Annotated in this window: 92 protein-coding genes and 2 pseudogenes (2 of these 94 cut by a window edge); 22 read left to right on the top strand and 72 right to left on the bottom strand. The window is 69.6% G+C overall.

All coding sequences use genetic code 11. The annotated features are described in order from the left end of the window. From ACF1B9_RS22820 to ACF1B9_RS22760, 13 genes are all read right to left on the bottom strand, one after another. A protein-coding gene (locus ACF1B9_RS22820; protein WP_391743358.1) for an ATP-binding protein crosses the window boundary here: on the bottom strand, positions 1-340 show its beginning. 947 nt of this gene lie to the left of the window's left edge; only the first 340 of its 1,287 coding nucleotides appear in the window; it begins with the start codon at positions 338-340; its stop codon lies off the left edge, out of view. Positions 341-529: 189 nt separating this feature from the next. Further along, positions 530-928, bottom strand: a complete 399-nt coding sequence (locus ACF1B9_RS22815) for a cell division protein SepF (RefSeq protein WP_351075050.1) — start codon at positions 926-928, stop codon at positions 530-532. A gap of 104 nt (positions 929-1,032) precedes the next feature. Then, positions 1,033-2,307: a cytochrome P450 gene (locus ACF1B9_RS22810; RefSeq protein WP_391743356.1), complete on the bottom strand. Its 1,275-nt coding sequence runs from the start codon at positions 2,305-2,307 to the stop codon at positions 1,033-1,035. Beyond that, positions 2,304-2,918 (bottom strand): ATP/GTP-binding protein, encoded by a 615-nt coding sequence (locus tag ACF1B9_RS22805; protein ID WP_391743354.1) that lies wholly within the window; start codon positions 2,916-2,918, stop codon positions 2,304-2,306. Before ACF1B9_RS22805 ends, ACF1B9_RS22810 begins: the two co-directional genes overlap by 4 nt. Further along, positions 2,896-3,249, bottom strand: coding sequence for a DUF742 domain-containing protein (locus ACF1B9_RS22800; protein WP_391743352.1), 354 nt, complete (start codon positions 3,247-3,249; stop codon positions 2,896-2,898). The genes ACF1B9_RS22805 and ACF1B9_RS22800 overlap by 23 nt, the downstream gene beginning before the upstream one ends. Next, positions 3,246-3,671, bottom strand: a complete 426-nt coding sequence (locus ACF1B9_RS22795) for a roadblock/LC7 domain-containing protein (protein WP_391743351.1) — start codon at positions 3,669-3,671, stop codon at positions 3,246-3,248. The genes ACF1B9_RS22800 and ACF1B9_RS22795 overlap by 4 nt, the downstream gene beginning before the upstream one ends. Beyond that, positions 3,668-5,020, bottom strand: coding sequence for an ATP-binding protein (locus tag ACF1B9_RS22790; protein WP_391743349.1), 1,353 nt, complete (start codon positions 5,018-5,020; stop codon positions 3,668-3,670). The genes ACF1B9_RS22795 and ACF1B9_RS22790 overlap by 4 nt, the downstream gene beginning before the upstream one ends. Positions 5,021-5,082: 62 nt before the next feature. Continuing rightward, positions 5,083-6,084, bottom strand: a complete 1,002-nt coding sequence (locus ACF1B9_RS22785; RefSeq protein ID WP_391743348.1) for an MBL fold metallo-hydrolase — start codon at positions 6,082-6,084, stop codon at positions 5,083-5,085. A gap of 337 nt (positions 6,085-6,421) precedes the next feature. Next, a complete protein-coding gene (locus ACF1B9_RS22780) occupies positions 6,422-7,594 on the bottom strand; it encodes a Gfo/Idh/MocA family protein (RefSeq protein WP_391743346.1) in 1,173 nt (390 codons plus the stop codon). Between the two features lie 105 nt (positions 7,595-7,699). Continuing rightward, entirely contained in the window at positions 7,700-9,340 is a 1,641-nt protein-coding gene (locus ACF1B9_RS22775) for a hypothetical protein (protein ID WP_391743344.1), read from the bottom strand. Positions 9,341-9,394: 54 nt separating this feature from the next. Next, the gene (locus tag ACF1B9_RS22770) at positions 9,395-10,354 is read right to left on the bottom strand and encodes a carbohydrate ABC transporter permease (RefSeq protein WP_391743343.1); all 960 of its coding nucleotides are present in this window, start codon (positions 10,352-10,354) and stop codon (positions 9,395-9,397) included. After that, on the bottom strand, positions 10,351-11,361 hold the full coding sequence (locus ACF1B9_RS22765) for an ABC transporter permease (protein WP_391743342.1): 1,011 nt from the start codon (positions 11,359-11,361) through the stop codon (positions 10,351-10,353). Before ACF1B9_RS22765 ends, ACF1B9_RS22770 begins: the two co-directional genes overlap by 4 nt. 489 nt (positions 11,362-11,850) lie before the next feature. Then, positions 11,851-12,651 (bottom strand): DeoR/GlpR family DNA-binding transcription regulator, encoded by an 801-nt coding sequence (locus ACF1B9_RS22760; RefSeq protein ID WP_391743340.1) that lies wholly within the window; start codon positions 12,649-12,651, stop codon positions 11,851-11,853. 185 nt (positions 12,652-12,836) lie between these two features. On the opposite strand from ACF1B9_RS22760, the gene ACF1B9_RS22755 reads away from it, so the two are divergent. Next, entirely contained in the window at positions 12,837-13,721 is an 885-nt protein-coding gene (locus ACF1B9_RS22755) for an SIS domain-containing protein (RefSeq protein WP_391743338.1), read from the top strand. A gap of 118 nt (positions 13,722-13,839) precedes the next feature. Further along, positions 13,840-14,676 (top strand): acyl-CoA thioester hydrolase/BAAT C-terminal domain-containing protein, encoded by an 837-nt coding sequence (locus tag ACF1B9_RS22750; RefSeq protein ID WP_391743337.1) that lies wholly within the window; start codon positions 13,840-13,842, stop codon positions 14,674-14,676. Between the two features lie 114 nt (positions 14,677-14,790). On the opposite strand, the gene ACF1B9_RS22745 is transcribed toward ACF1B9_RS22750, so the two are convergent. The 3 genes from ACF1B9_RS22745 to ACF1B9_RS22735 all read right to left on the bottom strand — a co-directional run bounded on the left by ACF1B9_RS22745 (position 14,791) and on the right by ACF1B9_RS22735 (position 17,567). Next, positions 14,791-15,360: a hypothetical protein gene (locus ACF1B9_RS22745; RefSeq protein WP_391743335.1), complete on the bottom strand. Its 570-nt coding sequence runs from the start codon at positions 15,358-15,360 to the stop codon at positions 14,791-14,793. 171 nt (positions 15,361-15,531) lie between these two features. Beyond that, complete coding sequence (locus tag ACF1B9_RS22740) at positions 15,532-16,653, bottom strand: P1 family peptidase (RefSeq protein ID WP_391743334.1); 1,122 nt, start codon at positions 16,651-16,653, stop codon at positions 15,532-15,534. A gap of 224 nt (positions 16,654-16,877) precedes the next feature. Then, positions 16,878-17,567, bottom strand: a complete 690-nt coding sequence (locus ACF1B9_RS22735; RefSeq protein WP_391743332.1) for a 4'-phosphopantetheinyl transferase — start codon at positions 17,565-17,567, stop codon at positions 16,878-16,880. Between the two features lie 627 nt (positions 17,568-18,194). On the opposite strand from ACF1B9_RS22735, the gene ACF1B9_RS22730 reads away from it, so the two are divergent. Together ACF1B9_RS22730 and ACF1B9_RS22725 are read left to right on the top strand one after the other, a co-directional pair. After that, a complete protein-coding gene (locus tag ACF1B9_RS22730) occupies positions 18,195-18,416 on the top strand; it encodes a hypothetical protein (RefSeq protein ID WP_391743330.1) in 222 nt (73 codons plus the stop codon). 100 nt (positions 18,417-18,516) lie between these two features. Next, positions 18,517-19,554, top strand: a complete 1,038-nt coding sequence (locus tag ACF1B9_RS22725; RefSeq protein WP_391743329.1) for a sporulation protein — start codon at positions 18,517-18,519, stop codon at positions 19,552-19,554. Between the two features lie 351 nt (positions 19,555-19,905). Here the strand turns inward: ACF1B9_RS22725 and ACF1B9_RS22720 are convergent, their stop codons facing one another. The 3 genes from ACF1B9_RS22720 to ACF1B9_RS22710 form a co-directional block, all read right to left on the bottom strand. After that, a complete protein-coding gene (locus ACF1B9_RS22720; protein WP_391743412.1) occupies positions 19,906-21,189 on the bottom strand; it encodes an LCP family protein in 1,284 nt (427 codons plus the stop codon). Between the two features lie 279 nt (positions 21,190-21,468). Beyond that, positions 21,469-22,401: a M56 family metallopeptidase gene (locus tag ACF1B9_RS22715; RefSeq protein WP_391743328.1), complete on the bottom strand. Its 933-nt coding sequence runs from the start codon at positions 22,399-22,401 to the stop codon at positions 21,469-21,471. A 3-nt stretch (positions 22,402-22,404) separates the two neighbouring features. After that, positions 22,405-22,836, bottom strand: a complete 432-nt coding sequence (locus ACF1B9_RS22710) for a BlaI/MecI/CopY family transcriptional regulator (protein ID WP_391743327.1) — start codon at positions 22,834-22,836, stop codon at positions 22,405-22,407. A 198-nt stretch (positions 22,837-23,034) separates the two neighbouring features. Here ACF1B9_RS22710 and ACF1B9_RS22705 point away from each other — a divergent pair, with 198 nt between their 5' ends. Next, on the top strand, positions 23,035-23,610 hold the full coding sequence (locus ACF1B9_RS22705; protein WP_365693083.1) for a TerD family protein: 576 nt from the start codon (positions 23,035-23,037) through the stop codon (positions 23,608-23,610). A gap of 225 nt (positions 23,611-23,835) precedes the next feature. Beyond that, positions 23,836-24,630: a hypothetical protein gene (locus ACF1B9_RS22700; protein ID WP_391743325.1), complete on the top strand. Its 795-nt coding sequence runs from the start codon at positions 23,836-23,838 to the stop codon at positions 24,628-24,630. A gap of 53 nt (positions 24,631-24,683) precedes the next feature. Here the strand turns inward: ACF1B9_RS22700 and ACF1B9_RS22695 are convergent, their stop codons facing one another. Together ACF1B9_RS22695 and tatA are read right to left on the bottom strand one after the other, a co-directional pair. Continuing rightward, positions 24,684-25,262, bottom strand: a complete 579-nt coding sequence (locus ACF1B9_RS22695) for a TerD family protein (RefSeq protein ID WP_391743410.1) — start codon at positions 25,260-25,262, stop codon at positions 24,684-24,686. Between the two features lie 364 nt (positions 25,263-25,626). Then, a complete protein-coding gene (gene tatA / locus ACF1B9_RS22690; protein WP_391743324.1) occupies positions 25,627-25,908 on the bottom strand; it encodes a Sec-independent protein translocase subunit TatA in 282 nt (93 codons plus the stop codon). A 142-nt stretch (positions 25,909-26,050) separates the two neighbouring features. Here tatA and ACF1B9_RS22685 point away from each other — a divergent pair, with 142 nt between their 5' ends. Together ACF1B9_RS22685 and ACF1B9_RS22680 are read left to right on the top strand one after the other, a co-directional pair. After that, positions 26,051-27,556 carry an LCP family protein gene (locus ACF1B9_RS22685; protein ID WP_391743323.1) on the top strand — a complete coding sequence of 502 codons (1,506 nt, stop codon included), beginning with the start codon at positions 26,051-26,053 and terminating at the stop codon, positions 27,554-27,556. 435 nt (positions 27,557-27,991) lie between these two features. Next, positions 27,992-28,600: a GPP34 family phosphoprotein gene (locus tag ACF1B9_RS22680; protein WP_391743321.1), complete on the top strand. Its 609-nt coding sequence runs from the start codon at positions 27,992-27,994 to the stop codon at positions 28,598-28,600. A gap of 108 nt (positions 28,601-28,708) precedes the next feature. On the opposite strand, the gene ACF1B9_RS22675 is transcribed toward ACF1B9_RS22680, so the two are convergent. From ACF1B9_RS22675 to ACF1B9_RS22655, 5 genes are all read right to left on the bottom strand, one after another. Next, positions 28,709-29,788: a C40 family peptidase gene (locus ACF1B9_RS22675; protein WP_391743319.1), complete on the bottom strand. Its 1,080-nt coding sequence runs from the start codon at positions 29,786-29,788 to the stop codon at positions 28,709-28,711. Positions 29,789-29,831: 43 nt separating this feature from the next. Continuing rightward, complete coding sequence (locus ACF1B9_RS22670; protein WP_352269127.1) at positions 29,832-30,314, bottom strand: poly-gamma-glutamate biosynthesis protein PgsC/CapC; 483 nt, start codon at positions 30,312-30,314, stop codon at positions 29,832-29,834. Then, positions 30,311-32,050, bottom strand: coding sequence for a poly-gamma-glutamate synthase PgsB (gene pgsB / locus ACF1B9_RS22665; RefSeq protein WP_391743317.1), 1,740 nt, complete (start codon positions 32,048-32,050; stop codon positions 30,311-30,313). The genes ACF1B9_RS22670 and pgsB overlap by 4 nt, the downstream gene beginning before the upstream one ends. A 6-nt stretch (positions 32,051-32,056) precedes the next feature. Beyond that, a complete protein-coding gene (locus tag ACF1B9_RS22660; RefSeq protein ID WP_391743316.1) occupies positions 32,057-34,354 on the bottom strand; it encodes a HAMP domain-containing protein in 2,298 nt (765 codons plus the stop codon). Between the two features lie 307 nt (positions 34,355-34,661). Then, entirely contained in the window at positions 34,662-35,912 is a 1,251-nt protein-coding gene (locus ACF1B9_RS22655; protein ID WP_391743315.1) for a CapA family protein, read from the bottom strand. A 39-nt stretch (positions 35,913-35,951) separates the two neighbouring features. Between ACF1B9_RS22655 and ACF1B9_RS22650 the strand changes: the two genes are divergently transcribed. Then, positions 35,952-36,881, top strand: a complete 930-nt coding sequence (locus ACF1B9_RS22650) for a hypothetical protein (protein WP_391795936.1) — start codon at positions 35,952-35,954, stop codon at positions 36,879-36,881. Between the two features lie 100 nt (positions 36,882-36,981). Here ACF1B9_RS22650 and ACF1B9_RS22645 read toward each other — a convergent pair whose 3' ends face one another. Genes ACF1B9_RS22645 through ACF1B9_RS22625 form a run of 5 tightly spaced genes read right to left on the bottom strand, consistent with a single transcriptional unit; the run spans position 36,982 to position 46,037 of the window. Continuing rightward, positions 36,982-38,403: a TIGR02679 family protein gene (locus ACF1B9_RS22645; protein WP_391743312.1), complete on the bottom strand. Its 1,422-nt coding sequence runs from the start codon at positions 38,401-38,403 to the stop codon at positions 36,982-36,984. Next, entirely contained in the window at positions 38,400-42,656 is a 4,257-nt protein-coding gene (locus ACF1B9_RS22640) for a TIGR02680 family protein (protein WP_391795935.1), read from the bottom strand. The genes ACF1B9_RS22645 and ACF1B9_RS22640 overlap by 4 nt, the downstream gene beginning before the upstream one ends. Further along, on the bottom strand, positions 42,653-43,909 hold the full coding sequence (locus tag ACF1B9_RS22635) for a TIGR02678 family protein (protein WP_391743309.1): 1,257 nt from the start codon (positions 43,907-43,909) through the stop codon (positions 42,653-42,655). Before ACF1B9_RS22635 ends, ACF1B9_RS22640 begins: the two co-directional genes overlap by 4 nt. Next, on the bottom strand, positions 43,906-45,567 hold the full coding sequence (locus ACF1B9_RS22630) for a TIGR02677 family protein (protein WP_391743308.1): 1,662 nt from the start codon (positions 45,565-45,567) through the stop codon (positions 43,906-43,908). Before ACF1B9_RS22630 ends, ACF1B9_RS22635 begins: the two co-directional genes overlap by 4 nt. 53 nt (positions 45,568-45,620) lie before the next feature. Next, on the bottom strand, positions 45,621-46,037 hold the full coding sequence (locus ACF1B9_RS22625; protein ID WP_391743307.1) for an ATP-binding protein: 417 nt from the start codon (positions 46,035-46,037) through the stop codon (positions 45,621-45,623). Between ACF1B9_RS22625 and ACF1B9_RS22620 the strand changes: the two genes are divergently transcribed. After that, positions 45,972-46,133, top strand: coding sequence for a Rieske 2Fe-2S domain-containing protein (locus ACF1B9_RS22620; RefSeq protein ID WP_391743408.1), 162 nt, complete (start codon positions 45,972-45,974; stop codon positions 46,131-46,133). The genes ACF1B9_RS22625 and ACF1B9_RS22620 overlap by 66 nt on opposite strands. A 53-nt stretch (positions 46,134-46,186) precedes the next feature. Here the strand turns inward: ACF1B9_RS22620 and ACF1B9_RS22615 are convergent, their stop codons facing one another. The 12 genes from ACF1B9_RS22615 to ACF1B9_RS22560 form a co-directional block, all read right to left on the bottom strand. Then, positions 46,187-48,451 carry a UvrD-helicase domain-containing protein gene (locus ACF1B9_RS22615; protein ID WP_391743305.1) on the bottom strand — a complete coding sequence of 755 codons (2,265 nt, stop codon included), beginning with the start codon at positions 48,449-48,451 and terminating at the stop codon, positions 46,187-46,189. Further along, positions 48,448-55,203 (bottom strand): DEAD/DEAH box helicase, encoded by a 6,756-nt coding sequence (locus tag ACF1B9_RS22610; protein ID WP_391743303.1) that lies wholly within the window; start codon positions 55,201-55,203, stop codon positions 48,448-48,450. Before ACF1B9_RS22610 ends, ACF1B9_RS22615 begins: the two co-directional genes overlap by 4 nt. A 107-nt stretch (positions 55,204-55,310) precedes the next feature. Next, positions 55,311-56,255: a hypothetical protein gene (locus ACF1B9_RS22605; protein WP_391743302.1), complete on the bottom strand. Its 945-nt coding sequence runs from the start codon at positions 56,253-56,255 to the stop codon at positions 55,311-55,313. Between the two features lie 50 nt (positions 56,256-56,305). Then, positions 56,306-57,493 (bottom strand): DUF3696 domain-containing protein, encoded by a 1,188-nt coding sequence (locus ACF1B9_RS22600; RefSeq protein ID WP_391743300.1) that lies wholly within the window; start codon positions 57,491-57,493, stop codon positions 56,306-56,308. Further along, entirely contained in the window at positions 57,490-58,776 is a 1,287-nt protein-coding gene (locus ACF1B9_RS22595) for a DUF262 domain-containing protein (RefSeq protein WP_391743299.1), read from the bottom strand. The genes ACF1B9_RS22600 and ACF1B9_RS22595 overlap by 4 nt, the downstream gene beginning before the upstream one ends. A gap of 112 nt (positions 58,777-58,888) precedes the next feature. Next, positions 58,889-59,347 carry an ATP-binding protein gene (locus ACF1B9_RS22590; protein ID WP_391743298.1) on the bottom strand — a complete coding sequence of 153 codons (459 nt, stop codon included), beginning with the start codon at positions 59,345-59,347 and terminating at the stop codon, positions 58,889-58,891. 130 nt (positions 59,348-59,477) lie between these two features. Beyond that, positions 59,478-60,155, bottom strand: a complete 678-nt coding sequence (locus tag ACF1B9_RS22585) for a contact-dependent growth inhibition system immunity protein (RefSeq protein WP_391743297.1) — start codon at positions 60,153-60,155, stop codon at positions 59,478-59,480. Positions 60,156-60,165: 10 nt separating this feature from the next. After that, a complete protein-coding gene (locus tag ACF1B9_RS22580) occupies positions 60,166-60,465 on the bottom strand; it encodes an RNase A-like domain-containing protein (protein WP_391743296.1) in 300 nt (99 codons plus the stop codon). 9 nt (positions 60,466-60,474) lie between these two features. Next, positions 60,475-61,032 (bottom strand): hypothetical protein, encoded by a 558-nt coding sequence (locus ACF1B9_RS22575; RefSeq protein ID WP_391743295.1) that lies wholly within the window; start codon positions 61,030-61,032, stop codon positions 60,475-60,477. Positions 61,033-61,270: 238 nt separating this feature from the next. Next, positions 61,271-61,756: a hypothetical protein gene (locus ACF1B9_RS22570; protein WP_391743294.1), complete on the bottom strand. Its 486-nt coding sequence runs from the start codon at positions 61,754-61,756 to the stop codon at positions 61,271-61,273. A 33-nt stretch (positions 61,757-61,789) separates the two neighbouring features. Beyond that, positions 61,790-63,340 carry an RNase A-like domain-containing protein gene (locus ACF1B9_RS22565; RefSeq protein WP_391743293.1) on the bottom strand — a complete coding sequence of 517 codons (1,551 nt, stop codon included), beginning with the start codon at positions 63,338-63,340 and terminating at the stop codon, positions 61,790-61,792. Positions 63,341-63,497: 157 nt separating this feature from the next. Beyond that, positions 63,498-64,565, bottom strand: coding sequence for a MarR family transcriptional regulator (locus ACF1B9_RS22560; protein ID WP_391743292.1), 1,068 nt, complete (start codon positions 64,563-64,565; stop codon positions 63,498-63,500). Between the two features lie 621 nt (positions 64,566-65,186). On the opposite strand from ACF1B9_RS22560, the gene ACF1B9_RS22555 reads away from it, so the two are divergent. Further along, complete coding sequence (locus ACF1B9_RS22555; RefSeq protein WP_391743291.1) at positions 65,187-66,074, top strand: Scr1 family TA system antitoxin-like transcriptional regulator; 888 nt, start codon at positions 65,187-65,189, stop codon at positions 66,072-66,074. Further along, positions 66,071-66,256 carry a DUF397 domain-containing protein gene (locus tag ACF1B9_RS22550; protein ID WP_391743290.1) on the top strand — a complete coding sequence of 62 codons (186 nt, stop codon included), beginning with the start codon at positions 66,071-66,073 and terminating at the stop codon, positions 66,254-66,256. The genes ACF1B9_RS22555 and ACF1B9_RS22550 overlap by 4 nt, the downstream gene beginning before the upstream one ends. Before the next feature lie 45 nt (positions 66,257-66,301). Here ACF1B9_RS22550 and ACF1B9_RS22545 read toward each other — a convergent pair whose 3' ends face one another. The 3 genes from ACF1B9_RS22545 to ACF1B9_RS22535 all read right to left on the bottom strand — a co-directional run bounded on the left by ACF1B9_RS22545 (position 66,302) and on the right by ACF1B9_RS22535 (position 76,094). Then, complete coding sequence (locus ACF1B9_RS22545) at positions 66,302-71,836, bottom strand: DNA methyltransferase (protein WP_391743288.1); 5,535 nt, start codon at positions 71,834-71,836, stop codon at positions 66,302-66,304. Between the two features lies 1 nt (position 71,837). Then, positions 71,838-74,870 (bottom strand): SNF2-related protein, encoded by a 3,033-nt coding sequence (locus ACF1B9_RS22540; RefSeq protein ID WP_391743287.1) that lies wholly within the window; start codon positions 74,868-74,870, stop codon positions 71,838-71,840. 105 nt (positions 74,871-74,975) lie between these two features. Beyond that, positions 74,976-76,094, bottom strand: coding sequence for a serine/threonine-protein kinase (locus ACF1B9_RS22535; protein ID WP_391743285.1), 1,119 nt, complete (start codon positions 76,092-76,094; stop codon positions 74,976-74,978). Positions 76,095-76,348: 254 nt separating this feature from the next. Here ACF1B9_RS22535 and ACF1B9_RS22530 point away from each other — a divergent pair. Further along, positions 76,349-76,567, top strand: a pseudogene (locus tag ACF1B9_RS22530) (transposase); the annotation flags it as partial. 59 nt (positions 76,568-76,626) lie between these two features. After that, positions 76,627-76,815: a S26 family signal peptidase gene (locus tag ACF1B9_RS22525; protein WP_391743283.1), complete on the top strand. Its 189-nt coding sequence runs from the start codon at positions 76,627-76,629 to the stop codon at positions 76,813-76,815. Positions 76,816-77,680: 865 nt separating this feature from the next. Here the strand turns inward: ACF1B9_RS22525 and ACF1B9_RS22520 are convergent. The 8 genes from ACF1B9_RS22520 to ACF1B9_RS22485 form a co-directional block, all read right to left on the bottom strand. Further along, positions 77,681-78,088: a hypothetical protein gene (locus ACF1B9_RS22520; RefSeq protein ID WP_391795934.1), complete on the bottom strand. Its 408-nt coding sequence runs from the start codon at positions 78,086-78,088 to the stop codon at positions 77,681-77,683. A gap of 71 nt (positions 78,089-78,159) precedes the next feature. Next, positions 78,160-82,794 (bottom strand): putative T7SS-secreted protein, encoded by a 4,635-nt coding sequence (locus ACF1B9_RS22515; RefSeq protein ID WP_391743279.1) that lies wholly within the window; start codon positions 82,792-82,794, stop codon positions 78,160-78,162. Beyond that, positions 82,794-83,441, bottom strand: coding sequence for a hypothetical protein (locus ACF1B9_RS22510; RefSeq protein WP_391743277.1), 648 nt, complete (start codon positions 83,439-83,441; stop codon positions 82,794-82,796). The genes ACF1B9_RS22515 and ACF1B9_RS22510 overlap by 1 nt, the downstream gene beginning before the upstream one ends. Then, positions 83,438-83,944: an SseB family protein gene (locus tag ACF1B9_RS22505; RefSeq protein WP_391743276.1), complete on the bottom strand. Its 507-nt coding sequence runs from the start codon at positions 83,942-83,944 to the stop codon at positions 83,438-83,440. The genes ACF1B9_RS22510 and ACF1B9_RS22505 overlap by 4 nt, the downstream gene beginning before the upstream one ends. A 473-nt stretch (positions 83,945-84,417) precedes the next feature. Further along, positions 84,418-84,687 carry an integrase core domain-containing protein gene (locus ACF1B9_RS22500; RefSeq protein ID WP_391743275.1) on the bottom strand — a complete coding sequence of 90 codons (270 nt, stop codon included), beginning with the start codon at positions 84,685-84,687 and terminating at the stop codon, positions 84,418-84,420. Between the two features lie 91 nt (positions 84,688-84,778). Beyond that, a complete protein-coding gene (locus ACF1B9_RS22495; protein WP_391743274.1) occupies positions 84,779-85,201 on the bottom strand; it encodes an arsenate reductase ArsC in 423 nt (140 codons plus the stop codon). Next, positions 85,194-86,312, bottom strand: coding sequence for an ACR3 family arsenite efflux transporter (gene arsB / locus ACF1B9_RS22490; protein ID WP_391743272.1), 1,119 nt, complete (start codon positions 86,310-86,312; stop codon positions 85,194-85,196). The genes ACF1B9_RS22495 and arsB overlap by 8 nt, the downstream gene beginning before the upstream one ends. Beyond that, positions 86,309-86,722: an ArsR/SmtB family transcription factor gene (locus tag ACF1B9_RS22485; protein ID WP_391743271.1), complete on the bottom strand. Its 414-nt coding sequence runs from the start codon at positions 86,720-86,722 to the stop codon at positions 86,309-86,311. The genes arsB and ACF1B9_RS22485 overlap by 4 nt, the downstream gene beginning before the upstream one ends. Before the next feature lie 103 nt (positions 86,723-86,825). Here ACF1B9_RS22485 and arsM point away from each other — a divergent pair. Then, positions 86,826-87,578 (top strand): annotated as a pseudogene (gene arsM, locus ACF1B9_RS22480) (arsenite methyltransferase); the annotation flags it as partial. 401 nt (positions 87,579-87,979) lie between these two features. Here arsM and ACF1B9_RS22475 read toward each other — a convergent pair. From ACF1B9_RS22475 to ACF1B9_RS22460, 4 genes are all read right to left on the bottom strand, one after another. Continuing rightward, a complete protein-coding gene (locus ACF1B9_RS22475; RefSeq protein WP_391743270.1) occupies positions 87,980-89,308 on the bottom strand; it encodes a class I SAM-dependent RNA methyltransferase in 1,329 nt (442 codons plus the stop codon). A gap of 101 nt (positions 89,309-89,409) precedes the next feature. After that, positions 89,410-91,458, bottom strand: a complete 2,049-nt coding sequence (locus ACF1B9_RS22470) for an APC family permease (RefSeq protein WP_391743268.1) — start codon at positions 91,456-91,458, stop codon at positions 89,410-89,412. Positions 91,459-91,571: 113 nt separating this feature from the next. Next, positions 91,572-92,657, bottom strand: a complete 1,086-nt coding sequence (locus ACF1B9_RS22465) for a 1-aminocyclopropane-1-carboxylate deaminase (protein ID WP_391743267.1) — start codon at positions 92,655-92,657, stop codon at positions 91,572-91,574. A gap of 270 nt (positions 92,658-92,927) precedes the next feature. Then, positions 92,928-93,656 (bottom strand): GntR family transcriptional regulator, encoded by a 729-nt coding sequence (locus ACF1B9_RS22460; protein ID WP_391743265.1) that lies wholly within the window; start codon positions 93,654-93,656, stop codon positions 92,928-92,930. Positions 93,657-93,997: 341 nt separating this feature from the next. Between ACF1B9_RS22460 and ACF1B9_RS22455 the strand changes: the two genes are divergently transcribed. Continuing rightward, positions 93,998-94,666 (top strand): potassium channel family protein, encoded by a 669-nt coding sequence (locus tag ACF1B9_RS22455; protein ID WP_376216259.1) that lies wholly within the window; start codon positions 93,998-94,000, stop codon positions 94,664-94,666. After that, positions 94,666-95,343 (top strand): potassium channel family protein, encoded by a 678-nt coding sequence (locus tag ACF1B9_RS22450; RefSeq protein ID WP_376216257.1) that lies wholly within the window; start codon positions 94,666-94,668, stop codon positions 95,341-95,343. Before ACF1B9_RS22455 ends, ACF1B9_RS22450 begins: the two co-directional genes overlap by 1 nt. 110 nt (positions 95,344-95,453) lie before the next feature. Here ACF1B9_RS22450 and ACF1B9_RS22445 read toward each other — a convergent pair whose 3' ends face one another. The 5 genes from ACF1B9_RS22445 to ACF1B9_RS22425 all read right to left on the bottom strand — a co-directional run bounded on the left by ACF1B9_RS22445 (position 95,454) and on the right by ACF1B9_RS22425 (position 101,069). Beyond that, a complete protein-coding gene (locus ACF1B9_RS22445; RefSeq protein ID WP_391743263.1) occupies positions 95,454-96,218 on the bottom strand; it encodes a DUF3159 domain-containing protein in 765 nt (254 codons plus the stop codon). Positions 96,219-96,221: 3 nt separating this feature from the next. Next, positions 96,222-96,638 (bottom strand): OB-fold nucleic acid binding domain-containing protein, encoded by a 417-nt coding sequence (locus tag ACF1B9_RS22440; protein WP_391743261.1) that lies wholly within the window; start codon positions 96,636-96,638, stop codon positions 96,222-96,224. A gap of 212 nt (positions 96,639-96,850) precedes the next feature. Continuing rightward, on the bottom strand, positions 96,851-97,543 hold the full coding sequence (locus tag ACF1B9_RS22435; RefSeq protein WP_351084878.1) for a response regulator: 693 nt from the start codon (positions 97,541-97,543) through the stop codon (positions 96,851-96,853). A gap of 70 nt (positions 97,544-97,613) precedes the next feature. Then, positions 97,614-100,157: an ATP-binding protein gene (locus ACF1B9_RS22430; protein ID WP_391743259.1), complete on the bottom strand. Its 2,544-nt coding sequence runs from the start codon at positions 100,155-100,157 to the stop codon at positions 97,614-97,616. A 162-nt stretch (positions 100,158-100,319) separates the two neighbouring features. Next, positions 100,320-101,069, bottom strand: coding sequence for an ABC transporter ATP-binding protein (locus ACF1B9_RS22425; protein WP_391743257.1), 750 nt, complete (start codon positions 101,067-101,069; stop codon positions 100,320-100,322). A 259-nt stretch (positions 101,070-101,328) separates the two neighbouring features. Here ACF1B9_RS22425 and ACF1B9_RS22420 point away from each other — a divergent pair, with 259 nt between their 5' ends. Together ACF1B9_RS22420 and ACF1B9_RS22415 are read left to right on the top strand one after the other, a co-directional pair. Next, positions 101,329-102,249 (top strand): M28 family peptidase, encoded by a 921-nt coding sequence (locus tag ACF1B9_RS22420; RefSeq protein WP_391743255.1) that lies wholly within the window; start codon positions 101,329-101,331, stop codon positions 102,247-102,249. A gap of 24 nt (positions 102,250-102,273) precedes the next feature. Beyond that, the gene (locus ACF1B9_RS22415) at positions 102,274-103,707 is read left to right on the top strand and encodes a M1 family metallopeptidase (RefSeq protein WP_391743253.1); all 1,434 of its coding nucleotides are present in this window, start codon (positions 102,274-102,276) and stop codon (positions 103,705-103,707) included. A gap of 61 nt (positions 103,708-103,768) precedes the next feature. On the opposite strand, the gene ACF1B9_RS22410 is transcribed toward ACF1B9_RS22415, so the two are convergent. From ACF1B9_RS22410 to kdpF, 4 genes are read right to left on the bottom strand one after another with little or no spacing between them, the layout of a single operon-like run. Next, positions 103,769-104,437: a potassium-transporting ATPase subunit C gene (locus ACF1B9_RS22410; protein ID WP_391743251.1), complete on the bottom strand. Its 669-nt coding sequence runs from the start codon at positions 104,435-104,437 to the stop codon at positions 103,769-103,771. Between the two features lie 6 nt (positions 104,438-104,443). Beyond that, complete coding sequence (gene kdpB / locus ACF1B9_RS22405) at positions 104,444-106,570, bottom strand: potassium-transporting ATPase subunit KdpB (RefSeq protein ID WP_391743249.1); 2,127 nt, start codon at positions 106,568-106,570, stop codon at positions 104,444-104,446. Further along, positions 106,567-108,231: a potassium-transporting ATPase subunit KdpA gene (gene kdpA / locus ACF1B9_RS22400; protein WP_391743247.1), complete on the bottom strand. Its 1,665-nt coding sequence runs from the start codon at positions 108,229-108,231 to the stop codon at positions 106,567-106,569. The genes kdpB and kdpA overlap by 4 nt, the downstream gene beginning before the upstream one ends. 7 nt (positions 108,232-108,238) lie before the next feature. Continuing rightward, positions 108,239-108,328 carry a K(+)-transporting ATPase subunit F gene (gene kdpF, locus ACF1B9_RS22395; RefSeq protein WP_351084850.1) on the bottom strand — a complete coding sequence of 30 codons (90 nt, stop codon included), beginning with the start codon at positions 108,326-108,328 and terminating at the stop codon, positions 108,239-108,241. Positions 108,329-108,693: 365 nt separating this feature from the next. Between kdpF and ACF1B9_RS22390 the strand changes: the two genes are divergently transcribed. Both ACF1B9_RS22390 and ACF1B9_RS22385 read left to right on the top strand, forming a co-directional pair. Beyond that, positions 108,694-109,365 (top strand): HEAT repeat domain-containing protein, encoded by a 672-nt coding sequence (locus ACF1B9_RS22390; RefSeq protein WP_391743246.1) that lies wholly within the window; start codon positions 108,694-108,696, stop codon positions 109,363-109,365. Between the two features lie 3 nt (positions 109,366-109,368). After that, the gene (locus tag ACF1B9_RS22385) at positions 109,369-110,376 is read left to right on the top strand and encodes a HEAT repeat domain-containing protein (RefSeq protein WP_391743245.1); all 1,008 of its coding nucleotides are present in this window, start codon (positions 109,369-109,371) and stop codon (positions 110,374-110,376) included. Positions 110,377-110,523: 147 nt separating this feature from the next. Here the strand turns inward: ACF1B9_RS22385 and thrS are convergent, their stop codons facing one another. From thrS to ACF1B9_RS22365, 4 genes are all read right to left on the bottom strand, one after another. Further along, entirely contained in the window at positions 110,524-111,852 is a 1,329-nt protein-coding gene (gene thrS, locus ACF1B9_RS22380) for a threonine--tRNA ligase (protein ID WP_391743243.1), read from the bottom strand. A 235-nt stretch (positions 111,853-112,087) separates the two neighbouring features. Continuing rightward, positions 112,088-112,861, bottom strand: a complete 774-nt coding sequence (locus ACF1B9_RS22375) for a DUF3710 domain-containing protein (RefSeq protein ID WP_391743241.1) — start codon at positions 112,859-112,861, stop codon at positions 112,088-112,090. Between the two features lies 1 nt (position 112,862). Further along, on the bottom strand, positions 112,863-113,396 hold the full coding sequence (dut, locus tag ACF1B9_RS22370; protein ID WP_391743240.1) for a dUTP diphosphatase: 534 nt from the start codon (positions 113,394-113,396) through the stop codon (positions 112,863-112,865). Next, on the bottom strand, positions 113,396-113,980 hold the full coding sequence (locus tag ACF1B9_RS22365; protein WP_391743239.1) for a PaaI family thioesterase: 585 nt from the start codon (positions 113,978-113,980) through the stop codon (positions 113,396-113,398). The genes dut and ACF1B9_RS22365 overlap by 1 nt, the downstream gene beginning before the upstream one ends. Positions 113,981-114,038: 58 nt before the next feature. Between ACF1B9_RS22365 and ACF1B9_RS22360 the strand changes: the two genes are divergently transcribed. After that, complete coding sequence (locus ACF1B9_RS22360; RefSeq protein ID WP_391743237.1) at positions 114,039-114,494, top strand: DUF3093 domain-containing protein; 456 nt, start codon at positions 114,039-114,041, stop codon at positions 114,492-114,494. Between the two features lie 254 nt (positions 114,495-114,748). On the opposite strand, the gene ACF1B9_RS22355 is transcribed toward ACF1B9_RS22360, so the two are convergent. Beyond that, on the bottom strand, positions 114,749-115,343 hold the 3' portion of the coding sequence (locus ACF1B9_RS22355) for a hypothetical protein (RefSeq protein WP_391743235.1). The gene runs 356 nt beyond the window's last position; 595 of the gene's 951 nt are visible here — the last part of the coding sequence; its start codon lies beyond the right edge, outside the window; its stop codon occupies positions 114,749-114,751.

The raw sequence follows: 115,343 nt of genomic DNA, 5'->3' as shown, positions 1-115,343 counted from the left end.
CGAGCGCGTCCCCGGCGCCCAGCCGGGCCAGAGCCTCGTACGCCCGCAACACATTCGACTTGCCGCTGCCGCCGGGCCCGGCGAAGAGTGTGACCGGGCCGATGGGGAAGGCGGCACCCCGGTGCGAGGCGTAGGCGGACAATCGCAGTTCCGTGACGACGGGCCCGGCGGAACGGACAGGTCCGCCGGAACGCGAAGCGGCCCGCGGGCCGACCTGCGTACCGGAAATCGGTGAGGCGGCGCCGGGCGTGAGGGTGCTGCCCACCATCGCGGGAGCGGGACCAGGACCGGTCGTGCCGGTGGGGGGCGACGGGGTGGTCCCCGGGCGGAGTGCACTCATGGGCGGACCGTAAGCAGGCCGTGGACCGGAGAACCGTTCCGCCTTGACGACCTTCCTACGATCGGGCTAAGCCCATGCGGCAAGCCCGCGCGAACCGCATCCCCACGGTCGGGGGCGTCCAGGGTCGTCATGCCCCTCCCGGCCCTCGTCCGTCCCGACCCGACGGTCGCCACCGGCCCGAGGACCCGCCTACGGGCCGGGTACGCCCGCCGCCGTGACCCCCTCGACCTCCATGCCGACCGGTGACAGCAGGAAGACGTTCCGGTCGACCCGGTGCATCCCGCTGCCGAGTCCGAAGACGACCCCGCTGGTGAAGTCCAGGATGCGCTTGGCCACATCCGTCTCCGCGCCCGTCAGATCGAGCAGCACCGGGACCTGTGCGACCAGATACTCCGCCACCTCCCGTGCGTCCGCGAAGACCTGGACCCGCAGCACGACGAGGCGCCGCTGTTCGGCTTCCGCTCCTTCATCGGGGACCGTACGGTGATCGACCCTGGACGGCCACTCGTTGCGGCTGCGCAGAGGTACGACCTGGGCAAGCCCCTCCCACTGCTCGTCCGTGACGTCGTACCTGTCGTACCTGCTCACCGGACCACCCCGTCTGTGCTTCGGTCGGCGTTGCGCCGGCTGCGCTCGCTGTTCATCGGGCAATTCTCTCGTCCCTCACCCGTTCGGCGTACCACCGACACGGTTCATGGGCTGATCGACACCGCCGAAGACCCGTCCGACGCGCCGTCCGAGGCTTCGCGCCGGTCCGTTTCCGCCGTCATGTCGACGGGGGTGAAACGTACCGGAAGCCGCACCAGTGCACGGTGGAACGGTCCCGGCCGCCACGTCAGTCCACTGACCGGAACATCCAGTTCCACGTCGCACAGCTGACTGGTGAGCTGTTCGATCGCGGTCATGGCGATGAGCAGTGCCGGCTGCTTGGCGGGGCACCGGTGCGGCCCGGCCGACCAGGCCAGATGAGCGCTGGTACCGGAGCCGACCCCGGGGTCCGAAAGACCGGGCGGGGACTGGCTGTTGGCGGCGGCGTAGGAGACCAGGAGCAACTGGCCGGCACGCAGACGGACGCCGTGGAACTCCGTGTCGCGGCGAGGGTAGTGGGCCGCCAGATTGGCCAGCGGCGGGTCCTGCCAGAGGACCTCGTCGATCGCCTCGTACGCCGTCATCGCGCCGCCGTGCAGCGAGCCGGTGTCACGCGTGTCGGTGAGCATGTGCAGCAGCGCGTTGCCGATCAGATTGGTCGTCGGGTCGTGGCCCGCGCTCATGATCAGAGTGATCTGACGCACAGTCTCGTCATTGTCCAGATCGGCCGGGTGCGCGAGGAGGTACGAGGTGAGATCGCGGCGCGGACGGGCGCGCCGGTCGGCGACGAGGTCGGTGACGACCTCGACGAGATCGGCGTACGCCGTGGCGGCGTCCTCGGCGGAGTTGAACATGCCGCCGATGCCGTTGACGATCCGTTCGCCGTCGCCGGGCGGTACGCCGAACCAGGTGACGAAGACGTGCAACGGAAGCCGCCGGGCGTACTGGGCGATCAGGTCGCCGCTTCCGGTGGCGGCGAATGCGCGGATGAGTCGCCGGGCGACCCGGGCGACCTCTGCCCGCAGGATGTGCGGCTCGATCAGGGCGAGGCTGTCGTTGATGGCGTCGCGGTAGCGGGCGTGCACGTCGCCGTCGCTGAAGAGCGCGGTGGGACGGTAGCCGAGCATGGGCAGGACCGGCGAGTCCTCGGGGACGGTGGCCTGCCAGGCGCGCGGGTCCTTGGTGAAGGTGTGGGTGTCGCGCAGCAGGTCGACGGCCGCCTGGTAGTCGGTGACCAGCAGGGCGTCGATGCCGGGGGCGAGCCGGACGGGGGCGAGAGGGCCGTGCGCGCGCAGGCGCCGGTAGTGGCTCTGCGGGTCGGCGGCGAAGTCCGGGCCGTACAGCGCGAGGGGCTGCGGCGGCTGTACGGGCGATCTCATGACGCGTCCTCTGGCCGGGGCAATCGGGTCAGCACGTGCTCGGCCAGCGCGATCAACGCGTCGATGCTGCCGCTGCGTTCGCGGGCGTCGCACTGCACGAGCGGGGTCTCGGGGGCGAGGTCGAGATGTTTGCGCAGGACCTCGTCGGTGTGGGCGGGGGCGTCGGGGAAGCGGTTGACGGCGACGGCGTACGGCAGTCCTTGCTCCTCGACCATGTCCATGACCGCGAAGGAGTCGGCGAGCCTGCGGGTGTCGACCAGGACGAGGGCGCCGAGCGCGCCGCGCGCGATGTCCTCCCAGAGCGGGAGGAACCGCTGCTGGCCCGGGGTGCCGAACATGTAGAGCACCAGGTCGTCCAGGACGGTGAGCCGGCCGAAGTCGATGGCGACGGTGGTCGTGGTCTTGTCCGGCAGCCCCGCGGTGTCGTCGAACCGGGTGCTGGACTGGGTCATCGCCTCTTCGGTGTGGAGCGTGGCGATCTCCGACAAGGTGCGGATCAGGGTGGTCTTGCCCACGCCGAAGGGACCCGTGACGACGAGCTTCATCAGGGTCCGGGCGGCAGGTGGCAGATAGCCGATGCCGGTGCGGTCAGTGGAGGGAGCGGAGTCCAACGAGCAGCCTCTCGACGAGCGACCGGTCGATCTCCCCGGCGCTGGGGATGGGCGGTCGGATGTGCAGATGTCCGGCGGCCGCGAGGTCCGTGGCCAGGAAGACGGTGGCGCTGACCGGCAGGTCCAGGTGGGCCGCGCATTCGACGACGGTGAGCGCGCCCGGTTCGAGCAGCTCGCACAGCCCGCGCTGCTCCGAGCCGGTGTCCGGGGGCAGGTTCGTGCCGGTGCGCACGAGTACGGCGAGCCGGTCGAGGGCGGGACCGGCGGGCCGGGTCCGGCCGCCGGTGACGAGATAGGCGGGGATCAGACGGCGTCCGGGGCCGGGGGTCATGGCCGGGCGGTGGTGTCCGGTTGGCGGGCGGGTGCGTTCATGGCCCGGGTCAGGGCGGTGACCTGCACCTGCATCTGGTAGGCGATGTCGCCGAGCTTCGCTCCGGGTTCCGCGAACAGGGCGAGGGTGGTGTTGTTCCCGGCCGGTACGACGATGGCGAAGCCCTGGTCGGACTCGACGACCGTCTGGGCCGGGCGCGGCGCCTCGACGCCCGTGAAGGCCGTGGTGAACGCGCGGGCCGCGGCGTGCAGCGTGGCGGTCATGGCGGCGACCCGTTCGCCGGACGCCCGGTCCAGGCCGGGCGACGCGCCCTCGACGAGGCCGTCGCCGGTGGCGACCACCGCGTGCTGGACCCCGGGCAGCTCCAGCAGGGGGGTCAGCACCCAGGCAAGGTCACCGGTGGTGGGGGTGGGGGCGCTCACGTCTCGTCGTCTCCTTGGTCGTCGTGGTCGTCCGGATGGTGGTCGTCCGTTGCCGGTGCGGTTGGCCGGCCGGCGACGCTCCTGCCGTTGAGGGTGCCCTGTTGGAGTGCCGCCCAGGAAGCCTCGGCCTGTTCGGGTGTACGGGACACCTTTTCCCGGCCCCCGGTGTCGGCGGCGGGCGCGGACCCGGCCGGGGTCGGCCGGGGTGACCGTCGGCGTCGGCTGGGCAGTTCGACGGGGTGCGGTGATGGGTCGGGGTCCGGCGCGGCGGGGGCCGGGGCGGGCCGGGAGGCCTGGGTCTGCACCGGCTTCGGGGCGAGGGCGGAGAGGCCGTGGTCGTCCTCCAGCACGGTCAGCAGATGGGCGGGGACGCGCAGGATCGTACGCATCCCGCCGAACGGTGACGCCTCGATGTGGCAGTGGAAGCCGTACTGCACGACGAGTCGGCCGACGACGGCGAAACCGGTCTGCGGTGGGTCGCCGAGCTCGGTCAGGAGCACTTCGGACGGACCGGCCAGCAGGGCGCGGGCCCGGTCGAGCGCGTCGTCGTCCATGCCGATGCCCGCGTCGTCGACGACCAGGAACGCGCCACGGCCGCCGCTCTGCTGGACGGTCACCTGAACATCGGTGTCGGGGTGCGAGTACGCGGTGGCGTTGGCCAGCAGTTCGGCGAGCGCGATCGCGAGGGGCTCCGCGGCGCGGGCGACGAGCGCGAGCCGTTCGTCGCGCAGGTGATTGGCGACCTTGATCCGCTCGTAGCCCGCGACCCGGGACTGGGCGCCGAGCACGACCTCCACCAGCGGCGAGTTCTGGCGGGCGAGGCCCGGCCAGGCGTCGCAGAGCACGGCGGTGGACTGGGTGCGCCGCAGCGCCAGTTCGTTACGGAAGTCCAGCCGCAGGATCCGCGGGTCGTCGTATTCGTGCTGGAGCTCGTGCAGCAGTTGCTGGGACTGGTTGAGCAGGGACTGGATCTTGGCGGAGGTGCCGCGCATCGCGGCGCGGGCGGCCGCGTCGACGCGGCCGCGCTCCTCGACGACCGCCGCGCGGGCCGCCTGAACGGCCTCGGTGAGCAGCCGGGCGGAATCGCCGTCGACCCCGGCCGCCTCCCGCAGTCCCGGGACCGGGGCGGAGGGGTGGGAGAGGGCGAGCGCGGCGGCCGGTATTCGCTTGTGGGCCAGCTGCCGGATCTCCTCGATGAGGGCAGCAGTACGTGCCTCGGCGGACTTCGACTGCCGTTCGGCCAGCTCGGCGCGGGCCACGGCCAAGTGCTCCGAGCGCACCGCGTTCTGCGCGCGGACCGCTGCCGCCACGGCCGCAGCGACGGCGATCACCGCCACGATCCATCCCATGCCGTCACCGCGTTTCTGTCGTCGGGTCGGTCTTCCAGCCCAAGCGGCGGCGGAAGCTCCGCCTACTGCTGCGCCGGACCGGCCGGCTCACGGGACTGTTCCATTTCCTGGGCGAGCACGGCGACATCGGTCATCACCTGGAGCACTCCGGGCAGTTCGGTGTCGTCGAGCTGCCGGTACTCGCTGCCGATGGTCACCACCAGCCGTTCGGGGAGCCCGAGCTCCGGGTGGCGTCCCTCCCCGATGACCCGGCGGGCCGCCTCGAGCGCGGGGACCCCGGCCGCGTGGAAGGCGTGGGCGCGCTCGCGCACGTACTCCAGGTACACGATGTGATCGCGCACCCCGGCCGGGTCGAGGACGGGTCCGTGTCCCGGCACGATGATCTCGGCGCCGGTGGCCAGGATCCGCTCGCAGGCCGCGATGACATTGCTCAGCGGTCCCGCCCAGTGCACGGGGTGGTCGCCGGGCCGGTCCGGTGTGGAGGAGAAGATGATGTCCCCGCTGAACACGGCGCGCTGCGCGGGCAGATGGACCATCAAATCGCCGGTGGTGTGCGCGGACGGCAGGGCGGAGAGCTGGACCGGGAACTCCCCCAGGGTCAGTTCGAGCTCCCCGGTGAAGTAGGTGGTCGGCTGCACCGGCTCGGTCCGCGACCAGTCGAAGGGGCCGAAGTGACGTCCGAGGTAGGCCCCGAGCGCGGTGGCCCGGTCCCCGTCGGCGACGAGTGCGTGCTGCTGCTGCGGGGTGGGCTCGTAGTGGATGTGTTCCCGGGCCTCGCGGGTCGCGATGATCTCCGCGTCGGGGAGCACGCCCGCCCCCCAGAAGTGGTCACCGTTGGCGTGCGTGACGATCACCCGGTCGATGGAGACACCGTCGGGCAGCCGCTTCACGGATTCGGCCAGGAACTGGGCGGCCAGCATGGTGTCGTAAGGGGTGTCGACCCAGAGGGCGCCACGGGGCGAGACGAGCAGACCGCAGTTCGCCAGCCCCCAGCCCCGTTTCGGCGGGAGCCATGCGTACAGGCCCCGCCCCAGGTCAACGACGTCTCCACCGGTGATCGACATGGACGCGATTATGCCGACCACGATCCGGCCATGCGTTCGAACTCGGCCACCATAAGGTCCCATTGGCGTGAAATCGCTGCTCGCGCCACTCGGCACCGACGGCTCGGTGACCCTGTGAGACCAGCACCCCGCACCCGCGCAGGGCGCCTTCCGGACGAACGCCCCCAATTCACCCAGGGCCACCACGCACCGCCCTGGTCTCCTTCCGGGGCCCCGCCAAACGAGAATACGCCGATTACCCACCGAGCATGGCCGAAAACAATCGCACCAGGACCTCCGGCGGTGGCGCCCGACAGCGCTGTCACCGGAGGTCCCGAAACGTCTCCAGCCGCTCCTGTCAGCGGACCTGGCCGCGTTCGAAGTAGGCGATCAGCTCCGGGTCGAGGGCCGGCACGTCGTACGGCGCACCGCCCTCACGCAGGGAACGCGTCGCGAGCACACCGGCGGCGACGCTCATCCGGGCGGCGACCGGCGAGGTGTCGGTGACGCCCCCCTCACGCACGAACCGGCAGAACTCCTCCATGATCCGGGTGTCCCCGCCGCCGTGCGAACCGCCGGCGTCCGGCACCCGGTAGGTGATGTCGGCGTCGCCGCGGTATCCGCTGGGCCCGGTGTTCCAGACCTTGACCTCGTCACCGGGGCCGTCACCGAAGTTCTCCAGTCGGCCCTCGGTGCCGATGACGGTGTAGTTCCGCCAGTAGTCCGGGGTGAAGTGGCACTGCTGGTAGGCGGCCACGACGCCGTTGTCGAGCTGCATGTTCATCACCGAGACGTCCTCGACGTCCACGATGTGGTGCAGATCCTTACGGGCCGTCGGCGGCCAGTCGAACTCGCGCAACCAGTTCGCCGGGCGCGGGGTGTCGGGCTCGCGGCGCGGCAGGTCGCCGTACACCAGGAGGTCGCCGAGCGCGTTGACGCGGCGGGTGTAGCCGCCGGCCAGCCAGTGCAGGACGTCGATGTCGTGGGCGGCCTTCTGGAGCAGCAGGCCGGTGGTGCGGGTCCGGTCGGCGTGCCAGTCCTTGAAGTAGTAGTCACCGCCGTAGCCGACGAAGTGCCGCACCCACACGGCCTTGGGCTCACCGATGTCGCCGCGGGCGATGATGTCGCGCATCAGCCGCACGACGCCCATGTGGCGCATGTTGTGCCCGACGTACAACCGGGTTCCGGTCTCGTACGCGGCGCGCAGGACGTTGTCGCAGCTCTCGACGGTGATACCGAGCGGCTTCTCGACGAAGACCGCCTTGCCGGCCCGGAGCGCGTCGATGGCGATGGTCTCGTGGGTGTCGTCCGGGGTGGCGACGATGACCGCGTCGAGGTCGTCCCGGTCGAGGAGCTCCTTGTAGTCCTCGACCGCGACATCGGTGCCGAAGCGCTCGGCCTCACGTCGGCGCACCTCGGGGTCGAGGTCGCAGACGGCGGTGATCGCCGATCCCTCCGAGGGGTGGTGGGCGGACATCGCGATGGAACGGCGCAGGCCGAGCCCGATGACGCCGAGTCGCAGGTCTGACACGGTGGTCCCTTCTGTCTGTGCTGGTGGTACGGGCGTGTGCGCGGTGATGGAGCGGACGGGTCCGCACAGGTGGGTGCGGCCCCGTCCGCGGTGATGCGACCGCGACTACTTGCCGGCGAGCGAGGCCTCGTACTCGGCGCGCATCTTGTCACCGCCACCGGAGCGCCACTTGCGCAGCTCCTCCTTGTAGGCGGAGATCGGCTTGCGGCCCGCGATGATGTCCTTCTGGACGTCGCTCATCGCCGTGGTGAGCGAGGCGCCCTTGCTGGTGTACGTGTCGGAGAAGTGGCCGCTGACCGGGCTGGACTGGTTGATCTTGAGGAGCTCCTGCTGCCAGCCGTGGATCCGGCCGGCCAGCTCCGCCTTGCCGGGCAGGTAGATGTACTCGGGGCCGGCGGCCAGGAAGGCGAGCGGCATGGCGGTGGTGACCGCCTCGGCGTTGCCCTTGTCGGTGAGCTCGACGTCACCGGCGGACGTACGGGTGAAGTGCTTGCCCTCGATGCCGTTGTCGAGGAAGAGCCGCTCCTCGGTGCCGAAGGGCGCGGCCAGGTAGTCGAGCACGCCCAGCAGCATCTTGACCCGCTTGTCGTCGGCCTTCTTGCTGATGGCGGTGTAGCCGACGGAGCCGTATCCCATGCTGTACCGCGGGTTCGCACCGGGCTTGGCGGCGAAGGGCACGATGACACCGAACGGGAAATCGTACGTCTTGACGTCCACGAGGAAGCTGGGGAAGGACTGCACGTAGGCGCCCAGCGAGCCCTGCGCCATCTTCTCCATGGTGGTGGAGAGATTGGGATCGGGCCAGAAGAGACCGGCCTTGGCCACCTTGACGCCGAACGCCAGGGCCTCCTGGTACTCCTCGGTCTCGTACATGTGGGTGAGCTTGCCGCCCTCCAGCCGCCAGCTCGCGGGGGCGCCGAACCACTGGCCGAACATGCCGACATGGTTCACGTACGCCGGCTCCAGGACGTACTTGTTGCGCTTCGCGTCGAGAAGCTCCTTGCCCTTGGCCAGAAAGTCCTCGGCGCTGGTGAACTCGGCTCCGCCGACCGGCTTCCAGAAGTCCTCGTTGACGACGTAGACCTGGCCCATGGAGCCGTAGGCGACGGTGACGCCGCGGATCTTGCCGTTGATCACGGCGGTCTTCCAGGCGGTGGTCGGCAGGTTCGCCAGGTTGGGGTAGGCCTTGACCGCGTCGCCGGACAGATACGGCGTGAGGTCGTGGAACTTGGCGTCGAGCAGTTCGGGCACCCGCTGGATGCCCTGGTTCGGGGGGAACCAGACCAGGTCGGGGATGTCGCCGCTGGCCATCATGGCGTTGAACTTGGTGAGGTAGGCGTCGACGCCCTGGTCGACGACGATCGTCATGTCGAACCGCGACCCGAGACGCTTGTTCAGCTCCTGCCAGTAGGCGTTCTTGGCCTGCGGCGGCGCGGGCGTGGTGAACGTCTCGGTGAGGGCCGTGATGCGGCTGCCGTCGCCGGGCGCCTTGGCCACGGACCTGGTGAGCTTCTTCGGGTAGCGCAGATACGTGGCGTCCAGCCCGGCCGCGTTGCCCGCGAGGTCGGCCGGAGCGGTCTGCGCGGCGACGTACGTCGGGAGCTTCAGCTTGGCGGACGCCTTGGCTCCGCCCTTGCTGACGGTGGCGCCGCTGCCGCACGCGGTCAGGGACGTCAGACCGGCCACGGTCAGGCCGGCGATCCCCGCCGCGCCCATGAAACCGCGCCTGGACAAGTTGGTGGACATGCGGGTGCTCCTTGAAGTGTGTGAAGTGCGTGGGGCGATGTCCGGGTGGGCGGATCAGCCCTTGATCGCCCCGGTGAGGACGCCCTTGACGAAGAACTTCTGCAGGAAGGGGTACACGCAGAAGATGGGCACGATGGCGATGATCAGTACGGCCATCTGCAAGGAGGTCGCGGGCGGCACCGCGTGGACGCCCATGGCCTGTGCGTTGATGCTCTGGCCGTTGAGGACGTAACTGCGCAGGATCACCTGGATGGGGAACTTGCTGGAGTCGTTGAGGTAGAGGACCGCGTTGAAGAAGCTGTTCCAGTAGCCGACGGCATAGAAGAGGCCGACCACGGCGAGGACCGCCTTGGAGAGCGGAAGGACGATCCGCAGGAGCACGGTCACCTCACCCGCGCCGTCGATCCGCGCGGCGTCGTACAGCTCCTCGGGGATGCTCTGGAAGAACGAGCGCACGACCACGATGTTGAACGCGTTGAGCAGTACGGGAAGGATCAGCGCCGCGTAGGTGTCGAGCATCTTGAACTGCTGGACGGCCAGGTACGTGGGAATGATGCCCGGCGCGAAGAGGAACGTGCCCAGCACCAGCAGCAGGATCGGCTTGCCGAGGACGGTGCCGGGTCGTGAGGTTCCGTACGCGATCATCACCGTGCATGCCAGGCTCAGCGCGGTGCCGATCAGCGTGATGCAGATGGAGACCAGGGCGGCCTGGGTGACCACTCCGCCGGAGAGGATGACCCGGTAGGCCTCCAGCGTCGGGTGCTCGGGCAGCAGGACGTAGCCGCCGTTGGCATTGAGCTCCTCGCGTCCCGCGAGGCTGGTGCCGATGGCGAGGACGAACGGATAGAGCACGATCACGGTCAGGACGACCAGTGCGGCCGCCTTGGCGCCCTGCCCGTACCAGTGGGGCCGCTCCATCCACGGCGGGCGGCCGGAGGAGGCTCGGCGGCGCTCGCCGCCACGGGGGCCGAAGCGGGCGGTTCGCAGCCGTGACGCAAGGGTCTGCTGACTCATCGGTACACTCCCTGCTCACCGAAGCGGTGGGCCAGCTTGTTGGCGGCGAGGATGAGGGCGAATCCGATGACGCCCTTCATGAGACCCGCGGCCGTACTCATCCCCCAGTCGCCGTCGATGACGCCGTGGAAGTAGACGTAGGTGTCCATGACTTCGGAGGCGTCCGGACCGACGGCGTCGCGCTGCAGGATGATCTGCTCGAAGCCGACCGAGAGGATGTCGCCGAGGCGGAGGATCAGCAGCATGAGGATCACCGGCCGGATGCCCGGCAGGGTGATGTGCCAGATCCTGCGCAGCCAGCCGGCCCCGTCCATGGCGGCGGACTCGTACTGCCCCATGTCGATCGAGGCGATGGACGCCAGGAAGATGATCGTCCCCCAGCCGCAGTCCTTCCAGATGGCCTGGGCGGTGATCAGCAGCTTGAAGGTGCCCGGGTCCGTCATCACGTTGCCGATGGTGACCCCGTGCTCCATCAGGAGCGTGGTGACCGAACCCGCGCCGCCGAGCACCTGCTTGAACATCGCGACCACGACGACCCAGGACAGGAAGTGCGGGAGGTACACGACGGTCTGGATGAACCGCTTGATCTTCTCGCTGATGAGCGAGTTGAGCAGCAGTGCCAGCGCGATCGGCGCGGGGAAGTAGAGCAGCAGCTGGATCGCGGTGATCTGCAGGGTGTTGGAGACCGCGCTCCAGAAGTCCGGTTCGGCGAGCAGCGCGGTGAAGTTCGCGAGCCCGACGAACGGGCTCTGTTTGAAGCCCAGGAACGGCTGGTAGTCCTGGAAGGCGATGACGTTGCCCGCGAGCGGCAGGTAGAAGAAGAGCGCGAAATACAGCACCCCCGGCAGGCAGAAGAGCAGCAGCGCTCTGTCCCGCTTGAGACGGTGCCGGAGCGGCTGCCGTATGCGTATGTCTTTGCGCTTCTTCCCGGCGGGTCGATCCGCATCGTCGCGGTCATGGGGCTGCGGCACAGGCGACCGCACGGCCGAGACCGGCGTATCTGCCATCGTCACAGGCACCTCCAGGGCTGATGGAGCAAGGGAGCGTCCCGCGCATCCACGGAGGCGGCCCGCACCGTCGTGGGTGTGGCCTGCGCTCCTTCGCGGCAACAGGCACATAGTTCACGACGCTGCACCTGAATGGCAAGACTTGTTCATTTCACAGAGGTAACGAACATCTATTGGCATAGAAAAAGTTTCCCAGCGAGCCTGGGACGCGCGCCGAGCGGCCGCACAAGACCCGATATAGGGCACAGAAGCAGCACAGAAGTGGCAGCGAACGGCCCATCAGGAGCCCTGGGCCGCACGGCCGGTTCCCGTCAGACGGTGATTCTGAGTGCTCGATCATGCACCGAAGATCACTCCTGCCGACATTCTCAAGCAGACGCGGTCGGCGCAGGCATGCTCCTCCCGCCGCCTCCGCCCGACTTCGGCCACACACACGAAAACGGCGGGCCGCCACCTCATCAGTGACGGCCCGCCGTTCGGACGAGCGCTTCAGACGGCGATGACGGTGACGCCGGCCTCCGTGAAGCGGGCGGTCGCCTCGGGCGTGATCCCCTTGTCGGTGACCAGGAAGTCGACCTGCCCGAGATCGCAGACCCTGGCGAAGGCCCGCTTGCCGATCTTCGAGGAGTCGGCCGCCACGACCACTCGTTGCGCCTGCTCGGCGAGCAGCCGGTTGATGCTGGCCTCACCCTCGTGGTGGACGTAGGCGCCGCGCTCGGTGTCGATCGCGTTGACGCCCAGCACGGCGACGTCCAGCGTGATCTCGCCCAGCACCCCACTGGCCAGCGGACCCGTCAGCTCGTACGACTGCGGCCTGGCCACTCCGCCGGTCACCACGATCTTGATCTGCGGCCGGATCACCAGCTCGTTGGCGATGTTGAGGGCATTGGTGACAACGGTCAGGGTCGGCTGACCGCCCATCCCCGCCGCGCTGTCGCCGACGACGTCGGAGCGCACCGCCAGCGAGCGGGCCACCTCGGTCAGTGTCGTACCCCCGGTCAGCCCCACCACCTCGCCCACCGCCACCAGCTCGGACACGGCGCGGCCGATGGCCTGCTTCTCCGGGGCGTGGCGGCCGGTCTTGTAGCGCAGGGCCAGTTCGTAACTGACACCGTGCGCGACCGCGCCGCCGCGGGTACGCGTGAGCAGCTGCTGCTCGGCGAGCTGGTCCAGGTCGCGTCGGATGGTCGCGGCCGAGACATCCAGCGTGACGGCGGCGTCCTCGACCTCGACCCGGCCGTTCTTACCGACAAGTTCCAGCAGCGCGTTCCACCGGGCATCCCTGGACAAGAGAACTCTCCTTACGAACCCGGGCTTCAGGCACCCATCCCCTTGGGTACGGTCACCGGACACGCGCAAGCGTCGCACAAGGCTCCGCCCAGTCAAGCCGCCTGCAAGGAAAATGCTTGATAATGCTCGTACGTCCCGTATACCGTGCGTAAACGAGCATCCCACTATGGATACGGAGTGCAAAAGTGTCATTTGTCGAGATCGAGACGGCCAGTCAGCCGGAGTGCTGGCGCCGCGCCGCCGAGCTGGCCCTGACCCAGGCGGCCGCGCTGCCCGCCACCGGTGAGCGCATCGCGGTCGTCGGCTGCGGCACCTCGTTCTACATGGCCCAGGCCTACGCCGCGCTCCGCGAGGCGTCCGGTCAGGGTGAGTCCGATGCCTTCGCCGCCTCGGAGTTCCCCTTCGGACGCGGCTACGACCGCGTCGTCGCCCTCACCCGCTCGGGCACCACGACCGAGGTGCTGGAACTGCTCGACCGGCTCCGTGGTGAGACCCGCACCGTTGCCATCACCGCCGATCCGAACACTCCGGTCATGACGTCCGCCGACGATGTCGTCGTGCTCGATTTCGCCGACGAGCAGTCCGTCGTGCAGACCCGGTTCGCCACCACCCTGCTCACCCTGCTCCGCGCCCACCTCGGTCTGCACACCGACGCCGTGGTCCGCGACGCGGAGACCGCGCTGGCCGAGCCGCTGCCCGAAGGCCTGCTGGACTGCACCCAGTTCACCTTCCTCGGTCGTGGCTGGACGGCGGGGCTCGCCAACGAGGCCGCGCTCAAGATGAAGGAGGCGTCGCTGTCCTGGACGGAGGCGTACCCCGCGATGGAGTACCGCCACGGCCCCATCAGCATCGCCACCACCAACACCGCGACCTGGATGTTCGGCCCCGCCCCTGAGGGCCTCGCCGAGCAGGTGCTCGCGACCGGTGCGCGCTGGGTGGAGAGCGACCTGGACCCGCTGGCCGAGCTGGTGCGCGTCCAGCGTCTGGCGATCGCCCGCGCCGCCGCCCGCGGCCTGGACCCGGACAACCCGCGCCACCTGACCCGCTCGGTGGTGCTCGCGGACGCCTGACCGACCGATGGACATCGTCGAGCGGGCGTTCAGCGATCCGGGCGGGAGCGCTCGCGAGAGTGCCCGCGAAACCCCTCACGGAGCCCCTCATCCGGGCGTTCGCGAGGGGTTTCTCGCCATGCCCGCGCACGGCCCGGTCCGGGACGGCGGAGTCGGGGTGCTCGTCCTCGCCGGGTCCAGCGGGCGCATCGAGGACGAGCGGTGCCGCATCCTGGCCCGGGAGGGCATGGCGGCCCTGTCGATCCGTTGGTTCGGCGGGCTCGGGCAGCCGCCCGGCATCTGTGAAGTCCCGCTGGAGACCTTCGCGCCCGCCATCGAGCTGCTCCGCGCGGGTGGCGCCCGGCGGATCGGTGTCCTCGGCGTGTCCAAGGGAGCCGAAGCCGCCCTGCACCTGTCCGTGCTGCTGCCCGGCATCGACGCCGTGGTGGCCCTCTCTCCCACTTCGATGACCTGGGCGAACGTCGGTCCCGGCCGGGACGGCCGGACCCGCCCGCAACGGTCTTCCTGGACCTGGCGCGGCGAGCCGCTGCCGTTCGTCCCGCTCGACGACTCCTGGGCGCCGACGCCCGCGCGGCCGAGGGGCGTTCCGGTGGCCGTCCGAGGCTGGTACGAACGCAGCCGGCAGACGTTCGCCGACCGCGTCGACGCGGCGACGATCGCGGTGGAGAAGTCCGCCGCGGACCTCGTCCTTGTCGCAGGCGGCGACGATGCGATGTGGCCCTCGCTGCCCTGCGCCGAGGAACTGGCCGCCCGCCGCCGGACGGCCGGCCTGCCGGTACGGGTGATCAGCAGCCCCGATGCGGGCCACCGCCCACGGTTTCCGGGCGAGCGTCCGGCTCCCGTCTCCGCGTCGTTCCTGTACGGAGGTTCACCCGCGGCGGACGCGACGCTCGGGACGGAAGCCTGGCCCCACGTACTCGACGCACTGCGCGGCGGCCGCCCGCGCCGAGCCTGATGCGCATGCCGCCGCGGGGCGGACAGCGGACGGGGCGTCAGGCGGGAGACACGGACGTGCGGGGGCCGGCGGACATCCCGGCCCCCTGCCCCCGCACCAACGGTGCCGACCCGGTCAGGAACCCTCGAAGTAGACGTCCAGGACCGCGTCGAGTTCCTCCTCCCACCGCTTGAGGTCGCTCCTGGCGGGTGCTTCGACCTCGGCGTTGAACCATCGACGGGACGACATGTGGACCGTGACGGTGAACCGCCGGCCGAACCGGGGTGTCTTCACCTCGACCGCACCGATCTCGTCCCAGCCGAACTCGGCCTCCTGGTCGTCCAGCCGGAACGTGACGCCACCACGGTCCGCGCTGATCGATCCCCGACGGTCGCTCACCTCGAATGCGGGGCCCTCCTCCGCCTCCTTGTCGTCGGCCGGCGCTTCGGCCGCGGCCTCCCCGTCGGCTGCCGCGTCCTCGGACACGGTCTTGACGACGGCGTCGTCGGGGGCGACGGCACCGGAGGTCCGCTCCCCTGTCCGTTCCTGGTCTGTCTGCTCCTCGTCCGTGTGCTCCTGGCTCGTCTCCGGTTCGCTCGTGCCAGGCTTTCCGGCAGTGACGGGGGCCGTGAGACCAGGGATGTACGCCGGGTCTGTCCCTGCGGCGTACCCGGGCTGAGTGTTGGGATCTATGCGCTGCTCCACGGCGGGCAGTATGGCCGACGAACCTGTACGAGACCAGTGACCACCGCGCCGTGCGCCCGTCTCCCCCTGCGGGAACCTCCTCACGCACCCTTGAACTCACCCGATCACGCGCCCGGAAGTGTCTCGGCACGCCTCTCGGAACGCGCCTTCGGCCACGGCTTCGGAACCACGTCATCGTCCCCGCGCGGCCAGAAGCTCCGTCACCTGGTCCAGCGGAAGCGCGGGGACGTGATGACCGTCCCGGCCGGTCATCGATCGAGCGCCGGTGAGCACGTTGAGCACCGCCTCCTCGACCGACTCGACCACCGCACCGTAGAAGGGATCCATCCGGCCCCAGGGGACGAAGCGCATCGACTCGTACGGCGCGCTGCCGTCGTTCTCGGGAAACGTACTCGTCAGCGCCGACGGGTTGGCCGTGGAGAAGGCCAGGAAGAGGTCACCGGAGAAGTGACTGCCGGTGGTGCCGGTACGGGCGAGGCCCAGCGTCACCCGACGGGCCAGTGCCTTGCACTGCCCCGGCAGCAACGGCGCGTCGGTCGCCACCACCACGATCACCGAGCCCGCGCCGGGCGGCACCGGACGCTCCCCACCGGGCGCCGGTTCGGCCGCGGGTGCCTCGACCGGATCGGACAGCGCGCGCCCGACCGGGACGCCGGCCACGACCAGCTCGCTCCGCGCGCCGAAGTTGGCCTGCACGAAGGCGCCGACGGTGTACCGGTCCTCGCCGTACTCCACCACCCGCGAAGCGGTCCCCGAGCCGCCCTTGAAGCCGTAGCAGCGCATGCCCGTTCCGCCGCCGACGCACCCCTCCTCGACCGGGCCGGAGGCCGCGGCCTCGATCGCGGCCGCCGCGTGGCGGGGCTCCACGGCCGAGCCGTGGATGTCGTTGAGGTGGCCGTCCCAGGTCTCCGTGACCACCGGCAGCAGCCACTCCGGCGCCATGCCACCGCAGTTGGCGCGCACCCAGTCGACCACGCCCCGGTGCACCGGTCCGACCGCGTACGTGTTGGTGATGACCACAGGAACGGCGAGCGAGCCGCTCTCCTCGATCCAGGCGGTCCCGGTCATCTCGCCGTTGCCGTTGAAGGAATGCCAGCCGGCCGCGCAGGGCGTGCCCACGCCGTCGCGACCGCGCGGCAGGAGCGCCGTCACCCCGGTGCGCACGTCATCGCCCTCGGCGAGGGTGACGTACCCGACCTCGACACCGGGCACGTCCGTGATCGCGTTCCACGGTCCCGGCTCCCCCGTCAGCGGGATACCCAACTCACGTGCGCGCTTGCGGTTTTGGCCCATGCCTTGTCGGCTCATGCGGTCTTGGCTCATGCGATCGTGGCTCATGCGGTCAGAGATTACGGGCACACCCATGCGTCCGGCGAGGCACGGCCGGCGCCTTCCGCCGACCTCACCGGACGACGCCTCGGGTGACCGGTAACCGTTCTCGCGGTGTCCCTCCCGCGTGACCCCGGTGTGCGCCCGCCGCGTCCCGTACCGCGGTGGTGAGGGCGCCGGCCGCTCGGCTACCCGGTGGGTGCGCCCGCCTCGTTCGCCACGGCGATCGTGGTCGCCACGAGACCGTCCGCGACCAGCCAGCGGCCACGGAAGGCCGTGGGGGCAGCAGTTGACCCGCCGGCCCGGTCCGGCGCCGGGGCGGAGATCAGCAGTTCGGCGGTGAAGGTGCCGTCCCTGCGGAGCACTATCTCGGCCTGCTCGAAGCCGAGCCAGCGGTGGGTGAGTGGGAACCACGCCTTGTAGACGCTCTCCTTCGCGCTGAACAACAGCCGGTCCCAGCGGATCTCGGGGGAGGTCTCGCGCAGTTCGCTTTCCCGCTGCCGCTCCGTCGCGAGGGCGATGGTCTCAAGCACCCCGTCAGGCAAGGGGCCATGCGGTTCGGCGTCTATACCGACGGTGAGAACGTCCGCCCGGCGGGCGACCACGGCGGCCCGGTAGCCGGCGCAGTGCGTCATGCTTCCGACCACGCCTCGCGGCCATATCGGCGCCCCGCGTTCGCCCTTCAGGATGGGGACGGGTGCGAGCCCGAGCTCACCGAGCGCGCGCCGGGCGCACCACCGTGCGGTGATGAACTCCTTGCGCCGGGACTCCACTGCATTACGGATCAGCTCTTCCTCACCGGGGAAGAGCGAGGCGTCGGGCGGATCGGAGAGCGCCTCGGCCACGGTCACCTGGGACGGCAGAATCTTCTCGATCATGTTCTCCCTCACACCGCCGGTCGATCCATCCTCCGCGTCGTCCCTGAAGCCTGCCCAAGGAATTCGGGGTTCTTGACGTGTCGGCGGCGCTTCGGCCGATCTTCTCCCAGCAGGAAATCCGCCTGTACCGGCCCAGTTCATGACGAACCGGACCTGCGGCCTTGTGATATGCCGCTCGATGACGATGCCACAGGCACCCGGGAGGAGAGTCCCGAACGGCAAGCCTGCCACCCCGACCGCCGCGGGCTGCTCACCTGTTACCCCGGCCGACGCACCCCCGCAGGCCGGGAAGGGCGCGCACGACGCACGACCGGAAGCGGCCCTCCCGAACGCGGCAGCACATCCCTCCCGGACATGGCAGCGCGCCCCTCTCACCGCTGCGCCGGGAAGCCGGCTCGACCGAGCGCGTAAAGCGGAGGCAAAGCAGCGCTGCCCCCGACCACCCCTGGGCGACCCATCGGGCTGACCTTGCGTTTTCCCCGTCAGCACGACATGACACCATGGCCGAAAATGCACCTCTCGTCGATCTTCTTGGGAACTGCTTTACCTTCCGGGGTAGTTCTGCTGACAGCCGCGCCCGCGGCACTCCGCCGAACAGGCGGGGCAGTGCGCTCACAGGAGGCAGCAGTGGTCCCGATCGACCTGGACAAGGTGCTCGACAAGGCATACGCGGACAAGGACCTGTCCACGATTCTCTCGGCCCCGGTCTCCGCCCTGAAGGGCGTGTCGGACCGCCAGGGAGAGCTCCTTCATGAGGCATTCGGGATCAAGACGGTGGCAGATCTGGCCAACCTGAAGTACGCCCGCTGGGCCCAGACCCTCGCCGCACTCGACGCTGCCGCCGAGTAACGCTCCGCCCCACCGTCGCCGGGCCCGCCGGCCAGGAATGAGGCGGCCCGGCGTATCGGCACACCTGAGTACAGACCCACATGAAGGAGCGGACGCCACCATGGTGTTCAAGAAGCTGCTGGGAGCCATCGGAGTCGGTGGTCCATCGGTCGACACGGTCCTGGACCCCGGCCCCGTCCTGCCCGGCGGCCCGCTGACCGGACGCGTTCATCTGCGCGGCGGCCAGGCTGACGTGACCATCGAGATGATCACCCTCGACCTGGTCGCCCACGTGGAGGCGGAGAGCCATGACGGGGAGGAACACGGCACAGTCGTCTTCGACCGCGTCACGGCCGGCGGTGGGTTCCGGCTCGCGGAGGGGGCCGAGCAGACGGTCCCGTTCTCTCTCACGCTGCCGTGGGAGACACCCGTCACCCGTCTCCACGGGCAGCCTCTCGGGGTGATCCTCGGAGTGCGGACCGAGGTGGAGGTGGCCGGAGCCAAGGACAGGGGCGACCTCGACGCTCTCGACGTGGGGCCGCTTCCCGTGCAGGAAGCAGTCCTCGAAGCGTTGGGGCAGTTGGGCTTCGGGTTCAAGTCCGCCGATCTGGAACTGGGCCACATCCACGGGACCGGCCAGCGGCTGCCCTTCTACCAGGAGATCGAACTCTCCCCGCCCGCGCACCACGCGCATGCCGTCGATGAGATCGAGGTGACCTTCCTCGCGTCGGCCGGCGGTGTCGAGATCGTCATCGAGGCCGACAAGCGCGGCGGCCCGTTCTCCGAAGGCCACGATGCCGTCCACCGTTTCGCCGTCTCCCACCAGGCCGTGGGCCACACGGACTGGATCGCCGAGGTCGACTCGTGGATCAAGCAGATCGTGGCCGGTCATGGCTCGCACGGCGGCTCTCCCGGCGACCCGTACTTCTCCTCGTACGGACACACCGGCCACCACGACGCGCACCACTCCGAGTTCCACCACGGCGCACAGCACGGCGATGAGCACCGGCGCTCCGGCCCCAGCACCGGTGCGGTGGTCGCGGGCGTCGCCGCGGGCGTCGCGGTCGGAGTCGTCGGCGGCATGGTCGCCGCCGAAGTCGTCGACGAAATCGGTGACGCCTTCGAGGACGAGGAGAGCGAGAGCGACGACGAAGGGTGAGCCCACCGTTCATCGGCCGGGGGCAGGCCTGGCCCCGGGAAGCCCTGCACACGCAACTGATCTCCGACGCCACATGAGTTCGCCCTCCCGGGGGCGGCCCTCCTCCGGGGCCGGCGGTTTCTGCTGCCGGCCCGGAGGGGACCGATGCCCGTCACCGGACTGCGCGTGGCCCGAAGGCGTCGCCGTGCCGGTGCGCCCGCCGTCCACCGTCCGCAGGTTCGGCGGAAACCGCCCGTCGCCGCGGCGGTGAGCCGACCGTCGGTTCGACGCAGGCCATGCGTCGACGCAACGAGAGCCGTCCGCCGGTTCAATGGAGGCCGACCACCGGCGTGGCGACTGCCGGCCGAGGGTTCAGCGAAGGCCGTCGAAGTCCTTGCCGACCGTCAGGGTCACCGCGCCCGGGGCGGCAGCGGCGTCCTGGGTCGCGCGCGTTCCCGGCAGCCGGGAGGCCAACGCCTTCGCCTGCCGGTCGAGTCCCTGCGGGAACGTCACCGCCGTCCTGGGCGTGTCCTGAGGGGCGTTGCCCGTGCCGATGACCGTGTATCCCGCCGTACGCAGGGCTTCCGCGACCGTGGCGGCCTGCCCCGGCTTTCCTGTCCCGTTGAGTACGCGTACCTGGATCGTGGCGGCGTACACGGGATTCTTGCCTGCGGCCTCCAGCGCCTTCTTGTCGACTTCCTTGTCCCTGGCCAACGAAGCGAAGAGATCCGCTGCCTGGGGGTACTGCCAGACGACATTGGCCTTGTCGGTGGGCACATCCGCCTCGCGGCCGTAGTTCGGCACGGTCAGGAAGGTCAGCCGGTCGCCGGGGATGCCCTTGAGCTCGGAGGCGAGCGCGGCGATCGGCGTGACCCCCGCAAGTTCCTTGTCCGTGGTCAGTGACTTGGTCGCCGAGTTGAGGAAGCCGTACAGAGCGGTCGGGCTGGTCAGCTTCTTCTGCGCCTTGGCCACCAGCGCCTCCATGAATTCCTGCTGCCGGCCTATTCTGCCGAGGTCGGAGCCGTCCCCCACGCTGTAGCGGGTCCTGACATAACCGAGGGCCTTCTCGTCCCTGACCGTCTGGCATCCCGCTTCCAGATCGAGGTGCGCCTTCTTGTCGTGGATCGCCGTCTCGGGACAGACCTCTATGCCGTCCAGGGCGTTCACCATGCCTTTGAAGCCCTGGAAGTCGATCGACATGAAGTGATCGATACGCAGGCCGGTGTTCTGTTCGACGGTTTTGATGGTGCAGGCGGCCGCCCCGGCGACGTCGCCGCTGGTTCCGCCGACGGCGAAGGCCTCATTGATCTTGAAGTGGTGCGGTGTGGAACGGGTGCCGTTGCCCCGGTCGCATGCCGGTATGCCGACCCATGAATCCCGTGGGAGGGAGACGACGGTGGCCCATTCCCGGTTGGCCGCCACATGCATGACCATCAGGGTGTCCGACTGCATGGTGGTCAGGCCCTTGCCGTATTTCCCGTTGTCGCCTGCACGGGAGTCGGAGCCCACCACCAGGATGTTCTTGGATCCGGGACTCATGTTGGCCGGCCGGTCGGCGCCGAGCTTGTCGTCGATGTCGGCGGAATGGATGTTCCCGTTGAGGTTCTGATAGATCCAGGCGCCGGCGCCACCGGCGGCCAGGAGCAGCACCGCCAGGGCGGCGCCGCCTCGGACGACGATCCTGCCCCGCCTGGTGAGCCGCCCCCGTGGATTCTCGTCGGCCCTGCGCCCCGCCCTGCCGCGCGGCTTCCTGCGTTCCTTGCTCACGCTGTCCCTCCGCGCCCGGCCCGTCGGCCGCTCGCTCACCACTGCCTCGTCCACCGCAACTTGCGGTGGACGAACCCTACATACCTGTAGAGAACAGCTGCTCCTGGCCTCCTCCTGACGGAGTGGCCATGGCCCGGCCGGCCGGCCGCACGAAGCGGCACGACTGTGTCATGACAACGGGGTCGCCGCTTCGAGTACGAGGAAGAGGGCGAAGGCGGCGTTGAGCGAGGACAACGTGGACACGGCGGTGCCCGCCGCCGCGAACAGGGCCGCGATGCCGGTCGCGGTGAGCGCCGGAGGCCAGCCGCGGTCGGGCGGAACGGGCCCCAGCAGCGCGGCGACCCGGCGCGGGACGGGTCCGGAGACGGCAAAGGCCGCGACGGTCGGCGAGACGGCCCGGTGGGAGATCAGAGCCGCCTTGCCGACGGCGCGAGCCGTGGTCCGCCGGTCGGTGACCCGCGCGGCCTCCTCGTCCGCCCAGCGTTCGGTGCTGTAGGCGACGGCGGCCCGCAGCGGGCGCAGCAGTGGGTTCGCCCCGCTCGCGAGCTGGGCGGCGAGCAGCAGGCGATGGTGGCGCCCCGAGAGGTGCGCGCGTTCGTGTGCGAGCAGCGCCCGCTGCTCGGCCTCGTCGAGGCACGCCAGCATGCTGGTGGACACCATGATCCGGCCGGGTGCGCCGGGCAGCGCGTAGGCGTACGGCACGGCGTCGGACAGGACCGCGACCTCGGCCCGCGACGGCAGCGCGGCGAGGACCCGGTGGGCGCGGGACCGGAAGCGGTAGTGACGGTGCACGGTGAGCACCCAGGCCGCGGCCACGGCCGCCAGCGCGACGATGGCCGCCTTGCCGACGAACCTGTCGTGCGGGACGGCCTCTCGTACCTCTTCGTCGGACCAGCCGTCGGGCAGCGGGTTTCCGGGAAGCTGGGCCGTACCGACGACCATCAGCAGCCCCAGACAGACCGTGCTGCACGACGCGAGGATCACCGCCACGGTGGTCAGCAGACGGGCGGCACGCCGTGGGTGCAGATGCTGCTCGGCCAGACGCGCGATCGGCAGCGCGGTCAACGGCAGCACCAGGGGCAGGAAGACGAAGACGCCCATCGCTCAGCTCTCCGGTTGTGCCGGCGGTGTTCCGGGCGCCGGTGGCGCACTCTCGTTGAGCAGCGACCGCAGCAACTCCTCGTCGTGCGAGGAGAGTGCCGAGACGAAGCTGGACAGCACCGCGTCGCGGTCGTCCTGTTTGTCGAGGAGCCGACGCATCCGCAGGGCCGTGAGTCCGGCCTCGTCCGTCGCGACCGGCCGCCACAGGACCGGACGCCCGGAGCCGGTTCGTGACACGGCCTTCTTCTCGTGCAGCCGTGTCAGGATGGTGATGACGGTGCTGTACGAGAGATCGCCGTCGAGTCGCTCCTGCACCCAGCTCGCGGTGACCGGCGTACGGGCGTCGCCCAGCACGGACAGCACCAGGGCTTCGAGCTCTCCCTGGCCCCGTCTGCGGGCGCGCTGCCCCGGCCGCCCGTCCTCCTCTGCGGTCACGACGCGGTCCCCTTCCCGTACGGTCGCCCGCTGTGCCGGGCGACGGGGCATCGTACCGACCGTCGCAGGCGATCCGTCCATGGCCGTCCGGACTACTGCCACTCATCAACTCTACAGTGTTGTAGATTTCAGTCTGCTGTCACAGAGCGCCCGGACGGTGACCGTCCGGGGCCGATGCCGTGAAGAGGGAGAATCGCTGTGGGTGTGAGCCTTGCCAAGGGCGGAAATGTCTCGCTGACCAAGGAGGCGCCGGGACTGACCGCGGTGCTGGTCGGTCTGGGCTGGGACGTCCGTACGACCACCGGAACGGACTACGACCTGGACGCCAGCGCACTGCTGTGCGACGCGTCCGGCAAGGTGCTCTCCAACGCGCACTTCGTCTTCTACAACAACCTCAAGAGCCCCGACGGCTCGGTCGAGCACACCGGCGACAACCTCACCGGCGAGGGCGAGGGCGACGACGAGATCGTGAAGGTCGATCTCTCCGCCGTGCCCGCCGAGGTCGCCAAGATCGTGTTCCCCGTATCCATCCACGAGGCGGAGGGGCGGGGCCAGAGTTTCGGACAGGTCCGCAATGCCTACATCCGGGTGGTCAACCAGGCCGGCGGGGCCGAGATCGCCCGCTACGACCTCAGCGAGGACGCCTCGACCGAGACCGCGATGGTCTTCGGCGAGCTGTACCGCAACGGCACCGACTGGAAGTTCCGCGCAGTCGGCCAGGGGTACGCCTCCGGCCTGAGCGGCATCGTCGCGGACTTCGGCGTCAGCCTCTGAACGCGGCGCGTCGCGCGACGCGCCCGCACCTGAGGACAGCGGCTCCGTGACCGCCGACCCGCGGCGCTCCGGGCCGGGTTGACGGCCCGCCACCATCGGCGGCGGCGACGGCGGGCTCGCCTTCGGGGCCGGATGCCCTCATCCGCCGCCCCGCCCGCGGCGGCTCGTACGCCGTCGCCGCCGCGAAGGCCCAGGACAACGGATCACACAAATCGGGGGGATGGAATGGACCGGTCGTTTCCACTGCGGGACGCGGACGGAGCCGACTACGCGTCAGCTCTCGACGACGTCATCGGGTCCGCGGAGATTCGGCGCCTGCTGGCTCAGTCCGGCATCGGCACGGACCAGTTGCGCGCCAGAGGCCTGGCGGCCGGTCCTCATGTGGCGTCGGCCGCCGAGTCCGAGTACCGGTCGTACACGGACCTGCGGCGACGAATCCAGGGCGGTGGGCCCGTCGATCGGGCGACGCCCCTGTCCGGGCCGGGGCACCAGGAGGACACGGGCGCGGGCCTGGTACCCGTTCTGGCAGTACTCACCCCGGTCCTCGCCGCAGTTGCCGCGGGCACGTTCCTTCTTCTCGGGTACGTGCTCCGGCTCGCCGACAGCATGCCCGCCATGGCCGGCACGCTGATCGGGGCGGGTTGGGTCAGCCTCGGCATCGCCGCGCTCACCGCCGCCTTCGGCATCCTCGCGCTCTACCGGACCGCCGCCGCGCACCGGGGACCCGGTACGAGCACCAGTGCGCCGCGGTCTCCCGGCCTCGACGCCGACCTCGATCGGGCGAGGGAGGCGTGGCTCCGAGCCCTGCGCCACAACGGCATCCGGCCGTTCCTCGTCGAGCAGCTCGCGCAGGAGCCCGCGGCGCCGGAGCCCGGCCGGAGTGCGGGCTCGGGCCACCGGCCCCGTTTCAGCAGCCCGGACTTCAGCAGCCCGGATTTCGGCCGCCCGGACTTCAGCAGCCCGGACTTCGTCGGCCCGGACTTCAGCGGACCGAACCTCCCCGGCACACGGCGCCCGTGATGCCTCCGGGGGCGGCCGCGCACCCATGGCGCGGGGCCGCCCTTCCTCCCGGCTCAGGCGATGTCGACGCCGTAGTCGACGGCGATACCGGCCAGACCGGATGCGTAACCCTGGCCGATCGCGCGGAACTTCCATTCGCCACCCCTGCGGTACAAGGCACCGAAGACCATCGCCGTCTCGCTCGCGGCGTCGTACGAGAGTTCGTAGCGGCACATCTCCCGGCCGGTGAGGTTGTCGAGCACGCGAATGTAGGCGTCCTCGACCTGCCCGAAGTTCTGGCCGCGGTTCTGGGCGTCGTGGATGGAGACGGTGAAGACGATCTGCCCGGTCTTCTCGTCGAGCCGGTCGAGGTCGACGAGGAGCTGCTCGTCGTCGCCGTCGCCCTCCCCTGTGGTGTTGTCGCCGGTGTGCCGCACCGCCCCGTCCGGGCTGGTGAGGTTGTTGTAGAAGACGAAGTGCCGGTCGGAGACGACCTTCTGGTCCGGTCCGCAGATGATCGCGGACGCGTCGAGATCGAAGTCCGTGCCGCCGACCGGACGGGCGTCCCAGCCCAGGCCTACCGTGACGTCCGCGAGCGGGGTGCCGTCCTGGTTCAGGACGACATTCTGACCCTTGGCGAGACTGACGCCCAACACCACTGCTCTCCTTCGACACACGCCGGTGATGCGCCCGCCGGAACAACAGGGCTCCGCCGGACGCGTAGTGAACCCACCATATTCAAATATTGCGCAACCTTTAAAGTCGCCGCGGGGTGACAGCCCCGGACGCGGATGCGGCGGCCACCCCCGGGGCCGCCGTTCTCGGAAGAGACCCCCGGGGGGCGGACCGTGCGTACGGGTCGCGGACCGGCTCCCGGCGGCGCAAGCGGCATGCGCCCGCAACCAGGACCCACCCGCGCGCCGGACCCGTACACGCAGACGCAGACGGAAGCGCGGCACACGCACCGCCGCGACCTCACCGTACGAACCGAGCCACCTCGCGGCGGACGCGCGACGCTCAGTGGCGCTCGGTGCCACTCTCCGCCACCGGACGGGCCGAGGCGGCATCGCCCGGGGCCGACCGGATGATCCTCGGGGCAGGCGGTTCGGGGGCGTCGGCCTCGGAAGCGGCCGACGGGGACGCCCCCTCCTCCTTCATGGCCTTGGTCTCGCTCTTCAGGATGCGGAGCGACTTCCCCAGCGCCCGTGCGGTGTCGGGCAGTTTCTTCGAACCGAACAGCAGGACGATCACGAGCCCCAGGATCAGCAGATGCCAGGGCTCCAGCGCGTTACGGAACACTCCACCCCACCCTTCTCTCTCCTCGATGGACCACGCGGGGCGCCATCTCTCGGAAATGCTTGCTACATTGCGCAACTGTACAACCGTCGAGTCGGGAACGGTCACCCCTTCCCCCTGACCGGAACTGATGGGGCGTGGACGAATGACAGGCAGCCGCCAGGCATCCCGGCACCGTGCGCGCGCAGCGGCCGAGCACAGTCGACGGCGCAAACGGAGCCGCACCCGGACCGTCCTCACCGTCACGGTCTCACTGCTCGTCCTGGTGACGGCCGGCGCGGGCTGGGTCTACATGCGGCTCAACGGGAACATCAGCACGTTCAACTCGGACGGCGTGTCCGGCGACCGGCCGCCCGCCTCCACCAAGGGGTCGAACGTCCTGGTGATCGGCTCGGACGGGCGGACCGACGGCAACAGCGATCTGGGTGGTGGGGACAAGGACGACATCGGCCGCTCCGACACCGCGTTCCTGCTGCACACGTACGCGGATCAGAAGCACGCCATAGCCGTCTCCATCCCGCGTGACACCCTGGTCGACATCCCGCCCTGCAAGCTGCCCGACGGCACCTGGTCCCGGCCGCAGACCGACGTCATGTTCAACGCGGCGTACTCGGTGGGCGGGACGGCCAAGGGCAACCCCGCCTGCACCCAGAACACGGTCGAAAAGCTGACCGGGTTGCGCGTCGACCACACCGTCGTCGTCGACTTCAAGGGCTTCGCGACGATGACCGAGGCCGTCGGAGGCGTCGAGGTCTGCCTGCCCCAGGACGTCTATCAGCGAGACCTCAACCCCAATCGCCCCACTCGTGGCAAGCGCATCTTCGCCAAGGGCCCGCAGACCGTCTCCGGCCAGCGGGCGCTCGACTACGTGCGCATCCGGCACGGCATCGGCGACGGCTCCGACATAGGCCGCATAAAACGCCAACAGGCCTTTGTCGCCAGCCTGTTGAAGCAGATAAAGAGCGACGGACTCACGCCCACCAAACTGCTGCCGCTCGCGGACGCGGCCACCAGGTCGATGACCGTCGACCCGGGACTCGGCTCCGCGGACAAACTGGTCTCCTTCGCGATGTCGATGAAGGACATCGACCTGCACAACACCAAGTTCGTGACCGTGCCGTGGAAGTACCAGGGTGCGCGCGTGGCGATCGTCCACCCCGACGCCGACGCGCTGTGGGCGTCGCTCAGGGCCGACCGCACCATCGACGGCCAGGACGCCGGCGGAAAGGGGGACGCGGAGACGACCGCGCCGTCACCGGGCGCCGACGAACCGGACTACGGCACCGGTGTCTCCGTGGCCGTCTCCAACGGCACCACCGTCACCGGCCTCGCGGCCCGTGCCGCCCACATGCTCGAAGAGCACGGCTTCACCGTCACGGACACCTCGACGGCCTCGGTCCGCACCCAGGTCAAGACCGTGATCGAATACGGCCCCGGCCGGAAGGACCAGGCCGGGAAGGTCGCGCGGGCCCTCCCCGGCGCGGAGCTCACCCCGGTCGCCACGACCGGCATCGCGGTCGTCCTCGGCACGACGTACGCGACCGAGCCGGAAGCCACCGCGTCGGCCCCGCCGTCCGCCGTGCCCTCCCAGGTCACCGCGGACGCCCGCTCCGCCGACGACAACCCCTGCTCCAACCTCTCGTACGGATAGCGCGGCCCGCCGCGTCGAGCGGCCTCGAACTGCGCCGGTTTCCGGTGCCCCGAGAGCCTCCGGCCATCCCCTCGCACCACTGGGGCCGTCGGCTTCCCGCCGGGGTGCGCGTCCCCGGCGGGACGGGTGGCAGCGCGGGATGCGGCTGACGTCCTCGCTTCGTAGACTCGAATGCGAGCGTGACTCGGACTCGAATGGGGGCGTGATCGCCGTCGGCAACGGGTCGGACGGGGTCGGTGTGTCCACCGCCTCATCCGTCACAGCGAGAGACGAGTGCCACTCCGCCGGGCACCGCGGCCCCCGAAGCGCCCGCGGCATCATCGTCGGCGACACCGGCGACCGCAGCTTCTCGCCGCGTGACGGCGTCGATGGCGTCGACGCCCAGGCGCCCCTACACCCGCCCGACACCCGGACGCCCCTGACGTGGAGCCATTCATGAGCACACCGCGGGACCTGTTGATCGCCGCCATCGACAGAGCGGCAAGCCGCCCCCTGGAGCGAGGCGATCTCTCGCTGGTGCTCGCGGGAGCGGAGGTGATCGATCTCCTGGGTGCCGAGGCCGTCAGGCTGGACGGCGATCGGATCGTGCCGGGCCACGCGCCGGCGATGGAGGATCCCCTGTTGGACGAGGCCGTGTCGTCGCTCGTCCGGCAACCGCCCTACGAATCGCTCGACGACTGGCTGTGGCGCCGAGGCCGCGGTCTGTCCACGGCCTATCTGGCCGCCCTTGAGGCGGAGGGACAGCTCACTGCGCAGAGCCGATCCCGCTGGGTGCCTTCCGCGACCAGTCGGATGGTCCTTGCCGATTCGCCCGCCCGTCGCCGGGCGGCGGACCGCTGGAATGCCGATGAGCCCGTCCTCGCCGCGCTCGCGGCGGCGGCCGGAATCCGCGACAAGCCTACCGGTGACTCCCCGGGCGTGCCCGAGGAGTCGATCACGACGGTGCTCGCCGCAGTGGACGACGCCCTGCGCGACCTTGAGTTCCAGCGGCAACGGCGAGCGATCGACGAGGCGGCCTTCGACAACATCTGGCGCGGCCAATGACGAAGGCGCGGACGGCCCGGACGGCCTCCGGCCCCGTGCCCCGCCGCCCGGAGCCACGCCGAGCGGCGGGCCTCCGGGCGGTGCGGCGCGAAATGGCCGGGGGCTGCTTCACAGGCGCTTGGCGCTGCGCAGCGTAGCGGCGTAGTAGCCGTTCCCGTCCAGCCTGGAGGTCCCGCCCTTGTCGCCGATGGTCGGACCGTTGACCTCTTCCCGGCTGGACACGAAGATCTTGTGCCCGTCGGTGTCGTGCCCCATGTACATGCCGACGTGGTCCAGTCGCTGCTTGGTCCGCTGGTCGAGCTTGAAGAAGACCAGGTCTCCCGGTTGCAGCACGTCGATGTTCTTCGGCCGGTCCGCGGGGGTGATGCCCTTGAGTTCGATGACGTCCGCGCCGCGCCCGGAGCGGGCCATGCCGTTCGCGGTGCGCGGCAGTCCGTCGCCGAGGGCGTCGGTGGCCATCAGCGGATAGCGGGCACGGTAGCCGAAGACCGTGCGGATGAAGCCCGAGCAGTCCATCGAGCGGGCGCGCTCGGCGCGCGGCTGCATCGTGGTGCCGTTGCGGAAGGTGTACGGGATGCCGAGGTAGTCGAAGAAGTCGGACTCCTCCAGCCGGTAGTCGTTGCCCGGACTGCCGTTCGGGTTGATCGGACCGAAGTTGGCGTCCCCCGCGTACGGGACCCCCTCGTCGTCCTTCTTGATCGGCGCCTGGTCGACGTACTGGAAGGCCATCGCGAAGAGGTCGTCCTCCTCGCTGCCGAAGAACTCCTTGAACCAGTCCTTGAACCACTTCTCCTTCTCGGAGCCCTTCTTCCACTGGTACGGCATCAGCCGGACCCAGTCCTCGGTGACGACCCGGGACTTGGTGTAGGCGGGTTCGGTGAACGTTCGGCTGGGACCGGTGAGCGTGGCGGTGCGGGCGCCGTCGGTGAAGCTGGCGAGGACCTCGCCATCGGCACCGCGCAGCAGGGTGCGGGCAGGGTTCTGCAGTCGTTCCCAGCTCTTTTCGCCGTTGAGACCGGCGCCGGAGGAGCGCAGGGCGGGGTTGTCGGTGACGGCCTGCACGGCGGGGGCCTTGGCCTGCTCGTCCTTGCGCAGTTCGACGGTGAGGTAGGCGCTGCCCGCAAGCAGGCTGATCACCGTGACGGCATGCAGCACCGGGCGGGGGCCACGCTTGGTCTTGGCACTCATGGGTCGGTCAGCTCCGGGTGGTGGGTCGAGCGGTGTCGGTCGGTCAGACGGTGGGCAGGGCGCCGAGCAGGATTCCGGCGGTGAGTACGACGTACGCCATCAGCGTCACCGTGCCGGTCGCGAGCAGCGTCGCGCCCTTGGGCTGGCGGACGAGCTGGTAGGCGATGAGGCCCGGGACGATGAAGCCGAGCGTCTGGTTGGTGTACATCAGCGGGAATTCGAGCGACAGCACGATCATCAGCGTCGCCTGGAAGATGACGCCGGTGAGCACGACGGTGGAGAACAGCCGCTTGCCGTAGAGGATCACGACGCGCTGGAGGCCGAGGACGGCGACGTACGTCAGCACGGTGACGCCGACCACCATGGCCGCGCGCTGGAGGTCCTCGACGAGAGTGAGGGCCAGCCAGCCCGGGGTGATCATGCCGCCGGGCGAGAGGTTGGTCGTGAGGTAGCAGACCAGGGAGAACATCAGCCCCAGAGCGATACCGATCGCGGCGATCTCGGGGGTGAGGACGGAGGGGATCAACGGGGTTCTCCTGGGTTGTGCTGCTGGGCCGGGGCGGGCCGCCGAACCGGCTCGAACGGACCGCGTGCATGAGGCTTCGCGGGCGGTTGCTCCGGACTCTGCGCCGGAATCCCGGATGTCGGCCGGGGCTGTTGCGTCGGCTGTCCCGGCTGCTCCTGCGGGGGCTGTTGCGGCTGCTGTCCCGACTGCTCCGGTCCGGGCTGCTGCGTCGGCAGTCCCGGCTGCTCCTGTCCGGGCTGCCGGGGGCGTACGGCGAGGGGCAGCACAGCCGGCTGACGCTGCTGGTACCGGGCCTCGTAGGCCTCGGGGTACGGCGCGAACGGGTCGAGGCGCGGCGTGTACCGCGGAAGCGCGAGCGTCTCGTCGTGCCGCACATGGCCCGGTTCGAGGGCGGGCGCCTCGCGCCGGGGCTGGGCCGGGATCACGGGAACGGCCGCGGTGGGCGGGCCGTCGTCGTGTGATGCGGCATGTGCCTCGTCGGGCAGGCCGTCCCGCGCGTCCTTCATGTCCCGCGCGTCCCTCACACCCGGCGCGTCCGTCGACTCGTCCGCCGTCTCGTCCGCGGGGAGTTCGGCCAGATGCTCCAGCAGGACTTCGCCCTGCCCGTGGATGTTGCCGATCGCGACGAGCGAGGACTCGGGGCCGAGCCGGTCGAGCAACTGGCGCATGAACTCCTCGGGATCGCGCTTGTCACCGCCCAGATCGACCGCCGTGTGCCGCCACTCGGCGGGGATGGCGTCGATGGCGCTCTTCGCCGGGTGCCCGATGACGAAGACCTTCTCCGGCTGGAGGTCGGGGATGATCTGGCCCATCTGCCCATTGCGCTCGACCCGGTCGGGGCGGCAGTTGATGACGACGTTCAGCGGCCGGCTGATCGCTCCCAGGTCGAGCAGCTGGTTGATGTTCATCAGCGTCGACTCGGGGTCGTTGGCCGCGAAGACGTTCGCGAACCGCAGTCGCTTGTCGTCGTGGGTGCGGTACCGCTCGACCGAGAGGACACCCGGGTCCGGCGGGGCGTCGTACATGCCCTGGAGCGCGGTCTCCCGGTCCACGCCGAGGAGCTCGGCGACGGCCAGCGCGATCGCCACGTTCTCCTTGAAGGTGAACCAGCTGAACCCGCGCAGCTCCGCGTCGCTCACCGTCTCCGGGTCCGCGTAGATCAGCTTGCAGTCGCGGGCGTCCGCCTCCTCCTGGAGGATGTCGAACCGGTCCTTCTCGGCGGTGACACAGATGCCGCCCTCCGGCATCGAGCGGCACAGCGAGCGGGCCACGTCGTCCAGGGTCGGGCCCATCTCGGCCAGATGGTCCTCGCGTACGTTGCAGAGCACGCCGATCGTCGATCGGATCAGCTTCGACTGGTTGATCTCCTGGAGCGCCGGCATGACGGCCATGCATTCGATGACGAGCGCGTCCGGGTTGTACGCGGCGGCGCGTCGCACGATGCCGATCTGCTCCACCACATTGGCTATGCCGAATTTGCGGTAGACCGGCTCCTCGGTGGCATCCGGGTGGATGAAGCGGGCCGCGGTGCCGGTCGTCTTGGCGACGGTGACGAGGTCACCGCCGCGCAACGCGCCGGCGCAGAGCCGGGTGATGGAGCTCTTGCCGCGGATGCCGTTGACCAGCACACGGGTCGGGATCCGCTCCAGATTGCTGAAGTGGCGACGTTGCTCGACGATGCCCGCGATCAGCAGGATCGCGCAGCACATCACGAGCACGGTGTAGAGGAAGAGCAAGGCCGATCAGTTCCTTCCGGCGAGGGGGGCGCCGTCGCGTCTGCGCTGCTCCTGGAGCTGCTGCCGGACGAGTTCGAGACTTCGCGTGACCGCGCCGACCTCGTCGTGGTGGTGCGGGAAGAGCACGGTGCGCCGATCGCCGTCGGCGAGCGCCTCGGCCTTGCCGGCCAGTTCGCGCAGCGGCCGTACGACGACGATGTGCAGCCAGCCGAGGCAAGCGGCGGCGGCGGTGATGCCGAGCAGCCCGGCCAGGACGGTGCGGTTCTGCAGGCTGTACTCGGGGATCGCGAGACCCGGGGCGGGCTGCCAGCTGACCACCGTCCAGCCGAGCTTCTTCGCTGCCCCGCCGCCGACGAACGGTGCGGCTCCGGCGACCTGGACTCCGTCACCGTCGCGGTACATGACACCGCTGGCGCGGGCGCTGAGGCCGGTCTTCTGGTTGGTGCCGGTCGCCAGTTCGTCGAGCCGCTTCGGAAGGCTCTGGAAGGCGAGGTAGCCGGTGTTGCCGCCGAGGACCCGGCGTTCGTCGTCGACGACCCGGATCTGGCCGAGGCCGGGGCGCTTGAGCAGCGAGTTGATGAAGTCGATCCGGAACTCACCGATCACGGCGGCTCCGTCGCGGCCCGGGATCTCGGCGTATCCGGCGATGACGGGCTCCTTGCCCGACTCGTTGAGGACGCTGATCGGCTGCGCCGACAGTTTGTCGTCGCCGCTCCCGCTCGCGGGCAGGCCGTGCGGGGACTCGCCGGCCCGGGCGAGGACGGTGCCCTCGGCGGAGCGTACGTACAGCGACCGGTAGCGCACGTGCTCGGTACGGGTGCGCTCCAGGACCTTCTTCATGTCGTCGGGGCTGGTCCGGTTGCCGATCAGCGCGGAGACGGAGACCAGGTCGGCGTGGCCCTCGTTGAGCGCGCGGCGCACGCGGTCGGAGAGCGTGTCGGTGCGCTCGCGCTGGTCGCTGATGATCTGTTCCGGTACGGCGACGGTCGAGTCGGCGCGGTTGAAGAGCAGCAGCATCGGCGCCGACCAGGCGAGGAGCAGGACACCGCAGACCACGACGAGGCCGCGGGTGCCGACACGGCGGCGGCGCGACGCGCCGGAGGACGCGTCGGTGGTGCCGGCCGGTTCGCCGAGGAGCTGGCGGCGGAGCCGTTCCAGGGCCTGCCCGATCCGCGCTGCCTCGCCGTACCTCGGGACGGTGACGGGACGGGTCAGATCGCCGCGGGTGAGCCGGCGGCTCTCCAGGAAGAGTTTCAGCAGCGGTCGCTGGACCGTACCGAGCAGGAGGGCGACCGCGAGGGCGCCGATCAGCAGCAGCGCGGCCGCGGCGAGCAGTCCGAAGAGCGGCCCGGCGACCCTGGTGGGGTCCACCGCGACATCGACCATGGAGACGACGGTCAGGCCGAGCGCGGTCGCGACAGTCCCTTCGCCGGGCTCCGGGCCGGTGAGCGTGGCGTATCCGGCGATGGAACGGTCGCCCTCGAAGGAGTCGCCGAGCAGACTGCCGCTGACCCCGAGGAAGCCGCCGGAACCGGGCTCCTTCGCCTTGAGCGGGTGCTCCGCCGACTTGACGGCGGCGATCTTGGAGAAAGCTTTCAGCTGCTTGTTGGAGCGCTTGACGCCTTCGCGCTGAAGATCGGTGAGGACCTGCTCGGGTTCCGGAATGCCGTCGCTGCTGAGGATGCGCCCCTCGCTGTCGATGACGGCGATGGAGCGGAACTGCCCGAGGCTGATGCCCGGGAAGCGCAGACTGCTCGAAGCGATCAGCAACTGCTGCGGCCGGTCCGGCCAGGACAGCAGCGCGAAGGCGAGCAGCCGGGTCTCGCCGTTCTGCAGCCGCACCATGCGCGGGCTGAGACCGTCCTTCTCGGCGAGCTTGCTCGTGTCCACGGCGGTGACCGGCACGTTCTCACCGCGCGCGGCAAGCATCCGCCCGGACTTGATCTCCACGACGGCCGTGCCCATCCATTTCTGGTAGACACTGCCGATCTTGTCGAGGACGGCGTCCGGCGAGACCGGATCGCCGGCGCTGAAGAGCCCGGCGGTACGGGTCAGGTCGGTGGCGCTCTCGTCGATCGAGGCGCGCATGGCGACGGCACCGTCCTCGGCGAAGTGCTGCTGCGAGGTCAGCACTGCCTCGGGTACGGGGTCCTGACCGGCTCTCCCCAGACCGAGGGCGGTGATGCCCGCGAGGGAGAGCAGCAGGGCCGAGAGGACCGCGATGGGTGGACGGATGCCACCCAGCAGCGACATGTCGGCCCGGCGTCGGACCTTGTGCCGCCGCTTCGCAGACGAAGCGGCCATAAATGTTGCCTTTCAGGTTCTGGCCCGAGTTGAGGCCCGCGCCGATGCATGCCATGGGGATGGAGCGATCAGTTCCACGACCCGGAAGCTCAGCGGAAAGTTGTACGGAGAGTTGTCGGTGTGACGTACGCGACGTTTAAAGCTCAATCCTTGACTTCGGGCCCACTCGGCGATCACTCAGCTGTGCGTCACCTGTCGGAAAACTGTGAGACACCTGTGGGACAGCCAGGAGTCGACCACCGGCCGGCTACTGCTCGGCCGCTGATCGGCGGGAAGGTCGGCGTACGGTCGTCCTGGAGGACGGTGATCAGTCCGGGAGGCCCTCCAGCGGCTTCAGACCGTCCTTGGCGGCACCCCGGTTGAGCATCGTGCCCTGGGTGCGCTCGAATGCCAGCCGGTATCTCGCCCGTTCCTCGGCCGAGAGGTCCTTGCCGCCTCGCAGGGATTCGGCCAGATTCAGCAGCCGGTGGTCCTTCACCGCGCCCCGCTCACCGGCCGCCTTCACGGAGTCCGGGTCGCTCTCGTCGACGTCCGGCGGGATGGTGACGAGCGTGGGTACGTAGCGCGCGTCCACATCCCATGTGTCGCCCCGCTTGTGGAACTCGAACCAGCCGATGACGCCCTCCTCGGTCAGTCCGGACGGCACGTCGTGGCGCGCCAACTGGTTGCCGAGGCCGTACGCCACCCATGTGCCGTCGACCTTCTCCATCGGCTGCACCACGTGCGCGTGGTGGCCGATCACCAGGTTGATCCCGGTCTCCCTCGCCAGCCTGCGGGCCAGCTTCAGCTGCGGAGCGCTCGGATCCGGGTGATGTTCGCGGCCCCAGTGGATGCTGAGGATCACCACTTCGGCACCGGCCTTGCGGGCAGCCTTCTCGGCGGCGGCGATCCTGTCGAAGGAGTTCTGGTTGACGAGCCAGGGCTTGTCGGCCGGGATCTCACGACCGTTGAACCCGAAGGCGTACGACAGTTGGGCGACCTTCACGCCCTTCACGTCCATGATCAGCGGCTTGGCCGCCTCCGCGCCGCTGCGCGCCGAACCGGTGTGCTTGAGACCTGCCTTGTCGAGGGTGTCGAGCGTGCGCTTCACGCCCTCGGCTCCGTGGTCGAGCGTGTGGTTCGACGCCGTCGAGCAGGTGTCGTAACCGACATCCTTGATCGCCGTGGTGATCTGCGGCGGTACCAAGAAGTCCGGGTAGCTCTGGAACGGCCCCTCCGGCTTGCCGATGACCGGCTCGAAGTGGCAGATCGCCAGGTCGGCCTTGCTGATCACGGGCTTGACCCCGGCCATGATCGCACCGAAGTCGAGCCCGTCGGCTGCGGCGCCGCCGCTTCCGGCACCCTTGCCGTCGGCCGACTCGGCGTCCTTGCGGGCCTGCTCGGTCAGCTGCGGGTGGATCAGGATGTCGCCCGCGGCGGCGACGGTGAACGACGGGCCCGACTGCGCGTCGGCGGAGTCACTGTCACTGCCGGGCAGGGAGCAGCCGGCCGCGGTGGCGGCGAGGAGCGCCAGCACGGCGGCGCGGGCCACGAAGGAGTTGAGAGGGAATGATGACACCCCTGATATTTTCGTTTGGATAGGACACGGGACCCTGCCGTGAAGATAACGATCAAGGCAATACTGCTGAGTACCGTGGTGATATTGGTCACGCTCGGTGCGCTGGTGGCGGTTCTCGTACCGTCCGGCGACCGGCCCCGGCACGGTCCGGCCGCTCCCGACGCCCGTGACGGCGACGACCTGGCCCGGCGCATCACCGAATTCACCAGAGGAACGGTCGCGCACAGCGACTATCAGCGGCCTCTGCCCGCCCAACGCCGCACTGTCGCCGAGGCCGTCGGTCTCTTCCTGGACGGCCACCGGGCCGAAGCCGGGCGCCGCCTGGCCGAGGTCGACTTCGGCATCCGTACCTTCACCGACACCGGGACCGGCCGGCGCTTCGCCGAGATCGCCGACCGCGCGGCGGAGGTCAGGCGGGGCTGGGGCCGGGTCTACGTCGACCTCGGCGCCCCGACCCGCTGGTCGGTCCAGGTCCCGCATCCGGTCGCCGACACGCGCAGCGAGCAGCTGGGCATCGGGGTGCTGCGCGCCAGGACCGGTGGGGTACTGGTGCTGGCCGGCGCCCACCGGAACGCCGGGAAGGGGGACCGCGCCGATGTCGCGCACCGCAGCGACTCGGTGTTCGACGTGGTCTGCGACGAACTGGTCCGGCGCCGGCTGCCGGGCCTGCAGGTGCACGGCTTCGCCGACTCCACCGAACCGGACTACGACGTCATCGCGTCCACCGGCAAGGGCGACCAGGGCCGTGCGGCGGCCCGCCGCACGGCGACCGCCCTGCGGCGGGAGGGCTTCGCCGTCTGCCGGGCCTGGGCACGGCGCTGCGCGCTGGAGGGCCGCAGCAACGAACAGGGGCGACGCGCGGCGGCGGACGGTGTCCCGTTCCTCCACCTGGAGTTCAGCCGGAGCGTGCGCGACGACGACGAGCGGATGGGGCAGGTGGCCGGAGCGCTGGCGACCACGCTGCCCTGAGGTGAGGCACGCAGGGCATGTCGCGCGGCGGACGTCCCGGAGCACCCTTGGTCCACCGGTCCCGACGGACCCGAGTACCCCACCGGTCCCGGCCCGACGCCTACCGGGTCGTACTCCGCGACGCGCTCGGTGCGGAGCGCTCGGCACTTCCGGATGCACCTCGACGGGCCTGCTCTCCCAGGTCCGAGAGCAGATCGTCGAGCACCGCCTCCTCTTCGACACGGACTCCGTGCTCGGTGAGGGCAACGCTCAAGGCCGGATCCCACGGAGTCGCGGCGGACGCGCCGGCCAACTGCTGCGGCTCCGTCACCCTGGACACGGCCGCCCGGTAGTCGGCCGCTCCATATCGCCAGGGCCGCCACGGGGCACCACGCCCCAGCACGGTGGCGATGCGCACCCCACCCCAGTCGAAGTCACCGTGGTAGAGAAGTTCGGCTCCCTGCGCGGACAGGCCGCGCAGCAGAGTGAGCGCGGCCGCCGAGGGCTGTCCCTGGAGGCACACCATGGGCGGGCAGGCCGGGCCGAGGGCGTCGGCAGCGGCGGACAGGACGGCCGGGTTCTCACACACGTGCACGACTCCTGTCCCTGAGCGGACGCTGCTCGGAGCGTGGCGAGTGAGCGAACGCAGCGTCAGGACCGCGGGCTCCCCCGCGTCGGCCATCCAGTCGAGGGCCGGTGTACCTCGCAGGTTGAGGGTCAGGACGGTCGATGACACATCGTCCTTGAGCAGTCCGGCCGAAGCCCAGGCTTCCCGTCGCCACTCGGCACCGGAGCCGTCAGGAAAACCTGTGAGGGACCGGAGCCCTGACAGGACGAGAGCGGCGAGCGGAGTTCCCTCGTCCAGGGCATGGGCACCGGAGAGATGGCGTGCCGCGAACGTCGCACGTGACGTCGGGGGAACCGCGGGCAGCGCGCGCAGCGCCCGCACAGCAGCGCTCACCAGAGGGCCGGCGACTTCCGGCGTGCGCGCGAGCCGCCGTACGAGACCGTCCCTGCGGATCCGTTCCGCCCAGTCGGCCAGCCCGGAATCCAGGGCGTCGAAAGGGGCGTAAGCCTCCTCCCAGGCCCGTTCCTCCCTGCCCCGCACCTCCGCGTGCACGGCGACGGGTCCGGTCAGGGCCACCACCGCGGCCCCCAGGCCGTCGCGGCTGACACCTGAGCGGCGCAGGATCGCGTCCACCGCGTCGAGGCGTACCGACAGGGAGCGGCCCGCGCTCGGAGCGCGTCCCAGAAGGCGCTCGGCGGCTTCGCGTTGGAGTTCGTCGGGGTGCGCCAGGGTCACCGCGCCGGTGAGGGGCCGGCCGTCGGCCATCCGCCGCCGGACGCGTTCCAGGAACCAGGCGAGGCCGGGGTCTCCGAGCAGCCGTCCGAGGCGTTCGGCGTCGGCCCGGCCGGTCTGTCCTTCGGTCTGCGGTGTCCCGGGCTGCTCCGCCGCCACGACGTCCGTCGGTCCCTCCCGCTGCCCCGGTGCCCGAGGTCCGGGCGCCCGTACGGCAGCGGCCGGCCGAGCGGGAGGGTTCACGTCCACAAAGACTCCTGTTCTCCGATGCCCTCCGCACCAGCGTTCCGCGCCGTTCCCGTGACTGGTCCCGCCGCGTCCTGGCCCTTCCTTTCGCGGCCATCGACCTGGAGGGGAACCGCCGTCGCACGCTGGATGGCGCCTGGCTCGGTGCCGCGCCGTCGGTCGCTGCCGTCCCATTCCCAGCGGGTCACCAGGACGGCGTCGATGTCGTCGACGCGGGAGAGCTGTGCGATGGCGATGCCGGGCACCTGCGGGTAGCAGGCCCACTCCCGTTCGCTGGTCATGACGACATCGAGGTCGAAGGCACGCAGCAGGCCGAGACACTTGGCGCGGGAGTCGTCGTCCACTCCGGCGAACGCCTCGTCCAGGGTGACCAGTCGGGGCGCGTGCGCGCCGCTCGCGCTCGCGTAGTGGGAGGACGCGGCGGCGAAGAGGGGCACGGACGCAGCCAGGACGCGCTCGCCGCCGGAGGCGGGCCCGGTGGCCGGCACCCACTTGCCGTGCTGGTGCCGTTCGACGCCGAACTCGTGCCAGGCCCGGTAGTCGAGGGCGGCGGTGAGGTCCTCCTGCCAACTGCCCGTGCTGTCGTCGGCCTGGCGGCGAGCGATCTGCTCCTGGAGAAACACGCCGACCGCGGCCCTGTCCTGCGGCGACCAGGCGTCGGCCGACTGGCGCAGCCGTTCCCGGGCCTGGGCCAGCCCTTGCGGGGCCCGGCGGGAGGCCCGCCACACCAGGCGCAGCTTCATTCCGGTCGAGGTCGGGCGCTCCTCCAGTTCCTGGTTCATGGCGCGTACCTGGCGTTCGGCGGCTCCGATCAGCTCCTGGAGTGTCCCGGCGACCTCGGTGATCAGATGGGTCTCCAGGATCTCGCGTTCGTGCGCCGACAGGATGCGGGTCAGTTCGGCGACCTCTGTGGCCAGGGCTTCGGCGAGTTCGGGCACGGCGCGTTGCCGGCCCTGGTAGACGACATCGACCCGCATGCCGTCCTCGCTCGGACGGGCCGTGGCGGTATGACCGTGCCGGGAGAGCGCGTCCTGCAGCCTGCCGAACTCCTCGCTCAGTCGCTTCTGAACGCGTTCCCAGGCCGCGTCCGAATCGTCGGTGGACGAGAGCCGGGACTCGATGGCACGGGCAAGACTCACGGCAGGGGTCGCCGCCCACGTTCCGCCGCCGTCGTCCGGTACGCCGATGTCGGGCAGGGCGACGGCGAGCAGCCCGGTCGAGACGAACCGCTGGAGCGCCGCGACGGCGCGCTCACGCGCGGCCGTGGCGTCCGTGACGTCCTCGGTGAGCCGCTCGATACGCCCCTCGGCATGGCCCGCCCGCCGGTCCGCGTCACGCATGTCCGCCTGTGCCCGCTGCTGTTCGCTCCCACAGACGCGGACGGCGGCCGCGGTCTCCTCCAGCCGCCGCTGGAGTTCGGCGACGGCCGCGCCGACGGTGGAGCGGAGAGTCCGCAGGTGTTCGTCCGCCGAGGCGGCGAGACGGGCCGCTTTTGTGGTGCGCTCCGCGAGTTCGGAGACGAGGAGTCCGGCCCGGTCCGTCTCGGCCTGATCCCCGGTGACCGCGTGCTCGGCGTCCGCGCGCTCACGCAGAGCCGGCCACAGCGCCGCGAGGTGGGCGGTGTGATCGGCGAGCGCCTGGCGCACGGAGGCCAGCCCCTCCCGGTCGGCGGGGAGGGTCATGGCGGCTGCCGTCTCGCTGAGTTCGGCCGCCGTACGGTCGGCCTCGTCGGCCGCCTTGTCCAGTTCGGCAGCCCGTTCCTGCTGCCGGGTACGGGCCCGTCGAGCCGCGTCGGCCGCAGCGGTGACCCGTGCGTGCGCGTGGCGCAGGTCGTCGTCGCCGGGTACAGCCGCGAGCTCGGCGTCGAGTTCCTCACGGCGCCCTGCCACCGCGCGCAGCGCCTCGGCCAGCTGCTCGCTCTCCGCGTCCAACGCCTTCCGCTCGACGTGCAGTTCGCCGATGCGGCTGCGGCGCGCTTGTTCCCGCGCTCCTTCCCCGACGTACTGGGCGCTGTCCTTGGCCCAGCTTCCGGTCAGCGCGCCGACGCGGAAGCGCCCGTCCGTGGCGACCCAGGTGCGGTTGCCGCCCGTCTCCGGGACCTCCTCCGCCGGTCCGTCGCCGTCCCCCGCCGATCCGTCGCTGTTCTTCCCGGCCAGCCCGATCGAGGCCAGCAGGCGCAGGACCGTCTGTTCTCCCACGGCGGCGGCCCCCACATCGGCGTGGTTGACCGCCGGACACAGCACGCGGTCGAGGGCGCCTTTGCCGGGCAGGTTCAGGGGGTCGAGGAGCACGTCGTGCCCGTCCGCCGCCACCGCGGAACCGTCCGGCCGTACCCAGGCGTCGAGGAGCCCCGACGCCTCCAGCGCGGCCTCCAGTCCCGCGCGTTCGGCCTCGGTGACGTGCGGACGGAAGTCGACGAGCCGCCACAGCGGGGCTCCGAGACCTCGTGTCCGGACATCGGGAGTGCGGGTGTACGGAGCGGACGGGCCTCGCTGACCGCCCGTTTCCAGCGCGGTCAGTTCCTGTGCCACCAGCCGCTGCCGCTCCGCCGTCGCCGCCTCGCGATGGACCAGTGCGGCGGCCTGGTCGGCCAGGTGGGAGGCGAGAGCGCGGTGGGTTCCGGCCGCGGCGACACGTGCCGGGTGAGGACCGTCCAAGCCACTCACCCACCCCTGCACCGCGTCGAGGACCCCCGGCAGGCCGGCCACCCGCAACTCCACACACCCGGACAGGTGTTCCCGCACGGCCGCGACGAGCACGCGCCCGGCTTCCGCGACGCCTTCCTCGGCCTCGGCCAGCAGCTCCCCGCCGTGCACGGCCTCCTCGTCGGCCTCGTCGGCGCGCAGTCGGGCGGCCCTGCGTGTCTCCTCGGCACGCTCGGCCCGCTCGGCGAGGGCCTCCACATGCCCGACGGCACGCCGTCTGCTCGCCGTCGCCTCGTCCGCCGCGCGGCGCAGGGCCGTGGCGGAAGCTCCCTCTGTCCGCGGGACGTCGAGCCGGGCCGCCGCGGCACTCCCGGCCACACGGCCCAGGATGTCGTCCAGTGTCTCCTGCGCGCCGGTCAGCCGGTTCGTCGCGGTGGCGAGCCTGCCCAGGGCCCGGGTGTGTGACTGGGACGCCGTCTGCCGGTCCGCCTCGGACCGCGACAGGTCCGCCGCCGTACGGGAGGCGTCGGCCGCCGCCTGGTCGAGTGCGCGGGCGTCGCGCATCTCGGGCCCGGTCCGCAGGGCCGCGTCCTGCGCGCTCAACCGCGCCGCGCGCTCGTCGAGCGACGCCGCCCGCTCCCGGGCCTCCGCCCGGTCCGCCACGGCCTGTTCACGATCGCCCTGTGCCTTGAGAAGCTCTCGCTGGATGTGCTCGTAGCGGGCGTGTTCGGTGCGGGGCAGGCGGGCCCGGCGCCGGGAGGCGATGCGGGCGTAGCGCCGATAGTGGTCGAGGAACGCCGACGAGGCCCCTTCGGCCTCGCGCGCCGCCCGCAGTTCCTCCTTCTCCTCGTCCAGCGACCGGAAGGCCTCCGCCGCGTCGGCGACGACCGCCTGATCCATCGGCGGCAGCGCCTCCGTCAGCGCCCGGGACAGGGCGGCTTCGTTGGGACGCTTGGACAACTGGGGCTGCCGCAGCTGGATGAGGAGGTCGACGAGCGCGCCGTAGCGCCGCTCCCCCAGCCCGAAGAGAGCTTCGTCGACCGCTCGGCGATACGTCTTCGCCGTGTCGTACACCATGCCGCGGCCGCCGACGGCCTCCGCGAGCCGGTCCCGGGACAGGGCCGTGCCGGTCGCGTCGAGCAGGTCGAGTCCGGCGCCGATCCGCTGGTCGGTCACCGCGAACCAGTGGCGGGCGATGCCGCGTCCGGCGACGGCCTTCAGCCCGCAGAGCAGCGTACGGAAATGGGGCTCGCCCGTGGTCTCGTCGAGCCGTCCGAACTCGATCCAGGTGTAACCGAGCCGTTCCGAATGCGGGTGCTCGCCGCCGAGCAGCAGGTTCCACTCCATCCGCTTGCCGGGGTCGCCGTCGGGCTCGACCCGGCGGGCGGAGAGGTCCCCGTCCAGCAGGAACGGCAGGGTCAGGGCGAGCACCTTGGACTTGCCGGTGCCGTTGTTGCCGCGCAGCAGCAGTCGGCCGTCGCGGAACCAGAACTCCTCGACGTCGTAGTGGAACAGGTCGACGAGCCCGATGCGCAGGGGCCGCCACCGGCCGGGTGCGGGGCTGGGGAGGGCGGGGGCCGGGGGCGCGGTCAAGGCGCGGTTCACCTTTCGTCCTTCATGGTTGTGTCCTGTGACGTGGGAGGGCTCCGACGGGCCGGCGCCGTCTCCGGCTCTCTGACGACGGCCTCGCCGACCGCGTACCGCGCGAGGGCCGGCCGCGGCACGACACCCCGTTCGGTGCGCTCGGCGAGCCCCAGCGCCTCCAGCTTCGCCAGGGCCTGCTCCACGAGTGCGGGCTCGGCGCCCGGCTCTCTGGCCGACTTGGCCCAGAAACTGCCGTGCTCCGCGGCGAGTTCACGCACCCGCAGCGCCAGCTCCGCCGGTGTGACGGGCCGGTCGGCCCCCGCCAGGTGCTGGGCGAGCAGCAGGGTGACGTGCCCGTGCGTGCCCTGTTCCGGCATGCGTACGTCGGTGAGGTCGTCCAGAGGATCGACCATGGCGATGCCTTCGGCGCGCACCTCGGCCACCAGCCCGGTCAGCTCGCCGATCCGCGCGGTGATGAAGCCGCGCTGCCGGGTGAGGTAGGCCAGTTCGTCGTCTGCGAGGTCGTCGTAGTAGAGCACCGGGTCGTCGAGGAGGCGACGGGTCAGCTTCCAGCGGATCGCACGGAACCTCAAGTCGTCGCTGTCGAGGGCGGTCTGCGCCGTCATCTCCACCAGCCGCTCCTCGAAGTCCTCGGCTTCGACGAGGGAGGGGCCGCGCAGGGACGCCGGCATTCCGGCCAACACGCGCCGCCGTACGTCGTACAGCACGTCCCCGGATCCGCTGACGTACGCCTCCTCGTCACCCGCCACCCTCCGCAGCACTCCGACCCGCAGCAGCAGTCGCACGACGGCCGCGAGGTCGAGGCGCTCGTCGCGCCGTTCCAGGGTGAACGTGATCCCGGCGGCGACGAGTTCGGGATCAGCGGCGGCCAGCACGACCTGTTCGGCGAGACGGCCGAGGGCCACCTGGGCCTCGCCCCGCTCCAGCGCGGCCAGCGTCAGGCAGAGCAGGACGTAGCGGCGCCGGGTGAAGGGCAGCGCGGTCCGGGCGGCCTCGCGGGCGGGATGCGTGGCGTCGGTGAGGGTGCCCGGTGTTTTGCGCAGCCGCGCGGCGTCGGCGTCCGTGCGCAGCGTCCAGCCGACGTTGCGCTCGAACCACTCGCGCAGTTCGGCGGTGTGCCGTCGCACCAGCCGGAACTCGTCGGCGTGCGGCCCGTCGGCGGTGAGCAGCGGCTCCTTCAGCAGGGCGCGCGCGGCGCGCTGGAGATCGGCCTCGCGCTGCCCGTCGAGGATCTCGGCGAGCGGGCCGGTCACAGCGCCTCCTCCGAGCCTGTGGCCGGCCCGATCCCCACCGGGGCGGGCACGGGAGCGACGGCGGGCGGACCGAACCGGACCTCCGCCGTGAGGTCGATGATGTCGATCAGATGGTCGGGTCCGCTGAACACCCCATCCGGTGTGTGCACTTCGGCCGTCGAACCGTCGTCGAGTGCGGTCAGCCGGATCTCCATGGAGCCGTCCCCGCTGGTGGCCACGGTGGTCGTCATCTCCGGCCGCCAGGTGGCGAGTGCGTCGCCGAGCAGCCGCAGGAACAACTGAAAGGCCATCGGATCGAGTTCCCCCAGCCGGGACAGCCGCACCGGCCCGCCCGTCGCGAGCCGCTCCCGCGCCTCTTTGACCTCCCCCGCCTGCCGGGCGGCGATCTCGGCGAGCCTGCGCTTCGCCTCTCCCCGGTCGGCCACCCGGCGCGGTTTGCCGCGCCGCTCATAGCTGCCGGTACGGCGCAACTGAGGGCTGATCCGCAGCGGTCGCGACTCGGCCCACGGCGTCGAGGCCGGCTCGGGCGCGGCCGTCCGCTCGGCGAGGGTGTCGCCGTCGACGGTGAGATGCCGGGACGGATACAGCCCGAACGCCACCCGCCACAGCCGGTGCCGCGCCGCGTCGTCCGGCGCCTGGGCGAACCACCGCGCCAGCGTGCGGAAGTCGGCCGAACGATCGGAACGTCCGGCTCGCCTCTCGTTCAACTGCCGTACGACGGCGAGGAGCTGCGGAATCGACCCGAGCGCGCGCCCCCGCAGCAGCCGGGCCTGCGACTCCCGCCCCTCCCCCGACACGAACCACTGCGCGAGCCCCGACCACCGGCCCGCCCACCGCTCGTACGCCAGCGCCTCCGCGTGCTCGGCGTCCTCGGGAGAGGCGTCGGCAGCCTCCCGGGCGGCGGCAAGCCGCAGCAGCGGTTCCACCCGCCCCTGATCCTCCAACTCCCCGATCAACAGCGCGATCCGTCCACCGAGGGTGATCAGGTCCTGGATGAACCGCTCCAGATACTGAATCAGCCGGTCCTTGTACGCGAGGAACGCCTCGACCTCGATGTCGTGCAGATCAATGGTGCGCTGGAGCGACCCCATGAAGGCACGGGCGTTGTCGGCAAGGTCGGCAAAGCGCGCGGTCAGCACGGACAGGGCTACGTAAGCCTTCGCCGGATCCGGCTCGTCCTCCGCCGCGATCACCAGCAACGCCCGCAATTGCGTGACGATGTCATGCAGCGCGACCGCCTGCAGCTCCCCGCGCCGCCCCAGCACCTCGTCATACGTCCCCAGCGCCGCCTCGGCCGCCTCACCGGCCCGCGTGAGCTGGTAGATGAACCGCCTGCGGTAGAAGTCCTCGACCGCCGTCACCCGTGCGTGGTCCGGATCGGCCCGCAGATTCCCCCAGACGACGAGGCTGTCCAGCGCCTTCACCACCGCCTCGACATCGGCGGGCCGGCTCCCCGCGTCCAGAGCGGCGTACACCTCCTCGGGCCGCAGGTGCACGGCGAACCTTTCCTTGGCAACGAGGAAGGCACGCATCACCTGACGGTAGAGGGGAGCGTTGGGGACGGTGAGGTGGGCGAAGGGGGAGTAGTCGGCGGGGGGCGGGGTGGCGGGCTCGGACGCCTGAGAGGACTGGTCGGGGTGGGAGGTCTGGAATGTCATCGTCGGTCCATTGTCCCGGACCCGTGCCCGCGCCGGTGCGGCACGTCCGAATTTCAGAGCCCGGACCGATCAGCACGATCACGGGGAAGCGTGAGCGCGCACTCGGCCCACACCGTCTTGCCGGGGCCCTCGGACCGCAGGTGCCGGTCCCAGCGGGCGGCGAGCCGGCCGACGAGAAGAAGTCCCCGGCCACCAGAATCCGCTCCACCCGGGAGGAGGAGCGCGTCCGGCCGGGGCGGCACCCGTTCCGCACGGGCGTCGGTGACCGCGATCCGGACGGTCTGCGAGTATGCGGGCACCTCCAGACGCAGGTGGAAGTCCCGGCCGCGGACATGGCCGTGCCGCACGTCGGCCCCCTGGCCGAACTTCGTGTCGGGGAGCCCACGCGCCGGCTTGCCGACGACATCGCCGTCGTGGTCCTGCGGAACGCGGACGACACGGTGTACGCGCTCGCGGATCGCTGCAGCCATCTGGGCGGCCCACTGTCCGAGGGCGACGTCGCCGACGGCTGCCTGACCTGCCCTGGCACGGCAGCACCTTCCGTCTGGCGGACGTGTGGAACGTGACCGGCCCGGCCACAGCTCCTCACAGCAACGCTGGTGGGGAGAAGCGCGCCTTATCACCGGGGCGGAAGCAGGGGTGCCAGGAAGCGACTTGGCTCACCGTGCCAGGTGATGGCGAGCGCATCACGGGCGCGGGTAGCCGCGACGAAGAGCAACGAGCGCGCCCGGTGCAGTTCACGCTGGTGGCGGCTCGGGTCCGTGCGTTCCCACGCGTCCACAGAGGCGCGGGGTACGAGTCCCTCGGCCACCCCGGCGATGATCAGGCAGCGGTACTCCAGTCCCTTGAACCGGTACATGGTGCCGATGTGGACACCCTGGTCGTTCCGCGGTCCGTCCTGGGTGATCTCCGTCGGGGTGATGCCGCGTCGCGCGAGGCGGTCGGCGAGCTGGGTGACCATGTCGTTGGTGGGGACGCAGATCGCCGTGGACTCGCGGGGCACGTCGTGCCAGGCGCGTAGTTGCTCGACGACGAGGTCCATCTCCTCGTCCCAGCTCCGTGCGCCCCGCAGGGACGGGCTCGCACCTTGAAGGATGGAGCGGTATCCGGCGATCGTCTCCGCACTGCCGTCGAGGTCGTCGTAGTCCGCGTCGTCCAGGACCCGGATGGCGTCGCGCAGGATCTCCCGCGTGGTGCGGTAGCTGAGGGTCAACCGGGAGGACCGGCCGCGGATGTGGACGCCGAGGCTGCCGAGCGTGACCTGGTTGTCGTAGATCCGCTGGTGCGTGTCGCCGACGAGGAAGATGTCGTCGGGCTCGGCCGGCACCATGGCGCGCAGCATCTTCCAGTGGGCGGCGCTGAGGTCCTGCGCCTCGTCGACCACGATGTGCCGGTAGCGGTAGCGCAGCCAGGCACCGGAGCCGGCCTCGACGTGGAGGTTGTCCAGGCCCCCCCGGTCGTCGCGTTCCTCGGATCGCCGGTCGATTCTGGCCTTGCGAGCGATCTCCAGCCGTGCCGCTCGCTCGGCGACCTGCCGGTGGGTCTCCAGCCCCTTGGTCTCCAGGCGCTGGGTGAAACGTTCGGCGAGCTGCCAGATGCCGGCTCGCTCGGCACGTGTGACGCTGCGTCCTCGGCCCGCGCGCCGGGCGGCGAAGTAGTCGCTCCGGGAGGTCACGGCCTGGCCGAGGATGACCTGGTTCCACTCGTCACTGAGGAACTCGGCGCTCCAGCGGGTCTCCCCCGCCTCCACCAGCAGCTCCCGCCACTCGCGCAAGGCTGCCGTGTCGTCGATCCGCCGCTTGGCGCTGCCCGGGTCGGCCTCGCTGACGAGGCGGGTCGCGAGCTGGTCGACGTGGGCGATGTCGACCCGGGCGAGTACGTCGGGGCCGCCGAGTGAGAGGAGCCGGGCCCGCAGATCGGCGGCGAGGTTCTTGTTGAACGTGGTGAGCAGGACGGGCTTGTTGCGACCGGGCGGGAGCCCTCGCACCAGGTGGCACACACGGTGGAGGGCGACGATCGTCTTGCCCGTCCCCGGCCCGCCGCCGACCCGTGCCGGGCCGGAGTAGCGCCGGTGGACCAGCTTTTCCTGGGTGGGGTGGAGGAAGATCTTCCATCGCCCGAAGTCGCCCTCCTCCAGGATGCTCTGCAGGGACTCGTCGTCGCTGATCACCACGGTCTGGGAGCGGTCGACGGCCGCCTGCCAGTCGTCGGTGTCGAGGTTCTGCTCGGGTTCGCTCACGGCGACGGGCGCGGTGACCTCGTCCATGACCGCGTCGTAGGGGACGCCGTCGCGCAGCCGCAGGAGGACCTCCCCGGTATGGCGGGGCGCGTACTCGGCGAGACCGAGCAGCTCGTCGTCCGTGGTGAGTTTCCGGACGATCGGGATGAGCGGTTCGGCGACGCCGAGGTCCGCGAGCTGTTCGTCGGTGTACGCGGCGAACAGGGGCTCTTCTACCGGCCTGCGGGTGGCGGGTTCCGGAGCGGGGGTTGCGGGCGGCGCGGGTTCGCGGCGCTGCACGTGCTCCTCGACGACCTGGAGGTCCACGTATTCGATGGCGCCGGTGATGTGGTTGATGCCGTAGTTGAGCCGGTCCAGGTTCTTGTGGACGTGGCCGCGGTGCTTGACCGAGACGAGAAGCCAGTCGTCACCGCCCAGGCGGATCATCAGGGCCCGCCACTCGCGGTTGACGCGCGCCGACCAGAGCCGATCGTGGCCTTCCAACTGCTTGAGGTCGAAGCCGCCGGCGTCCGGGTTGCGGCGGAAGTCGTGCTGGAACTTGTAGAACGCGCCGAGGACGGCGCGGTCCAGTTTGACGATTTCCTTGTCGGCCTTGTCCAGCAGGCGCAGGGTCACGCCGGTCCTGGGCGCGCCGGTGACCGTCATCGCTCGTTCTCCTCGTGTTCGTTCGTGGCCGGACCGGCAACTCCGCTCACCAGCCCGGCGAGTTCGCCGGCGTCCCATTCCGTCGCGGTGCGGACCTGCCAGCCCGCGTCCCGGTACGCCTGGTCGCGTTGTTCGGCGTCGATGTCCCGGTTGCTGCCCGGGTCCGGCCGGTGCGCGAGGACAACACCGATCCGCCGGGCAGGCCAGGCGAGTTCGGCGGGCCAGGCGGCTGCTCCGAGTTCGTAGCCGGCCTCGGGCGCGGGCAGGCCGAGGCCGGCGAGGACGCGGGCGAGGCCGGGGAGACCGGGGTCGTCGATGAGGAACTCGATGACCTCGTCCCAGGCGGGGTCGCGGACGGCCGCGGGGGCCTCCTTGGCGGTCTGCCCGACCGCCTCGGGTTCGTGTGCCCGCCGCTGGGAGGTGAGCCACCCTGCGCCGCCGGTGACCGCCAGTTCGGCCGGGTCGAATCCCGGCAGCATGGCGGCTGTGAGCTGGACCCCGTCTCCCTCGCCCGCGTCGAGGAACTGGAGCAGGTTGCTCCAGTAGAGCCAGGCCTGCCAGCGCCGCCGGTGTGCGGCCTCGTCCGCCGTGACCGTGTCCGTGCTGTCGTCGAGCACGGTCAGCGCGGTCCAGACCGCCCCGGCCTGCCCCCTGCGCAGGTCGAGGGCGATGATGAGCGGACACCCTGACGCGTCCCGGGTCGCCATCACCTGGACGGCGCCCTGTCCTCCGGCGAGCCGTCGCCCGTGCAGCGCCTCGCCGATCCTGCGGCCGGTCTCCTCGCCGTCGGCCAGCGCCCTGCTGGTGGCCGACACGGCTGCGAAGCCCGCGAGCGCGCTCTGGGTGCGGCGCCGCCAGGCGTCGGGGTCCGGGTCGGTGAGGTACCCGATCAGTGTCTCGACGGGGTTGGCCCACACGAAGCGCGACAGGTCCCGGGTGTCTCCGCCGTGCATGCGGCGGTGGACGTCCATGGCCGTCTTCTGCGCGGTGTTCGGATACGGCTTCCATACGGGGTCGGCCTGCGGCTTCGTCCGCCCTGTCCATGCCTGCACGTCGTCCCAGGTGAGCTGAAAGACCTGCCAGCCTTCCGCCCGCAGGCGGGTGCGTTTACCCGCGTCGTCCTCGGCGGTGAGGTGCTCGGGGCTTGCGTGATAGCGGTAGCCGTCGAGGTAGACGGCCACCCGCTTGTCGTCGTCGGTGCTGTGGAAGACGACGTCGGGCCGGGTGAAGCCGAGCGGTGTCTGCGTCTCCATCTGCCAGCCGCGGACCGTGCCGTCGGGTGCGGTGAAGCGCAGGGTCGTGTCCCTGGTGCCGTCGGCGGTGAGTGCGGTGCGGACGCTGACCTCGTCCACCCGCTCGGCCCATTCGAGCAGCCCGCGCCGGAAGAGTGCCTCCAGTTCGCTCTCCACCTGGTGCACGAGGGTGATGTCCCGGGCGGTGGCGACGGGTTCGGTACTCCACCGGTCGGCGGTGCGGCCGAAGAGGTCACCGAGCATGTCCAGCGCGTGCTCGCGGGAGACGAGTTCGTACTCGCCGTCGGTGACGTGCCGCAGCAGGCAACGGTGGCACGCGGGCCGGCCCTGGCCGACGCACACGCAGGTCTCGATCACCTGGCGGGCGTCGTCCAGGACGCCCCTGAGCCCGTCCTGGCCGGCGAGGCGGTGCAGATATCCGGTGCCCCCGGGCAGCGTGTCGTACAGCACGAGGAAGTGGCGGCGCAGGGCGGCCTCGCCGTGTTCCTCGGGCATGGAGTCGGTGACGACGGCGAGGTGGTCGGGGTCGCCGCCGTAGCTGCGGGCGATACCGGCCAGCAGCAGCGCTTTGAAGGAGGCGAGCCTTTCCTGGGTGTGGGCGGTGACGGCGGGGATGAGGATGCGCAGGGCGTCGGTGCGCAGCTCGTGGGCGAGCAGCACCTTCTCGCCCCGCCGGGCGGTATCCGCCCCGCTGCGCCGCCTGGGGCACCAGGGCCGGTGGTACTTGCCGTATGCGGCCGCGTCACCGGTGTCCTGGGCGGCGGGCCCTCCGTCGGGGTCGGCGAAGCCGCACGCGTCGCAGACCCAGAAGGGATTGAGGCGGACCTCCCGCCCGGCGAAGGCCGTGTCGGCGCCGCCGTCCACTCGGGTGGCTCCGGTGTTGATGTGGCGGATGCGTGCCTGGCGGGTGAACTCCCAACCGAAGGTGGCGTGTTCGTGCTTCCATGCCTGTTCGACGTCTTTCGCGTCGATGTCCACTGCGGGCACGACGGTGTAGTGCCGCCTCTCCCGCTCGTCGCTGTCGTCGCGGACGCGGACGTCGTCGCGTTCGTCCCGGGAGGTGACGCGGCGCGGCACCAGGACCTTGTGCAGGCAGCCGACGTCTCCGATGGCCGCGGACCGGCAGCGGGGGCAGGGCGCGGGGTCCTGCTCGGCGCGGTGGGTGCGGACGTGTCCGCAGTCGGGGCAGACACGCCACCAGATCCAGGCCGGGCGGCCGGGACTGCCGATGTCCAGTCCGGTGACACGGTGCTTGTAGCCCTGGGCGTAGTAGTGGTTGCCAGGGGCGAATTCGGAGAGGGCGAGGCGCGCGGGGCGACTGTGGTGGAGGGTCTTGCTGTGGTCCTTACGGGTGCCGTCGGCCTGCTTCTCCGTCCAGGTGAGGGTGGCCTCCAATTCGGTGGCCGAGTCGATCAGGCTGTAGTTCGGCAGCAGGCCGAGGTCGACGAGCGCGCCGTGCGCGGTGGTACGGCTGATCTCGCGGGAGACGCGTGCCACGTCCCGGCGCTCGGCGCGCAGTTCGCGCCCCTGCCGTTCCTGGTCGGGGTCGCCGGCGACGAGCAATTCATGGGCCCGGTCGATGGCCTCGGTCCGGCGCTGCAGGTCGGCGCGGCGGTCCTCCCAGCGTCGGCACGCGGTTTCCAGGGCGCCTCCCAGTCCCTGCTCGCCGGGGTCGGTCGCGTAGCTGACGAGGGCGGCGCGGGCCTGCGGGCTGACGCCGGTGCCGCGGCTCTCGTCGTACGCGGGGAACAGATCGAGGAAGCCCTCCACGAGCTGTCGTCCGCCGGTGAGCGCGGCTTCGGCGAACTCGGCCTGCCAGGCCGAGGCCCCGAACAGTTCGGTGGCGCGTCCGGGCAGCGGCCGCAGTGGCGTCCCGTCGGGGGCGGTCAGCCGTCCGGCGCCTGCGAGGTCGAGGAGATGGGCGAGGTACTGGCGGCGCAGGATCTCGGCCGCGGACAGGTAGCAGCCGGGCGGCAGGACGTCCCCGGCGATCATGAGCCGGGGTTCTTCCAGGTAATAACGGTCGCGCGGACCGCGGTCGACCATGGTGAGCAGGTACGCGTTACCGGTGGACCGACCGGCCCGGCCCACACGCTGGATGTAGTTGGCCGGCCCCTTCGGCAGGGAGGCGAGGACGACGGCCGACAGGTCGCCGATGTCGATGCCGAGTTCGAGGGTGGGGGTGCAGGACAGCACCTGCGGGTTTGCGTAGTGGACGTCGGTTCCCTCGCGGAACGCCTTCTCGACGGCCTCGCGTTTGGCGCGGCTGAGTGTGCCCGTGTGTTCCGCCGTGTTGATCGTGAATACGCCGGCCTCGCGGTACATACGCCGGTAGAAGTCGTCCGTGAAGTCCCGTTGCCGCAGGCCGCTGTCGAGGTCGCGGCCGGTGGCGAGTACCCCGGCGCAGCGGTAGCGCGGACACGGCTGTCCGTGCCACTGGTCGGCGAGGTCGGGGTGGACGGTCTGCTCCCAGAAACAGACCGGGCAGTGCGCGGTGGCGTCGGGCAGCGTGTCGTCGGCGAGTCTGCGGACCTGGATGTGTCCGGGCTGGAGGCCGTAGACGCGAGTGGCCCCGTCGAGTGCGGTACGCACGGCGAGGACCCCGGTGTCGGCGAGGGCGGGCAGCAGCCGGGTCAGGAAGTCGGTGGCGGCCTCCCTGCGCAGCCCGAGGGCGCGGACGGCCCAGTCCTGGTACCAGCCGAGCCGGCCGGTGAGGACGTCGAAGTCCTCGCTGCCCTGCTTGGGGGTGCCGAGCAGGAACGCGGGCGCGGACACCCCGCGAGGGAAGGCCGGCATGCCGGTTTCGCGTCCGCCCCAGATCGCCCACCGGCGCACCCCTGCCTGGTCGAGCCAGGGGTCCAGCCAGGCGTGCCGGACGGCACCCCGGATACGCAGCCGCTCCAGCAGGCCCCGGACGAAGCCGGTGTACCGGTCGGGGCCGGGCACCGATCCGTCGGGCAGGGCGATCTCTCCGGGCGTGGTGAGCAGCGTCTCCCGTACGAGGTCGGCGACGGAGTCGGCGTCCGGCAGGGGCACGTCGGCGGCGACGGTGCGCGTGAGCTCCAGGGTGCGGCCCTGCCGGGACCGCAGGCCGAACTCCATGACGGTGGCGAACGCCAGGCGCTGCGCGATCAGTTCCCAGGTGGCCCGGGACCCGCGGCTGCGTCCGGAGAGCAGGGTGTCCACGCCCCGGATCAGGTGCAGGTCCGGCGGGATGACGGCGGCCTGCACGGCCTTGCTGTCGACGACGTCGGCGATCAGGTCGGCGGCCAGATCGCTCAGGGTGATCGGCTCGTCCTCGTCGATGCGGCTGGCGAGCAGCGCCCGCAGCGAGAACGTGTAGGAGCGGCTGGCGACGTATCCGGCGCGGTGGGCGGCGTCCTGGACGGAGTCGTTGAAGAGGAGGGTCTTGTTCTCGCCCTTGTTCTTGTCCAGTTCGCCGCCGGTGAAGAGTTGGGTGACGGCGGCCGCGGCGAGCGCGGCGAGGCCGGTGCCGAGGTAGCGGATGGAATTGAAGGTGCGGCAGGCGGGGCACTGGTCGCGTTCGGCGGCCCGGTCACCGTCGAGGTCGGCGTGAACGAACACGGCGTTGTGAAGGGGTCTGGGCCGACGGTGTCCGTCGCCGTCGACGGGGGCGGTGAAGTCGGTCTCGGGCGAGAGGGGGCGCAGCCGTCCGCCGGCACCTTCCAGGACCATGACGGCGGGTCCGCCGCGCCGGCGTTCCGCCCCGGCCGCGAAGGCGGCGTCGTGCACTTCCTGCGGGGTCGCGGCGATCATGTTGCGCACCCGGCGCTTGTCGCGGCCGACCGAGGCGCGGCGGATCTTCGAGGCGTTCAGGTCGAGCTCGGCCGGGTCGACCTCCGGCGAGTACGCGGCCCAGCCGGAGCGTCCGCACTCGCGGCAGAAGACCGCCGGCAGGAACACCTCGGCAGGCGGCGGGGCACTGTCATCGGCCGGTACGGCGGCCTGCTCGGCCACGTCGGCCGGTACGACAGGACCCTCCCCGTCGTACGGCGAGGTCCGGGCGGCCGCTCCGTCGTCCTTACGGGCCAGTGCACCGCGAGAGGTGACCCGCTCGTCGTCCCAGCGGAACTCGGCACGGGCCGCGCTGATGCCGCGCAGCACACGGGAGACGGACCGTACCCAGTGGTGGATCTCGATGGCCAGCAGGGGCCGCCCGGGGTGCTCGGGGTCGCGGGCGTACGACAGCAGGGCGATGTAGCGGGCGAGTGCCTGGGCGGCGATGCGCGGCCGCTGCTGCACGGCCATGCCCCAGTGGTAGGCGTAGCGGGGCAGTACCTCGGTGATCTCGGCGAGGGTCCTGGGGGTGCCGTCGAGAATCTCCAGGACGGCGGCGGTGAGCCGATGGCGGCGCAGCACGCGGCCGAGCTCCTCCGGGCTGGACCCGTTCAGGCCGGTGAACGCGGCGACGAGGCCGTCCATGGCGTCCGGATCGCGGGTGGGGTCGCCGAGCTCGGCGACCTCCTGAGGGGAGGGGAACGGCAGCGTGAAGTCGCTCTCGCCGGTGAAGTCCTTGGTGGAGCGCCTGTCCTCACCGACGACAGACTCGGGCGGGAACGGCACGCCGAAGACCTGCTCGGCAACCTCCAGCATGCCGGGCCCGCCGCTTGCCCGCCCGGTCCCGCCGGGGCCGTTCTCCCCCAGCGTGGCCGACGTGGCGACGGGACAGACCGGCCCCAGCGGGCGGCCGGGTTCCGCGAGTCCGGTGACGGACCCGAGGCGGCGCAGCAGCATGGCGACATCCGTGCCCTGGGCACCGTCGTAGGTGTGGAACTCGTCGAGGACGACGTACGCGAGCGCGGGGTCCTGCCACAGCCGCTGGTCCTCGGGACGCTGGAGGAGCAGGTCGAGCATCTTGTAGTTGGTGATCAGGATGTCCGGCCGGGTGCGCCGGATCTCGTCCCGGTCGACGGTGATCGCGGGGTTGGCCTGCTTGAACTCCTGCGACGGCTTGTCGCCGATGTAGAGCCCGGCCCGCACACCCGCGTCACGCAGCCGGGTGTCCTTGGGGTCGTCGAGCCGCTTGTTGATGCGGTGGGCCTGGTCGGTGGCGAGGGCGTTCATGGGGTAGAGCAGGATCGCCTTGACCCCGTCCCGGCCCGCCTCACGCTCGCGACGGCAGTGGTCGAGCAGCGGGATCAGGAACGACTCGGTCTTCCCGGACCCGGTGCCGGTGGTGACGAGGGTGGGCCGCGCCGGCCCGTGCAGCGTGGACAGCCTCTCCCAGGCGAGCTCCTGGTGCCGGTGCGGGGTGAAGTCGCGGGGCCACCAGGTCAGGTGCCGCTGCCAGTCGTCGCCCTCGGCGCTCCGGAAGGGTGTACGGATGCGGAGGTAGGGGCCGCGGAAGATGCCGTCGTCGGCGTCGCCGAGGAAGCCCTCCAGGGCACGGCGGGTGCTCTCGTCGGCCAGCGCGTACGTCGTCGCGAGGTACTGGCTCAGACTGGCCCGTACCTGGTCGGCGGCGAGTGTGGGACGCACGCGCGGTCCTCCTTGGTGCTGGTGGGACGGGTGGGGCCGGGGCGGGCCGGGGGCTCCCGTGTACCGCCCTACGGTAACGGGGGCGGCCGGGCGGCTCCCAGGGCGGCTCAGACGCCGAGCTTCCGCCCGATGTGGGCGATGTGGACCCGCCTGATCTCCTTCATGAACCGGAAGTGCAGCCGCCCCTCGTCGGGTGTGAAGCGCAGGTGGGTGTCGAAGTACTGCGGCTCGCCGTCGAGGTCGGTGAAGAGGCAGTGGTCACGCTTGCGAGTCGAGTGCTCCGGCGTCACGGTCGACCCCCACCGGGGCCCGTCGGGCTCGGCCACCTCGTCCCAGAGCAGGACGGCACGGTCCATCTCCGCGAGTCGCTTGCGGACCGGATGGACCCAGTACTGCTTCAGCTCCCGCAGCTGTGCTTCGACGTGAGGAAGGAAGCGCAGGTGGGGAAAGAGGTCGGCGCACCGGCCCCACAGCTCGGCCCCGGTGCGAAGGGCACTCAGGTCGCCGCGCAGGGCGGCTTCCTTCTCCTCACGGATCCACGACAGGTGGGAGTCGACATGCTCAGCACGGGCGGCGTGCCGGACCTCGACCTCGGTGAGCACGGAACCGGGGTCCTCGTCGTCCACGAGCTCTTCCCGGACGAGGGTGATCCGGTCCTCGGCCCAACGGGCCTCCAGCGGCAGGGAGATGCCGATCCCTCCCATCAGATGTGCGATACCCAGCCCGGTCGCGAGCTCACCGTCGTGACGGTACTCGACGTCGGAGAAGGTCTCCCCTTCGGGAAACACTTTCTGGTGGGGCCATTTCGTCTGCATCTGCAGCAGTCGTTTCCACAGGTCCTTGGCGGCGGGCGTCCCGATCCACTTGCCGATCGGATGGCCCTGGGCCAGCTGTAACGCGTTCACGGGTTCCCTGGAAACCAGTTCCGTGCCCTGACGATCCGCCTTGGCGACAGCGACGATGGCCTTGACGAGCTCGGTCATGGCTCGGTTGACCCGATCCGGGTCCGCCGTCGTCTCACAGGACTTCTCGTTCAGGAACAGCTGCGGCATGTCTCCCCCTCCGGATGGTGTCCGCCTTGCCCCGCCCTCCCCGGCGGGTGTCAGCCGATGAGCTGGTCGAGCGTGTTCTCCAGTTCGTCGAAGAAGCCCTCGGGCCACCGGTCGAGCATCCCGTCCGTGTCGACCTGCGGGCTGACGAAGTCCACGCCGGTGCCGTCACCGCGGAAGTAGTGCAGCACCACCTGCGATGGGGTGAGCCGCCCCCGCTTGACGGCGAGCCGCACGCCGTTGATGACGTGGTCGCTATGGGTCTCCATGATCACCTGCGCGCCCTGCGCGGCGGCCCCGGCGGCCAGCGCGGCCATCCGGGTCTGCCCCTGGGGGTGCAGGTGCGCCTCCGGGTTCTCCAGGAGGACCAGGGAGCCGGGGCGGGCGGTCAGGCAGGCCACCACGATCGGCAGGACATAGGTGAGGCCGAAGCCGACGTTGCTGGGACGGCGGCGCCGGGTGGCGCCGAGTGTGCCCTGGAACCCGTACGAGAGGCGTACGGCGTCGGCGCCCTCGATGGCGTCGGCCTGGATGTCCACGCCGGGGCACAACTCACCCATCCAGGCGGCGGCCTGGTCGAGCAGGAGGTCGGATGCGGCGCGGCGGTGGCGCAGCGGGCCCTCGGGGACGGGGTTCCGTGCCTGGTCGCGAAGGAAGTTGACGGTGTGTTCACCGCGGACTCCGAGGAAGCCACGGCCGATGGCCGCGTGATGGTCGCGTGGGTAGAACTCGGCGGGCGAGATCCGGTCGGCGTGCAGGTACTGGAAGGGCGCGGTGAAGAACGACGGGGACACGCCCTCCGAACCGGTCGGGGCGTCGGGTCCCTCCGAGGTGAGCGGCAGGTCCGCATCGAGCAGAGGCAGCAGGTTCTGCTCGGGGTCGTACTCGACGGTCCAGCCGTAGTGGTACGGCCCTTCGTCGACTGCGAGGGCGATCCGGGCCTCGTCCTCCGTGAAGTCCTCGTGCAGTACGTCCTCTCCGGTGCCGAGACCCACGAGTTCGCCGTTGAGCAGAAAACCCTGGTTCGCGACACTGACCGTCATTCCCGCCCGTCGTGCTTCGGGCAGGTGATCGGAGACCGCGAGATCGCCCGCGTCGTACGACTGGCGCAGTAGGGCGATGGCCTGGAGAACACTGCTCTTGCCGGACGAGTTGAGCCCGGTGAGGAGCGTGAGCGGGCCGAGCGGAAGCGCCGCGTCGCGGAACGCCTTGTAGTTGTGGAGCGTCAGACGGTCGATCACTGCTCAGCTACCCCCCGGAACAGCCGTGCCACGTGCTGAAATCGTGTGCGGATCTTCGCCGGATCCCCGGTGCCGATGGAGATCGACCGGTCGAAGTCCCAGTCCTCCATGAGCTCGAAGAACTTGCTGTGCACCGTCGCCCGAGACGCTACCAGTCTGTCCCGCTCGTGATCGTCCAGTAGCGCGAGATGGACGGAGATCGTCTCGAACAGTGCCTTGTTGATGGCGGGGGAACTCCGCGGCCCCCCACGCCACTTGCGGAAGGCGTGCTCACCGAACAGCTCCCCCGCGCACCGCATAGCCACCCGGAACTCTCGCGCCAGCTGCTCCCGCCGGTCCGCGGCAAGGCCGTTGACCTTGTACATCGCGTTGATGAGGAACTGGTCGAAGTCCTTCTCGGTGTGCTCGGCCGGATTGGTGAGGCGGAACGCGAGGAAGCGCAGCACCATCTCCCGGTCGGCCATCCGTTCGTCGGACACGGTCCACCGGGTGGCTTCACCGAATGCCGGGTCCTCGGCCAGGTCGGCGAGGAACCCCCGGACAGGACCCCGTACCAGCGCGTGCCGCAGCTCCTGCGGTTTCAGCGGCATACCGCCCGTGTTGATCCGGGAGAACACGTTGTACTTGACGGCCTCCGGGGTGCCCTGCTGCATGATGTGGACGGTGAGCTGGGTTTCACGCAACCGGATCTTCAGCCGTCCGGTCAGGTCCTGGTACGTGCTGCCGTTGAATCTCCAGAGGTAGTCCAGGTCCCGGAGGGCCAGCGGGTCGAGGTCCGTGACCTTGGGCTCCATGAACCGGGCGATGGCAGTGAGCCGCTGGACGCCGTCCACCACGGCCCACTTGTCCTCGTCGTCCTGGGCCATGTGGAAGTTGGAGATCGGGATGCGCAGCAGCAGCGACTCGATCAGCCGGCTCTGCGAACGATCGCTCCAGATACCCGCCCGGCGCTGGAAGTCCGGCGCGAGGTCGATCATGCCCTCCCTCAGCCGGGACAGCAGCAGATCCACGGTGGTGGTCTCCGTATGGATCTTGATGCTGTCGGGCCGGAACGGGGCGGAGATGCCGTCGGCGTCGCTGTAGTCCCCGCCCTCCTCATCGGCGGGCAGCTCCAGCTCCACGCCGGTCGGTCGGCCGTCGGACCCGATTTCCAGGGGCGCCCCGAGCGGCAGGAAGAGCGCGTCCGGCTCGTCGATGTCCTCCGCTCCGGCGTACCCCCTCGAATCCGCCGACCTGTTCCGCCCGGAACCCCGGCCGTCGGCACTGTCCTCCAGGTCCGTCATGGTCCCCGTAGCCCTCCGTCGCCGCCCGATGCCGTTCCCGTCTCAGCCTATAGACGGGACTTACGGCCTGTCAGCGCGACCGTCCGGGGCCGGCGGGCAACGTCCGGCACCGTCAGCGCGGCAGGTCCAGCTCGGCCACGACCGTCTTGCCGACGGGCACACGGTCGAGAACGCCCCACCGGTCGGCGAGCGCCTCCACCAGCAGCAGTCCCCGGCCGGTCTCCGCCAGCGGCGGCATCGGGGGGCGTAGCGCGCCCGGGGCAGGAGGCCGGAGTTCGCCCCGGGTGTCGGAGACCGCGATACGCAGGGTCCGGCCGAGGATCTCGGCGGTGACCTCGAAGTCCCGGCCGGGGACGCGGCCGTGCGTGACGGCGTTGGCGGCGAGCTCTGCGACGAGCAGGGCGGCGGTCTCGGACGCCTCGCTGCCGTGCGGCACGCCCCAGGCGTCGAGCTGGTGCAGTACGAGCCGGCGGGCGAGGCGCGCGCCACGCGGGGTGGAGCTGAAGCGCTGGACGAACACACCTACGGTGAGGAGCGCTTGACCGGTTGCAGGGGTGGACGGTGCAGTCATGCGCCCACGATGGCGGCGCTCAGCACCCTTCACCAGCGGCGGCGCGCGTACGCCGTACCGGCGTACGCGCACGCACCGCGGGCGGTACTTGAGGGAAAGCCGCCTTCGGCAGGAGGTCCGGCGAGGCTGTTCACTTTCCGTAGTCGGGCCCGGCCGTCGCGAGGTGCTCCGCCACCGTCTGGAGCCAGCTTTCGATCGAGAACGGGGCCGGCGGCTCAACCTCCATGCCGAGCTCGCCCACGCCGACGGCGTACTCGTGATCCTCCAGCCGCAGGGCCAGCAGTTCGTGGATCTCGCCGACCAGCCGGGCGGTCAGCTGGGGATCGGCCGTTTCCCTGTAGTCGCGGACTGCGGCATCATGGTCGCCGAATTCGTCGGGCATGTCCTGCGAGAACCAGCCGCCGAGGAACTGCCCCAGCTCGCCGAAGCGGGCGTGCCACTCCCAATGCGTCTGGGGCGTGGTCGGCGGAGGCACTTCGCCGGACTCGATGCTGCGCTTGATGTGGTCGGCCATCTCGGACAGCCAGCTCTGTGTCCGGGACTCGGGCAGCCCGAGATCAGGTACCGAATAGAACTCGCCGAGGCGCAGCCGCAGGCGGCCCGGCGGATTCCGTGCGTACTCCCGGAGTTGCTGTTCGGCGACAGAGAGGGCCCAGGGCCTGGTGTGCCAGGTGTGCCGGAGGTACGCCTGAAGAGCCGGCGGCGCTGTGTCTGCTTCCGGACTGTCGGGTTCCTGTCCGACGAAGGCTGCGACGACGACGTCGAGTTCGCCGTACCTGCGGTCGAACTCAAGCGGCTTCATGGACACTGCGGCACCTTCAGAGGTAGATCGGGTAGGTGGCATGCACGACGAAACCGTGCGGACTCGACGCTTCGCGCCTCAGCGTCACCCGCGCGGCCCGCACATCGACGGGCTCGCGACCGGCGAGCATCATCGCCTGCAGCAACACGCGCCCGACGGGCTCCTCACGGGATGGCCAGGCGGCCTCGATGGTGAGCCTCGGCCGCGTGCCCTGGGCCAGCCAGCGATGTACGGCCTGCTCGTTGCGCGTGACGACCTGCTGGGTACACCATTGCGCGGTCGCGCGGTCTGGGTAGGTGGCGGAACGGATACGCACGGGAAATCCTCAGTCAATCGTGAAGCCCCAGAAGATGCCGACTTCCGTGGCGGAGACAGCGATTACACCACAATCCATTACGTGGCTGGTGAAGCCCTCATAGACACCCTCTCGACCGAACATGTCGGCATGGGGATCCTCGCGCGCCGTTACCACATTGGTAAAGAACAGCGCTTCTCCTCCAAACCTTTCCAGAATCACTCTCGCGTGAGAAGTCAGTTCAGCCTCTCGCGCATCAAAATCCGGAATGTCTTCCACTTGGAACCACTCACCCTGGAGAGTGACCATGATTTGTTCGGCGCCCCTCCTGGACACAGGGAAAACAGCATTGAAGTCGCCTGGCGTGACAGCACTGAACGGGTTTCCCGGGCCAGTGCCGTAATCGTCCCCTCCTGGTGCCATGGCAAGCTTCGACCAGCCACGCGGATCGCCCGTCCGCAACTGCATGACGTCGAGGGCGTCCAGTCGCCAGTCATCGCGCCGCCGCGCGCCCACAGCCGCGAACATGCCTTCCCCGAAAAGGGCCCGCAAGGAACGGTTCCACAAGGCGTCATCAATCTGATTCACGGGCCGTACCCCAGTTTTCCAAAAGTGCGCACTACGGGTGCTGGGTCTTGTCGGTGGGCACAGAAGTAAGAACGACGAACGGCGGATTACTCCCCGGGTTAGGCCTCAGAACGGCCCACACATTGGTCACGTCACGCGCGGCGGTGTCGCCCCGGTCCCAAGATCTTCCTACCGGATCGTTCATCGTCAAGAGAAGTGAGCGTGACGAGTTGGGTCCAGGTTACCCGCGAGCCGACTGTCAATCGTCTTCGAATCTCCAGAGCACGAGAACCGCCCTTGGCGAGACGCCGATGAGACAGAGATCAATAGTTGCTTCCGCAAGCACGTTCACATGAAAAGAAGAAGAAAGGAAGCCGGATTCTTGCCCGTCTTCAGCACCTCCATGGTTCGTCCAGAAACGGGCGTCGCCACCTAGCTGGTCCAACATTCGAGCTAGAAGACTGTCCCGTTTTCCGTCCGCGTCCACCAAAGCTGGAAGCGGCCCTCGGAGAAGCGATCCGAACGCGATGAATTTCGACAGGTCTAGCGCATTTTCGCGTGACACCTCAGCAAGACTCGACTCCATGTCCTCACGGTTGACGGACTGGAGTGCGGGGCAGCTACGCATGGCAGTGATCACAGTCTCGTGCCAATCACCGTCACCGGGCACTGAGAGATGCACGAACGTCTGGCGAGCATCGAACCAGTCAGGAGGAAAGTCGATAGGCCCATTCATGGCATTCATTAGCAAGTCCGTTCGATCCGTCGGCCATGAGAATCAGGGAAGAGAGGGCATCGATGTGTATACGACGTACGGCGGGACAAGTCCATTCTTGTATTTCAACACCACTGTGGCGCTGTGCGTATCCAAGGCGTGCTGAGCCGAGGGGTTCGAAGCCTCGACCGTACGACCCGTCACGTGCTGAAACTCCACGGGGTCCAGCCTCAGTATCGAAGTGTCCCTACGAGGTCGGGACAGCCAGGCCGATATCTTTGCAGCATTGTTCACTCCGGCATTGGGCTGACCTGAATTACTTGGTGGCCCAAAATACTCCATGACGGCTTGCGTGGTCTTCTGCGCTTGGGGCAGGTCGACAAAACTGGATGATGCATCAATGGTGGGCTGGTCCCTCAACCGCATCGCAAGCTGCATATCGGTCTTACTCACATGCTTGTCAATTACATGACTTCCGTGGACACCCTCCTGGTTCGCGAGGTCGATTGGGTACTGATGGTTCGCTTCACTGTCTCCTGGAACAGTGTAAAGCGGATTACCCTTGAAATCGATCAGAGCTCGGGCGCCGAAAGACTCCGCCCGCGCCGACTCGGCCCGGAACGTGGGGGCGCTGTTGTATGCCTCATCCAGAGCTTCGTGCAGTTTGTTGAGCTCTACGACCTGCCGGTGCACGCGGTTGTTGTATGCCTCGACTGCCGCGTTCATCGCCTCTTCGTCGACCTCAAGAGCGAAATCTTCCGCAAAACCCTTCCCTATGTTGAGGAGTCCCTTGCCGAAGCTCTTGAGGTCTTTCATACCCAGACCGTCACTTGTGTCGATGTGCGGCAGGGCCTTGATGACGGCTTCGTAGTAGAGCCTGCGAAGGTCCTCTCGCACATCCTGCGCGGCGACCGCCCAGGCGCCCAGAGCATCACTCACGACGTCACAGGTCTTGACCATCACGTCCATGACTGGGTGGCTACCGGCCTGAACGGGCTGCGCCGAGTCGTGTTTCCACTCATAGCCCTCGCGGCTCTTGCCCCATGCGCTCGTGCCCCAGACAGCGCTACAGAATTGCCGCATTGCCGCGGTCCACTCGCCGTTGGACCGATCGGTGTAGTTGTGCAGAGCACTGCTGAGGTTTCCGTCCGTGGTGGTGACGGTCGTGCTCGCGTACACCCAGGCAACGGACATGTTGTCCAGACCCAGATAATCGGGCAACGGCATGATCTCGGCAGCCTTGCCCATGCGGTAGACGCCCTCCAAGAGGGGCCTGATGATCGCCAGGACGCCGGCGTCCACTGCTTCCAGTGCCCGCTGGAAGATATCCTGGCTCTGGTCGATGTCCGCCCACTTGAGGTCCGTCACGGACCCGTAGCCAAGGTGCCTGTCGAGACGTTGCGCCAGATCAACAAGGTCCTGGGGAGGAACTTCATCACGAAGTACGGGACCAAGCAGGGGATCATCGTGCTGGGTCGGGTGGCACCGTTCGGTATCGGCGCTGTGATCGGTGGTGGCGCGAACGCTGCCGTCGCCGCTCTGGCCGTGAAGGCCAGCCGCCGCGCATTCGGCCCGCCCCCGACGGAGTGGCCCGGGTCGGTACGCGACATCCACGACGCACACGACACGCACGACACACCGACAGCGTCCGAGCAGTCGGCTGACCCTCGGTGCACTGAGCGTCGTCCTGCGCCTCACCTCCATCGCCGATCGTCAGGGCTCTCGGCATCGGTGCTGCCCCAGGTGCGTACGTAGCCGGCGCGTGGACAGCTCAGGGAGTGCGCATCAGACTGCGGAGGCTGGCCACGAGGGCCGAAACGTCGCGTTCGGCCTCGTACGGGATTGCGCCTTCGGGTGATACCGGTGACTGGTGCGTGGGGCGGCAGGGGCGGCAGAGGCCGTCCGGGAGTGCCTCGGCCGGGCCGGGACGACCGCATTCGGCGCACTCGACCAGAAGACTGCGCACAGGAGTGCCGGGCAGGCCCGATGCCGGTGCCGGTGCCGGTGCCGCGGGCAGTTGGGGTGGCATCTTGTCGGTGAGGCGGCGGCGCACCAGGCCGATGGGCGATCCGATCCGCTCGGGAAGCCCGGCGGTGAGCGCCGAAGTCAGGTAGTCGGCGCTGACACCGCGCGCGAACCAGGCGGCGGCAAGTGGCTCCAGGGCGGCGCAGTCGGCGGCGGAGAGCGCCAAGCGGGTTTCGCGGCGCCCGAGTTCGGCCAGGGCGAGGTAGGCGGGGGAAAGAGCCGCAGCAGCCGAAGGGGCGACTGCGACCGGCTCGTATTCCGGCGCCAGGGGTACCGGCGGTTTCGGGCCGGGGAGCGCCGTGGTGCCTGCTTCCAGCGGCCGGTCCAGGGGCGACTCCGCGGTGCGCTGCCGGGGTACGACCGGTTCGGGCCCCGGCTCGGCGGCGGGGACGGATGCGTGCTCCGGCGCGGCGGCTCCGTCTGCGAGCCGGGCGGCCCACCACTCGTTGTCGTGGGCGGCGCGTGACCAGTAGGTGAGCGTCACCCACCGGTGCTGGCCGTCCCCCTCCACCCGGCAGCGCACCCGGCGCAGGTGCCCGGCCACGGCGAGTGCGCGCAGGGCGGTACCGATGGCCATCTGGCCGTACAGGGGAAGGTCTTTGGCCAGGGATTTGATGTCCATGGCGGCGCCGTCGGGCAGGCGGTCGACGTACGCGGCGACATACCGCTCACGCTCCGGCAGGAAGGCGAAGTCGCCCACGCCGGGTTGGCCTTGGCCGGGGATGGACTGCTTGCCGTAGCCGGTGCGGGCCTTGCGGTACGGGCGTGACGCTGCGGGGGCGGGCAGCGGGGAGTTAGGGTGCTGAACAGCCACGAGATCGTCCTTCTTGGTGATCGATCTTGGGTGAGACCCCGGCCGGTGCTGCGAACACCGCGTCGGGGTCGTTTCGTTGAGGGCACCGTAAGCAGCCGCGACTCTCCGCCGCAACTCGCTCACATTTAGTCATACTTGCTGGCCGTGACGGGGCGGGGAGGGAGGGGAGGTTGCCCCAAATCCCTTTACCTACCTCCCGGATGACGAACACCGCTCGAAACCCGCCCCTCGAACCCCGAAGCTCAAGCGTCGGCCCGCACATCTCTCCCGGCCCCCGAACGAGTGACAGGACGGTGCGCGATGCTCGAACCCGAAGACTCGGGAGCCGAGTTCCGGGGTCGGCGTCCGGGTCCCCGCAAAGCCCGGCATCCCCGTCAAGGTGAGCCACCGCGAGCTTCCGTCTGAACAGAAATACAGCTGCCGTCTCCTCGACGGGCGGGGCCGGGGCAAGCTGTCGGGCGCCCACGCATGGGGCGAACGCCGGAATTCACCACCCCCGCCGCACGTACGCAGAGTCAGCGTACGCACACAATCGGTGGACAGTACGCATCACCCGGCGTGACGATGGAGCCGAGTCAGAAGCGGTACGGCTGGGTGGGTGCGCGCGAAAGGTGGCCAACCGTGGCCTACGAGAACACGGACGACAGCGCTGCGGGAACGGCGGCGGGAGGAACGGGTGCGGGAGCCGGCGCCGAGCCCGGGGTGTCGGACAGTCTGCGCACGTTCGGCGCGTTCGTCCAGGCTTTACGGGAGCACGCGGGCTTCAGCCGCGAGGAGTTCGGCGCTCAGGTGCGCTTCTCCAAGCACACCGTCGCCTCGATCGAGCAGGGCCGACGGATGCCGGACCGCGACTTCGTGGAACGCGCGGAGGCGATGCTCGGGAACACAGGGGCACTACGAAAGGCTGCGCCGCATCTGACGCGGCAGGCGGGGCTGGCGAGTTGGTTCCGGCAGTGGGCGCGGGTGGAGACGACGGCGATCAGCCTGTACACGTACGAATGCCGGGTGGTGCCGGGCCTGTTGCAGACGGAGGCATACGCGCGAGCGGTGTCGCTGGACGTGCCGCCGCTCCCCGACCCGGAGGAGCTGGAGCAGCGGATCGCGGCGCGGCTGGCACGGCAGGAGCTGCTGGCGGTGACACGGAAACCACCGACGGCGTTCAGCTTCATCGTGGAGCAGGCGGTGCTGGAGCGGTGGACGGGCGGGGAGGCGGTGACGCGGGAACAGTTCGACCGGCTACTGGAGTTGATCGAGCGGAACTGGAACGTCGAGTTTCAGGTGATGCCGCTGCGGCAGCCGTCGCACGCGGGGATGGACGGACCGATCATGCTGGCCGAGACGCCGGAGAACCGGTGGTTCGCCTATTCCGAGGGACAGCAGAACGGGCGGCTGATCGCCAGCGCGAAAGAGATCAGCCTGCTCCAGCAGCGGTATGCGAAACTGCGCTCACAGGCCCTGACCCCCGAGGACTCCCTGGGCCTGCTGAAGCGAATGCGAGGAGCGCTATGAGCACGTCCGAACTGGCCTGGTTCAAGAGCAGCTACAGCGGCTCGCAGGGTGACGCCTGCATCGAGGTGGCGAAGGGGACGCAGGCAATCCACGTCCGCGATTCCAAGGACCAGCTGAGCCCCGAACTCGCCCTCTCCCCCACCGCGTGGGACAACTTCGTCTCCTACGCCGCCCAGGGCTGACCCTCACGCCCCGCGCCGGACCCGTCCGGCGCGGGGCGCTGCCGTTCACCGGGCAGGCGGCGTCCACTTCCCCTTGTCGATGGCTTCCTGCAGCCGTGCGGAGAAGTACGCGTGCGCCGCGCGCATCTCCTTCTCCCGGTCGGCCTTGTAGAAGGGGGCGGTGTAGCCCTCGGGGGGATCGGGCCGCTCCTTCTTCTGGAAGGCGAGGAGGTGCTCGTAGTGCTCCTTGGTCTGGCCAAAGCCGAATGTGTGCCTAGCGCCTGCGATCCTTCGCTCCCTGGCGTCGAACCATGTGACCGCGTCGAACTCCTGCATGATCGGGAATCTGGATTTATACATAGCCACGAGAGCATCTGCGCTGATGCCCAGCCAGACGGACGCAAGTGCATCGATCTCCACCAGTGCGGCGCGGCGGGCCCGCTCGGTACGGAGTGGAGTAGCTCGTTCCCATGTTGGGCCGACCTCGTGAAGAGGCTGCATGTCTGGCCACTCCACAGCCCAGGATTCGTAGCCGGGCCAAAGTGGCTCATACAGCTCCGCCCACAACTCCGCGTAGGCAGATGTAAGGCAGTTCAGGCGCAAGGTGCGCAACAAGAGGGCTGAGGCAAGTGGATGTTCGGCAGTTGGCGCGGGCAGCCGCCTCGCCGGAGCCACGTCGAGGTTCCTCACACGAACCGTGCGTAGCAAATAGTCCACTGGAAGCGATGCCCAGAAGCCAGCCAGCATTGCAGTGCTCCGGTTGCCAGACAGCGCCGCACTGCGCAAGGCATCAACGTGCGCGGCCCCCGTAGGCAACAAGGCGGTGTAGAGCGCCCTCTCCGTGTCCGGCGCAATCATCTTGCGCCACGCCACCCGGTAGAACTCCGTATATGGCCGCCGCAGCCGCCGCAGGAGCTCCGCCTCCACCTGCTCGTCCGTGACGTCGGCCGGTGCCACCCGGAAGCGCCCGGCTGCGGCGTTCCGCGCCCGGGTCACCTCGCGCTCGGAAGCCTTGAGCTGCTCCAGCGTCCTGCCGTCGCTCCACACGTCCTGAGCAGCCCGGTATACCTCGGGCTTCGCGACGTAGACGTACTCGGACTCAGGCACGGCGCCGTCAGCCAGGGTCATCGGATTGAGGCCCAGGATCTCGCCGCCGCCCTGGCTCGGCTGCTTGAACATGGGGTTGGCCAGGCCGATCTGCGGACCTTTGAGGATCACCTCGGACCAGTCGGCCGGCCGCCGGACCGCGCCCGTGCCGTCCGCCACGTTGTAGTCGATGAGGTCGGCTGCCTTGGCCCCGCTCTCGTGGTAACCACTGCTGATCTGCGGCTTGTACTCCGCAAGCCGCAGCGGGTAGTCCGCCAGCGCCTCGATCGCGTGCGCCTCGGCCGTACTCACCGGCGACAGCAGCCGAGCCTGACGGACAGGCTGCGTCTCGTCACCGGTCAGCTTCTGCCACCGGGCGAGCGTCGCCTCGTCCACCCGGACGATCCGCTTCCGGTGTGGGCGTTCGTCCCAGCTCGCGCCGTACTTGATCCCGGGGTCGGGAGCCGTTCCGTCGTCCTCGGCCGACAGTCGCAGCGCGTCAACGGACACGAGCCAAGACAGATGGTCGAAGCCGATCTCTCCCACCTGGCCGTAGATGTGGACCCCGAAGTGACTGGCATGGCCGACAGGAGGCGGAAAGAAGCGGTTGCCCTGATTCACGAAGTCACCATGCACCCGCAGCCTGGTGTACGCGGCCTCGCGCAGCCGCCCTTCCCTGTCACCGCTGAAGTGCGACCCCGGGTGGACCAGGCCCACGGAGCCGTTGTTCGCCGTGTGCTGCCACGTCTGGCACATGAAGGCCCGGTACAGGTCCGGTTGGGTTCCCGCAAGCAGGGGGTACACCGGGCCGGAACCCAGCATCTCGCTCATGCCACTCGCCGACGCGAGTTCGGCGAGCAGATACGCGTGGGCGCGCCGCGACTTCAGCAGTTCGTCACGCCGCCGCATGCGTTCCGCCTTGGTCGGCTTCTCGGTGAGCATGAACCACGGTTCGTACTCGGCGAGAACCGGGTTCTCCTCCCACTTAGGCCGCACCCAAGGCGGATTCCCCACCTGAAGGTCGAACCCGCCTCCCGGCCCCCGGAACACATGCGCGAAGTGCAGCTCCCAGTGGAAGAAGCCGTGGCCGTCCTCCGCCTTTATGTCCTTCTCCGTCGTGCCGGCGATGTCCTCGACCGTGTTCAGCCAGGGGTAGCGGAACGGCAGCAGCTGCGCCGGTTCCATGCCGAGGAAGCCCTCCAGGCGGTCCTCCACATCGGCCAACAGCTCCAGCGCATCGTCAGGACTGAGGTTCTCGATGCCCGAGAGCAACGAGTTCTCGGGCATGTCGACCTTCCCGAGGACCTTCTCCAGGAAATCCAGCCAGTCGCCGAAGCTCTGGAGCGGGACAGTCGTCCGATCCGGCTGCCCGCCGCGCGCCCTGCGCCCCGACGCGCCCCGCCTCGCCCCCGTCGCCAGTCCCGCGCCCGAGTCCGCACCCAGCTCCTGTTGCTCACCATCCGGGTCGTCGAAGAGCCCGGTGGCCTGCCACAGGTTGTCACCCGGGGCCGGGCCCGCCGCCTCGGCAGCGGTGCGCGGCCCGCCCAGCAGGCCCGGTACCGCCGCCTCCTGTACGAGGCCGCCACCGGACGCGTACACCGGGTCCGTGCCGTCGAGTTCGCCGGTCTTGTCCAGCGGCCAGAACCACAGCGCGCACCACGCGTCCATCACGGTCTTCAGCCGCCAGTACGGCGTACCGTGGCGCGTCAGGTCCTCGAGGACCTTCTGTTTGTCCACCGACTCCGAGGACTGCTCCAGCCAGTCCGCGCCCCAGACGTCGATGCGGCGGGCGATCGTCCGCTCGGAGAGTTCGAGGCGGGTGGCGACCAGGGACCACAGGAACTCGGCGCGACGGGCCACGCCCTGCAGCCGGCCCAGCTCGGTCTTGTCCGCCGCCTTCTGCCACCGGTCGTAGCGCTTCTGCCGTGCCTCGTGGGTCTCCTCGCCGCGCTCCTGGAACGGCTTCGGCCCCTTCGGGGCCTTCTGCACGCCCTTGCGCCACTTGCCGAGCGCCTTCGCCGCGTCCTGCGCGAGCTTCTTGGCCTCCGGCTCTCCGGCGACCGCGCCCCACCCGATCGCGGGCAGCAGGAACTGGTGCACCGCGCCCTCGGGCAGCGGGCCGTCCCGGAACGGCAGGTCCGTCGGCGGCAGGGTGTTCTTCTTCGCGAGCCACTGGCCGTCCGTCAGGACGTCGGCCTCATAGACCTTGCGGCCCGCGCCGATGAGCGAGTTGCCGCGCCGCAGGTGCAGGCCGAACCAGGGGGCCCGCATGCCCGGATGCATGGAATTGAGCCACAGGGAGACCTCGGCCAGCTCCACCGCCGTGGCGTTGAGGTCGACTCCGTACGCGTTGTGCAGGGCGATGTACGCCTTGGCCTTCTGGAGCTCGATCTGCCGCAGTTCGGGGTCGATGCGGCGGCCCAGCTCGTGTTCGCGCCGCCTCAGGTACTCGGCGGCCACCTGGTCGATCGCCTCGTTGAGGAACGCGCCCGAGCCGAGAGCCGGCTCGCAGATCTTCCACTCCAGGAGTTCCCTGGCCGGGGTCGTGGTGTCGTGCTGGTCCAGGCGGTGCTTGAGGGCCAGTTCGACCGTGACCTCGGTCAATGGCTTCGGCGTGTAGTACGAGGCGGAGGTCTGGCGGTCGCGGCCGGCCAGGCGGTAGACGAACGTGTCCTTCGGGTGGACCACCCGCTCCGGGCGGCCGGTCTCGGCGTTGGTCCGCTGGACGAAGACCTCGTCCTGGTAGTCCTGGACGCGGGAGGCGGGGATCATCCAGCTGCCGCCCGAGGGGTCGCCACCCTTGGCGACCTCGTACAACTCCTCCTCGGCGATGAAACCGGAGTACGACATCAGGCCCTCGTACACCGCGCCGAGCTGGTTGATGCCGAGCTGGGCGTACGAGATGAACCCTCCGCGCTCCCTGCCCCGGCCCTGGGTGAGCATCAGGCGGCGCAGCACCTTGTGCAGAGTCTCGTTACGCAGCCGGGTGTCCAGGAACGGGCGGCGGCGCTCGCCCTCACCTCCCCGGTACGCCGGGTTCTCGATCTGGTCGTCCGAGATGAGACGGACGGCCTCCTTGGTGAACAGCTCGGAACGCAGGGCCTCGAAGCGCAGTCCCGCGCTGGTGCTGCGGGCGGCGGCGCGGCGGGCGCGATCGGCCTCGCGGACGCGTTCGGTGTGCTCGGCCCGGGTGATCGTGCCGGCGGCGAGCAGCTTGGCCGCCTCGATCTCCGCCGCGGTGGCCTCGCGGGCGGCGGCCTCGGCCGCCAGGTCCTCGGGTTCGGTGCCGTAACGACGGTGGCCGTTCTCGACCTTGTCGAAGAGCAGGTCCAGCGACTCGTACAGGTGGAAGCCGCGCCGGGAGCGCTCGCCGACGAGGTCGCGCAGGACGAGGTCGCCGAGGCGCTGGAGGCCGTAGCCCTGCTCGTACTCGGGGTAGTCGGAGGGGAGGATGCCGAGCGCGGGGCTGGCCTCGGCGTACAGCAGGAACAGGATCCGGTACAGGTAGCGCAGCGACTCCCGGCTGAGCTCCTTGGCCAGGCGGGCCGGGTCGTCGAGTTCGGCCGGGGTGATGCCGTTCTCCGGTTCGCGCAGGCGGTCCAGGACTTCGTTGGCGATCCACTCGACGCTCAGGCGCAGGCCCTCACGCAGTTCGGTGGAGACTCCGACGGCGTGCTTGCCGGACTTGTCGAGGAAGGCAGCGAGCGGCGCGGTGCCGCCCTCGGCGGGGACGCGCAGCGAGTCGGCGCCGAACAGCGCGGCCACCGTGTCGAGTTCGCCGCCGTGGCGGTCGTCGCGGCGGTTGAGCGCCGCATCGAGGTCGGCGGCCAGGTAGCGGCCCTCGTGCCAGGCCAGGCGGTCGGCGAGGACGATGACGCCGCCGACGAGCAGCAGGACATAGCGCGGGGGTGTGTCGCAGGCGAAGAGGAAGTCGGTGAGGGCCTTGGCGTCGTCGAGTGTCGCCGAGGCCTCCAGGGCGACGGGGTGGAGCAGGCGGCCGGCGCCGTCCGGGTCGAGAGCGGCGTCGGGCTCGGTGGTCCAGCCGCAGGAGACGGCGTACAGGCCGGGTTCGGCATGCGCGACCTGGACGGTGTACTCGTGGTCGGCGCGGTGGACGGTGACGGTCTGCTCGTGGGCGGCGGTGTAACCGAGGGCGTGCAGAGTGTCCAGATGGACTTCGGTGCACCGCTTCTGCCAGCCCTCGGGCTCAGGCGCATCGGGTTCGGCGAGCGCTTCCGCGTCCTCGGCGAGGGCGGCGCGGCCCGCGAAGTAGGGGCCGCGCAGGGCGCGCAGTCCCTCGCGGGGGGTGCGGGCACGCGGGGGTACGGAGGCGGGGTCGATCGCCTGACGCTTGACCTCGGCGACGGCGTCGGCGTGGCGACGGCGTTCCTCCTCCTCGAAGGCGGCCCACCGGGCGAGGAGGCCGTCCTTGGCCTTCAGGTCCTTGGGAAGGACTTCGGCGAGATAGTGGGCCGAGAGGTAGTCGCCGTGGTTGACCAGCGAGTCGTACGTCACGTCAGTTCTCCGCCTGGGCGTCGGACGGGTGAGGATCGGAGGTGAACGGCTCGGCCATCGGGCCCGCGTCGTCCCCGGCGCCGGGAGCGTCCGGGTCTCCAGGGCGGTCGAGGACGGCCAGGACGCGCAGCAGCGGACGGCCGGTGGTGTGCAACTGGTCGAGCAGCCGGGCCAGTTCGTCGGCGGTCTCCTCCACGAGGCGTTCGCGGCGGCCGGTGATGCCGGGCAACAGGGAGTCCGTACGCCACTGGGCGACATGGGCGCGGTAGGTGGCGAGCGGCTCGCTGATCTGCTCCTCCCAGGCGGCCCTTCCCGTCTCCAGGTGTGCGCGGGCTGCGGCGACGGCGGCCGGCACGAGGGCCTGGAGCCGCTCCGGGTCGCGCGGACCGCCGGTGCGGGCGAGCCTCGGGCCGACCTTCGCGTCGCGCAGCGCGTCCGCCATGGGGCGCACCTCGGGTGCCCCGGTGCCGTCGGCGCCGAGCCCGGTCACAGCCATCCACCGCACCACGGTGGGGCGGCCGAGAGCGTTGGAGTGGATGCCCTGGACGAGGAACACGGGCCCCTCGACGTGAGGGGTCGTTATGACCGGAGCCTCCTGCCGGCCGAACTCGACGAGGACCTTGTCCGTCAGCCACTCCACCACCGGGTGGATGTCGGTGAGGAAGGAGACCTCCGGCCACATGGTGGTACTGCTGTCCCTGGCCTCGGTGAGCTTGCGCTGCGCGAGGGTGCGGTCGAAGGTGACCAGCATCCGCTCGGCGACGCGCTGCTCCTTCAGGTAGGAGGGCGGCAGGGCCTTGAGGCGGTGCAGCAGGTCGGGGGCCAGGGCCGGGGAGAGCGAGAAGTACGCGCCGCCCTTGGCGTCGGTGCCGGACGCCAGGCCGATCAGGTCCTGGGCCCGGTCCTCGTACACCTCGTCGAGAGCGGTGTCGACGAAGTCGGCCGTGTCCCCCTCGAAGAGGGAGATCAGCTCGGCGCGTGCGGGCAGTTCCTGCTCGGTGATCGTGCCCACCTGGCCGAAGAGGTCGGCGAGGGCGGTGTCCTCGGCCGGGGCGGACTCCAGGAAGTCCTCGACCGTGCCGCCGCGGACCAGTTCCCTGATGAGCCGGCGCTCCTCCTCCTCGGCCCGGTAGAGACCGGACACGGCCTCGGCCGTCCCGTCCAGCTTGTGCGCCTCCTCCTCCCGGAGGAGCAGCTTCTCGGCGACCGTGCGGTCGTCCTTGGCACCGGGGATCGCGGAGGTGAGGATCAGGGCACGGAACTGGGGCTCGTGCTTCTGCCCGTACCGGTCGATACGGCCGTTTCGCTGCTCGATGCGGATCAGCGACCACGGGATGTCGTAGTGGATCAGGTGGTGGCACTGGCGGTGCAGGTTGACGCCCTCGGAGGCGACGTCGCCGGTGAACAGCAGCCGGACCGGGTTGTCGGCCAGGCCGAACGCCTCCAGGACCTTGGCCTGCTCGTCGTCGCTGAGGCCGCCGTGCATGACTGTGACGGCCTTCGCACTGCCGTCGGCCCCGACCGGGAAGCCGAGGCGGGCCGGGACGACCTCGGCCAGCCAGGTGAGTGTGCGGACGCGTTCGGAGAAGACCACGGCCCGGGTCGCGGACCGGGGTCCCACGCCGATGTCCTTCAACTGCTCCACGAGCGCGTCGAGTTTGGCGGAGTCACCGGGTGCGGTGCCGTCGCCCATGCCCGCGACGATCTCCCGCAGCCGGGCCAGGGCAGCCTGCTCCGGGGCGATGGCCGGGTCGGGCCGCAGCCCCTTCTCCCCGGCCTTGCGGACCCGCTCGCCGAGCGTGGCGACACGGTTGTCGACCGTCTCGCCGAGGGCGACATGGGAGGACAGGAACGTCTTGAGCAGGTTGTAGGCGAAGAGCTGCTCGGTGGCGACCGAGGTGCGGTCCTGTTCGGCCGTGCCGAACTCCGCACTCGCCTGTGGGGCGGGGAGCCAGTGCTCGGCGATCTCGGCGAAGATCCGTTCCTCCGCCTCACCGGCGGCGCAGTGGAGGGAGACGGTGGGGCCCCGGTCGGGCCACTCGGTGCCCATCTCGTCCCGGACCTCGGGGCTGATCTTGGTCCGCCGGATGTAGAGGTGGCCGAGGTCCTCGGCCGGGTCGTAGTGGTCGGGGTCGGCGATGGCGGCCGGGTCGAGGAGCGAGATCAGGTCGGCGAAGGAGCGCTTGTCGCCGTTGTGCGGGGTGGCGCTGGCGAGCAGCAGGGCGTCCGTGCGCGGGGCGAGGATCTCGGCGAGGGCGCGCCGCTGACTGCCGGGGTTGATCAGGTTGTGCGACTCGTCGATGACGACCGCGTCCCAGCGGATGCGCTCCAGGTGGTGCCGGTACTGGCCGATGTTCTTGAGCGTGTCGACGGAAATGATCACGCGCTTGTAGTGCGTGAACGGGTTCCGGCCGGCCGGGATCTCGCGCTGGATGCGCTGGATGCCGAGGGAGTCGAGCCGCACGAGCGGGATCGAGAAGCGGGTCCACAGCTCGTGCTGGAACTGTTCCAGGATGCTCTGCGGGGTCACGATCAGGAGGCGCTCGCCCCGGCCGCGGCGGATGAGTTCCGCGAGGGTCAGGCCGATCTCGAGCGTCTTGCCGAGGCCCACGACGTCGGCGATCAGGACCCGGGGCCGGAGGTTGCGCAGGGACAGGGCGAGCTCGGCGGGGCGCTGCTGGTAGACGAGCGGGTCGAGCAGGAAGCGGTCGGCCAGGGCGAGGCCCCGCTCGGACTGGGGCAGCGGCGTCTTGCGCAGAATCGCTTCGAGGAAGAGGCGGCTGCGCCGGAAGTACGAGGACGTGTCGGGGACCAGACGGGTCTTCTCCGGGTCGAGCAGCTCCACGCGATCGATCCCGCTGAAGAAGACGGCCTCCTCGTCGCGGACGAACTCCGAGACGCCGACCGCATCGATCCGCTCACCGTCGTGATCGGTCGGGGCGGCGTTGCGGACCAGCCACTCCTCGTCGCGTACGAGGATCTGCGCCCCCGGCGGGAACCGGGTCTCCCCCGGCTTCGCCCCCTGGTCGGTCACCCGTCGTCCCTCCGTCGTCGCCTGCGTATGCGGCCCAGCGACGCCAAGTCTGTCACGTGGGGCAAGGGCGGTCGGCCGTACTTCCGAGAGGGGCGACGCCACAACTCAGAAGCGTGCCTCCCGGGCATAGGCGGCACGGATCCGCTCGGCGATCCGCAGAGGCGCCGCGGGGCGGACGGCGGTGGCCGCGCGGCCTCGGGGCAGGGCTCCGCCACGCCCGGGGACTGCCCCCGTCGATACAGCGGGGACGGCGTCTTCGGGTTCTTCGCCGGGCTCTGTACCGACGCCGAGCCGCTCGGCCCCGGTCGGCTCCGGTGCGCCGGTCTCCTCGTCGTCCTCGGCCGCTGCCGCGTCGACGACGGTGGGCGTGTAGGCCGCGTCTCCGCTACCGGGTTCGAAAGCGGGTGGGGGCAGTTGCGGAACCACGATCTCGGGGGTCAGGTCGGCGAGCCGGCGCTTGGCCTGGAGGGCGGTCAGGCCCAGACCATGGATAACCTGCACGAGCCTCTCGATGACCTGAGGCAGCGTCGGCCGGGCCGCAGGGTCCGACGCCAGCATGTCCGTGACCAGGCCCTCCAGTTCCGGGGGCAGGCCGGTCAGGTCGGGCGGCGTCGCGGGGTCCTCGATCTTCAGCGCGACGGCCTGCCAGGTCGGCCCTTCGTACGGGTAGTGTCCGGTCGCGGCGAACAACAGCACCGCACCCAGCGCGTAGACATCGGCCGGCCGGTCCAGCTGGTGCTCGCCCCGGGCCTGTTCCGGCGGCATGCACAACACGCTACCGACGACGAAGCCGGTCGCCGTCAGCATGGTGCGACGCTCGGCGAGCACGGCGAGGCCGAAGTCGATCACTTTGGGACCGTACTCGGACAGCAGGATGTTCTGCGGTTTCAGGTCACGGTGGAGCAGCCCCGCATCGTGAACCGTGCCGAGGCCCTCGGCCAGCAGCGCCCCGAGACTGGCGGTCTCGACGAGAGGGAGGGGGCCGTGCCCGGCGACGTAGGTGCGCAGATCCGGGCCGGGGACGTATTCCACGGCGAGCCAGGGCTGCTCCGCGGCCGCGTCGGCGCCCACGAAGCCCGCGACGAACGGCCCGTACACGGTGCGCATGCTGTCCACTTCGGACAGGAACCGGGCACGGGTGTCCTCGTCGAGCACGGAGGCCTTGATGACCTTCACCGCGGCCTGATGACCGGCCGCGGATTCGCCGAGAAACACTTGGCCCATACCGCCGGCCCCGATCCGGCAAACGAGCGCAAAGCCCCCGATCGACTTCGGGTCGTCGTCCCTAAGTGGTTCCACAGCGCTACGCCTCCCCCTGTACGGCTTGCAACCACTGCTCTGGACTGCGGGCAGACCCGGACCGGAGTCAGTCTATGCAAGCCCGCACTTCCCCTGTGCCGCCCCTTCGGGCGGGTGCCCGCGCGACCGGAGCAGCGGGCGGGGGTCGCGACTTGAGCGGTGAATGCATCTGTCGTTTCGAGGTGCATCTGATCCTGGACAACTACGCCACCCACAAGACACCCGTGATCAAGCAGTGGCTGCTGGCCCACCCTCGGTTCCACCTGCACTTCACGCCGACGGGATCGTCCTGGCTGAACCTGGTGGAGCGGTGGTTCGCCGAGTTCACACAGAAGAAACTCCGGCGCGGCATCCACCGCTCCGTTCAGGCCCTCGAACGCGACATCCAAAGCTGGCTCGCCTCGTCTTCGCGGACGGTTCCCTGACCGTCAACGGCCGAACGGTCAGGGAGCCGTATGTGAAGCACGCGGATGCCAGGCAGAGCACCCCCGACCTCGATGTCACGCTGCCCTCCGGCCGCATGTTCCTCCTGGGCGACAACCGGGAGAACTCCAACGACTCGCGGTACTTCCTGAGCGAAAACTCGGGCACCGTACCCACCGCCGCGGTCCAGGGCCGCGCACTCGCGCGGTACCCACGCCCATGATGCTCGGACTGACCGTGGTGCTGGGCGTACTCTGCACCGTCGGCGGCGGCATCGGTCGGCTGCCAGGAGATGCCGGCCTCTCGTCTGCCTACCAGGCTGCGATGGCTGTAAGAGAAGGGGGCGGAGAGCAAGCTGTGCCCGGAGTCTCCATGCCCCAGCCATCCGTTGCGTTCTTCATGGTCCCTATTGACCAGGACGAACGATGATCCGGGAGCTTTCCTGTCCGGCGGCGTTCCGTGTGAGCGCAATGGTTCGCCCGGAAAGCCACCCACAACACGGCCCACCGGCTGCCCGACCCGAAGCACAGCAAGGGCTGCGGGAACTGACCTGCCTGCCGTGGTCCGAGATACCGAAATCGCCTCGTGATCGACCCAGTGACCCGAGCCATGTGGCTGGGCCAGAGCCACAGAGCAAGCCTCAACCGAGCGTCAAGAATCTCCGAAACGAGGCCCTGAAATCGTCGCCGCTATGGTTGCTTCCACCATGAAACCGCAGGTCAAGCCGCTTCCAAGGGGCAGTCCGTCCGCTCGATCCGCTACACGGAGGGAAACAGGTCGAGCGCCCACCCAGGCAACAAAACCACAGGTCAGGCACCCTTGTCCGCCGGCTCCAGAATCGCCACGCACTCCACATGATGCGTCATCGGAAACACGTCACATTAAGAAGGAAAGACATAACCGCAGGTCAGCACGGGTTTTCGGCTGCCCCGAGCAGGCCGGCAGACGCCCGGAGCGTCAAACGAGCGTCACGGCCAGCCCCATTAGCGTTTCTACGAGCCGAACCAGCCCATGTCTTTCAACAGCACATCTCAGAGGTGCGGCAAGTCGTCTCCAGCAGACGGGTCGACGGGCCAACGGCGTTGCTGTCAGCCGAGGCTGACGCTCCATACGTCTCCATGCCCCAGCGATTCGTCGCGTTCCTCATGGTCATTGCTGACCAGGACGGATACCTTCGTTGCAGATGCGCGGTACTCCAGAAAATCACCTTGATCGATAATTTGAAGGGCGGGAGGATTTGGCAGCTTGAAAAACTCGTCGCGCAATTCATCCCATGTAAGGTATTGGGGAAACTCGTCGCGCATGGCAGCGTGCCACCGATTGGCCATATCGCTGCGGGCCGCCAGCCTGTGCAGCTCGATGGCACCCCCGGATACGCTCCAGCCCTGACCGGAATTCAGATAAAATTCGATGAACCCATAGTCACGTCTCATTGAATCACCGTCCTCGTCGACAACATCCACGAAATCACAGTTAATTTTCTGCTGAAGATTCATGAGTGTAGAGCCGATGCCAACCCCGTACAATCGCCCAGTTGCGATGAATGAGGCGATCAGTTTAGCGCCACTCACGGCCATCCCTCCAATTTTTCGATGAGTGCTTTCATTTCATCCGCCCGGTTCTTTTTATTTCCCCAGTTGTGATCAAGCATATGCTCCCGGGCGGACCTGGCCTTGGTGAGCAGATCGGCGCGAAGCTTGGGATCGGTGTTCACGGCGTCCACGGCTGCCTGGACGCTCTTGTCCGAGGCCCAGCCGTGTTCGAGCCTGATCGGTGCACCCGCAATGTTGCCGTTATCATCCACGAACACGTGCACTTCATCCTCAAGACCCAGCTTTTTCTTCAGTGGGATGTGGATGTGGGCGCCTTTGGTGGCCCAATCGGATGCCACGGGAGATACACGTATCTTGCAGGGCTTCAGCCCCAACGGGTCGGCCCATGTATGCGGGTTCTCCACATACGTCAGGGCGTTGGGGGCAGGGTCGAGGCCCAGAGGATCAGCGGTCACATAACGGGCCGTTTCGGGGTCGTAGTACCTGTGGACGTTGTAATGGAGGCCGGTCTCGGGGTCAAAGTACTGGCCAGGGAATCGAAGCGGCGTGTATGCCGTGCTCGTTGTCGCCCAGGTTGTCGTGCCCCACAGTGTGGTGCGCGTGCGCCAGGCCAATCCCCCCGACTCGTCGATGAGTTCGCTCGGAGTGCCGATCAGATCGGTGACGATGGTGAAGAATCTTTCATCAACGGCCTCTTGAGACGAACCACCTGCGAAGATGCGCTCCACCTGCGCCAACGGGCGCACGCCGTCGTGATCCCACGTGAGCGTGACAGGGTTGGGCAGGCCCTCCCCGGTAGCCCATTGCTCGCAGAGCTGTGCGTCGTCCCAGGTGAAGGAGGTCTGCTCCAGGACGGTGTCGCCGTCGCCGGCGAGGCGCTGCTTGGCTGTGCGACGGCCTATCGGATCGTACTGGTAGCGCCAGACTGTTCCGTCCGACGTGACCACCGAAACGAGCCGGTCCTCGGCGTCCCAGGCGAATCGCCACGTTTCGGGTTTACGGGAAAGCCGCCGCTTCTGACGGAGTACGATTCTGCCCTGTTTATCATGCTCGTAGCGAATGTTCCCCGCTGTGCTGATGCGTGTGCCCGCATAGGTGCGGGTCCCTACAGCCTCCTGACCCGGGTGTGCGGTGGACCAGGTCGCTTCGGTCTGGTTGCCTGCCGCGTCGTACGCGTATCGCTCGGTCCAGTTCGAGGCGTGCACGGCCGTGACCCGGCCCAGGGCGTCCAGGTCGAAGGTTCGGCTGCCGCGGAAGTGGTCGTCGATGCCGGTGAGGTTGCCGTCGGCGCGGTAGGAGTAGGCGCGGTGCTGAAGAGTGCGGTTCGTCGCTGTGACGTGCAGACCAGTGAGGCGGCCCATGATGTCGAATTCGTGCCGGAGCGCGACTGTGGAGCCGATGTGCCGGGTCAGTTCCTGGCCTGCCGCGTCCCGTTCGAAGGTGAGTGTGCGACCGGCCGTCGTGAGTTCATCGCGTCGGCCTGCAGCATCGTAGGTCCAGGCGCTGACGGATCCGCCGGGGGTTTTCCTGCTGGTGCGGCGTCCGAGGGCGTCATGCTCGAAGGAGAGACGTCGGCCGTTGACGGTCTCGTATTTCAGGCGCCCGTATCGATCGCGCATCCGGGTCAGAGTGGTGTCGGGTCCTGATGCGTCGGCCAGCTGGTCGAAGATGTCGTACTCGTAGTGGGTGAGTGCTCCGTCCGCGTCTTTGCGGAGCAGTTGGCCGAGTTCGTTGCGTTCGAACCGGATGGTCTGACCGGCACCGTTGGTGCGGGAGACCAGGCGGCTCGCGGCATCGTAGGTGTATGTGAGCACCCGGCCGTCGAAGTCGCTCTCCGTGGTGAGACGACCGGCTGGATCGTATCTGTAGTTCCAGGTCAGCCCTTGTGGGTCCGTAACTTCGGTAAGTCGGAGCAGCGGGTCGTGGCTGAACTCGTACCGCACTCGGTCCGGGCCGGTTCGTGCCACGAGCAGGTCGAAATCTGCGTACTCGAAGGTGGAAACGCCTCCCACGGCGTCGGTGTGAGTGAGGCAGTTGCCTTCACCGTCGTACGTCCAGAACTGTTCGCTTCCGTCGGCGTCGATACGGTGGGCGAGTTTCCCCTCCGTGGTCCAGGCGAACCGGGTGACAGCTCCCAGGGCGTCGCTATTCGAAGCCGGGCGTCCGTAGGCGTCGCGCTCGTAGCGCGTCGTTGCGCCCAGCGGGTCGGTGATCTCGGCGGCCAGACCAGCCGCGTCGCACCGCACCGCGGAGCGGTGTCCGAGTGCATCCGTCACGGATGTGAGGTGTCCGGCCTCGTCGTACGTGTAGGCCGTTGTCGCGCCGGAGGCGTCGGTGACCGACGTGCGGTTGCCCCGCTCGTCATACGTCTGTCGAGTGACCGTCCCGTCCGCGCCCTTGACCCGCACCGGCAGGCCGAGGGCGTTGTAGTCGGCCGTCAGTTCACGCCCGTCCGGGCGGACCACCGAGGTGAGGCGGCCATGCTCGTCGTATGTGGAGCGGGTGATGTGTCCCAGCGGGTCGGTGACGGACAGGAGCCGGTGGTAGCGGTCGTGCTCGTAGCGGGTGACCGCGCCCAGAGGGTCGATCTCGGCGATGACCTGGGAGCGGTCGTTGATCACATATCGCTCTGTGTGGCCGAGGCCGTCGGTCATGGACGTCATGCGTAGGCCGGTGGTGGGGTCGGTGTCGTCCCAGGTGAAGTGGGCTTCAAGGTGGCCGTTCGTGCCGGTCTGGTACACGCAGCGGTCGTGTTCGTCGTAGACGTACTCGTACCGGCTGCCGTTGGTGTCCGTCCACGAGGTGATGCGGCCGAGTTCGTCGCAGCCGAAGCGCAGCGGCTTGCCTGAGGAGTTGGTGACTTCGGTGAGGTGGCCGTGGGTGTAGCCGTAGCGGAGGATCTCCTGGTCGGTGCCGTCCGGTGCGGCGCCTGCCAGGTGCAGGGCGGTGACCCTGCCGTCGTTCGTGGTGAGCTTCAGGTGATAGCCACCGTGGTGCACGATCGACGTCGGGGCACCTGTCTCGTCGTACTCGAAGGCGATCCAGCGGCCGTTGCGGTCGTCGATCTGGGCCAGGAGCGCCAGCTTCCCGTCGGAGTGGTCGACGAAGTGCCGGACCAGGCCGGTTTCCGGGTCGGTGACGGTGTAACCGTCGTCCACCCGGTCCAGCGGCCAGCGCCGACCATGCGTGGGCATGACGGGAACGCCGGGCGCGGGATGCGGGTAGGCGAGCAGGCTGCCCTCGGCGCAACTGAACACCATGCCTTCCGCGTCGATCTCCAGGCGCTGGTCGACCGTGCTCGACCAGCCGGTACCGAACCAGCGTCCGGCTCGGTAGGAGGAGTCGAAGACGCGCGCGAAGACCAGGGGCAGCGATCCGGGCAGCGTGATGTCCGTCTGAGGGAGCAGCATGCGTCCGGTGGCGACGTCGACGGGGTCTCCGGCGCACTTGACCTCGCTGCACTTCTTGGCGTTGGAGTCGGGGTTCTTCTCGTGTCCGTGCCGGTTCTTGCCCTTGGGGCGTTCGAGGAGGTCCTTCATCCCGGCCCGCAGGCCGCCCTTGATCAGGCCGCCTCCCTTGGTGCCGACCAGTTCGGGGACGAGTCGGCCGATGAATTCGGAGGGGTCGCCCTTGGCCGCGTCCCAGGCGTTCTTCAACGTGCGGTCGGGGTTGGCGGCGCTGGAGACCAGGCCGGCGAGCGTCATGTTGACGCCCTTGTAGTACTCGGCCGGGTGCGTCAGGTTGTACGGGTCGGTCGGGTTGACCGAGCGGACGAAATTCAGCAGTCCCGCGGTGCCCTTGACGATACCGCCACCGAAGTGCGCCAACTCGAAGCCCTGGCCCACGCCGTAGTCGACAACCTCCTGCTTCAGCCGGTCCAAGCCCGTGGGTTCCTTCGGGGCGTGGGCCATCGCCGCGGTGATCGCGCTCTTGGCCGACTCGGCAGCCTCGTTACGCGCCTGCCGGGCGTGCTGCAGCATCTCCTGGGCATGCTGCCGCTTGGCCACGCTCGGATCGGAGAACTTCCCTGGGTGCGGGAGCGGGTGCTCGGTGTTGCGGACCGCGTTGTACGCCGCCGCCTTCTCCCGGAACGCGGCAGCGGCCGTCTCGTAGTCCTGCTTGCCCTCCTTGTACAGAGCGATCGCCTCACCGGCCTTGGCCTGCGCGCTCGTGACCGTCCCGGCATACGTCTCCAACGCCGTGGCCGCGTCCTCGAACGCATCCGCCGCACGTAACCAGTCGGTCGGCAGTGTCTGGAACTTCTCCCGGAACGCGTCGGCGGCCACACCCCTCCAGTGACCGGAGTCGAGCTTCTTCATCCCGCCGCCGACGAGATCGAACGCCCGCTGGAAGTCCCGGAGGTTCTTCACCGTCGCGGCGATCTTCTCCGGCCTACCATGGATCAGCTCGTTCGCTTCCTCGCTCTGCCCGAGCTGCTTCTCACCAACCTCCGCCCCGAGCGAGGACGCGGTCTCGTCCCCCCAGTCCTCGACCGCGTCCGCCCACCCGTCGGCACCGATCTTCTCCAGACCGGAGCCGACGAAATCGGTGCCCTTGTCGATCCCCTCGCCGACGATCTCCTTGCCCTTGTCGACCAGCTTGCCGGCACCGTCGTAAAGGTCTCCGCCGAGCTTCCCCCAGTCCACCATCAGCGACTCTCCCCCCACCGCGGCTGCTCGGCCTGACGAATCGCCTCCTGCGACGGATCAAGCTGCTCCTTCAGCCGCTCATCCGCCACTGCCCGCACCGCCGGGTCCACCAACCCGGACCGCTCCATCGAGTCGAGCGCGGCGTCCTCCGCGTCGTAGGCGGTGTCCTGCCAGTTCTGCTTCACCTCGGCGTTCGCCTCAAGCATCGACTCACCGCTGAAGTCCGGGTTGTCATACGCGGACTGGTTGCGGATCGTGTCCCAGCTCATGGTCTTCACCTCGTCCTCGGACAGGTGCGGATTCCCGTTCAAAGAGTTCACGCCGACCTTGAACGAGTCCTTGATGTACTGCTCCTGCTCCGCAAAGGAACCCGCCGACAATCCGACCCCCAGCGCGAAACCGTTCCCCTTCTGCGTCAGGGCCCGCACACCCCACTCCCAGCGATTACAGAACGTCTCGAACTCAGACGTCAGCCCGCCATGCCCCAACTCCAACCCCGACAAAGCGAGATCCGAGAACCCCCGGCCCGTCGACGCCTGGCCGATGAACCCGAGATCCTTCAACTCCGCATGCGCCAGATCGATCCCCTTCGCGATCTCGGCCAACGCCTCCGGCGGCACCTGAAGATCGGCACTCTCCCCGCTCACTGCATCCCCCCGAGATCCACAGCAACCGCGTCCGGCACGATGCCCGCCACCGGCGGAAACAACATCCCGTCCTCACCGCCCGCATCCAGCGCCACCCCCGCAGGCCCCGGCAGCATCGGCACCATCACATCCAACAACCGCGCACCCAGCACCGTCCGGTACACCCACTCCCGCCCGACATCCCCCCGGGCTTGCGCGAACCGGGCCAACGCCTCCTCATCCGAGAACGCACAGATCCAACGAACCCCGTTCTGCTGCGCCGACCACAGATCCCCGAACTCATCCAGCGGCACCAACACCGCCGTACGCCGGAACTCACCCAGCAACACAGCAAACTCATGCCGGGCCGCCGCCGTCGGATCATCCTCCGGCGCCATGGCAGGGACCGGCTCCAGGGCCACACCCGGTGTCGACCGCACCTCGGGAGCAGGCCAGTCGGCCAAGTCGGCGATCTTCGAACGCCGGACGGGCGGCTCTGCTATGTCATCCCCGATATCGAACACCTGCCAAATGCTGTCACGGCACGCTTCCCCGGAGCAACGAGCAAAAATGGCCAGCCAGTCATGGCCCGGACCCGGTCGGCTTCATGCCAAGACTGAGGATGCGCTCTGAATTCTTCGGCAACGGCATCACCGGCCAGAACGGCGCAGCCGGAGCCTTCGCCCCAGGTGCCTCCCCATCCGCCTCGCCTGCCGCCCCCCTCTTCCAAGCCCACCGACGCCGACGGCCATGAAGCAGCCCACGCCCACGAGACGACTCACCAGCTGCCCGACCCGAAGCACATCAAGTGCTCCGGGAACTGAGCTCCCTGCCATGGTCCGAGATACCGAAATCCTGCGCTTGCTGCTTGGGGACCGCCCCGCAGTGCGCGGGCCATTGTGTGTGCAAGCTGGTCGACGAGGAGGCCGAGAAGGCGGACCGGACTCCACCGGCGCCATGAGCTGCCCCGAGTTTCGTAGAGTCCGGTGATCTTGTTTCAGGCGGACTGCGGGGAGGCTTCCTGCTGTCGCCACCAGTCGCGTTCGTACTCGGCGGGTGGTACGTAGTCGAGGGCGGAGTGGAGCCGTTCCTCGTTGTACCACGTGACCCACTGGAAGATCGCCCGTTCGACCTGGTCGACGTCCTTCCAGGGGCCTTGCATCAGCGGCATCAGCCGTTCGTCGCGGAGCCGGCGGGCGGACTTCGGTCGCTTCTTGCGGGCGAAGTACGTCGACGGCCCGCACCTTTGGCACCCCGCCAGGGACACAAAGGGACCGTTTTACTGGCAACCTCCAAGAGTTCCGCAAAGCGGCGGTGGGTCAACCTGCGGCCCACCGCCGCTTCGCGGGCCCGGGCGGTCAGGTTCCGCTGGATCGGAGCTCGTCGAGCAGGCTCCGGATCCGTGATTCGATCTCGTCGCGGATCGGGCGGACCGCGTCAATGCCCTGGCCTGCTGGGTCATCGAGTTTCCAGTCCAAGTACTGCTTGCCGGGGAAGACGGGGCAGGTGTCTCCGCAGCCCATGGTGATCACGACGTCGGATGCCTGCACGGCCTCGGTGGTCAGGACCTTGGGGATCTCGGCGGAGATGTCGATTCCGGCCTCGTTCATTGCCTCGACGACGGCCGGGTTCACGCTGCCGGCCGGGGCCGAGCCGGCCGAGCGGACCTGGATGCGGCCCTGGCCGAGGTGGGTGAGGAAGGCGGCGGCCATCTGCGAGCGTCCGGCGTTATGGACGCACACGAACAGCACCGACGGCTTCGCGGCGGCGGTGTCAGACATGGGCGGGACCTTCCTCGGCGGCAGCCGCAGGGGCCGGCAGGGGCTCGGAATTCGGGAAGTAGCGGCGGGCGGCGAGAGCGACATAGACCAGGCCGATGAGGACCGGCACCTCGATGAGCGGGCCGACAACCCCGGCCAGGGCCTGCCCGGAGGTCGCGCCGAACGTTGCGATGGCTACTGCGATCGCCAGTTCGAAGTTGTTGCCCGCGGCGGTGAACGCCAGTGTCGTCGCCTTGGGATAGTCCAGGCCGACGGCCTTGCCCAGGGCCATGGAACCGGCCCACATCACGGCGAAGTACACCAGCAGCGGCAGCGCGATCCTGACGACGTCGAGGGGCTGGGAGGTGATCGCGTCGCCCTGGAGGGCGAACAGGACGACGATCGTGAACAGCAGCCCATACAGGGCGAACGGGCCGATGCGGGGGATCAGCTTCGCCTCATACCAGGCGCGTCCCTTGGCCTTCTCGCCGATGCGCCGGGTCAGGAAGCCGGCGGCGAGGGGGATGCCGAGGAAGATCAGCACGCTGCGGGCGATCTCCCACACCGAGATGTCCAGCGTCGTCTGGTCGAGGCCGAGCCGGCCGGGCAGGACCGACAGATAGAACCAGCTCAGCGCGGAGAACGCGATCACCTGGAACACGGAGTTCAGGGCGACGAGGACGGCGGCGGCCTCGCGGTCGCCGCAGGCCAGGTCGTTCCAGATGATGACCATGGCGATGCACCGGGCGAGCCCGACGATGATCAGGCCGGTCCGGTATTCCGGCAGGTCGGGCAGGAAGACCCAGGCGAGGGCAAACATGACGGCCGGGCCGATGACCCAGTTGATCACCAGGGACGGGATCAGCAGGCGCTTGTCACGGGTGACGGTGTCCAGGCGGTCATAGCGGACCTTCGCGAGGACCGGATACATCATCACGAGCAGGCCGAGCGCGATCGGCAGCGAGACCCCGGTGATGGTGACCTTCGCGAGCGCGTCCCCGAGGCCGGGGACCAGACGGCCCAGGCCGAGGCCGGCTGCCATCGCGGCGAGGATCCACACCGCGAGGAACTGGTCGACCAGCGACAGCCGTCCGGCCACCGAACTGCTCGGGGCGGTGGTCGTCTCGTTCACGAAGCGGCCCCGGCGGGCTCGTCGAGGGGCTGAAGGGGCTGCACATCCGGGTTGCCGGGGCGCGTCAGGATCGCGGCGAGCCGGTCCGTCGTCTCCGGCAGCAGCCGGTAATACACCCACGTTCCCCGCCGCTCGGACGCGATCAGACCGGCCTGCTTCAGCAGCTTGAGGTGATGGGAGATCGTCGGCTGGGACAGGTCGAAGGCCGGGGTCAGGTCGCAGACGCAGATCTCCCCGCCCTCCCGCGAGGCGATCATCGACAGCAGCCGCAGGCGGACCGGGTCACCCAGGGCCTTGAACACCTTGGCCAGCTCGACGGCCTGGTCCTCGTCCAGAGGCGCACTCAGCAGCGTCGGGCAGCACCCCTCGGCACTGTCCTGGCCGAGCACAACAAGCTCTTGTTTCGACATGCTTCTATGTTGACGTTTTTCGATCCACGACGCAAGGTTGCATCGAGGAACGTCAATGCAACCGTTCCGGGTCATGCCCGGACCCTCACGAGGAGCCACCGTGATGAGCGAGCAGAACACCGACCTGCGCGAGACCGTCCGCCGGCGCTATGCCGCGGCCGCCGTCCAGGTCACCGAAGGCGGCACCGCCTGTTGCCGACCGGCCGCGATCGAGGTTGATGAGCACTTCGGCTCCACCCTCTACGCCGCCACCGACCGAGACCAGCTGCCCGCCGAGGCCGTCGCCGCCTCGCTCGGCTGCGGCAACCCCACCGCCGTCGCCGACCTGAACGAAGGCGAGCGAGTCCTGGACCTCGGCTCCGGCGGCGGCATCGACGTCCTGCTCTCCGCCCGCCGCGTCGGCCCCACCGGCAAGGCATACGGCCTGGACATGACCGAGGAGATGCTCGCCCTGGCCCTGGCCAACCAGGAGAAGGCCGGCGCCACCAACGTCGAGTTCCTCAAGGGCAGTATCGAAGCCATCCCCCTGCCCGCCGCGACGATCGACGTCGTGATCTCCAACTGCGTGATCAACCTGTCCACTGACAAGGCGGCTGTCTTCGCCGAGACGTTCCGCGTCCTGACGCCCGGCGGCCGGATCGGTGTCTCCGACGTCGTCGCCGACGACAACCTCACCCCCGCCCACCGGGCCGAGCGCGGCGACTACGTCGGCTGCATCGCCGGCGCACTCTCCTTCACCGAATACCGCCAGGGCCTCAAAGCCGCCGGGTTCACCGACATCGAGATCACCCCCACCCACGCCGTCGCCGACGGCATGCACTCCGCCATCGTCCGCGCCACCAAGCCCGCTGTGACGGACATCACGTCTGGGACAGTGGGCAGCTGCTGCGGCGCCACCGCCTGCTGCACACCCGCCGAACAGCCTGAGGCCCCCTCCGCCACCATCACCGAGGCAAAGGCAGCGTCAGGCACGCGCGGCTCCAGTCGAGTTCCCCAGCCGTGTTCAACTTCGGGAGCAGTATCCGGTGCAGATGGTCGAACACCCCGACCTCGGTCCAGCGCCCGGGCCTGCGCCAGCAAGTCTGCCCTCGGCGCCCCGTCGATATCCGCCACCCTGACAGGGCCTGACCTACTCATAAGCTCGCCTGACACTCCATCAGAACGAGCGTCAAATGAGCGTCACGAGCGTCATTTCAGCGTCAAGGTATCGCCCGTAACGCCCACACCGCACATAATGCGCACGGACAAAACCGCGGGTCAGGAGCCCTTTGCGGCCGGTTCGAGGATGGCCACGCACTCCACATGATGCGTCATCGGAAACAGGTCGAACGCCCGCAGCGTCCGCACCTTGTAGCCGCCGTCGCGGAAGTACGCCAGGTCGCGCGCCAAGGCCGCCGGGTCGCATGCCACATACGCGATGCGGCGGGCGCCCAGGCCCGACAGGTGCTTGATCGTCTGCTTGCCGGCGCCTGCCCGCGGGGGGTCGAGAACGATCAGGTCGCACTCGGTGATGCCGGTGCGCGGCAGGATCTGGTCGACCTTGCCGTGTTCGATGCGGACCCGGTCGAGGTCCTTCAGGTTGTGACGGGCGTCCTCGGCGGCGCGCTTGCCGGACTCGATGCCGAGGACCGCGCCCTTCTCGCCGATGCGCTGGCCGAGTGCGCCCGCGAACAGGCCGACGCCGCAGTACAGGTCGAGGGCGGTGTCGCCCTTGCGGGGCAGGAGGCCCTGCATGACGGCGCGGACGAGGGTGTTGGCGGCCTGGGGGTGCACCTGCCAGAAGCCGCCCGAGCCGACCCGGTAGGTACGGTCGTCGGCGCGCTCGCGGACGAAGGCGCGGCCATGCACCCGGTGGACGCCGCCGTCGCGCTCGTCGACGCGCATCACCGAGACCGGCTTGTCGAGCTCGACGAGGGGCAGTCGGCCGCCGGGCTTCGGGGTGAGGATCACCTGGCGGTCGTGGGAGCCGGTGGCCGCGATGGCCTCCACCGAGGCCATGCCGTGCCATTCCCGCTTCTCGATGCCGAGCTCGGTGACGCCGGGGGCCGCGATCAGGCAGCGCTCGATGGGCTCCACGTCGTGCGAGCGGTGCTTGCGCAGGCCGACACGGCCGTCCTCGTCGATGGCGTACTGGACGCGGGTGCGCCAGGCCGGTACCTCGCCCGCCGGAAGCTTGTCGCCCTCGGCCGGCATGACGGTGCCGTCCCAGCCCGCCTCCTCCGGGGTGAGACCCGCGAGGCGCTGGAGCTGTTCGGCGATCACTTCGCCCTTGAGCCTGCGCTGGGCACCGGGCTTGGCGTGCTGCCAGTCGCAGCCGCCGCACTTGCCGGGGCCCGCGTACGGGCAGGGCGCCTCGACGCGGTCCTTGGACGCCTCGATGATCCGTACCGCGTCGGCGCGCAGGAAGCGGGAGTCGCTCTCGCCTTCGGTGACCTTGGCGATGATCTTCTCGCCGGGAAGCGTGTGCCGTACGAAGAGGACCCGTCCCTCAGAGGTGCGGGCGATGCAGTGGCCGCCGTGTGCGACGGGCCCGACCTCGACCTCGTACTCCTCCCCGACCAGCGACGACGTGGGTTCGTTCTGCATGAGGGGGAGGCTCCAGAGATCAAGGGACTAACGGCCGGACAACAACCTACGATTCTACGTGGGTGTCGTCCGGCCGTTTACCACGAGCGGGCGGGGCGCGGTCAGCCCTTGTTGGCGGGTTCCTTGGGCTTGCGCTCCACGGGTCCGCGGCGCACCGAGCCCGGTGCGTTCCACTCGGCGCGCTTCCTTGCGCGCTTCTTCGCCGCCTCTGAGGACTCCAGCTGGTACGGCACGGAGGTCACCATCACGCCCGGGGTGAACAGCAGCCGCCCCTTGAGGCGCAGCGCGCTCTGGTTGTGGAGGACGTGCTCGTACCAGTGGCCGACCACGTACTCCGGGATGTACACGCTCACGACGTCGCGCGGGCTGTCCCGGCGCAGGCCCTTCACGTAATCGATGACCGGGCGGGTCACCTCGCGGTACGGCGAGTCGAGGATCTTCAGCGGGATGTCGATGCCGCGCCGCTCCCAGTCCTCCCTGAGCGCTTTGGTCTCGGCCGGGTCGACGCTGATGGAGAGCGCCTCCAGACGGTCGGAGCGGATCAGCTTGGCATAGGCGAGGGCGCGCAGCGTGGGCCGGTGGAGCTTCGAGACCAGGACGATCGAGTGGACCCGCGAGGGGCGCATCGTCTCGTCGACCGAGGTCTCCTCCGCGGCGATCTCCTCGGCGACCCGGTCGTAGTGCCTGCGGATCGCGGTCATCGTCCCGTAGAAGATCACCATGCCGAGGAGGGCGACCCAGGCACCGTGGGTGAACTTGGTGGCGAGCACCACGACGAGCACCAGTCCGGTGAAGAAGGCGCCAAAGGTGTTGATCGCGCGGGAGCGGACCATGTGACGGCGCTTGACCGGGTCCTTCTCCGTCGCCAGGTGGCGGTTCCAGTGCCTGACCATGCCGGTCTGACTGAGAGTGAAGGAGACGAAGACACCGACGATGTAGAGCTGGATGAGCCGGGTCGAGTCCGCTCCGTAGATCCAGACGAGCAGGATCGCCGCGCCCGCCAGCAGCACGATGCCGTTGGAGAAGGCGAGCCGGTCACCGCGGGTGTGGAGCTGGCGCGGCAGGTAGCGGTCCTGGGCGAGGATCGAACCGAGCAGCGGGAAGCCGTTGTACGCGGTGTTGGCTGCCAGGAAGAGCACGAGGGCAGTGGCTGCGGCGAGTACGACGAAGAAGAACGTCCCTTCCCCGAAGACAGCGGCCGCGACCTGCGAGATCACCGGGTTCTGGACGTAGCCGGAGCCGACCGGGACACCCTTGTTGATCAGATCCGTGGCCGGGTTCTCCGCCATCTTCACACCGGTGGCCATGGCCAGGGCGATGATGCCGCAGAACATGGTGACGGCCAGCAGGCCCATCATCGCGAGCGTGGTCGCGGCGTTCTTGCTCTTCGGCTTGCGGAAGGCGGGCACACCGTTGCTGATCGCCTCGACACCGGTGAGAGCGGCACAGCCGGAGGAGAAGGCCCGCAGCAGCAGGAAGACGAGCGCGAAGCCGCCCAGCCCCTGGTGCTCAGCCTTGATCTCGTAACCCGAGGTCGGGGCGTGCATGGTTTCACCGAGGACCAACCCCTGGAACGCGCCCCAGATGATCATGATGAAGACGCCGGCCACGAAGAGGTACGTGGGAATGGCGAAGAGCTTGCCGGACTCCTTGACGCCCCGCAGATTCATCAGCGTCAGCAGCACGATGGCCGCGATCGCGCAGGCCGTCTTGTGCTCGACGACGAACGGGATCGCGGACCCGAGGTTCTCCACGCCGGAGGCGATCGACACGGCGACGGTCAGGACGTAGTCGACCAGCAGCGCGCTGGCAACGGTCAGCCCGGCCTTGGGCCCGAGGTTGGTGGTGGCGACCTCGTAGTCACCACCACCGCTCGGGTAGGCGTGCACGTTCTGCCGGTACGAGGCGACGACCGTGAACATCAGCACCACGACGGCAAACGCGATCCAGGGGCTGAAGTGGTAGGCCGACACGCCCGCGACGGAGAGCACCAGGAGAACTTCTCCGGGCGCGTAGGCCACCGAGGACAGCGGGTCGGATGCGAAAACGGGAAGTGCGATGCGCTTGGGGAGGAGCGTTTCTCCGAGCTTGTCGCTGCGCAGCGCCCGTCCGATCAGAATCCGTTTGGGCAGGTCGGTCAGTTTGGACACGCAGAGGATCGTAAGCGTTCCGTATGGAAGCCGCAGACCCACCACCCCCGTGGCCTCGCAATCTCCTGCGCTCGGCGGAAAAAGCCACGAAATCCTTAACGAAATCCTTGCGCTCAGGCGTCCGCGAACAGGGCGCTATAGCCATTGAGCGCCGGCTGTCCGCCGAGGTGGGCATAAAGAACGGCGGAATCGCGGGCGATCTCGCCGCGCGCCACAAGATCGACCATTCCGGCCATCGACTTCCCCTCGTAGACGGGGTCGGTGATCATTCCTTCAGTACGTGCGGCGAGCCGCATCGCGTCGAGGGTGGTGTCGTCGGGGATGCCGTACGTGCCCGCGTGGTAGCGCTCGTCCAGCTCGATGTCGTCCACGGTGAGCTCGCGCCGCACCCCGATGAGCTGTGCGGTACCGGCCGCGATCCGGGCGATCTGCTCACGCGTACGGGCGGGCTCGGCGGAGGCGTCGATGCCCAGCACGCGCCGCGGACGGCCGCCCGCCTCTTCGAGCGCGGCGAAACCGGCGACCATACCGGCCTGGGTGGAACCTGTCACCGAGCACACGACCACGGTGTCGAAGAACACACCGAGTGCGCGCTCCTGCTCCGCGACCTCGTAGGCCCAATGGGCGAAGCCGAGCCCGCCCAGGGGATGGTCGGACGCACCGGCGGGAATGGCGTACGGCCTGCCGCCGCCCTCCTCGACCTCGCGCAGCGCCTGCTCCCAGCTCTCCTTGACGCCGATGCCGAAACCGGCGCGCACCAGGCGGACGTCGGCACCGGCCAGGCGGCTGATCAGGATGTTGCCGACCTTGTCGTAGACGGCGTCGGGCCATTCGACCCAGCTCTCCTGGATCAGTACGCACTTGAGGCCGGCGCGGGCGGCGACCGCCGCGACCTGGCGGGTGTGGTTGGACTGGACTCCGCCGATGGAGACGAGCGTGTCGCAGCCCTTCGCCAGGGCGTCGGCGACAAGGTATTCGAGCTTGCGGGTCTTGTTGCCGCCGTAGGCGATGCCGGAGTTGCAGTCCTCCCGCTTGGCCCAGACAGCGGCGCCGCCGAGGTGGTCGGTGAGCCGGTCGAGACGGTGTACGGGAGAGGGGCCGAAGAGGAGGGGGTAGCGGTCGTAGGAGGAGAGGGAGGGAGAGGTGGTGGAGGAGGTGGGGGACGCGGCGGTGGGCGGGGGCGGGGGGACAGACGCCATGGGAGCTCCCTCGGTCGGGTGTCGGTGGGGTCGTGTTCCTGGTCGGCGCGGTGGGGGTGGGGTCGTGTTCCTGGTCGGCGCGGTGGGGGTGGGTCGTGCACGTGGTCGGCGTGGTGGCCGGGGGGCGCATTCGGGTCGGCGCGGTGGCCGGGAGGGTGGCGACGACGGTGGTCACGGGTCGAGGTGTCGACTTGTCTGTGGATACTCCGCGGATCCGGCCGGCGCTCGGCCGGTCGGCCGGTCGCCGACCTGACCGGACGGTCCGTCGGCCTATCGGGGCTGCCCGTGGGCGGCCTCGGCGGAGCACCCCTGGGCCACCCCGTCGGATGGTTCGACGGACAGTTCGTCGGACGGTTCGTCTGCCAGTTCTTCGAGAGCCCGCCATATCTCCGCAGTGATCCGGGACGCCGTCTCGGCATCACGCCCCGCGCATGCCTCGATCAGCCGCTCGTGCAGTTCAGCCGAGCCGTGTGCCGCGCTCGCCGTGCCGAACTGCCGCCATTCCAGCCGCCGTATCAAAGGGGTGTAGCGCTCAACCGTGGCGGCCACGGCACGGTTTCCGCAGGCCGCGACGAGGACGTCATGGAGCCGGTCGTCGGCGCGCAGCGCGTCCGCCACGTCGCTGCGGCGGGTCGCGCCCCGGAAGAGTTCGTTCGCCTCGCGCATCGCGGCAATGTCCGCATCCGTGAGCCGAGGTACGGCGGTCCTCGCGGCCAGTTCCTGCATGGCCCGTACGACAGCCGCCGCGTCCCGGACGTCGCGCGGCACCAGGCGGGTCACCCGCGTGTAGCTCTGCGGCTTGGACTCGACGAGCCCCTCGCCGGAAAGCCGGGACAGCGCGTCACGGACCGGAGCCCGGGACAGTCCGAGGCGTTCGGCGAGCTCGGCGTCACGGACAGGGGCACCGGGCGGGATGTCGCCACGGACGATGGCGTCACGGATCGCCTCGTACGCGGTGTCCCGCAGCAGGGTCCGTCGGACGGGGCGCAGGGTCTCCATAAACTGACATGTTAGATGTCTGTGCCGCCGGCGCTCAAGGATCCGTACGCCCCCGGCGCGATCGACGCGCCCACGTGTCCGGCGGCCCACCCGTCCGTAGCGCGCGGACACTTCACGGCACCCGTTCGTCATCGCGCGGACACGGCGCGGTATCCATCCGCATCGCGCGGGCGCGGCGAAAGCGCACTCGGATGAGGCTTCGCGATCCCAGCCGCATAAGCTCATCCTGGGCAACGGGACACACCGTTGCCCCGTTGTTTGCCCGGCAAGCTGAGAAAGAAGTGTGAGCAGGGTGTTTTCGCAGGTCAGCCGGACGACCAGGACTGCGAGGTAGGCGCAAGGTGCACATCGTCATCATGGGCTGCGGGCGAGTCGGAGCCGCTCTCGCGCAGACCCTGGAGCAGCAGGGGCACACGGTCGCCGTCGTCGATCAGGACCCCACGGCATTCCGACGCCTCGGGTCCGGATTCGGTGGGCGGCGTGTCACCGGTGTCGGCTTCGACCAGGACACCCTCCGTGAGGCGGGGATCGAGGAGGCCGGCGCGTTCGCCGCGGTGAGCAGCGGTGACAACTCGAACATCATCGCCGCCCGGGTCGCCCGCGAGATGTTCGGCATCGAGAACGTCGCGGCGCGGATCTACGACCCCCGGCGTGCCGAGGTCTATCAGCGTCTCGGTATCCCCACGGTCGCCACCGTGCGCTGGACCGCGGACCAGATGCTGCGACGGCTGCTCCCTTCGGGGGCCGAGCCGCTGTGGCGGGATCCGAGCGGCGCTGTGCAGCTCGCGGAGGTGCACACGACGCCGTCCTGGATCGGCCACAAGATCAGCACGCTGCAGGAGGAGACGGGCGTCCGCGTGGCGTTCCTCACCCGGTTGGGCGAAGCCATACTGCCCACGTCGCAGACCGTGCTGCAGGAGGGCGACCTGGTCCACGTGATGATGCGTACGGACGAGATCGCGAAGGTCGAGGCGGCCTTCGCCGAGGGCCCTGAGGAGGGCGGTCACTGATGCGTGTCGCGATTGCCGGCGCCGGTGCGGTGGGACGTTCCATCGCGGGCGAGTTGCTGGAGAACGGGCACGAGGTGCTGCTCGTCGACAAGGCACCGACGGCCATTTCGGTGGAGCGGGTGCCGATGGCCGAATGGCTGCTGGCTGACGCCTGCGAGATCACCTCGCTCGACGAGGCGGCACTTCAACGCTGCAGCGTCGTGATCGCCGCGACCGGCGACGACAAGGTGAACCTGGTCGTCTCGCTGCTCGCCAAGACCGAGTACGGCGTGCCGAGGGTCGTCGCCCGGGTCAACAACCCGAAGAACGAGTGGTTGTTCAACGAGGCATGGGGCGTCGATGTGGCGGTCTCCACACCGCGGCTGATGTCGGCCCTGGTCGAGGAGGCGGTGAGCGTCGGCGATCTGGTCCGGCTGCTGCGCTTCAGCCACGGCGACGCCAATCTGGTCGAGCTGACGCTGCCACCGGAGTCGGCGTTGGCCGGTACCCAGGTCGGCGATGTGGCCTGGCCCGAGGACACTTCGCTGGTCACCATCATCCGCGGGCAGCGCGTGCTGACGCCGAGCACCGAGGAGACGCTGGAGGCCGGTGACGAGCTGCTGTTCGTGGCCGCGCAGGCGCGCGAGGAGCAGTTGGAGGACTTGCTGTCGGTGCGCCGGGGCGACTCGGACGACTGACCGGCGCAGGGCCGGCCGGAGGCCGGCACAAGGCACAAGGCAGGCGGAAAGCGAGGGGCCCGGAACCGTTTCACACGGTTCCGGGCCCCTCGCTTTCCGCCTTGGGCCGTTCAGTACTCCTGGTGGCGCGTCGCGGCGGCGGCCGCTTCGGCCTTACGGGCCTTCTCGGCCTGCTCCTGCGCCTCCATCTCGGCGAAGACATCGATGGGCGGCGGCGCCTTGGCGAGGAAGACCCAGGTCAGATAGACCGCGAGCAGGAAGGGCGGGATCTTCAGCGCGACCAGGACCCAGCCGAACTGGGTCGTGTCGGCCCACCAGTACAAGGGGAAGAGGATCGCGCACTTGGCGAGCAGGATCAGTCCCCAGGCATAGCTCGCCTTGGCGTATGCCTTCCTCCGGCCGGGGTTCCTGGTGCGCCAGGAGAGGTTCTCCTTGAACACCGGGCCCAGGATCAGACCGATCAGCGGCACCCCTGCGAGGGTGGTGATCAGATAGGCGAGGGCCAGGCCGAGCGTGTAGAGCATGCCCGGCAGATAGAAGTCCTTGGCATTGCCGGTCATCATGGCGAAGACCACGCCGAAGGCCACGCCGAAGACACCACTGAAGGCGTGCTTCACGGTGTCCCTGCGGATCAGCCGTACGGCGACGAGGAGCAGGGACACCACCAGGGCCGCGATGGCCGAGAGGTGCAGATCCTTGTTGATCGTGAAGATCGTGACGAAGAGCAGCCCGGGAAGGACTGTCTCCACCATCCCCCGGACACCGCCGAACGCCTCGAAGAGCGCTGCCTCGGTGACCGCCTTCGCGTCGGCCTCCTGCTGGTCGGTGCGGGTGGTGCGGTCCGTGTCGGACGTCGGCTTGTCGAGAGACGTCACCGGCTACTCCTTGCCGAGCGGTCGGAGTTCGTATTTGGGATTGAACAGCACCCTGCGTCCATGACTCATGGCGATCCGGCCCGAGGCGATGAGCTTGCGGCCCGGTTCTATGCCCGCGATGGAGCGTCGGCCCAGCCAGACCACGTCCAGCGGGGCGGTGCCGTCGAAGAGCTCCGCCTCCAGGGCGGGCACTCCGGCGCGCGGCCGCAGGGTGACGGTCCGCAAGGTACCAGTCACCTTCACGATCTGCCGGTCGGTGCATTCGGAGATACGCGTGCAACCCGAAGCCTGCGAGTCCTCCTGCAGCTCCTCGGACTCCAGGTCCTCCTGGGAGCTGGACAGCCGGTCGAGCATCCGCCGGAAGCGGCCGGACGGCTTCTCCGCCTTGCCCGGCTTCTCGAATCGAGGAACAGCACTCATAACCGAAGGGTACCGGTCTCCCGTGCTCCGAGCGGGTGCCCCGGGTCTCACTCGAACGGGATACTCGTCAGAGCTTCGGAGTTCTCGTCGGAGTTACGGAGCAGGGGCGAGCGACGCACACACGAAGGACCGGGCTCACAACCCGCGCCTGCCGACGCAGGACTCGGCCGCCCACATCCGCCGCGCCGAAGCCCGGTGCGCCCGGCTGCGGTTCAGCCGCGCTCGAAGCGGTAGCCCATCCCCGGCTCGGTGACGAAGTGCCGGGGATGCGAGGGGTCGGCCTCCAGCTTGCGCCTCAGCTGCGCCATGTAGACCCGCAGGTAGTTGGTCTCGGTGCCGTACGAGGGCCCCCACACCTCCTGGAGCAGCTGCTTCTGGCTGACCAGCCGGCCACTGTTGCGGACCAGGACCTCCAGCAGATGCCACTCGGTGGGCGTGAGCCGCACGTCGCGTCCCTCGCGGTGGACCTTCTTCGCCGCCAGGTCGACGGTGAACCCCTCGGTCTCGACGACCACCATGTCGTCGGTGCCGTGCTGGCCGACGGGTTCCGCGCGGCGGACGGAGGCGCGCAGCCGGGCCAGCAACTCGTCCATGCCGAACGGCTTGGTCACGTAGTCGTCGGCTCCGGCGTCCAGGGCCTCGACCTTCTCGTCGGAGGTGTGGCGGGCAGAGAGCACCAGGATCGGCACCCTGGTCCAGCCGCGCAGCCCCTTGATCACCTCGACCCCGTCCATGTCGGGCAGTCCGAGGTCGAGGACGACGACATCGGGGTGGCGGGCGGCGGCGAGCTGGAGGGCGGTGGCGCCGTCCGGCGCCGCGTCCACCTCGTACTTGCGCGCCTTCAGGTTGATCACGAGGGCGCGTACGATCTGCGGCTCGTCGTCGACCACAAGCACCCGGGTCATGGGGGCCCTGCCTTTCTGCTGTACGGCGATCTCCCGGGGCGTTCCGGAGATCATGAGGTGACCGGCGAAGTCATGAGGTGACCCGCGCGGGCAGGTCGGGGCTGACCGGAACGTATCCCGACGCCGCCTTGAGGGTCAGCACCATGGTGAGGCCGCCGCCCGGGGTGTCCTCGGCGTCCAGCGTGCCGCCCATGGACTCCACGAAGCCCCGGGCCACCGCCAGGCCCAGTCCGACGCCCGCTCCGCGCGGGGCGTCGCCGTAGCGCTGGAAGGGCTCGAAGATGCGTTCCTTGGCGTCGTCGGGGATGCCGGGGCCCCGGTCGACGACCCGTAGTTCGACGCGTTCGCCGAGCGCGCTGGCGGCCACGGTGACGTGTTGTTCGTAGGGGCTGTACTTGACGGCGTTCTCGACGATGTTGGCGACGGCTCTCTCCAGCAGCCCGGGGTCGACCTCGACCATCGGCAGGGTCTCGGGGATGTCGAGGTCCACGCTGCCCTCCGGCACGCCGCCGAGCGCCATCGGCACCACCTCGTCGAGGTCGATCTCGCGGATCAGCGGGGTGACGGTGCCGGTCTGCAGCCGGGACATGTCCAGGAGGTTCCCCACGAGGTGGTCGAGGCGGTCGGCGCCGTTCTCGATGCCTTCCAGGAGTTCCGCCTCGTCCTCGTCGGACCACGCGACGTCGTCGGAGCGCAGGGAGCTGACGGCGGCCTTGATGGCGGAGAGCGGGGTCCGCAGATCATGGCTGACGGCGGCGAGGAGCGCTGTCCTGATCCGGTTCCCCTCGGCGAGCCGCCGGGCCTCCTCCGCCTCGCCGACCAGGCGCTGCCGGTCCAGTACGACGGCGGCCTGGGCGGCGAACGCCCCGAGCACCCGGCGGTCCTCGGCGGGCAGCACCCGGCCGGAGAGGGCGAGCGCCATGTGGTCACCGACCGGCATGTCCACGTCGGCGTCCTCCGGCCGGGCCACCGGCCCCGGGCCGACGCTTCCGGCGCAGGTCCACGGGTCGACGTCGCTCTGCCGCTCCAGCAGAGCGACGGACTCCATGCCGAAGGTCTCGCGGACCCGGTCCAGGAGCGCGTCCAGGGTGGTCTCGCCGCGCAGCACACTGCCCGCCAGGAAGGAGAGGATTTCCGACTCGGCGCGCAGCCGGGCCGCCTGATGGGTGCGTCGGGCCGCCAGATCGACGACCGAGGCGACCGAGACCGCCACCGCGAAGAAGATCAGGATGGCGACGAAGTTCTCCGGGTCCTGCACGGTCAGGGTGTGGGTGGGCGGGGTGAACCAGTAGTTCAGCAGCAGCGAGCCTACGGCGGCCGACGCGAGGGCGGGCAGCAGCCCGCCGAGCAGGGCCGCCGCGACCGTCATGAAGAGGAAGAGCAGGACGTCGTTGGCGAGCCCCGGTCCGTTCTCCAGACCGGTGAGGAGCAGCGAGAGCAGCGCCGGGCCGCCGACGCCGACCAGCCAGCCCCAGATGATCCGGACCCGGCCCAGCCGGGCGCCGCGGGCGATGGGCAGCCCGCGGCCCTTGGCCACCTCTTCGTGGGTGACGATGTGGACGTCGAGATCGGGGCCGGACTCGCGGGCGACCGTGGCGCCCACGCCCGGTCCGTAGATGTACTGCCAGGTCTTGCGGCGACTGGAGCCGAGGACGATCTGCGTGGCGTTCACCCCACGGGCGAATTCGAGGAGCGCCGACGGTATGTCGTCGCCGATGACATGGTGGAACGTGCCGCCGAGGTCCTCCACCAGGGTGCGTTGGACGGTGAGTTCCTTGGGCGAGGCGGAGGTCAGTCCGTCGCTGCGGGCGATGTAGACGGCGAGGATCTCGCTGCCGGAGCCCTTGGCGGCCATCCGGGACGCACGGCGGATGAGCGTACGGCCCTCGGGGCCGCCGGTGAGTCCGACGACGATGCGTTCACGGGCCTGCCAGGTGGTGCGGATGTTGTGCTCGCCGCGGTACTGCTGAAGGTATTCGTCGACCCGGTCGGCGACCCAGAGGAGCGCCAGCTCGCGCAGGGCGGTCAGGTTGCCGGGGCGGAAGTAGTTGGACAGGGACGCGTCGATCCGGTCCGGCTTGTAGATGTTGCCGTGGGCCATCCGGCGGCGCAGTGCCTGGGGCGACATGTCGACGAGTTCGAGCTGGCCGGCCCTGCGGACGACCTCGTCGGGGACGGTCTCGCGCTGGCGTACGCCGGTTATGGCCTCGACGACGTCGCCGAGCGACTCCAGGTGCTGGATGTTGACGGTGGAGATCACGTCGATTCCGGCTTGGAGGAGCTCTTCGACGTCCTGCCAGCGTTTGGCGTTGCGGGAGCCCGGCACATTGGTGTGCGCGAGTTCGTCCACCAGGGCGACGGCCGGGGCCCGCTCCAGAACCGCGTCGACGTCCATCTCGGTGAAGACGGCGGAGCGGTACTCGATCTCACGGCGCCGGATCTGCTCCAGACCGTGGAGCATGACCTCGGTGCGCGGGCGGTCGTGGTGCTCCACGAAGGCGACGACGCAGTCGGTGCCCCGTTCGACGCGCCTGTGGGCCTCGGAGAGCATCGCGTACGTCTTGCCGACGCCGGGTGCCGCACCCAGGTAGATCCGAAGCTTGCCGCGTGCCATGGCCCCATTGTCTTCTCTGAACCGGCTGCGGCAGATGCGGCAGCCGCTTCGAAGCTACCCCGTAGATTCTCGACAAATAGGACGAGGGGTGGGGGTGGGAACCGAATTGACAGGATTCTGACGCCGGGCCCGACCTGCCGGGCAGCAGGTCGGGCCCGCCCTCTACTCGTGCTCGACGATGTGCCCGTCGCTCAGCTCCAGCACCCGGTCCGCCAGGCCCAGCAGCTGGGCGTCGTGCGTCGCCACCAGCGCGGTGACGCCCTCACTCCGTACCACCGCCCTCAGCAGCTCCATCACCGCGAGCCCGGTCTCCGCGTCGAGCTGTCCGGTCGGCTCGTCCGCGATCAGCAGCGCGGGGCGGTTGGCGAGCGCGCGGGCGATCGCGACGCGCTGCTGCTGGCCGCCGGAGAGCTCTCCGGGACGCTGAGCCGCGTGGTCGGCGAGACCGACCATCGAGAGCAGCAGCGCCACCCGCTCCTCGCGCTCGCGCGGGTCCGTCTTGCGCAGCCGCAGGGGTACGCCGACGTTCTCCGCAGCCGTCAGGATCGGGATCAGGCCGAAGGACTGGAAGATGAAGCCGATCCGGTCCCGGCGCAGCTCCAGCAGCCCGTTCTCGCCAAGTTCGGCGAGGTCCGTGCCGTCGACGGTGATCCGGCCGCCGTCGGGGCCGTCGAGGCCACCGACCAGGTTGAGGAGCGTCGTCTTGCCGGAGCCAGAGCGTCCCTTGAGCGCGACGAGCTCGCCGCGCGGCAGCTCGAAGGAGACCCCGCGCAGCGCGTGCACGGCCGCGGCGCCGGTGCCGTAGGAGCGGTGCAGGTCCTCGACCCGGACCATGGGGCCGCGGGCCGGGTCCTCGGCGACCGCCGCGCCGCCCTGCGCGCCGCTGCTCGTCCGGCCGGTGTTCTCGGTCATGTTTCTCCCCCGCACATGTTTCCCCGTACGTGATCGTCTCGTCGGCCGCCAGTATGTGCATCGGGCACAGGGCCGGGCAATGGCCGGGATGTCTGTCAGGCGTCCGGCCGAGCGCCGATGCGGTCGTCCTCGACGGTGAGCCGTAGCCGAGGCGCTACCGCTTCCCCACAACTTTCCGACAACTCTCTGACACCGGCCGACCAGCCTTGCCAAGGTCCACCGGGGCGAGTGCCCCGTCCTTGAAGTTGAAAGGGTGCGTATGACGTTACGCAGGAGCCTTCCCCGGCTGGCGGCCGGAGTCCTCGGGATAGCCCTGACCGTGTCCGCGGTCCCCGCCGCCACCGCCACCGCCACCGCCACCGCAAGAACACAGCCCCCCACCGCCCCCACCGTCTCCGAGCAGCAGGTGATGCCCCATCTGCGTGCCCTGCAGCGCATCGCCGACCGCAACGGCGGCAACCGCGCGCACGGCACGCAGGGGTACGCCGACTCGGTGACGTATGTGAAGAACGCCCTCGACCGGGCGGGCTTCCGCACGAAACTCGTCCCCTTCACCCACGACGGCGCCACCGGCAGCAATCTGATCGCCGACTGGCCGGGCGGCGACCCGGACCATGTGCTGCTGACCGGCGCCCATCTCGACAGCGTCGAGGAGGGCCCGGGAATCAACGACAACGGCTCCGGCTCGGCAGCGGTCCTGGCCACCGCACTCCAGGTGGCCACGTCGCGGCTGAAACCCGAGCGGCACCTCCGGTTCGCGTGGTGGGGCGCGGAGGAGAAGGGCCTGATCGGCTCGGCGGACTACGTCCGGAAACTCTCCGCGGCCGAGCGCCGCAGGATCGATGTCTACCTCAACTTCGACCAGGCGGGCAGCAAGAACACCCGGCAGTGGCTCGTGGTCCACGACGACGAGCACGGCGAGACCGAGGCCCAGCAGGCTTTCGAGGCGTGGTTCGCCGAGCGGAACATCCCCACGTTCGACATCGGCGTCGGCGGCTCGGACCACGAGTCGTTCGGCAACGCCGGCATCCCGTCGTCCGGATTCAGCACCGGCATCTCGGACTGCATCCACGAGGCGTGCGACGACCTCACCAACGTGGACCCGAAGACGGAGACGACGAGCACCGACGCCCTCATCGGCGTGCTGTGGAAGCTCGCCGCCGCCGATCCCCGGCACTGACCGCCCCTTCCTCAGGAACGAGACATGCGCATACTGCTGAACCGCCGCCGCAGAGCCGCTGTCGCCCTCGTGGCCGCAGTGGTGAGCACCACCGCACTGACCGCCCTCCCCGCCTCGGCCGCCATCGGCGGTCCGGGCGTCGGTGACCCGTACTTCCCCGACGACGGCAACTCCGGCTACGACGTGTCCCACTACGACGTCCGCATCGCCTACGACCCGGCGCGCACCGGCCATCTGGACGGCGACACCACCGTCACCGCCCGCGCCCTGACCGGCCTGGACCGGTTCAGCCTGGACCTCAAGGGCTTCACCGTGGCATCGGTCACCGTGAACGGCACCCCGGCGAAGGCGTTCTCCCGGGCCGGCGCCCATGAACTGGTCGTCACCCCCGCCCGCCCGGTCGTGAAGGGCACGACGTTCGAGGTCCGGGTGGTGTACGCCGGTGCGCCCGACGCCGAGGGCTGGCACACCCTGAAGACCGGCGGCGCGTACGTGGCGGGCGAACCGCACGCGGCGACCTCCTGGTATCCCGCCAACGACCACCCCTCCGACAAGGCCACCTTCGCCCTCACCGCGACGGTGCCCGACGGCTGGACGGCCGTCGGCAACGGCCTGCCGGGCCCGGTCACCGCGAAGGACGGCAGGAAGACCTTCCGCTGGTTCGAGGACAAGCCGCTGGCGACGTACCTCAGCACGGTCGCGATCGACAGGTTCACCGTCCACCGGGGGAAGACGGCCGCCGGAACGCCGGTCATCACGGCGTACAGCCCGGACGCCGTCATCGACCCGGACGCGGAGGCCGAGCAGACGGACATCCTGGACTTCCTGACCGCGAAATTCGGCCCGTACCCGTTCTCCTCGGCGGGCGCCATCGTCGTCGGGGCCACGAAGGAACCCACCGGTGGCCCGCTGGCCCTGGAGACGCAGAGCCGCCCCACGTACGGCGGCGGCATGATCTTCGACGCTTCGGTGGTCCATGAGAACACCCACCAGTGGTTCGGTGACAGCGTCTCGTTCAAGGACTGGCGGGACGGCTGTGCGGCGGAGTGCTTCGCCCAGTACGCCGGGCAGTTGTGGGAGGAGCACAAGGGCGCCGACCTGGATCAGGACTACTACCGTTCCGAGATCGAGGACTACCGCGACGACCCGTCGTTCTGGTCCACCAGGCTCTACGACCCGGGCCCGGGGAAGGAGTTGGATTCCGCGCTGTACTTCAAGGGTTCGCTGATGTTGCACGCCCTGCGCCGCACGGTCGGTGACGAGGCGTTCTTCCGGACACTCAGGACCTGGACCCACGACCACGCGTACGGAAACGCCTCGTTCCGGCAGTTCGAGGCGCTGGCGGCGAAGGTGTCGGGGAAGGACCTCAAGGGCTTCTTCGGGGCGTGGGTCGACGGCACGGTGATCCCGCCGGCGAAGTATCTCTACCCGGGAAGCCTGGGCTCGCCGACGGGCTGAACCGGCGTGCGGCGTGCGCCCAATGGCCCGGGGCCGGCCGCGAAGGCCGGCCCCGGTGCTCTCAAGCTCCGTTCACCAGCCGCTTGAGAGCGATGTTGAGCTGGAGGACGTTCACCCGCGGTTCCCCCACGAAGCCGAGAATCCGGCCCTCCGTCTGCTGCTCGACGAGCTTCTCCACCTGCGCGACGCCGAGATGGTTCCGCTCGGCGACGCGGCGCACCTGGAGCTGTGCGTACGCCGGGGAGATGGCCGGGTCGAGGCCGGAGCCCGAGGAGGTGACGGCGTCGGCCGGCACGTCGGCGGGGCTGACGGGGTGGCCGGGGACGGAATTGTCCTTGACGACGGCGGCCTTGGCGGCTGTCACCGCGTCGATCAGTTCCTTGCTGTCGCCGGAGCGGTTGGTCGCGCCGGAGAGGATCAGCTTGTACTGGGTGTTGACGCTGTTGGTGCCGAGGCCGTTGGACGGGCGCGGCTGGAACCACCTGAGGTCCGGGGCCGCGGTCTGCTGCCCCTTCTTCAGCGGCAGGTCGTAGCGCTGGCCGATGAGTTCGGAGCCGACGACCTTGCCGTTCGCGGTGATCTCGGAGCCATTGGCCTTGTCGGGGAAGATTCCCTGGGCGACACCGGTCACGGCGAGCGGGTAGAGCACGCCGCAGACGACGGTGAGGACGAGCAGGGCACGCAGCCCGGCCCAGAGCAACCGGGCTGTGTTCGCTACGGAGTTGTTCATGGCAGATCAGCCGATTCCGGGGATGTGGGAGATGATCAGGTCGATGATCTTGATGCCGATGAACGGGGCGACCAGTCCACCGATTCCGTAGATCCCGAGGTTGCGCCGGAGCATCGAGTCGGCGCTGCTGGGCCGGTAGCGCACGCCCTTCAGGGCGAGCGGCACCAGTGCGATGATGATCAGCGCGTTGAACACGACCGCCGACAGGATCGCGGACTGCGGCGAGGACAGCCGCATGATGTTGAGCGTGTCCAGGCCGGGATGGACCACCGCGAACATCGCCGGGATGATCGCGAAGTACTTCGCGACGTCGTTGGCGATCGAGAACGTCGTCAGCGCACCCCGGGTGATGAGCAGTTGCTTGCCGATCTCGACGATCTCGATCAGCTTGGTGGGGTTGGAGTCCAGGTCCACCATGTTCCCGGCCTCCTTGGCGGCCGAGGTGCCGGTGTTCATGGCCACGCCCACGTCCGCCTGGGCCAGCGCGGGCGCGTCATTGGTCCCGTCGCCCGTCATCGCGACGAGCTTGCCGCCTGCCTGCTCCCGCTTGATGAGGGCCATCTTGTCCTCGGGCGTGGCCTCCGCGAGGAAGTCGTCCACGCCCGCCTCCTCGGCGATGGCCTTCGCGGTCAGCGGGTTGTCGCCCGTGATCATGACCGTCTTGATGCCCATCCGGCGCAGCTCGTCGAACCGCTCCCGCATGCCCTCCTTGACGACGTCCTTGAGGTGGATGACGCCCAGGACCCGGGCGCCCCGCCCGTCCTCCAGAGCCACCAGCAGCGGTGTTCCGCCGGCTTCGGAGATCCGGTCGGTGAGCGTCCTTGCCTCCGGCGAGACACTGCCGCCGCGCTCCTTGACCCACGCGACGACGGAACCGCTCGCGCCCTTGCGGACCCTGCGTCCGTCGACGTCCACGCCCGACATCCGGGTCTGGGCGGTGAACGCGACCCACTCGGCCTGCCGCAGTTCGCCCTGGTGGCGCTCGCGCAGCCCGTACTTCTCCTTGGCGAGCACCACGATCGAGCGGCCCTCGGGCGTCTCGTCGGCCAGTGAGGACAGCTGGGCGGCGTCCGCCAGTTCGGCCTCGGTCGTGCCCTTGACGGGGACGAACTCGGCGGCCTGCCGGTTGCCGAGCGTGATGGTGCCGGTCTTGTCCAGCAGCAGGGTCGAGACATCGCCGGCGGCCTCGACGGCACGCCCCGACATCGCGAGCACATTGCGCTGCACCAGCCGGTCCATCCCGGCGATTCCGATCGCGGAGAGCAGCGCTCCGATGGTCGTCGGGATCAGGCAGACCAGCAGCGCGGTCAGCACGATCACCGACTGCTTCTGGCCCGCGTAGATCGCGAACGGCTGGAGGGTGACGACGGCGAGCAGGAAGACGATGGTGAGGGACGCGAGCAGGATGTTCAGCGCGATCTCGTTGGGCGTCTTCTGCCGGGCCGCGCCTTCGACCAGGGCGATCATCCGGTCGATGAACGTTTCACCGGGCTTGGTGGTGATCTTGACGACGATCCGGTCGGAGAGCACCTTCGTACCACCGGTGACGGCCGAGCGGTCGCCGCCGGACTCCCTGATGACCGGCGCCGATTCACCCGTGATCGCGGACTCGTCGACGCTCGCGACACCGTCGACGACGTCCCCGTCGCCGGGGATGATGTCACCGGCCTCGCAGACCACCAGATCACCGATGCGCAGTTCGGTGCCGGGGACCCGCTCCTCGTTCGTGCCGATGATCCGCCGGGCGACGGTGTCGGTCTTGGCCCTGCGCAGCGTGTCGGCCTGCGCCTTGCCGCGCCCTTCGGCGACCGCCTCCGCCAGGTTGGCGAAGATCGTGGTCAGCCACAGCCAGACCGCGATCGCCCAACCGAACCGGTCGCCGGGGTTCAGGCACGCCAGCACGGTGGTGAACACCGAACCGATCAGCACCACGAACATCACCGGAGACTTGACCATCACCCGGGGGTCGAGCTTGCGTACGGCGTCGGGGAACGACTTGAGCAATTGTCCGGGGTCGAACAGGCCCCCGCCGACACGTCCTTCGCTCTGATGACCCGTGGGCGCGTCCTGGTGGGGTGCCCGGGTGGGGGTGACAGTGGACATCGAGTCCTCTTGCTTCGTACGAGTGGTCATGACGCCAGCCCTTCGGCCAGCGGCCCCAGCGCCAGGGCCGGGAAGTAGGTCAGCCCGGTGATGATCAGGATCGTCCCGACCAGCAGCCCGCTGAACAGCGGCTTGTGCGTGCCCAGGGTTCCCACGGTCGCCGGTACGGGCTTCTGCTCGGCGAGCGAGCCGGCCAGCGCCAGCACGAACACCATCGGCAGGAAGCGGCCCAGCAGCATTGCGAGACCGATGGTCGTGTTGAACCACTGCGTGTCGGCGTTCAGCCCGGCGAAGGCCGAACCGTTGTTGTTGGCAGCCGAGGTGTAGGCGTACAGCACCTCGGAGAATCCATGCGCACCGGAGTTCAGCATGGAGTGCGGCGGGGTGGGCAGGACCAGCGCCGCGGCGGTGAAGCAGAGCACCAGCGCCGGGGTGATCAGGATGTAGCAGGCCGCGAGCTTGATCTGCCGGGTGCCGATCTTCTTGCCGAGGTACTCGGGCGTACGGCCGACCATCAGGCCCGCGATGAAGACCGCGATGACCGCCATGACGAGCATGCCGTAGAGGCCGGATCCGACCCCGCCGGGCGCGATCTCGCCGAGCTGCATGCCCAGCATCGTGATGCCCCCGCCGAAGCCCGTGTACGAGGAGTGGAAGGAGTTGACGGCACCCGTGGAGGTGAGCGTCGTGGCCACGGCGAAGATCGACGAGCCGGCGATCCCGAACCGGGTCTCCTTCCCCTCCATGGCTCCGCCCGCGATGTCGAAGGCGGGCCCGTGGTGGCTGAACTCGGTCCACATCATCAGGGTGGTGAAACCCAGCCAGATGACACCCATCGCCGCCAGGATCGCGTAGCCCTGCTTCAGCGAGCCGACCATCCGGCCGAACGTCCGCGTGAGCGCGAACGGAATGACCAGGATCAGGAAGATCTCGAAAAGGTTGGACAGCCCGTTGGGATTCTCGAACGGGTGGGACGAGTTGGCGTTGAAGTAGCCGCCGCCGTTCGTACCCAGCTCCTTGATGACCTCCTGCGAGGCCACCGCTCCGCCGTTCCACTGCTGCGAACCGCCCATGAACCGGCCGACCTCATGGATGCCGGAGAAGTTCTGGATGGCACCGCAGGCGACCAGCACCAGCGCTCCGACCGCGGCGATCGGCAGCAGGATCCGGACGGTGCCGCGCACCAGGTCGGACCAGAAGTTACCCAGTTCACCGGTACGGGAGCGGGCGAAGCCCCGTACCAGCGCCACCGCGACGGCCATACCGACCGCCGCCGAGACGAAGTTCTGCACCGCGAGGCCGCCGGTCTGGACGACATGGCCCATGGCCTGCTCGCCGTAGTACGACTGCCAGTTGGTGTTCGCGACGAACGAAGCCGCCGTGTTGAAGGCCTGGTCGGGGTCGATCGAGGCGAAGCCGAGCGAACCGGGCAGAGCGCCCTGGAGCCGCTGCAGCAGATAGAGGAAGAGGACACTCACCGCGGAGAAGGCGAGGACCCCGCGCAGGTACGCGGGCCAGCGCATCTGTGCATCGGGGTTGACGCCTACGGCCTTGTACATCCACTTCTCGACGCGTAGGTGCTTCTGCGAGGAGTAGACGCCGGCCATGTGGTCACCGAGCGGACGGTATGCCAGTGCCAGCGCCACGACGAGCGCGAGAACCTGGAGCACACCAGCGAGGACGGGGCTCATATCGGGCTCAGAACCTCTCCGGGTACAGAAGGGCGAGGATGAGATAGCCCAGCAGGGCGACGGCCACGACGAGGCCGACGACGTTTTCGGCGGTCACAGCTTGGCCACCCCCTTGGCGACGAGAGCCACCCACGCGAACACCGCGATCGTGGTGACGACGAAGGCCACATCGGCCATCGTGTGCTCCTAGATGAGGTACGGAATCTCTGACCTCCTGAGCAAACCTCGCGTCCCGACGGTCCCAGCCCTGCGTTGATGGCTTCCTTACGGAGCGGGTCGGGCCTTTGACGGCGCACATACGCGCCCCATACGCGCCCCATACGCGCCCCTTTGTGCGCGTCTCGTCCGACGTGACAAGCACCGGACTCGGTGGGCCGTGGATGCCTGGACATCTCTCGGCCCGGCTCCGCTTGACCTTGACACAGTGACAGGGTCTTCACTGCAGCCAAGGAGGTGGCCCTCATGACCCTGCCGAAAGAGGACACGAACACGATGCGAGCTCTCCAGGGGCTGGAGAACAACAGCTCGTCGGTCCGGTTGCAGGCGGCGCTGGCGGTCGGCACGGCCCCGGACCCGGGGTTCATCGGCAAGCTCATCGAACAATGCGCGATCGAACCCGAGTTCTACGTGCGTGAAATGCTGACGTGGGCACTCACCCGCCACGCGGCATCGATGACGGTCCCGGTGCTTCTCGACGAAGTCCGCTCGGAACGTGCGCAGGCACGGAGCCAGGCGTTGCACACGCTGTCCAAGATCGGGGATCGGCAAGCGTGGCCGGCGATCACACCGGCGCTGCTGTCCGACGCCGACGACGAGGTGGCCCGGAGCGCCTGGCGGGCAGCGGTCGTGCTCGTGCCCGAAGGTGAGGAGCACGAGTTGGCCGTAGTCTTGGCGACACAGCTCGGGCGCGGCGCACGCGAGACACAGCTGAGCCTCAGCCGGGCGCTGATCGCGCTCGGGGAGGTGATGTTGCCGACGCTGCGCGCCGCGACGACGGATCTCGACCCTCGCGTGCGCGCGCACGCGATCGCCACAGAACGGCTGTGGCGCGACCCGAATGCCGGATTCGAGTCCGCGATCGAGGAGGCGAAGCGCATCGTAGCCCTCGGCGGGGCCGGCCAGGAGGGGCGGTAGGCAGTGTTGATCGGTGATGTCGTGCGGCGGTCCGGAGTCAGCGCCCGCATGCTCAGGCATTACGAATCGCTCGGCCTGGTGCGGCCGACGGGCCGTACGGACTCCGGCTATCGGGAGTACTCCAGCGAGAACATCCGGCGAATCTTCCACATCGAGAGCCTGCGGTCATTGGGGCTGTCGCTGCGCGACGTCAGGCGCGCGCTCGATGACCCCGGCTTCGCGCCCGCGGATCTCGTCGACGACCTCATCCGCCAGGCGCGGGACCGCATCGCAGCAGAGACAGAGCTGCTCACGCGACTCCGTCGGATCGGTGCCGCGGAACCCGCCGGCTGGGAGGACGTCCTCCAGATCGTCGCGCTCCTCCAGGCGTTGGGGTCGAAGAGCGCGGGGGCGCGGCAGCGCGCGGCCCTGTCCGCAATCGAAGAAGTTCCCGTCCCGGTGGAGGCACTGGTCGAGGCCGTGCTGAGCGAGTCGGATCCGAACGTCGCCGGAGCCCTGCGTTGGGCTCTGGCGCAAGCGGGCGGGGACGGCCCGGCACTGCTGGCGAAGGGCCTCGGATCACCCGCTGCCGAGGTACGGAAACGTGCCGTCCGGTCCATCGCCGAGATTCCGAACGGTGAGGCGACCGCACTGCTGCAGGACGCTCTCACGAACCCCGACGTCGTGGTCCGCGGGTACGCGGCTCTGGCGCTCGGGGCACGTGGAGCAGCCGACGCGGTCCCGACGCTCATCGACATGATCGTCGAGGAGAGGAACGACGCCGACGCAGCCGATGCCCTGAGCACACTGGCGAGTGATCGCGCGTTGGCGGATCAGATCGCTACCGGGCTCGTCGACTGCCTCGCCCGCAGCGCCATCGGATCGTCTGCACGTCGACTGCTGACACAGGCGCTCGCGGACATCCCGGGGGACGTGGCGTCGCGTGCCCTCGCAGATCTGTCACATGACGAGGACCGTGCCGTTGCGCTTACCGCGGCATACATTCTCAAGCTGCGCAAAGCACGACAGTGAATCTCTCCTGAGGTGCTGCCTGCGTGGGGCCCGGTTGTCGCTGGTCACCGCCCGTACCCGCCCCTGGACACCTGCCCGGCCGGGGGCCGTACGCGCGGTCCGGCGTTCGTCACCCACCGCAGGCCCGGACCCGGCACGCGACGCCTGCTACGAGGGGGCATCGACCCACAGGTCGGTGCTGTGGGCCCCGACGAGACCGCTGATGTGGGTGAGTACGTCACTGACCGGCTGCGGGTCGAGTCGGCGTCCGTCACGCAATCGCAGTGCGACGTGATCGTCAGCGGCCTCCTTGGCGCCGATGACGGCTTGGTAGGGAACCAGGCGGACCTCTCGGACACGGGCGCCCAGGCTGCCGCGTTCCGGTCCCGCGATCTCGGCACGCAGTCCGAGCTGGGTGCATCGTCGGGCGAGGGCTTCGGCATTCGGCAGTTCGGTGTCGGAGACCGGGAGAATGACCAGCTGAGTGGGGGCGAGCCAGGCGGGGAAGGCACCGCCGTGCTGTTCGATGAGATGGGCGACGGCTCGCTCCACACTGCCGATGATGCTGCGGTGGACCATGACCGGGCGATGTCTGGCGCCGTCCGCGCCGATGTAACGCAGATCGAACTGCTCGGGCTGGTGGAAGTCGACCTGGACGGTGGACAGGGTGGACTCCCGGCCGGCACCGTCGGTGACCTGGACGTCGATCTTGGGGCCGTAGAACGCGGCCTCACCCTCAGCCGCCTCGTAGGGCAGGCCGGAGCGGTCGAGGACGTCGGTCAGCAGGGCGGTGGACCGTTGCCACTTCGCGGGTGCGGCAACGTACTTGCCACCGGGGCCCGGGAGGGAGAGCCGGTAGCGGGTCGGGGTGATGCCGAGCGCCTCGTACGCCCGGCGGATCATCTCCAGCGCCGCCTGCGCCTCCTCGGCGACCTGGTCCAGGGTGCAGAAGATGTGCGCGTCATTGAGCTGGATGGCCCGCACTCGGGTCAGTCCGCCGAGCACGCCCGAGAGTTCGGAGCGGTACATGCCTCCCAACTCGGCCATGCGCAGGGGCAGCTCGCGGTAGCTGTGGGGGCGGGAGCGGTAGATCACCGCGTGATGGGGGCAGAGGCTCGGCCGCAGGACGACCTGCTCCCCGCCGAGGTCCATCGGGGGGAACATGTCGTCGCTGTAGTGCGCCCAGTGCCCCGAGATCTCGTACAACTCCCGCTTGCCGAGTACCGGTGAGTACACGTGGCGGTAGCCCGCTCGCCGCTCGGCGGCGCGGATGTACTCCTCCAGGGTGTGCCGTACGGCCGCGCCGTCGGGCAGCCAGTACGGCAGGCCCGCGCCGATCAGCGGGTCGGTGTCGAACAGGCCCAGTTCACGGCCGAGCTTGCGATGGTCAGGCATGGCGGTCTCCTCACGGACATCGGGCGAACGACCGCAAGGCGAAGCCCCGGGGCACTCGCCCCGGGGCTTCGGACCAAGACATCTGTCAGCGCGCCGGGACACTCTCCGGCGTCGTCGTCATAGCAGCGCGCTTCATGTCGCAGACGTTAGCAGGACGTGGCGAAGTCCACACGGTGATTCCTCGTCATGGGTGCCCGCCTCACGCAAGGGTCGCAGCCTGGTTTGGGGCTTGTCCCGGCGATCCCCCTGGACGCCGACAGGCCGGTGGGCCGCACCCCCTCGAAAGGAAGCACGGCCCACCGGCCTTCAGCTGTGCCGGGCGGCAGCCCGTATCCGCTCAGCGCACCTCGGTGATCTCGGGTCCGCGCTGGAGCTGGCCCATGCCACCGGAGAACTTCGAACCCTCCTGGTTCTCCTGCTGGACGCCCTCGGGCACCATCTGGGCGTCGTCGGGGAGCTTGAGGACGATCGGATCGCGCGGCGCCATCGGGCCCTCGCCTCGGACGACCACGGTGTCCCGGAAGATCGTCTCCAGCAGCCCCGCGGCCTCCGGCTGCACGGCACCCTGGCCGGAGATCACTCCGCGCAGGAACCAGCGCGGCCCGTCGACGCCGACGAAGCGCACCAGCTGCACACCGTTCGTCCCGTCGGGGAGCTGTACGGGGACCTGGGCGCGCAGCTCCCAGCCCAGCGGACCCTCGACCTCGTCGATGATCCCACCCTGCTGGGTGATGCCGGAGGCGATCTCCTCGCGGACCTCGCCCCAGATGCCCTCCTTCTTGGGCGCGGCGAAGGCCTGCAGCTGAATGGCACTGTCGTTGAGCACCACGGTCGCGGCCACGATCGCGTCACCGGCAACCTCGACCCGCAGCTCCATGCCCTCGACGCCGGGCACGAACACGCCGCCCAGGTCGACCCGGCCCTCGCCGGGCTGGGAGACCTCGGTGATGTCCCACGGTCCGTCCGGCCGCGGCGCCGGCGGGAGATTCACCCGACGCGAGCCGCTGTCGGCCCCGTCGCCGTCATCGAGCTCGTCGACGACCTGCTCGGCCTCGCGCGCTTCGTCCGCCACGTCATCGGCGGAACCACTCTTCTTGCGACGTCCGAACACGTCACTGTCCTTCCCGGTCGGGTACGACCGAAGCGTAGCTGTTCCCGCCCTGGGTAATCCCGCCCCTGACGCCATCAACATCACCGGAAGTGTGCCCTCCGGTGGATCCGAAGCCTCCCTCGCCGCGAGCCGAGCCGGGCAGCTCAGCCACTTCGTGGAAGCGCACCTTCTCGACCTGTTGCACGACCAGTTGGGCAATCCGGTCGAACCGCTCGAACCGCACGGGCTCCCGCGGGTCGAGGTTGATGACGATCACCTTGATCTCTCCACGGTACCCGGCATCAACCGTCCCCGGGGCATTGACGAGAGCGACTCCGCAGCGGGCGGCTAGGCCGGACCGCGGGTGCACGAACGCCGCGTACCCGTCGGGCAGCGCGATCGACACCCCGGTGGGGAGAACCGCCCGCTCGCCAGGGGCCAGTTCGGTGGCCTCGGTGGTCACCAGATCGACCCCGGCGTCGCCGGGGTGCCCATAGGCCGGAATCGGCACGTCCGGGTCGACCCGGCGGATCAGTACGTCCACGGGACGGCGCATCAGGGGTTCACCTCGAACGCGCGGGCGCGCCTGACCTGGTCCGGATCTGCCATCGCGGCCCGGATCTCGGCCGGGCGGCCGTTGTCGATGAAGTGGTCGACCTTCACCTCGATGAAGAGGGCCTCGGCACGGACCGCCACGGGCCCGTCCGGGCCGCCGATCCGGCCCGTCGCCCGGGAGTAGATCTTCCGGCCGTGCACCGCGGTGATCTCGGCATCGAGGTACAGCACGGTGTCCACCGGCACCGGGGCGACGAAGTCGGTCTCCAGCCGTCCGGTCACCGCGATCACCCGCAGCAGCCAGTTCAGCGAGCCGAGCGTCTCGTCCAGCGCGGTGGCCAGAATGCCACCGTGTGCGAGGCCCGGGGCGCCCTGGTGGGCAGCCTTCACGGTGAACTCGGCGGTGACTCCGACACCCTCGCCGGCCCGCGCCTGAAGGTGCAGCCCGTGGGGCTGTCCCCCGCCGCAGCCGAAACAGTGTTCGTAGTGCGCGCCGAGGAGTTCGCCGGGAGCCGGGGCTTCGGGGTGCCGGACCGGTTTCACCGCGTCGGCCGGGGGCTTCAGAGCCGCAGATGTTCCACTCACAGGGGCAGACCCTACCCGCGCGGCCACCCGCAGGTCGCACCGTGCCAAGCTTGGGTTCATGCAGCCTTCCACCCCGCCTTTCGACGAGCGACTGACCGCACCCCGTTCGTGGTGGCTCATCGCGTTCCTGGTCGGCATCGCCTGTGCCCTGATGCTGTTGCCGCTCGGCGGTCTGCCGCTGTTGGCCGGCCTGGTGGGCGGCACGGCGCTCTCGGCGGTCGCGGTCAGCTCCTACGGTTCGACCAGGATCCGGGTCGTAGCGGGCGCCCTGGTGGCCGGTGACGCGCGCATTCCGGTGTCGGCGCTCGGTGAGGCCGAGGTGCTGGACGCGGAGGAGGCGCGTGCGTGGCGCTCGTACAAGGCGGACACCCGCGCGTTCATGGTGCTGCGCAGCTACATCCCGACGGCGGTGCGGGTGGAGGTCACCGACCCGCAGGACCCGACGCCGTACGTCTATCTGTCGACCCGCGAGCCGCAGGCCCTGGTCGCCGCGCTCAGCGCGGTACGGACCTGAAAGACGCACCGCGACACGGGCCGGGCATCGCGGCACGGCCCGAAGAGGCGTGTTCGCAAACCCCCGCCTGCCCTGCGAGGCCACCCGGCGCGCACCCTGGCGGCGTGGCCGCAGTGACCTGGTCCCGGGTTCTTCGCGATCCGAGCCGTCTTCGTTCTTCCATGTACCCGGCGGGAGCCCTTCGCGGGCTCTCCAGGGGCTTCGTCGGCAGCCAGCAGGTCCTGACCCGCCGGACCTGATCCGAACGAGAGGCCCTACCTCCCCGGCTCGCCCGGCAGCCCCTTGTGCGGGCCGCCCGGATCCATCGGTGGCAGCTCCGAAAGCCGGTCCCAGGGGATCCGGTGCTTGCGCAGGTCCTTCCTGACCCGCTCGGCAAGCTTTCTGGTGTCGCGCCGGTTCACCATCGCGCCGACGGCGGCGCCGATCATGAACGGGACGAGATTCGGCAAGTTGCGCATCGTGCGCTTCATGATCTGCTGGCGCAGCTCGCGCTTCATCTGGCCGCCCAGCGCAGCGTTGACCGTCGCGGGATGCGCGACATCGATACCGCGCTCCTCCGTCCAGGACGTCAGATAGGCGGTGGAACGCTGGGTGAGCCCGCCCGGCGGGCGCAGCCCGTAGACCTCGTGCAGCTCGGCGACGAGCTTCATCTCGATCGCGGCCACACCGGTGACCTCCGCCGTCAGCTCGGCGAGCAGGGCGGGCGGCACGGGCATCATGGCCGCCGCGCCGATACCTGCGCCGACCGCGGCGGTGGCCTTGCTCGCCCCCGCGATGAGCTTGTCGGCGAGCTCCTCGGGCCCGAGGCCCGGAAACTGCTTGCGCAGGGTGGCGAGGTCACGCACAGGG

It is taken from the genome of Streptomyces sp. NPDC014727 (genome assembly GCF_043083485.1).
GTDB lineage: Bacteria > Actinomycetota > Actinomycetes > Streptomycetales > Streptomycetaceae > Streptomyces.
The sequence above is the reverse complement of the archived record's forward strand: the minus strand, read 5'-3'. Positions and strand labels throughout refer to the sequence as shown.

Bases quoted from the DNA above. Each gene is read 5' to 3' on its own strand.
- ACF1B9_RS22685 (WP_391743323.1), top strand. From the start codon at position 26,051: ATGACAGGCAGCCGCCAGGCATCCCGGCACCGTGCGCGCGCAGCGGCC.
- ACF1B9_RS22675 (WP_391743319.1), bottom strand. From the start codon at position 29,788: ATGAGTGCCAAGACCAAGCGTGGCCCCCGCCCGGTGCTGCATGCCGTC.
- ACF1B9_RS22700 (WP_391743325.1), top strand. From the start codon at position 23,836: ATGGACCGGTCGTTTCCACTGCGGGACGCGGACGGAGCCGACTACGCG.
- ACF1B9_RS22590 (WP_391743298.1), bottom strand. From the start codon at position 59,347: ATGACTGCACCGTCCACCCCTGCAACCGGTCAAGCGCTCCTCACCGTA.
- ACF1B9_RS22425 (WP_391743257.1), bottom strand. From the start codon at position 101,069: ATGACCGAGAACACCGGCCGGACGAGCAGCGGCGCGCAGGGCGGCGCG.
- ACF1B9_RS22750 (WP_391743337.1), top strand. From the start codon at position 13,840: ATGCCCGCGCACGGCCCGGTCCGGGACGGCGGAGTCGGGGTGCTCGTC.
- ACF1B9_RS22410 (WP_391743251.1), bottom strand. From the start codon at position 104,437: ATGAACAACTCCGTAGCGAACACAGCCCGGTTGCTCTGGGCCGGGCTG.
- ACF1B9_RS22435 (WP_351084878.1), bottom strand. From the start codon at position 97,543: ATGACCCGGGTGCTTGTGGTCGACGACGAGCCGCAGATCGTACGCGCC.
- ACF1B9_RS22535 (WP_391743285.1), bottom strand. From the start codon at position 76,094: ATGGGCCAAGTGTTTCTCGGCGAATCCGCGGCCGGTCATCAGGCCGCG.
- ACF1B9_RS22630 (WP_391743308.1), bottom strand. From the start codon at position 45,567: ATGACATTCCAGACCTCCCACCCCGACCAGTCCTCTCAGGCGTCCGAG.
- ACF1B9_RS22360 (WP_391743237.1), top strand. From the start codon at position 114,039: ATGCAGCCTTCCACCCCGCCTTTCGACGAGCGACTGACCGCACCCCGT.
- ACF1B9_RS22765 (WP_391743342.1), bottom strand. From the start codon at position 11,361: ATGGCAGATACGCCGGTCTCGGCCGTGCGGTCGCCTGTGCCGCAGCCC.
- ACF1B9_RS22725 (WP_391743329.1), top strand. From the start codon at position 18,517: ATGGTGTTCAAGAAGCTGCTGGGAGCCATCGGAGTCGGTGGTCCATCG.
- ACF1B9_RS22660 (WP_391743316.1), bottom strand. From the start codon at position 34,354: ATGGCCGCTTCGTCTGCGAAGCGGCGGCACAAGGTCCGACGCCGGGCC.
- ACF1B9_RS22680 (WP_391743321.1), top strand. From the start codon at position 27,992: ATGAGCACACCGCGGGACCTGTTGATCGCCGCCATCGACAGAGCGGCA.
- ACF1B9_RS22740 (WP_391743334.1), bottom strand. From the start codon at position 16,653: ATGGGCCAAAACCGCAAGCGCGCACGTGAGTTGGGTATCCCGCTGACG.
- ACF1B9_RS22810 (WP_391743356.1), bottom strand. From the start codon at position 2,307: ATGAGATCGCCCGTACAGCCGCCGCAGCCCCTCGCGCTGTACGGCCCG.
- ACF1B9_RS22785 (WP_391743348.1), bottom strand. From the start codon at position 6,084: ATGTCGATCACCGGTGGAGACGTCGTTGACCTGGGGCGGGGCCTGTAC.
- ACF1B9_RS22460 (WP_391743265.1), bottom strand. From the start codon at position 93,656: ATGGAGACCCTGCGCCCCGTCCGACGGACCCTGCTGCGGGACACCGCG.
- ACF1B9_RS22495 (WP_391743274.1), bottom strand. From the start codon at position 85,201: ATGTCTGACACCGCCGCCGCGAAGCCGTCGGTGCTGTTCGTGTGCGTC.
- ACF1B9_RS22570 (WP_391743294.1), bottom strand. From the start codon at position 61,756: ATGAATGCCATGAATGGGCCTATCGACTTTCCTCCTGACTGGTTCGAT.
- kdpA (WP_391743247.1), bottom strand. From the start codon at position 108,231: ATGAGCCCCGTCCTCGCTGGTGTGCTCCAGGTTCTCGCGCTCGTCGTG.
- ACF1B9_RS22615 (WP_391743305.1), bottom strand. From the start codon at position 48,451: ATGACGGTCACCGGCGCGCCCAGGACCGGCGTGACCCTGCGCCTGCTG.
- ACF1B9_RS22415 (WP_391743253.1), top strand. From the start codon at position 102,274: ATGCGCATACTGCTGAACCGCCGCCGCAGAGCCGCTGTCGCCCTCGTG.
- ACF1B9_RS22770 (WP_391743343.1), bottom strand. From the start codon at position 10,354: ATGAGTCAGCAGACCCTTGCGTCACGGCTGCGAACCGCCCGCTTCGGC.
- ACF1B9_RS22475 (WP_391743270.1), bottom strand. From the start codon at position 89,308: ATGCAGAACGAACCCACGTCGTCGCTGGTCGGGGAGGAGTACGAGGTC.
- ACF1B9_RS22790 (WP_391743349.1), bottom strand. From the start codon at position 5,020: ATGGGATGGATCGTGGCGGTGATCGCCGTCGCTGCGGCCGTGGCGGCA.
- ACF1B9_RS22605 (WP_391743302.1), bottom strand. From the start codon at position 56,255: ATGCCGCAGCTGTTCCTGAACGAGAAGTCCTGTGAGACGACGGCGGAC.
- ACF1B9_RS22430 (WP_391743259.1), bottom strand. From the start codon at position 100,157: ATGGCACGCGGCAAGCTTCGGATCTACCTGGGTGCGGCACCCGGCGTC.
- ACF1B9_RS22800 (WP_391743352.1), bottom strand. From the start codon at position 3,249: ATGACCCCCGGCCCCGGACGCCGTCTGATCCCCGCCTATCTCGTCACC.
- ACF1B9_RS22440 (WP_391743261.1), bottom strand. From the start codon at position 96,638: ATGAGTGCTGTTCCTCGATTCGAGAAGCCGGGCAAGGCGGAGAAGCCG.
- ACF1B9_RS22520 (WP_391795934.1), bottom strand. From the start codon at position 78,088: ATGAATCTTCAGCAGAAAATTAACTGTGATTTCGTGGATGTTGTCGAC.
- ACF1B9_RS22485 (WP_391743271.1), bottom strand. From the start codon at position 86,722: ATGTCGAAACAAGAGCTTGTTGTGCTCGGCCAGGACAGTGCCGAGGGG.
- ACF1B9_RS22550 (WP_391743290.1), top strand. From the start codon at position 66,071: ATGAGCACGTCCGAACTGGCCTGGTTCAAGAGCAGCTACAGCGGCTCG.
- ACF1B9_RS22450 (WP_376216257.1), top strand. From the start codon at position 94,666: ATGCGTGTCGCGATTGCCGGCGCCGGTGCGGTGGGACGTTCCATCGCG.
- ACF1B9_RS22390 (WP_391743246.1), top strand. From the start codon at position 108,694: ATGACCCTGCCGAAAGAGGACACGAACACGATGCGAGCTCTCCAGGGG.
- ACF1B9_RS22715 (WP_391743328.1), bottom strand. From the start codon at position 22,401: ATGGGCGTCTTCGTCTTCCTGCCCCTGGTGCTGCCGTTGACCGCGCTG.
- dut (WP_391743240.1), bottom strand. From the start codon at position 113,396: ATGCGCCGTCCCGTGGACGTACTGATCCGCCGGGTCGACCCGGACGTG.
- ACF1B9_RS22465 (WP_391743267.1), bottom strand. From the start codon at position 92,657: ATGGCGTCTGTCCCCCCGCCCCCGCCCACCGCCGCGTCCCCCACCTCC.
- ACF1B9_RS22735 (WP_391743332.1), bottom strand. From the start codon at position 17,567: ATGATCGAGAAGATTCTGCCGTCCCAGGTGACCGTGGCCGAGGCGCTC.
- ACF1B9_RS22775 (WP_391743344.1), bottom strand. From the start codon at position 9,340: ATGTCCACCAACTTGTCCAGGCGCGGTTTCATGGGCGCGGCGGGGATC.
- ACF1B9_RS22420 (WP_391743255.1), top strand. From the start codon at position 101,329: ATGACGTTACGCAGGAGCCTTCCCCGGCTGGCGGCCGGAGTCCTCGGG.
- kdpB (WP_391743249.1), bottom strand. From the start codon at position 106,570: ATGACCACTCGTACGAAGCAAGAGGACTCGATGTCCACTGTCACCCCC.
- ACF1B9_RS22595 (WP_391743299.1), bottom strand. From the start codon at position 58,776: ATGACGGACCTGGAGGACAGTGCCGACGGCCGGGGTTCCGGGCGGAAC.
- ACF1B9_RS22625 (WP_391743307.1), bottom strand. From the start codon at position 46,037: ATGGCTGCAGCGATCCGCGAGCGCGTACACCGTGTCGTCCGCGTTCCG.
- ACF1B9_RS22515 (WP_391743279.1), bottom strand. From the start codon at position 82,794: ATGGTGGACTGGGGGAAGCTCGGCGGAGACCTTTACGACGGTGCCGGC.